At 71.3% G+C, this 112987-nt stretch carries 102 protein-coding genes and 6 tRNA genes (1 of these 108 cut by a window edge); 54 read left to right on the plus strand and 54 right to left on the minus strand.

The genetic code is table 11. The features are described from left to right. Window positions 1–138 precede the first annotated feature (138 nt). From ACFYPG_RS17155 to bioB, 4 genes are all read right to left on the minus strand, one after another. Window positions 139–2292 (minus strand): acyltransferase family protein, encoded by a 2154-nt coding sequence (locus tag ACFYPG_RS17155; RefSeq protein ID WP_387352743.1) that lies wholly within the window; start codon window positions 2290–2292, stop codon window positions 139–141. 75 nt (window positions 2293–2367) lie between these two features. Then, window positions 2368–2874 (minus strand): GNAT family N-acetyltransferase, encoded by a 507-nt coding sequence (locus ACFYPG_RS17160; RefSeq protein WP_387352744.1) that lies wholly within the window; start codon window positions 2872–2874, stop codon window positions 2368–2370. A 5-nt stretch (window positions 2875–2879) separates the two neighbouring features. Continuing rightward, complete coding sequence (locus ACFYPG_RS17165) at window positions 2880–3068, minus strand: hypothetical protein (RefSeq protein ID WP_387352746.1); 189 nt, start codon at window positions 3066–3068, stop codon at window positions 2880–2882. A 5-nt stretch (window positions 3069–3073) separates the two neighbouring features. Continuing rightward, window positions 3074–4069, minus strand: coding sequence for a biotin synthase BioB (gene bioB, locus ACFYPG_RS17170; RefSeq protein ID WP_124819840.1), 996 nt, complete (start codon window positions 4067–4069; stop codon window positions 3074–3076). Between the two features lie 155 nt (window positions 4070–4224). Between bioB and ACFYPG_RS17175 the strand changes: the two genes are divergently transcribed. The 4 genes from ACFYPG_RS17175 (at window position 4225) to ACFYPG_RS17190 (ending at window position 8445) form a co-directional block, all read left to right on the plus strand. Further along, window positions 4225–5361, plus strand: coding sequence for an 8-amino-7-oxononanoate synthase (locus ACFYPG_RS17175; RefSeq protein WP_387352749.1), 1137 nt, complete (start codon window positions 4225–4227; stop codon window positions 5359–5361). 76 nt (window positions 5362–5437) lie between these two features. Next, the gene (bioD, locus tag ACFYPG_RS17180; RefSeq protein WP_112585576.1) at window positions 5438–6142 is read left to right on the plus strand and encodes a dethiobiotin synthase; all 705 of its coding nucleotides are present in this window, start codon (window positions 5438–5440) and stop codon (window positions 6140–6142) included. Between the two features lie 54 nt (window positions 6143–6196). Further along, window positions 6197–7768, plus strand: coding sequence for a sensor histidine kinase (locus tag ACFYPG_RS17185; protein ID WP_387352751.1), 1572 nt, complete (start codon window positions 6197–6199; stop codon window positions 7766–7768). 59 nt (window positions 7769–7827) lie between these two features. Next, window positions 7828–8445: a response regulator transcription factor gene (locus ACFYPG_RS17190; RefSeq protein ID WP_244166287.1), complete on the plus strand. Its 618-nt coding sequence runs from the start codon at window positions 7828–7830 to the stop codon at window positions 8443–8445. 37 nt (window positions 8446–8482) lie between these two features. Here ACFYPG_RS17190 and ACFYPG_RS17195 read toward each other — a convergent pair whose 3' ends face one another. The 5 genes from ACFYPG_RS17195 to ACFYPG_RS17215 all read right to left on the minus strand — a co-directional run bounded on the left by ACFYPG_RS17195 (window position 8483) and on the right by ACFYPG_RS17215 (window position 13061). After that, window positions 8483–9304 carry an ABC transporter permease gene (locus ACFYPG_RS17195; RefSeq protein ID WP_387352753.1) on the minus strand — a complete coding sequence of 274 codons (822 nt, stop codon included), beginning with the start codon at window positions 9302–9304 and terminating at the stop codon, window positions 8483–8485. After that, complete coding sequence (locus tag ACFYPG_RS17200) at window positions 9301–10233, minus strand: ABC transporter ATP-binding protein (RefSeq protein ID WP_387352755.1); 933 nt, start codon at window positions 10231–10233, stop codon at window positions 9301–9303. Before ACFYPG_RS17200 ends, ACFYPG_RS17195 begins: the two co-directional genes overlap by 4 nt. Window positions 10234–10322: 89 nt before the next feature. Continuing rightward, a complete protein-coding gene (locus ACFYPG_RS17205) occupies window positions 10323–11168 on the minus strand; it encodes a polysaccharide deacetylase family protein (protein WP_387352757.1) in 846 nt (281 codons plus the stop codon). Between the two features lie 24 nt (window positions 11169–11192). Next, window positions 11193–12383, minus strand: a complete 1191-nt coding sequence (locus ACFYPG_RS17210) for a cytochrome P450 (RefSeq protein ID WP_355007065.1) — start codon at window positions 12381–12383, stop codon at window positions 11193–11195. 9 nt (window positions 12384–12392) lie between these two features. Beyond that, window positions 12393–13061 carry a class I SAM-dependent methyltransferase gene (locus ACFYPG_RS17215; protein WP_387352759.1) on the minus strand — a complete coding sequence of 223 codons (669 nt, stop codon included), beginning with the start codon at window positions 13059–13061 and terminating at the stop codon, window positions 12393–12395. 150 nt (window positions 13062–13211) lie between these two features. Here ACFYPG_RS17215 and ACFYPG_RS17220 point away from each other — a divergent pair, with 150 nt between their 5' ends. Further along, window positions 13212–14105: a hypothetical protein gene (locus tag ACFYPG_RS17220; protein ID WP_355007063.1), complete on the plus strand. Its 894-nt coding sequence runs from the start codon at window positions 13212–13214 to the stop codon at window positions 14103–14105. Window positions 14106–14199: 94 nt separating this feature from the next. On the opposite strand, the gene ACFYPG_RS17225 is transcribed toward ACFYPG_RS17220, so the two are convergent. The 3 genes from ACFYPG_RS17225 to ACFYPG_RS17235 all read right to left on the minus strand — a co-directional run bounded on the left by ACFYPG_RS17225 (window position 14200) and on the right by ACFYPG_RS17235 (window position 18537). Beyond that, window positions 14200–17130, minus strand: a complete 2931-nt coding sequence (locus ACFYPG_RS17225) for a M36 family metallopeptidase (RefSeq protein ID WP_387352761.1) — start codon at window positions 17128–17130, stop codon at window positions 14200–14202. Between the two features lie 140 nt (window positions 17131–17270). Further along, window positions 17271–17852 (minus strand): TIGR03086 family metal-binding protein, encoded by a 582-nt coding sequence (locus tag ACFYPG_RS17230; protein ID WP_387352763.1) that lies wholly within the window; start codon window positions 17850–17852, stop codon window positions 17271–17273. Window positions 17853–17934: 82 nt separating this feature from the next. Then, complete coding sequence (locus ACFYPG_RS17235; protein ID WP_355007060.1) at window positions 17935–18537, minus strand: TetR/AcrR family transcriptional regulator; 603 nt, start codon at window positions 18535–18537, stop codon at window positions 17935–17937. A 387-nt stretch (window positions 18538–18924) separates the two neighbouring features. On the opposite strand from ACFYPG_RS17235, the gene ACFYPG_RS17240 reads away from it, so the two are divergent. The 4 genes from ACFYPG_RS17240 to ACFYPG_RS17255 all read left to right on the plus strand — a co-directional run bounded on the left by ACFYPG_RS17240 (window position 18925) and on the right by ACFYPG_RS17255 (window position 26119). Beyond that, a tRNA-Gly gene (locus tag ACFYPG_RS17240) sits at window positions 18925–18997 on the plus strand. A 34-nt stretch (window positions 18998–19031) separates the two neighbouring features. After that, window positions 19032–19102, plus strand: a tRNA-Cys gene (locus ACFYPG_RS17245). A 13-nt stretch (window positions 19103–19115) separates the two neighbouring features. Further along, window positions 19116–19190, plus strand: a tRNA-Val gene (locus ACFYPG_RS17250). A 596-nt stretch (window positions 19191–19786) separates the two neighbouring features. Continuing rightward, complete coding sequence (locus ACFYPG_RS17255) at window positions 19787–26119, plus strand: carboxypeptidase regulatory-like domain-containing protein (protein WP_387352765.1); 6333 nt, start codon at window positions 19787–19789, stop codon at window positions 26117–26119. Window positions 26120–26428: 309 nt separating this feature from the next. On the opposite strand, the gene ACFYPG_RS17260 is transcribed toward ACFYPG_RS17255, so the two are convergent. The 4 genes from ACFYPG_RS17260 to ACFYPG_RS17275 all read right to left on the minus strand — a co-directional run bounded on the left by ACFYPG_RS17260 (window position 26429) and on the right by ACFYPG_RS17275 (window position 28565). Then, window positions 26429–26953 carry a winged helix-turn-helix domain-containing protein gene (locus ACFYPG_RS17260; RefSeq protein ID WP_355007088.1) on the minus strand — a complete coding sequence of 175 codons (525 nt, stop codon included), beginning with the start codon at window positions 26951–26953 and terminating at the stop codon, window positions 26429–26431. 312 nt (window positions 26954–27265) lie between these two features. Then, window positions 27266–27403, minus strand: a complete 138-nt coding sequence (locus tag ACFYPG_RS17265; protein ID WP_387352767.1) for a hypothetical protein — start codon at window positions 27401–27403, stop codon at window positions 27266–27268. Further along, a complete protein-coding gene (locus ACFYPG_RS17270; protein WP_387352769.1) occupies window positions 27400–27999 on the minus strand; it encodes a hypothetical protein in 600 nt (199 codons plus the stop codon). The genes ACFYPG_RS17265 and ACFYPG_RS17270 overlap by 4 nt, the downstream gene beginning before the upstream one ends. Before the next feature lie 323 nt (window positions 28000–28322). Then, window positions 28323–28565 (minus strand): DUF6458 family protein, encoded by a 243-nt coding sequence (locus ACFYPG_RS17275; protein WP_091400768.1) that lies wholly within the window; start codon window positions 28563–28565, stop codon window positions 28323–28325. A 146-nt stretch (window positions 28566–28711) separates the two neighbouring features. Between ACFYPG_RS17275 and ACFYPG_RS17280 the strand changes: the two genes are divergently transcribed. Together ACFYPG_RS17280 and ACFYPG_RS17285 are read left to right on the plus strand one after the other, a co-directional pair. Next, window positions 28712–28784 (plus strand) — tRNA-Gly (locus ACFYPG_RS17280). Window positions 28785–28810: 26 nt separating this feature from the next. Next, window positions 28811–28885, plus strand: a tRNA-Val gene (locus ACFYPG_RS17285). A gap of 74 nt (window positions 28886–28959) precedes the next feature. Here ACFYPG_RS17285 and ACFYPG_RS17290 read toward each other — a convergent pair. Genes ACFYPG_RS17290 through ACFYPG_RS17305 form a run of 4 tightly spaced genes read right to left on the minus strand, consistent with a single transcriptional unit; the run spans window position 28960 to window position 36539 of the window. Continuing rightward, window positions 28960–31719 (minus strand): FtsX-like permease family protein, encoded by a 2760-nt coding sequence (locus tag ACFYPG_RS17290; RefSeq protein ID WP_387352771.1) that lies wholly within the window; start codon window positions 31717–31719, stop codon window positions 28960–28962. Further along, window positions 31716–34880 carry an FtsX-like permease family protein gene (locus tag ACFYPG_RS17295; RefSeq protein ID WP_387352772.1) on the minus strand — a complete coding sequence of 1055 codons (3165 nt, stop codon included), beginning with the start codon at window positions 34878–34880 and terminating at the stop codon, window positions 31716–31718. The genes ACFYPG_RS17290 and ACFYPG_RS17295 overlap by 4 nt, the downstream gene beginning before the upstream one ends. 7 nt (window positions 34881–34887) lie before the next feature. After that, window positions 34888–35610 carry an ABC transporter ATP-binding protein gene (locus ACFYPG_RS17300; protein ID WP_355007055.1) on the minus strand — a complete coding sequence of 241 codons (723 nt, stop codon included), beginning with the start codon at window positions 35608–35610 and terminating at the stop codon, window positions 34888–34890. Then, window positions 35607–36539: an ABC transporter ATP-binding protein gene (locus ACFYPG_RS17305; RefSeq protein ID WP_355007054.1), complete on the minus strand. Its 933-nt coding sequence runs from the start codon at window positions 36537–36539 to the stop codon at window positions 35607–35609. The genes ACFYPG_RS17300 and ACFYPG_RS17305 overlap by 4 nt, the downstream gene beginning before the upstream one ends. A gap of 203 nt (window positions 36540–36742) precedes the next feature. On the opposite strand from ACFYPG_RS17305, the gene ACFYPG_RS17310 reads away from it, so the two are divergent. From ACFYPG_RS17310 to ACFYPG_RS17320, 3 genes are all read left to right on the plus strand, one after another. Continuing rightward, on the plus strand, window positions 36743–37261 hold the full coding sequence (locus tag ACFYPG_RS17310; protein ID WP_355007053.1) for a sigma-70 family RNA polymerase sigma factor: 519 nt from the start codon (window positions 36743–36745) through the stop codon (window positions 37259–37261). Then, entirely contained in the window at window positions 37258–37725 is a 468-nt protein-coding gene (locus ACFYPG_RS17315) for a hypothetical protein (protein WP_387352775.1), read from the plus strand. Before ACFYPG_RS17310 ends, ACFYPG_RS17315 begins: the two co-directional genes overlap by 4 nt. Window positions 37726–37818: 93 nt before the next feature. Continuing rightward, window positions 37819–38838, plus strand: coding sequence for an NAD-dependent epimerase/dehydratase family protein (locus ACFYPG_RS17320; protein ID WP_387352777.1), 1020 nt, complete (start codon window positions 37819–37821; stop codon window positions 38836–38838). Between the two features lie 146 nt (window positions 38839–38984). On the opposite strand, the gene ACFYPG_RS17325 is transcribed toward ACFYPG_RS17320, so the two are convergent. Further along, window positions 38985–39959, minus strand: a complete 975-nt coding sequence (locus ACFYPG_RS17325; protein ID WP_387352779.1) for an Acg family FMN-binding oxidoreductase — start codon at window positions 39957–39959, stop codon at window positions 38985–38987. Window positions 39960–40235: 276 nt separating this feature from the next. Between ACFYPG_RS17325 and ACFYPG_RS17330 the strand changes: the two genes are divergently transcribed. Then, the gene (locus tag ACFYPG_RS17330; protein WP_124860098.1) at window positions 40236–40874 is read left to right on the plus strand and encodes a response regulator transcription factor; all 639 of its coding nucleotides are present in this window, start codon (window positions 40236–40238) and stop codon (window positions 40872–40874) included. A 16-nt stretch (window positions 40875–40890) separates the two neighbouring features. On the opposite strand, the gene ACFYPG_RS17335 is transcribed toward ACFYPG_RS17330, so the two are convergent. Together ACFYPG_RS17335 and ACFYPG_RS17340 are read right to left on the minus strand one after the other, a co-directional pair. Next, on the minus strand, window positions 40891–42555 hold the full coding sequence (locus tag ACFYPG_RS17335; protein ID WP_387353426.1) for a GAF domain-containing protein: 1665 nt from the start codon (window positions 42553–42555) through the stop codon (window positions 40891–40893). 97 nt (window positions 42556–42652) lie between these two features. Then, a complete protein-coding gene (locus ACFYPG_RS17340) occupies window positions 42653–43648 on the minus strand; it encodes an Acg family FMN-binding oxidoreductase (protein ID WP_387352781.1) in 996 nt (331 codons plus the stop codon). A 251-nt stretch (window positions 43649–43899) separates the two neighbouring features. Between ACFYPG_RS17340 and ACFYPG_RS17345 the strand changes: the two genes are divergently transcribed. Next, window positions 43900–46245: a heavy metal translocating P-type ATPase gene (locus ACFYPG_RS17345; protein WP_387352783.1), complete on the plus strand. Its 2346-nt coding sequence runs from the start codon at window positions 43900–43902 to the stop codon at window positions 46243–46245. Window positions 46246–46291: 46 nt separating this feature from the next. Here ACFYPG_RS17345 and ACFYPG_RS17350 read toward each other — a convergent pair whose 3' ends face one another. The 4 genes from ACFYPG_RS17350 to ACFYPG_RS17365 form a co-directional block, all read right to left on the minus strand. Then, a complete protein-coding gene (locus tag ACFYPG_RS17350; RefSeq protein WP_387352785.1) occupies window positions 46292–47188 on the minus strand; it encodes a universal stress protein in 897 nt (298 codons plus the stop codon). Beyond that, entirely contained in the window at window positions 47149–49542 is a 2394-nt protein-coding gene (locus ACFYPG_RS17355; protein ID WP_387353428.1) for a phosphoketolase, read from the minus strand. The genes ACFYPG_RS17350 and ACFYPG_RS17355 overlap by 40 nt, the downstream gene beginning before the upstream one ends. 67 nt (window positions 49543–49609) lie before the next feature. Next, window positions 49610–50470 (minus strand): universal stress protein, encoded by an 861-nt coding sequence (locus tag ACFYPG_RS17360; RefSeq protein ID WP_387352787.1) that lies wholly within the window; start codon window positions 50468–50470, stop codon window positions 49610–49612. A 92-nt stretch (window positions 50471–50562) separates the two neighbouring features. Next, window positions 50563–50796, minus strand: coding sequence for a hypothetical protein (locus ACFYPG_RS17365; protein WP_387352789.1), 234 nt, complete (start codon window positions 50794–50796; stop codon window positions 50563–50565). A gap of 61 nt (window positions 50797–50857) precedes the next feature. On the opposite strand from ACFYPG_RS17365, the gene ACFYPG_RS17370 reads away from it, so the two are divergent. The 7 genes from ACFYPG_RS17370 to ACFYPG_RS17400 all read left to right on the plus strand — a co-directional run bounded on the left by ACFYPG_RS17370 (window position 50858) and on the right by ACFYPG_RS17400 (window position 56989). Then, window positions 50858–51094 carry an HTH domain-containing protein gene (locus ACFYPG_RS17370; protein WP_030336062.1) on the plus strand — a complete coding sequence of 79 codons (237 nt, stop codon included), beginning with the start codon at window positions 50858–50860 and terminating at the stop codon, window positions 51092–51094. Continuing rightward, window positions 51094–51672: a Clp protease N-terminal domain-containing protein gene (locus ACFYPG_RS17375; protein ID WP_387353430.1), complete on the plus strand. Its 579-nt coding sequence runs from the start codon at window positions 51094–51096 to the stop codon at window positions 51670–51672. The genes ACFYPG_RS17370 and ACFYPG_RS17375 overlap by 1 nt, the downstream gene beginning before the upstream one ends. Before the next feature lie 93 nt (window positions 51673–51765). Continuing rightward, a complete protein-coding gene (locus ACFYPG_RS17380; RefSeq protein ID WP_355007043.1) occupies window positions 51766–52770 on the plus strand; it encodes a diacylglycerol kinase family protein in 1005 nt (334 codons plus the stop codon). Beyond that, window positions 52763–53764: a YihY/virulence factor BrkB family protein gene (locus ACFYPG_RS17385; RefSeq protein WP_355007042.1), complete on the plus strand. Its 1002-nt coding sequence runs from the start codon at window positions 52763–52765 to the stop codon at window positions 53762–53764. Before ACFYPG_RS17380 ends, ACFYPG_RS17385 begins: the two co-directional genes overlap by 8 nt. A gap of 68 nt (window positions 53765–53832) precedes the next feature. Continuing rightward, window positions 53833–55323, plus strand: coding sequence for a phosphatase PAP2 family protein (locus ACFYPG_RS17390; RefSeq protein ID WP_355007041.1), 1491 nt, complete (start codon window positions 53833–53835; stop codon window positions 55321–55323). Window positions 55324–55331: 8 nt separating this feature from the next. After that, window positions 55332–56141: an endonuclease/exonuclease/phosphatase family protein gene (locus ACFYPG_RS17395; RefSeq protein WP_387352791.1), complete on the plus strand. Its 810-nt coding sequence runs from the start codon at window positions 55332–55334 to the stop codon at window positions 56139–56141. Window positions 56142–56206: 65 nt separating this feature from the next. After that, a complete protein-coding gene (locus ACFYPG_RS17400) occupies window positions 56207–56989 on the plus strand; it encodes a hypothetical protein (protein WP_355007039.1) in 783 nt (260 codons plus the stop codon). A gap of 12 nt (window positions 56990–57001) precedes the next feature. On the opposite strand, the gene ACFYPG_RS17405 is transcribed toward ACFYPG_RS17400, so the two are convergent. Genes ACFYPG_RS17405 through ACFYPG_RS17415 form a run of 3 tightly spaced genes read right to left on the minus strand, consistent with a single transcriptional unit; the run spans window position 57002 to window position 58961 of the window. Continuing rightward, entirely contained in the window at window positions 57002–57130 is a 129-nt protein-coding gene (locus ACFYPG_RS17405; protein ID WP_256443305.1) for a hypothetical protein, read from the minus strand. Then, window positions 57127–58002 carry an alpha/beta hydrolase gene (locus ACFYPG_RS17410; protein ID WP_355007038.1) on the minus strand — a complete coding sequence of 292 codons (876 nt, stop codon included), beginning with the start codon at window positions 58000–58002 and terminating at the stop codon, window positions 57127–57129. The genes ACFYPG_RS17405 and ACFYPG_RS17410 overlap by 4 nt, the downstream gene beginning before the upstream one ends. After that, window positions 57999–58961, minus strand: coding sequence for a TIGR03557 family F420-dependent LLM class oxidoreductase (locus ACFYPG_RS17415; protein WP_355007037.1), 963 nt, complete (start codon window positions 58959–58961; stop codon window positions 57999–58001). Before ACFYPG_RS17415 ends, ACFYPG_RS17410 begins: the two co-directional genes overlap by 4 nt. 374 nt (window positions 58962–59335) lie before the next feature. Here ACFYPG_RS17415 and ACFYPG_RS17420 point away from each other — a divergent pair, with 374 nt between their 5' ends. Further along, on the plus strand, window positions 59336–60697 hold the full coding sequence (locus tag ACFYPG_RS17420) for a cellulase family glycosylhydrolase (protein ID WP_355007036.1): 1362 nt from the start codon (window positions 59336–59338) through the stop codon (window positions 60695–60697). Between the two features lie 55 nt (window positions 60698–60752). Here ACFYPG_RS17420 and ACFYPG_RS17425 read toward each other — a convergent pair whose 3' ends face one another. The 7 genes from ACFYPG_RS17425 to ACFYPG_RS17455 form a co-directional block, all read right to left on the minus strand. Continuing rightward, on the minus strand, window positions 60753–61073 hold the full coding sequence (locus tag ACFYPG_RS17425; RefSeq protein ID WP_112585076.1) for a multidrug efflux SMR transporter: 321 nt from the start codon (window positions 61071–61073) through the stop codon (window positions 60753–60755). A 46-nt stretch (window positions 61074–61119) separates the two neighbouring features. Continuing rightward, window positions 61120–62400: a sigma-70 family RNA polymerase sigma factor gene (locus ACFYPG_RS17430; protein WP_355007085.1), complete on the minus strand. Its 1281-nt coding sequence runs from the start codon at window positions 62398–62400 to the stop codon at window positions 61120–61122. A gap of 3 nt (window positions 62401–62403) precedes the next feature. Beyond that, on the minus strand, window positions 62404–62805 hold the full coding sequence (locus ACFYPG_RS17435) for a YciI family protein (RefSeq protein ID WP_210786655.1): 402 nt from the start codon (window positions 62803–62805) through the stop codon (window positions 62404–62406). A 94-nt stretch (window positions 62806–62899) separates the two neighbouring features. Continuing rightward, on the minus strand, window positions 62900–65035 hold the full coding sequence (locus tag ACFYPG_RS17440) for an alpha-galactosidase (protein ID WP_355007035.1): 2136 nt from the start codon (window positions 65033–65035) through the stop codon (window positions 62900–62902). Next, complete coding sequence (locus tag ACFYPG_RS17445; RefSeq protein WP_355007034.1) at window positions 65032–65946, minus strand: carbohydrate ABC transporter permease; 915 nt, start codon at window positions 65944–65946, stop codon at window positions 65032–65034. Before ACFYPG_RS17445 ends, ACFYPG_RS17440 begins: the two co-directional genes overlap by 4 nt. Next, window positions 65943–66899 (minus strand): sugar ABC transporter permease, encoded by a 957-nt coding sequence (locus tag ACFYPG_RS17450; protein ID WP_355007033.1) that lies wholly within the window; start codon window positions 66897–66899, stop codon window positions 65943–65945. Before ACFYPG_RS17450 ends, ACFYPG_RS17445 begins: the two co-directional genes overlap by 4 nt. 21 nt (window positions 66900–66920) lie before the next feature. Further along, a complete protein-coding gene (locus tag ACFYPG_RS17455) occupies window positions 66921–68249 on the minus strand; it encodes an ABC transporter substrate-binding protein (RefSeq protein ID WP_355007032.1) in 1329 nt (442 codons plus the stop codon). 283 nt (window positions 68250–68532) lie between these two features. On the opposite strand from ACFYPG_RS17455, the gene ACFYPG_RS17460 reads away from it, so the two are divergent. Together ACFYPG_RS17460 and ACFYPG_RS17465 are read left to right on the plus strand one after the other, a co-directional pair. Further along, complete coding sequence (locus tag ACFYPG_RS17460; protein WP_387352796.1) at window positions 68533–70551, plus strand: beta-galactosidase; 2019 nt, start codon at window positions 68533–68535, stop codon at window positions 70549–70551. Window position 70552: 1 nt separating this feature from the next. Further along, the gene (locus ACFYPG_RS17465; protein WP_355007030.1) at window positions 70553–71329 is read left to right on the plus strand and encodes a DeoR/GlpR family DNA-binding transcription regulator; all 777 of its coding nucleotides are present in this window, start codon (window positions 70553–70555) and stop codon (window positions 71327–71329) included. Between the two features lie 154 nt (window positions 71330–71483). Here ACFYPG_RS17465 and ACFYPG_RS17470 read toward each other — a convergent pair whose 3' ends face one another. Together ACFYPG_RS17470 and ACFYPG_RS17475 are read right to left on the minus strand one after the other, a co-directional pair. Next, window positions 71484–71744 (minus strand): hypothetical protein, encoded by a 261-nt coding sequence (locus ACFYPG_RS17470; protein ID WP_355007084.1) that lies wholly within the window; start codon window positions 71742–71744, stop codon window positions 71484–71486. Window positions 71745–71830: 86 nt separating this feature from the next. Continuing rightward, on the minus strand, window positions 71831–72103 hold the full coding sequence (locus ACFYPG_RS17475; RefSeq protein ID WP_355007029.1) for a DivIVA domain-containing protein: 273 nt from the start codon (window positions 72101–72103) through the stop codon (window positions 71831–71833). A 330-nt stretch (window positions 72104–72433) separates the two neighbouring features. Between ACFYPG_RS17475 and ACFYPG_RS17480 the strand changes: the two genes are divergently transcribed. From ACFYPG_RS17480 to ACFYPG_RS17490, 3 genes are all read left to right on the plus strand, one after another. After that, window positions 72434–73297: a helix-turn-helix transcriptional regulator gene (locus tag ACFYPG_RS17480; RefSeq protein ID WP_355007028.1), complete on the plus strand. Its 864-nt coding sequence runs from the start codon at window positions 72434–72436 to the stop codon at window positions 73295–73297. After that, window positions 73294–73515 (plus strand): DUF397 domain-containing protein, encoded by a 222-nt coding sequence (locus ACFYPG_RS17485; RefSeq protein ID WP_355007027.1) that lies wholly within the window; start codon window positions 73294–73296, stop codon window positions 73513–73515. The genes ACFYPG_RS17480 and ACFYPG_RS17485 overlap by 4 nt, the downstream gene beginning before the upstream one ends. Window positions 73516–73911: 396 nt before the next feature. Beyond that, complete coding sequence (locus ACFYPG_RS17490; protein WP_387352798.1) at window positions 73912–74880, plus strand: sporulation protein; 969 nt, start codon at window positions 73912–73914, stop codon at window positions 74878–74880. Window positions 74881–74947: 67 nt separating this feature from the next. Here ACFYPG_RS17490 and ACFYPG_RS17495 read toward each other — a convergent pair whose 3' ends face one another. Both ACFYPG_RS17495 and ACFYPG_RS17500 read right to left on the minus strand, forming a co-directional pair. Then, window positions 74948–75325 (minus strand): hypothetical protein, encoded by a 378-nt coding sequence (locus ACFYPG_RS17495; RefSeq protein WP_145784774.1) that lies wholly within the window; start codon window positions 75323–75325, stop codon window positions 74948–74950. Between the two features lie 178 nt (window positions 75326–75503). Beyond that, complete coding sequence (locus ACFYPG_RS17500; protein WP_387352800.1) at window positions 75504–77546, minus strand: glycerophosphodiester phosphodiesterase family protein; 2043 nt, start codon at window positions 77544–77546, stop codon at window positions 75504–75506. 191 nt (window positions 77547–77737) lie between these two features. Between ACFYPG_RS17500 and ACFYPG_RS17505 the strand changes: the two genes are divergently transcribed. After that, window positions 77738–78157 (plus strand): hypothetical protein, encoded by a 420-nt coding sequence (locus tag ACFYPG_RS17505; RefSeq protein WP_357263785.1) that lies wholly within the window; start codon window positions 77738–77740, stop codon window positions 78155–78157. An 85-nt stretch (window positions 78158–78242) separates the two neighbouring features. On the opposite strand, the gene ACFYPG_RS17510 is transcribed toward ACFYPG_RS17505, so the two are convergent. Further along, the gene (locus ACFYPG_RS17510; RefSeq protein WP_387352802.1) at window positions 78243–80555 is read right to left on the minus strand and encodes a HelD family protein; all 2313 of its coding nucleotides are present in this window, start codon (window positions 80553–80555) and stop codon (window positions 78243–78245) included. Window positions 80556–80701: 146 nt separating this feature from the next. On the opposite strand from ACFYPG_RS17510, the gene ACFYPG_RS17515 reads away from it, so the two are divergent. Then, window positions 80702–81328 (plus strand): SGNH/GDSL hydrolase family protein, encoded by a 627-nt coding sequence (locus ACFYPG_RS17515; protein WP_355007022.1) that lies wholly within the window; start codon window positions 80702–80704, stop codon window positions 81326–81328. Window positions 81329–81395: 67 nt separating this feature from the next. Here ACFYPG_RS17515 and ACFYPG_RS17520 read toward each other — a convergent pair whose 3' ends face one another. After that, window positions 81396–82523, minus strand: coding sequence for an outer membrane lipoprotein carrier protein LolA (locus ACFYPG_RS17520; RefSeq protein ID WP_387352804.1), 1128 nt, complete (start codon window positions 82521–82523; stop codon window positions 81396–81398). 95 nt (window positions 82524–82618) lie between these two features. Here ACFYPG_RS17520 and ACFYPG_RS17525 point away from each other — a divergent pair, with 95 nt between their 5' ends. Both ACFYPG_RS17525 and ACFYPG_RS17530 read left to right on the plus strand, forming a co-directional pair. Further along, window positions 82619–83275, plus strand: a complete 657-nt coding sequence (locus ACFYPG_RS17525; RefSeq protein ID WP_355007020.1) for a response regulator transcription factor — start codon at window positions 82619–82621, stop codon at window positions 83273–83275. A gap of 74 nt (window positions 83276–83349) precedes the next feature. Continuing rightward, entirely contained in the window at window positions 83350–84756 is a 1407-nt protein-coding gene (locus ACFYPG_RS17530) for a sensor histidine kinase (RefSeq protein WP_387353433.1), read from the plus strand. 368 nt (window positions 84757–85124) lie between these two features. Here the strand turns inward: ACFYPG_RS17530 and ACFYPG_RS17535 are convergent, their stop codons facing one another. Continuing rightward, window positions 85125–86771 (minus strand): tetratricopeptide repeat protein, encoded by a 1647-nt coding sequence (locus ACFYPG_RS17535; protein ID WP_387352806.1) that lies wholly within the window; start codon window positions 86769–86771, stop codon window positions 85125–85127. 57 nt (window positions 86772–86828) lie between these two features. Next, complete coding sequence (locus ACFYPG_RS17540) at window positions 86829–87290, minus strand: MarR family transcriptional regulator (protein ID WP_355007018.1); 462 nt, start codon at window positions 87288–87290, stop codon at window positions 86829–86831. A gap of 49 nt (window positions 87291–87339) precedes the next feature. On the opposite strand from ACFYPG_RS17540, the gene ACFYPG_RS17545 reads away from it, so the two are divergent. Continuing rightward, a complete protein-coding gene (locus ACFYPG_RS17545; protein WP_357201482.1) occupies window positions 87340–87861 on the plus strand; it encodes a VOC family protein in 522 nt (173 codons plus the stop codon). A 24-nt stretch (window positions 87862–87885) separates the two neighbouring features. Then, window positions 87886–88770: a hypothetical protein gene (locus ACFYPG_RS17550; protein WP_387352808.1), complete on the plus strand. Its 885-nt coding sequence runs from the start codon at window positions 87886–87888 to the stop codon at window positions 88768–88770. A gap of 80 nt (window positions 88771–88850) precedes the next feature. On the opposite strand, the gene ACFYPG_RS17555 is transcribed toward ACFYPG_RS17550, so the two are convergent. Continuing rightward, the gene (locus ACFYPG_RS17555; RefSeq protein WP_030333600.1) at window positions 88851–89030 is read right to left on the minus strand and encodes a DUF4236 domain-containing protein; all 180 of its coding nucleotides are present in this window, start codon (window positions 89028–89030) and stop codon (window positions 88851–88853) included. A gap of 248 nt (window positions 89031–89278) precedes the next feature. Between ACFYPG_RS17555 and ACFYPG_RS17560 the strand changes: the two genes are divergently transcribed. The 7 genes from ACFYPG_RS17560 to ACFYPG_RS17590 all read left to right on the plus strand — a co-directional run bounded on the left by ACFYPG_RS17560 (window position 89279) and on the right by ACFYPG_RS17590 (window position 94827). Further along, window positions 89279–89356 (plus strand): putative leader peptide, encoded by a 78-nt coding sequence (locus tag ACFYPG_RS17560; RefSeq protein WP_349881247.1) that lies wholly within the window; start codon window positions 89279–89281, stop codon window positions 89354–89356. Between the two features lie 131 nt (window positions 89357–89487). Continuing rightward, window positions 89488–90519, plus strand: coding sequence for an ABC transporter substrate-binding protein (locus tag ACFYPG_RS17565; RefSeq protein WP_387352810.1), 1032 nt, complete (start codon window positions 89488–89490; stop codon window positions 90517–90519). Between the two features lie 26 nt (window positions 90520–90545). After that, window positions 90546–91445, plus strand: a complete 900-nt coding sequence (locus ACFYPG_RS17570) for an ABC transporter ATP-binding protein (protein ID WP_387352812.1) — start codon at window positions 90546–90548, stop codon at window positions 91443–91445. Further along, window positions 91435–92310, plus strand: a complete 876-nt coding sequence (locus ACFYPG_RS17575; RefSeq protein WP_387352814.1) for an ABC transporter permease — start codon at window positions 91435–91437, stop codon at window positions 92308–92310. The genes ACFYPG_RS17570 and ACFYPG_RS17575 overlap by 11 nt, the downstream gene beginning before the upstream one ends. 11 nt (window positions 92311–92321) lie before the next feature. Then, a complete protein-coding gene (locus ACFYPG_RS17580) occupies window positions 92322–93656 on the plus strand; it encodes an LLM class flavin-dependent oxidoreductase (RefSeq protein ID WP_387352816.1) in 1335 nt (444 codons plus the stop codon). Continuing rightward, window positions 93653–94213, plus strand: coding sequence for a flavin reductase family protein (locus ACFYPG_RS17585; RefSeq protein ID WP_355007011.1), 561 nt, complete (start codon window positions 93653–93655; stop codon window positions 94211–94213). The genes ACFYPG_RS17580 and ACFYPG_RS17585 overlap by 4 nt, the downstream gene beginning before the upstream one ends. Beyond that, window positions 94210–94827 (plus strand): malonic semialdehyde reductase, encoded by a 618-nt coding sequence (locus ACFYPG_RS17590; RefSeq protein ID WP_387352817.1) that lies wholly within the window; start codon window positions 94210–94212, stop codon window positions 94825–94827. The genes ACFYPG_RS17585 and ACFYPG_RS17590 overlap by 4 nt, the downstream gene beginning before the upstream one ends. 64 nt (window positions 94828–94891) lie before the next feature. On the opposite strand, the gene ACFYPG_RS17595 is transcribed toward ACFYPG_RS17590, so the two are convergent. Beyond that, complete coding sequence (locus ACFYPG_RS17595) at window positions 94892–96619, minus strand: exo-alpha-sialidase (protein WP_387352819.1); 1728 nt, start codon at window positions 96617–96619, stop codon at window positions 94892–94894. Window positions 96620–96960: 341 nt separating this feature from the next. On the opposite strand from ACFYPG_RS17595, the gene ACFYPG_RS17600 reads away from it, so the two are divergent. Next, window positions 96961–97695 carry a DeoR/GlpR family DNA-binding transcription regulator gene (locus ACFYPG_RS17600; RefSeq protein ID WP_387352821.1) on the plus strand — a complete coding sequence of 245 codons (735 nt, stop codon included), beginning with the start codon at window positions 96961–96963 and terminating at the stop codon, window positions 97693–97695. On the opposite strand, the gene ACFYPG_RS17605 is transcribed toward ACFYPG_RS17600, so the two are convergent. Next, window positions 97667–97858 carry a hypothetical protein gene (locus ACFYPG_RS17605; RefSeq protein WP_387352823.1) on the minus strand — a complete coding sequence of 64 codons (192 nt, stop codon included), beginning with the start codon at window positions 97856–97858 and terminating at the stop codon, window positions 97667–97669. The two genes, ACFYPG_RS17600 and ACFYPG_RS17605, sit on opposite strands and share 29 nt — an antisense overlap. Before the next feature lie 95 nt (window positions 97859–97953). Continuing rightward, window positions 97954–98685 carry a FadR/GntR family transcriptional regulator gene (locus tag ACFYPG_RS17610; protein ID WP_387352825.1) on the minus strand — a complete coding sequence of 244 codons (732 nt, stop codon included), beginning with the start codon at window positions 98683–98685 and terminating at the stop codon, window positions 97954–97956. Window positions 98686–98823: 138 nt separating this feature from the next. On the opposite strand from ACFYPG_RS17610, the gene ACFYPG_RS17615 reads away from it, so the two are divergent. The 8 genes from ACFYPG_RS17615 (at window position 98824) to ACFYPG_RS17650 (ending at window position 108153) form a co-directional block, all read left to right on the plus strand. Then, the gene (locus ACFYPG_RS17615) at window positions 98824–100449 is read left to right on the plus strand and encodes an ABC transporter substrate-binding protein (protein WP_355007006.1); all 1626 of its coding nucleotides are present in this window, start codon (window positions 98824–98826) and stop codon (window positions 100447–100449) included. A 105-nt stretch (window positions 100450–100554) separates the two neighbouring features. Then, a complete protein-coding gene (locus ACFYPG_RS17620; RefSeq protein WP_355007005.1) occupies window positions 100555–101511 on the plus strand; it encodes an ABC transporter permease in 957 nt (318 codons plus the stop codon). After that, the gene (locus tag ACFYPG_RS17625) at window positions 101511–103469 is read left to right on the plus strand and encodes a dipeptide/oligopeptide/nickel ABC transporter permease/ATP-binding protein (protein WP_355007004.1); all 1959 of its coding nucleotides are present in this window, start codon (window positions 101511–101513) and stop codon (window positions 103467–103469) included. Before ACFYPG_RS17620 ends, ACFYPG_RS17625 begins: the two co-directional genes overlap by 1 nt. After that, a complete protein-coding gene (locus ACFYPG_RS17630) occupies window positions 103466–104539 on the plus strand; it encodes an ABC transporter ATP-binding protein (RefSeq protein WP_355007003.1) in 1074 nt (357 codons plus the stop codon). Before ACFYPG_RS17625 ends, ACFYPG_RS17630 begins: the two co-directional genes overlap by 4 nt. After that, window positions 104536–105474, plus strand: coding sequence for a dihydrodipicolinate synthase family protein (locus ACFYPG_RS17635; RefSeq protein ID WP_355007002.1), 939 nt, complete (start codon window positions 104536–104538; stop codon window positions 105472–105474). The genes ACFYPG_RS17630 and ACFYPG_RS17635 overlap by 4 nt, the downstream gene beginning before the upstream one ends. A gap of 2 nt (window positions 105475–105476) precedes the next feature. Continuing rightward, window positions 105477–106424 (plus strand): ROK family protein, encoded by a 948-nt coding sequence (locus tag ACFYPG_RS17640; RefSeq protein WP_355007001.1) that lies wholly within the window; start codon window positions 105477–105479, stop codon window positions 106422–106424. Next, on the plus strand, window positions 106421–107101 hold the full coding sequence (locus ACFYPG_RS17645) for an N-acetylmannosamine-6-phosphate 2-epimerase (RefSeq protein WP_355007000.1): 681 nt from the start codon (window positions 106421–106423) through the stop codon (window positions 107099–107101). Before ACFYPG_RS17640 ends, ACFYPG_RS17645 begins: the two co-directional genes overlap by 4 nt. Window positions 107102–107187: 86 nt before the next feature. Continuing rightward, on the plus strand, window positions 107188–108153 hold the full coding sequence (locus ACFYPG_RS17650) for an acetylxylan esterase (protein WP_355006999.1): 966 nt from the start codon (window positions 107188–107190) through the stop codon (window positions 108151–108153). Window positions 108154–108174: 21 nt separating this feature from the next. Here ACFYPG_RS17650 and ACFYPG_RS17655 read toward each other — a convergent pair whose 3' ends face one another. Next, complete coding sequence (locus ACFYPG_RS17655; RefSeq protein ID WP_030333674.1) at window positions 108175–108630, minus strand: Rrf2 family transcriptional regulator; 456 nt, start codon at window positions 108628–108630, stop codon at window positions 108175–108177. Window positions 108631–108637: 7 nt separating this feature from the next. After that, on the minus strand, window positions 108638–109630 hold the full coding sequence (locus ACFYPG_RS17660) for a helix-turn-helix transcriptional regulator (protein WP_387352828.1): 993 nt from the start codon (window positions 109628–109630) through the stop codon (window positions 108638–108640). Between the two features lie 202 nt (window positions 109631–109832). Between ACFYPG_RS17660 and ACFYPG_RS17665 the strand changes: the two genes are divergently transcribed. Then, entirely contained in the window at window positions 109833–110609 is a 777-nt protein-coding gene (locus ACFYPG_RS17665; RefSeq protein WP_357262005.1) for a glucose 1-dehydrogenase, read from the plus strand. Between the two features lie 114 nt (window positions 110610–110723). Here ACFYPG_RS17665 and ACFYPG_RS17670 read toward each other — a convergent pair whose 3' ends face one another. After that, a complete protein-coding gene (locus tag ACFYPG_RS17670; RefSeq protein WP_007457244.1) occupies window positions 110724–111155 on the minus strand; it encodes an SsgA family sporulation/cell division regulator in 432 nt (143 codons plus the stop codon). 273 nt (window positions 111156–111428) lie between these two features. Between ACFYPG_RS17670 and ACFYPG_RS17675 the strand changes: the two genes are divergently transcribed. Next, a complete protein-coding gene (locus ACFYPG_RS17675; protein ID WP_387352831.1) occupies window positions 111429–112070 on the plus strand; it encodes a PGPGW domain-containing protein in 642 nt (213 codons plus the stop codon). A gap of 50 nt (window positions 112071–112120) precedes the next feature. After that, window positions 112121–112192, plus strand: a tRNA-Val gene (locus ACFYPG_RS17680). Between the two features lie 309 nt (window positions 112193–112501). Here ACFYPG_RS17680 and ACFYPG_RS17685 read toward each other — a convergent pair. Further along, complete coding sequence (locus ACFYPG_RS17685; RefSeq protein ID WP_387352833.1) at window positions 112502–112759, minus strand: hypothetical protein; 258 nt, start codon at window positions 112757–112759, stop codon at window positions 112502–112504. Window positions 112760–112781: 22 nt separating this feature from the next. Further along, window positions 112782–112987 carry the final stretch of an EndoU domain-containing protein gene (locus ACFYPG_RS17690; RefSeq protein WP_387352835.1) on the minus strand. Its footprint extends 283 nt past the window's final position, so the window shows 206 of its 489 coding nt (coding positions 284–489); the start codon falls outside the window, past its right edge; its stop codon occupies window positions 112782–112784.

Here is a 112987-nt window from a genome sequence, read left to right on the forward strand (position 1 = left end):
ATGCCAGGCACCATCCACCGGCAGACCCAAGATCCCTACCAACTGACACATGTATCGGGACTTCACCACTGACAGATGTCATGGGACTGAATAGTTACGCCGTAACGGAAACTGTCCAAGATCTGCGGCAACGCCTGCCTACGGCAGGTGTTGTGGCACGAGTTGACGCAGCCGGTCGTGCAGCCGCGGGGCGAGGCTGCGGGCGTACGTGGCGGTCAGGTGATGTGCGTCCCGGTAGACGAGCAGCCCGTCGATCACCGCGGGGCACCGTTCGGTGGGGCAGATGGCGTCGTTGAGGTCGGCCAGGCGCACGTCGGGCACCGCCGCCGCGGCGCGCTCCTGCGGGATGCCCCAGGTGGGCGCGCGCTCCCGGGGCTGCGCGCAGGCGGTGAGCCGTTCGCGATGGGCCGAGACGCACTCGGCGATGTCCACTGTGAACGACGGGGTGTCCCGGATGACCACCAGCGGCAGCCCGGCCCTGGTCATCTCCGACCAGGTCTGCGACAGCGCGGCCGTCTGCGCGTCCGTCGTCGCCGGGCCCGGTGGCGGCGGGCTGCCGTCCACCAACGGAATCTGGGTCACGCTGGAGACGATGAGCAGCCGGGGCCGCCGTTCGCCGGTGAGTGCGGTTCGCAGATTGCGGTTCCATTCCGTGCAGCTGTGGTCCGGCCGCCCGGCGATGCTGATGGGCGTGGTCAGGAAGGAGCATGTCGTCTTGATGTAGGTGACCAGTCGCCAGCCGCGCTGCGCCGCGATGACCTGGAGGGCCGGCACCCAGTGCGCCGCGTGTGAGTCACCAGCCACTGCAACCTCGACCGCCGAGTCCCGGTCGCCGTAGGTGCAGCTGCGCAGGCTCGCGTCCTGTGCCTGGGTGATGCAGTCGTCCCGGTAGACGTCGGGCAGGTCGTCGCGGGCGTCGAGCGGATCGGGTGTGATGCGGCCGAACCGGTCCACCGGCGCCGCTGCCCGCCCGCCGCCGGGTGACGCGCCCGGCGAGGCGGCCCCGGCGAGTGGTGCCTGGGCCGAGACCGGTGGGCGGACCGCGAGCTGTAGTCCGATTCCGGTGAGGACGGTGACGCTGGTGGCGGCCAGTCCCATTCGCAGCACGCGGGCCTTGGAGAACTGTGCGTACCGGAACGGATTCTCCACCAGGTGGTAGGTCAGCACCGCCGGGACGGCCGAACAGAGGATCATCGCGAGGCCGGCAGTGGTGCCCAGCGGCCCCCACCGGGCTTCCGCCACCACCAGCAGCGGCCAGTGCCACAGATACCACGAGTACGACACGGCGCCGACCGCGCGCGTCGGCCGCCTGTTGAGCAGGAGTGCCGGCCCGTACCGTCCGGCGGCGGGCCCGGCCGCGATGATCGCGACCGCGCCGAGGGTGGGCAGCAACGCCAGATATCCCGGATAGGCCGCGATCTCCGGTCGGATCAGCGTCGCGGCGAGGGCGACGGTGGCCATGCCGGCCCAGCCGAGCGCTACCGCGGCGGGACGCGGCAGCCGGGACAGGTGTCCACCGAGGATTGCCAGACCGCCGCCCAACGCCAGTTCCCACATCCGGGTGGTGGTGACGAGGTACGCCCGGGCCGGTTCGGTCTGGCTCAAATGAATCGACCAGGCCAGCGACGGGATGCCGACCAGGGCGAAGGCGGCGAGCAGCCACGGGGACATCCGGTCGCCGAGGAACGTCCTGCGGTGTCGGCCCGGCCGACCGCCCGAGATCGGACGCCGCGCGTCGGTGTGCCGGGACGTGCGGCGCGAAACCTGGAGGGCGACGACGAGCAGGAGCAGCGGCCACACCAGGTAGAACTGCTCCTCCACGGCGAGCGACCAGAAGTGCTGAAGAATGCTGGGGGCCTCCTCGGAGTGCAGATAGTCGGTCGACTGCTCCACCAGCCGCCAGTTCATCGAGTAGACGGCGCTGGCCAGGGCGTCCCGGGCGGTCTCGGACCACCGGATCGGGGGCAGGAAGAGGTAGGTGAGCAGGAGGCTCGCCACGAGGACGACGCTGGCGGCCGGCAGCAACCGCTTGGCGCGTCGGGCGTAGAAGTCGACGATGCGGATACCCCCGGTCCGGCGGATCTCGTCGACGAGGAGTCCGGTGATCAGGAACCCGGAGATCACGAAGAACACATCAACGGCGACGAACGCGGCGGGGAGCGCGGAGATGCCCGCATGCCCGACCAGCACGAGCACCAGCGCGAGCCCTCGCAGCCCTTCGATGTCGCCACGGAACCGGCCCGCGAGGATCGGGCCGGCGCTCGCGTCGGACCCCCTCGTCTCCACCCTCATTCTAGGCACGATAAGCCCGATGCGGGCGTTAGGGGACGAATGCCCCAGATGGGATGACGGAGCGAGGGCTCCCGCTCACTCCACCAGGTCGTCGGCGAGCAGGTCCATCAACAGACCGTCGTGCCAGCGGCCGTCCGCACCGCGCTCGTAGCGGCGCAGCACCCCCACCGGTCGAAAACCAACCTTCGCGTACGCCCGGATGGCGGCGCTGTTCGCCGCGGCAGGGTCGATGGTGAAACGGTGGTGGCCGTACTCGTCGATCAGGTGTCGGGCCAGGGTGCGGATCGCGTCACCACCGAGGCCGGCGCCGCGCTCCGCCGGGTCGAGGAAGACGTCCAGGCTGGCGTGCCGGTAGTCCGGGTCCGCCTCGGCGTACCACTGGATCGCGCCGACCACCCGGCCGTCGTGTTCGATCGCGTACACGTGCAGGTCGTCGTCGGTGAGGTCGGCACGCACGGAGTCGGCCAGGTCGTCGCCGCCCCGCCACCACCGGCGTACCTCCGGGTCGGCCCGGATCGCGGCGAGGGCAGGCACGTCAGCGACCGTCGCCGGTCGTAGGGTCACCGCCCGCCCTCGCAGCATCCGGCTCAGCCCCGCATCTCGCCGTGCTCGACGCAGACCGCCGACCAGCCCACCGGCAGCACCTGCACCTTCATCCGGCGACGGCAGCGGGGGCAGAACCGGGGCGGCTCCAACTGGCGGGCCGACGCGCAGGCCGGGTGGGCGGCCGTCGTCGACTCACCGCACCTGTCGCACCACAGTTCCGTCGTCGTCATTGTCGTCACAGCGTGGCGGAGAGCGCCTTGACCGGCATCTTCAACTCGTCCAGCAGCTCCAGGTCGGCCGTCGCCGGTCGACCCAGCGTGGTCAGGTAGTTGCCGACGATCACCGCGTTGATGCCGCCGAGCAGACCGTCGCGGGTGCCGAGGTCGCCGAGGGTGATCTCGCGACCACCGGCGTACCGCAGGATGGTGCGCGGCATGGCCAGCCGGAACGCGGCGATGGCCCGCAGCGCGTCCTTGCCCTCCACCACCGGACGGTCACCCAGCGGAGTGCCGGGACGCGGGTTGAGGAAGTTGAGCGGCACCTCGTGCGGGTTCAGCTCGGCGAGCTGCGCGGCGAACTCGGCCCGCTGCTCGACTGTCTCACCGAGGCCGAGGATGCCACCGCAGCACACCTCCATGCCGGAGTCGCGAACCATCCGCAGCGTCTCCCAGCGCTCCTCCCACGAGTGCGTGGTGACCACGTTGGGGAAGTACGACTTGCAGGTCTCCAGGTTGTGGTTGTAGCGGTGCACGCCCATGTCGACCAGATCGTCGACCTGCTCCTTGGTGAGCATGCCCAGCGACGCGGCGACCTGGATGTCGACAGCTGCCTTGATGGCGGCGACGCCCTCGCGCATCTGCTTCATCAGCCGGGCGTCCGGACCGCGGACCGCGGCGACGATGCAGAACTCGGTCGCCCCGGTCGCGGCGGTCTGCTTCGCCGCCTCGACCAGCGACGGGATGTCCAGCCAGACCGAGCGCACCGGCGAGGTGAACAGGCCCGACTGCGAGCAGAAGTGGCAGTCTTCCGGGCAGCCGCCGGTCTTGAGCGAGACGATGCCCTCGACCTCGACCTCCGGGCCGCACCAGCGCATCCGCACGTCGTGGGCGAGCTGGAGGGCGGCGGGCAGGTGCTCGTCGGGCAGGTTCAGCACGGCGAGGATGCCGGCCTGATCGAGGCCGACACCGTCACCCAGGACCTGGGTCCGGGCCTGGTCGAGGATCTCTGGCATGGCTCGTACCCTACAAGGCTCTCCGATCAGCCTGAATGACCTGGCGGCCCGTCGGTGCCTCGCACCGAGTGGAATCATCGGGCCGATGGCGGCGGGTGGTAATTTCGCCCGGCGGGTGTCGGGCTGACCGGCGCACACAGCGGGGGAGGGTGACGGTGGCGGACTGGCTGGCGGCGCTCGACCGCCGCGCGGAGCTGCGGGCGAAGGCCGGGCTCACCAGGCGACTGCATCCGCGTCCGGCCGACGATCAGATGACCGATCTGGCCGGCAACGACTACCTCGGCCTGGCCACCCACCCGGAGGTCGTCGCCGCGGCCACGGCGGCCCTCTCGGCGTACGGGCTGGGCGCTACCGGGTCGCGCCTGGTCCGGGGCTCCACCGACGCGCACCGGGCGCTGGAGGACGACCTGGCCCGCTGGTTGGGCACCGACGGCGCCCTGGTCTTCTCCTCCGGCTACCTCGCCAACCTCGGCGCGCTGCGGGCGCTCGTCCAACCTCGGACGCTGCTCGTCTCCGACGCGCACAACCACGCGTCGCTGATCGACGGCTGCCGCATCTCCGGTGCGGAGACGGTGGTCACCCCGCACGCCGACGTCGACGCGGTGGCCGCCGCGCTCGCGGCCGCTCCCGGCCGCCCGGCGGTGGTGGTGACGGAGTCGGTGTTCTCGGTCGACGGTGATCTCGCCCCGCTGGCTCGGCTGCACGCGGTGGCCCGCCGTCGCGGCGCGCTGCTGCTGGTCGACGACGCGCACGCGCTGGGCCTGACCGGTCCTGCCGGCGCGGGCGCGGTGGCGGCCACCGGGCTGGCCGGCGAGCCGGACGTGGTGGTCACCGCCACCCTGTCCAAGGCGCTCGGTGGCGCGGGTGGCGCCGTCGCCGGCCCGGCCGAGTTCGTCCGGCATCTGGTCGAGACCGGGCGCACGTTCATCTTCGACACGGCACTGCCGCCGGCGGTCGCCGCCGGTGTGCACGCCGCGCTGCGGCTCGCCCGGGCCGGCGACGACCTGCGCGCCGAACTCTCCGACCGGGTGGGACTGGCGGTGGGTCGACTGCGGTCGGCCGGGCTGACCGTCTCCGCCCCGGACGCGGCGGTGATCTCGGTGACGGCCCCGGGGCCGGAGGCGGCGACCGCGTGGGCGGCGGACTGCCGGGACCGGGGCGTCGCGGTGGGCTGTTTCCGGCCACCATCCACCCCGGACAGCCGCTCCCGCCTGCGCCTCACGGTGAGCGCGGGGGTGCCCCGGACGGCGTTCGAGCGGGCGCTGGACGTCATCGTGGAGTGCGCGCCGTGAGCGCGAGGAGTGAGCCGGGTTTGCGAGCCCCGCAGTCGCGAACCGAGGGGGCACCGTGACCGGCTGGGCGGGGTCGGTGCTGGTCACCGGGACGGACACCGAGGTCGGCAAGACGGTGGTGACGGCGGCGATCGCGGCCGCCGCGCAGGCCGCTGGGCTGCGGGTGGCGGTGATCAAACCAGGCCAGACCGGTACGGCCGGCGGTGAGCCCGGCGACGTGGACGCGGTGAACCGGCTGGCTGCGCCGCTGACCGGTCGGACCCTGGCCAGCTACCCCGATCCGCTCGCCCCGCTGGCCGCGGCGCGGGTCGCCGACCTGCCGCCGTTGGAGTTGTACGCGGCGGTGGACGCCGTCCGTGCGGAGGCAGACAAGCACGACCTCGTGCTGATCGAGGGCGCGGGTGGGTTGCTGGTTCCGATGGGGCTGCGGCCGTCGGGGGAGCCGTGGACGATGGCCGACCTGGCGGTGTCGCTCGGCGCGCCCGCCGTGGTGGTCGCCCGCGCCGGGTTGGGCACGCTCAACCACACCGCGTTGACCCTGGAGGCACTGGACCGTAGGGCGGTGCCGGCCGGTGTGGTGATCGGCGCCTGGCCGGCCCGGCCGGAGTTGGTGCACTGGACGAACCTCACCGACCTGGTGCCGAACCTTCTCGGCGCGCTGCCCGACGGCGCGGGCGCGATGGACCCGGGTGTGTTCCGGCGGTCCGCGCCGGGTTGGCTCACCCCGGCCCTGCACGGCGTGCTCGACGACTGGCGGGTCTGGGCCGAGGAGAGCGGCTGAACACCTGACTTTCGTCGGTGTCCGCGCAGGTCGGGCGTGGGTAGCCTGACCGCCGTGCGGACCCTCGACTCCCCGCCGCCGGGTTGGCTGACCCGGCGGCGTCGCCTGCTGCTGGACGTGCTGCTCTGGGCGGTGGTGGCCGCCCCGGTCGGCTACGCCGAGGCCAGCCCGCCCTACACGCGGTACACGGTGCCGCTGCTGGTCGGCAAGCTGCTGCTGCTCGGTGTGGCGGTGGTGGCGAGTCGGCGTCAGCCGTTGGTCGCCCCGGTGCTGGCGGTGCTCGGATCGTTGGTCGATGGCAACTTCGTGTTCGCGATTCCGGTCTTCAGCTATCTCGCCGGGCGGCGCAGCGTCACAGTGGGCCCGGCGATCATGGTCTTCGTGCTGATCACGGCCGGTGGCACGGCGCTCAACCTGGGGCTGCTCGGCGCCGGCGCGGCCACCTGGTTCCTGCTCGCCTCGGTGCTGCTCTTCGCCGCCGTGTTCCCCTGGTTGGTCGGCCGCTACCGCCGCCAGCAGCAGGAGTTGACCGACGCCGGTCGCCGGCACGTCGACGCGCTGACCCGCGAGCAACGGGGTGCCGCCGAGCGGATCCGGCTGCGTGAGCGGGCCCGGATCGCCGGGGAGATGCACGACTCGCTCGGTCACGACCTCAGCCTGATCGCGTTGCGCGCCGCCGCCCTGGAGGTCGCCGCCGACCTGGACGACCGCCATCGGGCCGCGGCAGGGGAGTTGCGGGCCAGCGTCTCCGCCGCCACCGAGCGACTCCACGAGATCATCGGGGTGCTCCGCGAGGAGGCTGGCGCGTCGCTGCGTCCGAGCGGGGAGACCGTGGCCGACCTGGTCGACGGCGCCCGGGAGGCCGGGATGGCGGTACGGCTGGACACTGCCCCGGTGGTCGCGGACCTACCGGCGATGACCGGGCACGCGGCGCACCGGATCGTCCGGGAGGCGCTGACCAACGCGGCCCGGTACGCGCCGGGCGCCCCGGTCGACGTGCGCCTCACCCGCGACGGTGACCGGGTCGAGGTGACAGTGGTCAACGACGCGCCGCCGTCCGGGCCGCTGCCCGCCCCACCGTCGCAGGGCAGTGGGCTGCTCGCCCTCGCCGAGCGGGTCCGCCTCGCCGGCGGGACGCTCGACGCCGGCCACCGGGCCGACGGCGGGTTCGCGGTACGGGCGGTGTTGCCGGCCACCGCGGCACCGCCGGAGCCGATCGGGTCGGCGGCCGAGGCCGGGCCGACGTCCTGGTCCGACGAGCGACCCGGTCCGGCGGAGCGGCCGGTGGACGCCGAGCGGCGGCTGCACGACGCCCGGCGGCGGGTACGACGCAGCCTGCTGGTGGCGCTCGTCGCCCCGGTCGGTTTCGCCCTGGTGCTCTCGTTCGTCTACTACCCGGTGGCGACCGCCGGGACGGTGCTGGACCGGGCCACCTTCGACCAGATGCGCGTCGGCGCGGCCCGGTCCGAGCTGGTCGGGCTGCCCCGGCGGCAGTTGGAACGCCCAACACCGGTCGACCGGGCCGGCTGCGAGTACTACACCGACGGCAACTTTCCCCTCGCCGCGCCGACCTGGCGGCTCTGCTTCACCGACGGCCGGCTGGTCAGCAAGGAGTGGATCGCGTAGTGGACACCGACACGACGGAGGCACCGCCGATCCGGGTGGTACTGGCCGACGACGAGGCGATGATCCGGGCCGGTGTCCGGGCCATCCTCGCCAGCGATCCCGGCATCGAGGTGGTCGCCGAGGCCGGCGACGGGCACGCGGCGGTGGAACTGGTCCGGGCCCACCGACCCCGGGTCGCGCTGCTGGACATCCGGATGCCGCGGCTGGACGGGTTGGCCGCCGCCGCCGAGATCCGCCGGATCGTGCCGGACACCGCGACCATCATGCTGACAACGTTCGGCGAGGACGACCACGTGGCCCGGGCGCTCGGGCACGGTGCCAGCGGGTTCCTGCTCAAGGCCGGGGACCCGCGTGAGCTGATCGCCGGTGTGCACGCCGTCGCCGACGGTGGGGCGTACCTGTCGCCGAGGGTGGCCCGCCGGGTGATCGAGCTGGGGGCCGACCGGTTGGCCCGTCGACCCGCCGCCCGGGAGCGTGCGGCGGGGCTGACCGAGCGGGAACGGGAGGTGCTGGCCCTGGTCGGGGCGGGTCTTTCCAACGCCGAGATCGCCCGCCGGCTGCACCTCGTGGAGGGCACCGTGAAGAGCTACCTGACCAGCATCTTCACCCGGCTGGACGTCCGCAACCGGGTACAGGCGGCGATCCTGGCGTACGAGGCGGGATTGGTCGACGGCTGAGCGGGGGCCGATCGGCCCCCGCTCAGCGCGGCCTGCCTTACGCGTCGCGTCGGCGCAACGCCGCCCGGCCCAGCAGCAGTGCGGCGGCGGCCCATCCGGCGAGCAGGAGCAGCCCGACCACTGGCGGGTACGGCTCGGTGTCGCCGGCCAGGAAGTGCCCGCCGGCCACACCGGGGAACACGTCGGCGATCCGGTTCAGCACCTCGATGTCCGGCTCCTGTAGGGACAGCGGCACGATCATCAGGGTGGCGAGGAGCACGACGATGGTGAGCACCGCGCTGCGGAGCGCGGCGCCGAGGCCCAGCGCGAGCACGCCGATCAGCGCCAGGTAGGTCGCCACCGCCACGATGTCGCCGATCGTGTCGATGACCGGAGCGCTGCCCCACTCACCGAGCACCGGCCGGGCGACCAGGACACCGACGCCGCCGAGCAGCAGCCCGAGCGCGAAGGTGACCGCCCCGGCGACGGCGGCCTTGGCCAGCAGTACGCGACCGCGGGACGGGGTGCACTGCAGCGTCGTACGGATGGTGCCACTGGTGAACTCGGCGGTGATCGCGAGCAGGCCCAGCGCCAGCACCACGTACTGGGTCAGCTCGACCGAGTCGATCAGCACGCTGCCGACGGTGACGACGCCGGCGTCGTCGGCCGGGTCGTCGTTGGTGTTGCCGTTGGCGGCGTAGATGGCCAGTTGACCGGCGCTCGCCGCCATCACCAGCAGCCCGGCCAGCGCCGTCCACCAGGTGCTCCGGACCGAGGAGAGCTTGGTCCACTCGGCGGCCACCGCACTCCGGAAGGCGGCCCCCGCACCGGCGGCCGGCGCGATGGCGGGGCGGGTGCCCGTGTCGGTCTGCGTGCTCATCGGTGCCCACCTTCGATCGGGCCGCCCGCGTACTCGACGCTGTCGGCGGTCAGCTCCATGAACGCCTGCTCCAGCGACGCGGCGTGTGCGCTCAGCTCGTGCAGTCGTACCCCCAGTTCGTGGGCCAGGTCGCCGACCTGGTCGGCGGTGGCGCCGGTGACGGTCAGCTCGGTCCGGTCGGCCGCCTCGACGCTCGCCCCGGCGGCCGTGAGGCGCGCGGCGAGCGCGGCCAGCCCGTCCGGGTGTGGGCTGCGGACCCGGACCGCGACAGTGCTGCGGGCGATCACCTCGCCGATCGGCTCGTCGGCGAGCAGTCGCCCCCGGCCGATCACCACGAGCTGGTCGGCGGTGAGCTGCATCTCGCTCATCAGGTGGCTGGACACGAAGATCGTCCGCCCCTCGTCGGCCAGTGAGCGCATCAGCTGCCGCACCCAGCGCACCCCGTCCGGGTCGAGTCCGTTCACCGGCTCGTCGAACATCAGCACCGGTGGGTCGCCGAGCAGCGCGCCGGCGATGCCGAGCCGTTGGCCCATGCCGAGCGAGAGCGTCCGCCCCGGCTTGGCGGCGGCCCGCCCGTCCAGCCCGACGGTGTCCAACACCTCGTCGACCCGGCGGGTCGGGATGCCGTTGCTGTGCGCCATGGCCCGCAGGTGCGCCCGGCCGGACCGGGCCGGGTGGATGGCGCGGGCGTCGAGCAGCGCGCCCACCTCGTGCAGCGGCCGGCGCAACTCCCGGTACGCACGCCCGCCCACCAGGGCCTGCCCGGCGGTCGGACGGTCCAGCCCGAGGATCATCCGCATGGTGGTGGACTTGCCGGCGCCGTTGGGGCCGAGAAAGCCGGTGACCCGGCCGGGCGCGATGTCGACTGTCAACGCGTCGACCGCGACGGTCGACCCGAACCGTTTCGTCAACCCACGTAATGTGATCATGCGCTGACGCTAGGCGAGCGAGCTGTCACGCCGCCGCGCCCGAACGGCACCACCCACCCCTGACTTTCGTCAGGTCGGTGGCGGGCTGATCACCGTACGTACTGCTCCAACAGTGCCGGGGTGAGCCCGGCCCGGTGGATCGCCTTCAACGCCGCGAGCAGGTCGTCCATCAGCGCCGGTCGGAAGTGCATCAGCAGCACGTCGCCAGGTTGGACCACCTTCTCCGGGGTCTGGTAGCGCACCTTCCCCTCGTGGACGGTCTCGGTCCAGTGGAAGACCGCCTTCGCGCCGCAGTCGTGCGCGGCCTTCAGCGTGCTGCTGTCATGCTCACCGAACGGTGGCCGGAACAGGGTGGGCCGCTTGCCGAACAGCCCCTCGAGGGCGTCGGCGGCACCGCAGATCTCCTGCTTCTGGTAGTCGTACGACCGGCCGGCCAGCGAGTTGTGGTGGATGGTGTGGTTCTCCACGACCCCGCCCACCGCCTCGATCTGCCGGAAGTAGTCGGTGTGCTCCGCCGCCGCCGGCGAGTTGAGGAACATCGTCACCGGGATACGCGCCTCCCAGATGAAGTCGATCACTTCCGACGGGCGGGCCAGCCCACCGTCGTCGATGGTGATGAAGGCGACCTTCTGGTCGGTCGGCAGGCGGTGCCAGAACGCGGCCGAACCGGTGGTGGGCAGCGGTACCGGTTGCGGCAGTGGCGCCTCGGGAAACGTCGGCACCTGGGACACGTACCAGGCCAGGCTCTTGAACGCGGGCTTCGCGCTCGGGGACGGCGAGGCCGAGGGGGTCGCCGCCGGGGCGGACGGAGTCGGCTGGGTCGCGGCGACCTGCCGAGCGTGCGCCGGGTAGTTCGGGCCGACTGTGCAGGCAGTCAACGCCAGCAGGGCCAGAAGCGTTACGACGGCAGGGATCCGACGGGTGGTGGCTGACACGCCCGGAAACATACCGAGCGGGTGTCAGGATCCGGTCAGCCCGGTGTCCCCGGTGCGGCGGCGGACCACGAACGCGTCAGGCATCCGGAAGGTGAGATTGTCCGGGCACCAGGGCGGACGGAGCACTGTCACCCCCTCCAGCAGCGGCGCGGCCTCGGCCACCACCACGGCCGCCTCCATCCGGGCCAGCACGTCCCCGACGCAGCGGTGCGCGCCCGCCCCGAACGCCAGGTGCCGGCGTGATCCACGCTGGCCCGGACGGAACTCGTCGGGCGACTCCACGACCGCCGGGTCCCGACCGGCGCGGCCCAGCCACAGCACGAGGCTGCTGCCCGCCGGCACCCGCGTGCCGCCCAGCGTGCTCTCCGCCGTCGCCACCCGTCGCCAGGTGACGATCGGTGGTTCCAGCCGCAACCCCTCCTCCACCACGTCGGCCACCGCGACCTCGCCGCTGCGCAGGCCGGCCCGGACGGCCGGCTCGTCGGCCAGCCGGTGCAGGAGCAGGGTGAGGAACTGCGAGGTGGTCTCCTGCCCGGCGACCAACAGGAAGAAGAGCGCGCCGACCACCACGTCCGGCGGGTGCCCGGCCGCTCGCAGCTCGGCGGCCAGACCGCCACCGACGGCCGCGAAGTCACGCAGCACGCTGTGGAACCGGCCCACCTCGGTGGCGAGCGCCAGCTGCCGGTCGGCGTCCAGTGGTGCCCAGAACAACTCCAGCGCGGCGCGGGCGAACTCCTTGACCGCGCCGACCGGCGCGTCCGGCAACTCGACCAGCCGGGCCAGCACCAGCAGCGGCAGGTCGGCGGCGAGGTCCGCGTACAGGTCGACAGGCGAGCCGGCGTCGAGCGCGGCGCCGATCCGGGCGACCCGGTCCCGGACCAGCGCGGTGAGCCACTGCCGTTGCGCGGCCACCCGGGCCGGGTGCAACGCCTCCGCGACGATGGCCCGGATCTGCGGATGGCTGGCGCCCGAGTTGTTCGCCAGGGTCGGCGGCAGCCGGAACCGGTGCCCGGCGAGCACCCGCAGCGCGGTCACCGGCATCGGAGTCACCGCGTCCAGCGCGTTGTCCGGTCGGTAGGTGACCGGGTCGGCGAGAACCTCGCGGACCAGCGCGTGCCGGGTCACGACCAGGTGGGTGCCGCCGACGTGGTCCGGCACCCGGGCCACGTCCGGCCATGCGGGGTCGGCCACCTGCGCCCAGCTGCGGAACAGCACCCGGACACGCTAGCTGGAGGCCCCCGGCAGCCCGGCGCGCAGCCGCCAGACGGTGGTGCGCTTCACCCGCACACTCTCCAACGCCTCCGGCACCGGCACGTCGTACCCGGCCACCTCGTCGAAGCGGTCCCGGGGCAGGAACGCCCGGCCGGGGTCACCGACGAGCGCCGGCGCGCCGGCCCGGGCGGCACGCAGCAGGAACCGCAGGACCCGGCGGGCCATCGCCTCGCTGTAGAAGACGTCTCCGGCGAGCACCACCTCGGCGTCCCCGGCGTCGCCGTCGAGGATGTCGCCGAACTCGGCGTCGACGCGTACCCCGTTGGCCTCGGCATTGAGGGCGACCGCCGCCACCGCCAACTCGTCCACCTCGACGGCCCGCACGGACGCCGCGCCGGCGCGGGCCGCGGCGATGGCCACCAGGCCGGAGCCGGAGGCGAGGTCGAGCACCCGCCGGCCGGCGACCAGCTCCGGGTGGTCGGTGACGTAACGGGCGAGGGCCTGCCCGCCGGCCCACGCGAACGCCCAGAACGGCGGTGGCCGGTCGCTGGAGAACTCGCCCTCGGTCAGCTCCCACAGGCCGATCGGCTCGTCCGCCTGGTGCAGCCGCACCTCAGGTACGAAGGGGACCGGGGCCAGCCGGGCGTGCAGCCGGACGAACGTGCTGGAGAGCTCGGACACGGCGTGATTGTCCCAGCGGCCCGACTCCCGGCGTGTCGCGGGGGAGTGGTGACCGGTTCACCACGGTCGGTGAAAACCCACCCCGTCCTTGCCGTCCGGTGCGAACACACCCGTCTGGTCGGTGCCGTCCCCCGCTTCTAGCGTTGCGGGGTGGAGGCGACCGAACGGAGGACGGCGGTGGTGACGGTGTGGCGGTATGCGCTGAGGGCAGGGGTGGTGCTGGCCTGTCTGAGCGGGGTGGAGCTGGCGGCGGCTGCCCCGGCACAGGCGGCCTTCACCACCGAGATGAGCGGCCTGCCGGGACGGTTCACCGCCGGTGAGCAGGTGCGGACGATCTCCGCGGTGGTCTCCCAGACGGACCGGCGCGCCAGGTGCGCGAAGGTGCGCTGGTCGATGGTGCTCAGCGTGCAGGGCGGCCTGCGGCTCGACCAGGTGAAGATGGACCGGGTGGAGGAGACCGGCGACTTTCCGCTGCAGATCCGCACCGAGGGTGACACCGCCCGGCTGACCGACCGGCAACTCGACCCGGGCACGCTCTGCCCGGGCCGCACTGTCACGGCCCGCTACCGGGTGGCCTTCGCCGAGGACGTCACCCAGGGGCGGGTCACCCTCGCCGCCGAGGCGTACGACGCCAACCTGCGCCTGCTGGCCCGGCAGACCGCCACCCGTTCGGTGGTGGGGGTGGGCGGCGTGCCGACCAGCACCCCGAAGCCGACGAAGACCCCGCCCGAGCCCACCGAATCCGCCAGCGCGCCGACCGAGGACGAGAGCACGGCGACGGAGGAGGCGGTCGAGGAGTACCCCGCCGACGCCGCGCCACCGGCGGCCAACCGCCCGGTCTCGCAGTCCGGCGCGTTCGGCGTGGTGCAGGCCGCGTTTCTCCTCGGCGGGCTGCTGCTCTTCCTCGGGGTGGGGTTGCTGCTGCGGCTGCGGCACCTGACCCGGGCCGCGCCCGGGGACGCCGACGGCGGCGACGATCCCCCGGTGGACCGGCGCTGGGAGCGCCCGGCCGTCGCCGACCCGTGGAGTCGAGCGCACCGCTGATCGAGGGTCCGCGACGGGAGCCGTGCGGCGGTAGCGCGGACCCGCGCTGATCGGGGGTTGGTGGGGCCGGCGGACATCCGCCGGCCCCACCGTGTCACTTCGAGAACGCCTGGAACTCGGCGATCCGGACCTGGCTCCGGGCCGGGCTGGCGGTCGCGCAGTCCGTCGTCGTGGCCGGATCGTCGTCCTGCTCGCCCGCGTAGTTCGGGCCGCCGGTGCACTGGCTCGCCAGCACCTCGAGACGCAGGTGGGTGGCGAGGGTGGTGGGTACCGCGAACGTCCGGAGGTTGATGTCGCGGCTGTACGCCCGGTACGCCCCGCCGGGGAACGCGTCCCCCGCGCTGGTGTAGATGCGCTGCCAACGTGCCGGATCCGCGCAGTCGGTGGTCGTCGCGTTGCAGGCGGACACCGCGAACGAGCGCAGGGCACTGAGGGCGTTCTGCGCGCCGGTGTCGGCGTCGCCGGTGATCGCCGGGCGCAGCATCGCGCTGACGTTCACCCGCTTGACCGTCTGCGGGGCGTCGCCCGCCAGCGCCACTGTGAGCTGCCGGCCGGCCACCCCGTCCAGGGACGCCCAGTTCGTCGCCTCGGTGTCGTCGACGATCCGGTCCAGGTTGACCCCGTCGCCGGTGACGGTGGCGCCGGAGGCGGTGGAGGCGAGGTTGCGGCTCATCCGCAGGTCGACGTACCCGTCCTGACCAGCTCTGGCGACCACGCTGAGCCGCTGGTGCCCGAACCCGGGAGCCACGGCGAGCAGGTCGTACGTGCCGGCCACCATCTCCACGGTGTCCGGGATCGGCGTCGCCGGGTCGGTGTCGGCCACCGGCACGGCCCGCGCCTCGTACGCCCCCACGTACACCCGGATCGGCGCTTCGGCGCTGTCTCCGCGCGGGCGCAGGGTGAGCGTCGCGTTGCCGCCGCGCGGCGAGGCGAAACTCGGCGTCGGGTCGGTGTCGCCGGCACCGTTCGTGGCGGCGTCCCGGCCCATTCCGGAGCGGGCGAACTCGGCCCAGATGAGGTCCTGATTCGCGCCGCCGAAGCGGAGCAGGTCGGCGGTGAGCATGTTGTCGCGCATGTCGAGCATGCTGACCTGGCTGGCGGCCTGGAGCAGGAACGAGTCGAAGACCAACTGTGACCAGCGCCGGTTGCCCGGGCACTGATCTGCCGCGACCTTGCCCGACGCGCAGTCGAGCTGCCGTTGCGGGGTGCCGAGGCCGTACCGCTTCACCAGGGCGGAGCGGACCCGGAAGTTGGTGGCGCCCCAGATCTCCCCGTCGGCGTGCACGGCCGGGCCGGCGGTGTTGTAGCCGATGTCGGAGTAGTTGAGCGGGCTGCGGCTCAGGTCGTAGTTGCGGATGCCGCTGACCAGGTTGCCGGTGACGTAGCCGCCCGTGATGAAGGGCGTCTCGCCGGGCGCGCGCAGCCCGTGCTGGAAGAGGTACTCGGCGGCGAGCAGGTCGCCCCAGGACTCACCCATCGACCCGCCCTGGTGGCCGCTGATCCCGCTGTCCGGGCCGGCGATCATCCGGTTGGTGATCGCGTGGGTGTACTCGTGGCCGATCACCGTCATGTCGTAGTCGCCGTCCACGCACGGCGGGTACGGTCCGCCGGCCTGCGGCTGCCAGAGGTACATGTTGGTGGTCGGCGGCAACCCGTCGCGCGGGGTGCCCTGGTTGGCGTTGTTCCGGTTGCCGGTCAGCGCGCCCTGCTGGGCGCGGCCCTGCTCGGCGTCACCGCCCAGGCCGGACGGGGTGAGGTTGACCGCCTGGAGGTTCCACGCCGACTCGGTGAAGCCCAACTGGTACGACCAGTCGTGCATCCGGTTGTGCATGGCGAAGAGGTTGGCGATCGACGCGTCCGCGTCGTTGCGCTGTGCGGAGGTGAACACCCCCGGGTTGCACTTCGCCTGGTGCCACTGGTCGGTGAAGGGGTACTCGTAACGGCGTTCCGGGCTGGTGGGGGCCGGCACGACCGGGGTGCTCGCACCCCAGGACAGCACGGTGTTGGCCGAGTTGCCGCGCGAGGTGAGGGTCGGCGTACCGGTGGCCGCGTCGACGTCCCACGGTTGGCCGGTGGCCGGGTCGCGGAAGGCGGCCTGGCAGCCGGGGGCCGGGTCGCCGCACCAGCGCACCCGGGGGTCCTGCCCGGGGCCGAGGTCGCGAGGCGGGGTGGCCGGGAAGACCGCCCAGCTCGGGTTGTCGGAGTCGAAGTCGACGAGGTCCTCGCGGACCAGCACCTGCCCGGTGCTGCCGTCCACGTAGCTGGTGAACGCGGCCGGGTGCTCGGTGTCCGCGCCGATCATGGTCACCTCGTAGGCGGCCCGTGGCCCGTCCAGCGGGGTGGGCACGGCCACCGACCGGATGGTGTGGCTGGCCACCGCGTCGGCGGTCAGCTTGGCGTCGGCGAGCGCGGCGGCGTACGCCTGCTCCGCGGTGCGGGTGGCCGGCGCCGGCGTGCCGGTGTCGCGGGCCAGCGAGGAGCTGACCGAGAGCACCGCGCCGTCGGCGACCGCGAGGGTGACGAGGCCGTCCGGCCCCGCGGGCAAGTCGCCGAAGCGTTGCCGGAGGGTGACGACGGTGCCGCTGCCGATCGGTCGGACCAGCACCCGTTCCATGCTGGCCACCGTGGCGGCGTCCATGCCGAACAGGTCCTGGTTGGCGGCCAGGTAGGCGCGGGCGGCGGCCTCCGGGTCGGCGGGCAGCCCGCTGGCCAGCGGGGTGCGGCCGGGGCCGAGCGCCTGTGGGGTGCCGAGCCGGTTCCACCGGACGTCGGGGTCGACCGCGCGGGCCAGGCCGCGTTGGCGGGCGTCGGGTGCCGCCGTACCGGCGCGGTTGTCGGCGTCGGCGGGGGTGTGCCCCTCGGCGAACGGCCCGGACCGGCGCTCGGCGGATGTCGCGCCGCCGGTGGGGGCTGCGGTGCTCACGCCGGTGGGGAGCAGCGCGGCGACCGTCGCCGTCGTCGCCAGGATGGCGATGAGCCGGCGTCGACGCCGGCTCATCGGGGGTGACCACTCCGGTTGTGGCACGGGACCTCCTCGTGGGAGCGGGATGGCCGGCGAGTCGCCGGCCACAGATGCGCGGTGACGCATGCGCATCTGTGGATATCAGTCTCCCGAGGTCACGGCAAGGTCCGGAGCCGCTGTCGCACCAACAGATCGAGATTCGTTCAGGCGCTCGGCGCCCAGTCGGGGTCGCGGCCGAACGCGGCCAGCAGGTGGTCCTGCTCGTCGGCGTCGTCGGGCACCTGTACGCCGGTGTGGACCAGGTTGTCGCGCCGGTAGGCGTCGATCTGGCCGGCGAACCACTGGGCGGCGGCGTGCACCGCGTCCGGGTCGAGCCGTGGCTGCGCGCCGATCGCCACCGCCACGTCCCAGCCGTGCACGAGGTGCTCGGCGAGGAGTTGTCGGAGGTACTCGGTGGCCGGGGTGTCGCCGCTGGAGAGGTGCACGGTGCGATCGATCGTGCCGGGGTGGGTGGCGGCGATCTCGGCCTGCGCGGCGGCCTCCCGGGCCGTCGCGATCGGGTCGGCGCCGAGTTGGTCACCATCGAGCCGGTCGCCGACCTCGTCGATGGTCCGGCCGGCGAGCAGCGGAACGCTCCACCGGTCCTCGGTCACCACGTGGTTGACGAGCGTGCGGAGGTCCCAGTCCGAGCAGGGTGTCGGGTCGGACCACTGGCCGGGCTCGATCTGATCCACCCGGTCGATGAATTCGGCCAGGCTCCGGCGGTACGCCTCCAAGAGGTCCATGCCGCCGATTGTTCCGGTCGACGGGGCGAACTGAGTCCGTTTTGCCCGGCTCGGTGCGGGGATCGGTGCTGGCAACCCCAGCTCAGTCGAGGTCGGCCGGGTCCAGGCCGAGCTCTCGGGCGGTGACCAGCCGGACCCACTCGCCGAACTGGCGGCGGGAGATCACCCGGTCGTGCACGGCGAGTTGGACGGCGAGGCCGTCCATCACCGCGCTGATCCGCCACGCGGCCCCGTCGGCGTCGGCGCACTGGAAGGTGCCGTCGGCCACCCCGGCGGTGATCACCGCAGCCAGGTCCTGTCGCCAGCGCAGGTCCAGCCGCCGGGAGACCTTCTCCAACTCCGGGGTACGCAGCGACTCGGACCAGCCGTCGATCCACATGGACCAGGAGGTCGCCCGCCCGGCCGGGGTGTAGAGCTTGAGGATCCGGCGGAGCTTGGTCAGCGGTGCGGCCGAGGAACGGGTCACCGCGTCGAGCCGGGCCAGATCCTGCTCGACCGCGTACGCGAAGGCCTGCGCGAGCAGCCGTTCCTTGGTGGCGAAGTGGTAGAAGACCAACGCCTGACTCACGCCCGCGGCATTCGCCACGTCCGCTGTCCGGGTGTTGGCCAGCCCGCGCTCCACGATCACGTCGCAGGCGGTGCGCAGCAGGGCATCCAGGCGGATCTCGGCCGCACGTCTCGTCACGACCGTTACCGTAACCCATCCGACTGAACACGAACAGTTACCACCACGCGCCGATCCACGCCGTGGCAGTCGGAAGCCGGACACTTCTTTCGCGTGTCGTCGGTCGTTCCACGGAGAGTGTTCACCGAGGTCCGCTGCCCGGTGCCGGGTCGTCGAGACGTCGATGGTCAGGTATGCGACGCGATGATGACGATCATTGCCGGGGAGTGTCGGAGTGTGACGGTCAGCGAGGGATTCAGACACCAGGCCAGCCACCTAGGATGCCGGCCGGGGGTGACTCCGCTCCAGCCCCGGCCACCCCGGACGCGCCGAGGCGACCCCGAGTTGGCAGTCAAACACCTACTCGGCTAAAGTTCTCATCCGTCACCCGGGAACGTCCGGGGGCGTGCGGACGTAGCGCAGCTGGTAGCGCATCACCTTGCCAAGGTGAGGGTCGCGGGTTCGAATCCCGTCGTCCGCTCGGAGCTGCCGCCACGTATGACGGGGGCAACCTCGGTGGGGTGGCCGAGAGGCGAGGCAACGGCCTGCAAAGCCGTGTACGCGGGTTCAAATCCCGTCCCCACCTCGGCAACAAGCACGGGCGATTGGCGCAGTGGGAGCGCGCTTCCTTGACACGGAAGAGGTCACTGGTTCAAACCCAGTATCGCCCACCAGAGGAGAACGGCTCGTCACCGGAAGACCCGGTGACGAGCCGTTTCGCTTGTGGTGCTCCTTGCGCGGGAGTGACGCGGAGCCCTGACCCTCAGAAAGTAGATGTGGGCACCGCTCGGCGCATGTCGTTGCCCGGCCCTCTTTCGCGGTCGGAAATGCTCCCGCTTGCTCGGTGTGCTTCCGCAGACAGTTTGTTAGTGCGTTAAATGCTCTCATATTAGGCGCTTAGGCCCATGGCTCTCAAGGCGACTGAGATGGGACCCGGTGGCCAACGGAAGAGGCCGGCACTAACTGTGAATAATTGACAACCTTCGGTATTGACGGCGATAACGGTGCTGCTTAAGATGATCAAGCCGTAGCGGTCTGACACACGGGGGCTTCAATGTTCGGTCGCGGTCGCTGGTTCCTGCGTGCCCGTCGTACGGCTCCTCGGGCCGCTGGACGTGCGCTGGTCGCGTTTGTGGTGGTGGCCACGTCGGTTGCGCTGCCGGTGTCCCCGGCGTCTGCGCGACCGGCCCCACCAGCTCGCGCGTCATGTGTGGATGTTTCGGTTGATGCGTCAGCGGCCAGGAAGATGGTCGATACCTGTGGTCGTCGAGTGGAGATTCTCGCTGAGCGTACGGAGTACTCGCAGACGTTCTTGAACGTTGACGGGTCGCGGACGTTGGAGGAGGGGATCGAGCCGGTTCGGGTGCGGAAGGGTTCGTCGTGGGTGCCCGTGGACACGGCGTTGAAGGTGACCGCGGAGGGTGTGGTGCCGCGGGCGACGGTGTTGCCGGTGGTGTTCTCGCCGGGTGGTGACGGGGTGCTGGCTCGGGTTCGCGATGGTGAGCGTGAGTTGGGTATGTCCTGGCCGGGGAAGTTGCCGGCGCCGGTCGTGGAGGGCGATTCGGCGGTGTATCGAAACGTGCTGCCGGATGTGGACCTGCGGGTGACGGCCTTGGTGTCGGGTTTCTCCGAGGTGTTGGTGGTGCGTACGCCGGCGGCGGCGGCGCATCCGAAGTTGGCGGCGGTGCGCTTCGGTCTGTCGACGAGGGGTGTGACGGTCACCGCGGCTGAGGGTGGCGGGCTCGCCGCCCGGGATGGCAGCGGTAAGAAGGTCTTCGAGGCGCCGGCTCCGTTGATGTGGGATTCCACGCCGCTGCCGGAGGCGGCCAAGTCGCCGGGACCGGACCAGACGCCGAAGAAGAAGTCGGACACGGCGCGGGTCGGCCCTGATGGGGCAGGCAAGCCGTCCGCAGCGCCAGACACCGCGGCGAAGACCCCCTCGTCACCGGCCGGAACCGCGCCGCAGGGGGCGCGGCAGGCGGTGATGCCGGTGAAGGTGACCGGCGGTGAGTTGACGGTGGTGCCGGACCGGAAGCTGCTCACCGATCCGGGCACCAAGTATCCAATTTTCATCGACCCGTCCTGGACGGGCGGCATCGCCGGCGGTGAGTGGACGTCGGTGTGGAGCAAGCATCCGACCAGCTCGTTCTGGAAGAACTCGACTGCGCTGACCAACGGCGGGACGAACGGTTCCGCGGGCGCGGGCCGGACCGAGGACTGCTCCGGCTGCGCCGACCACATCATCCGATCGATTTTCCAGATGGATACCAGCGCGGTGCGCGGGAAGTACATTCTCGACGCGAAGTTCCGGATCGAGCAGCGGCATTCCTGGACGTGTAGCCCGGCATCCAACGCCAAGTTGTGGATGACGGGGCCGATCTCATCGGGTACGACGTGGGACAAGCAGCCGGTCTGGGACGGTAACTACACCGCGCAGACCGCAGCGAACCGGAAGAACGGCGCTGTCCACGGCTGCGCCGGGCCGGGCACTGTCGAGTTCAACGCCACCGCGATGGTGGCACATGCGGCGGGTGCCAACTCGCCGCGTTTGACTATGGGGTTGCGTGCGGTGAGCGAGGGGACGTTGAACCAGTGGAAGCGGTTCAACCACTCGTCGCCGAAGCTGGCGATCACGTACAACACCAAGCCGGGCGCGCCCTCCGATCGGTTGTCGGACGGTAAGGCGTGTGGCACCGGTGCGAATCGGCCGTATGTGTTGACACAGACGCCGATCCTGGCAGTCAGGCATTCGGACCCGGATTCGTCGCAGCAGTCGTTGACGACCTGGTTTCACTGGTGGCCGTTGGGTGGGGCGCGTAATGACACGGACAAGGTGTCGCAGGCGTCGGGTAACCCGTCGTCGGTGTCGAAGGCGATTCCGGCAGGAAAGCTGACCGATGGTGGGACGTACGTGTGGCAGTCGCGTACGTATGACGGATCGCATTATGGGGACTGGTCGGGGACGTGTGAGTTCACTGTCGACGCGACGCCGCCGCCGACACCGGGGCCGGTGACGTCGTCCCAGTATCCGGCGGATGGTGCGCCCCGGGGTGGGGTCTCGTTCGCCGGGACGTTCAACATCGCGCCGCCGTCGACGCGTGCCTATGAGGTGAAGGAGTACGCGTACACACTCGATTCGGGTGTGTTGACCGGGGCCGCAACGGTGCCGGCGCGAACCGGGGACTACGGGGCGTCGGTGACGCTTTTCCCGCGTCACGATGGTGTGAACGTGTTGTGGGTGTGGGCGAAGGATCACGCTGGCCGATTCTCGGCGACGCCGGCCACGTACACGTTCTCGGTGCGCGCGGGCAGTGGTCCTGCGGCGCAGTGGGAGTTCGACGAGGCAACTGGTGCGGCCACCGACGTGACCGGGCACGGTAACACCGTGTCGCTGTCCGGGTCCGGGGCGGCCCGGGTGACCGGGCGGGCCGGTGTCGGCAAGGCGTTGGTGCTGGATGGCGCCCAGGGCAATGCCTCGACCGGGGGGCCGGTGCAGTATCCGCACCCGGATACCGGGGTGATCACCCCGGTTCGTACGGACAGCAGCTTCACGGTGACCGCCCGGGTGCGACTGCCTGCTATTCCGAACTGGCACAAGGCGGCGGTCGCTGCTGATGGCGCGCGGACCGCGCCTTTCTGGTTGGGGTACATCATGGGGGCCAACCGGTGGGGCTTCCAGATGAACGAGGCCGATGCGGACCAGTCGGGCGGGCAGAACATCACATCCACCGCTGCTCCGGTCATCGGTAAATGGACCCACCTGGCCGGTGTGTACGACGGAGGTACGAAGACCTTCCGTCTCTACGTTGATGGTGTGCTACAGCCGGGCACGGGGACGGTCACCGCAGGTTTCAATGCCACGGGGCCCTTACGCGTCGGGGCGATGATGTATGCGGGGATGTTGGGGCACAACTGGCCCGGTGACATCGATGACGTGCGGATGTACAACTTCGTCGAGACGGCGGCGAGGATCGCGGAGCTGGCGGTGCCGTTGCAACCGGTGCTGACGTTCCCGAACGGCACGAATGCCACCGCTGGAGCGCAGATGCCAGTGACGTTAAGCGCCGGTGGTGACACCAACGTGACGAAATTCCGGTGGAGTGCCGACAACACGTCGCTGGCCAACGAGGTGATCGCGTCGGCGCCCGGCGGAACGGCGACCGTGTCGGTGCCGGTAGGCGCGGTCACTGGTGAACGCCCGTTGTACGTGGTCGCGGTCGATGACGGCAACCGGGTCAGTGGCAGGACGCAGGGAAGCTTCGTCGTGAAGCCCGCAACGATCCTGTCCGGCGTGGCGATCGATGTCATGACGTTCATGCCGGTCGTCGGAGCCACGGTCAGGCTCGAACCCGGTGGCCTCCAGGTGGTCACCGGCAGCGACGGCGGATACTCGTTCTCCGGCTTCGCCCCCGGCACGTACACGGTGTCGGGTGTCAAGGGTGGCCGGTGTGGGTTGTCGGGCAGCCAGCAGTTGCTGGTCGATGGACAGGGTGTGTGGCTGGACCTGTACCTGTTCCCGTACTCGGACGATTCGGGGTACACCTGCGCGGAGCAGGCGAACAGTTTCACAGCGGCGAATGACACTGTGGTCGGGTTGTCGGGGGACAACGCGGTGACCGCGGTCGGGTTGCCGTTCGCGTTCCCGTTCTACGGTCAGGCTTACCGGTCGGCGTGGGTGGATACGAACGGGCTGTTGTCCTTCACGGACCCCGGTGGTTCGCATCCGTACACAGGTGGGTCGTTGCCGGCGCCTGCCGAGCCGAACGCGGTGGTGGCACCGTTCTGGGACGACCTGGTGGTGGACGCCTCGGCGAGTGTGCGGACCGCGACCACCGGTACCGGAGCGAACGAACGGTTCGTGGTCGAGTGGCGCAACGTGCACCGGAAAGCGTCGACCGCGCAGCGGGTGTCGTTCGAGGTGATCCTGGCGCCGGACGGCACGGTGACCACCAACTACGACAGTCTTGACGGCGCGGTCGAGCAGGGAGCGCAGGCGGCGGTCGGGATCGAGGCCCCGGCCGGCGCGGACGGGCTGCGCTACTCCACAGCCGAGGCGGTCCTGGCCAGCGGGCGGGCGATCGTGTTCGACCACCCGGAGACCGCCAGTCCGCTGGCGCTGCACGACCTGTCCGGCACGCTGGTCAACGCAGCCGGCACCGCGGTGGTCGGGGCGAGGGTGACCCTGGACCCGTCCGGTATGTCGACCGTCACCGGCGCGGGTGGGGCGTGGGCGTTCGACGACGTGGTCGCTGACAGCTACGCCGTCTCCACGGTGCCGGACAGCCGATGTGGGAGCAGGGCCCGGGTCCAGGTGGAGCTCAACGCCAACCTCGTCCGCAACCTGCAACTCGGCCCCGACTACGGCGGCCTCGGCTACGCCTGCACGGTCGGCGCCTCCGGCTACGTCGCGGCGTCAACGGTCATCCCACTGATCGGCGACGACGAGTCCACCTCGGTCACCCTGCCGTTCCCGATGCGGTACCACGGCGGCACCTACTCCACGGCTGCCGTGTACACCAACGGACTGCTGAGTTTCCAACCACAGGACGATCCGTTGGGTTGGTACGGGTTCCTGCCAGACGACGACGCGCCGAACGCCGTGGTGGCCCCATTCTGGGAGGACCTGATAGCCGACGAGTCCTCCAGTATCCGTAGCCAACTCACGGGTGTCGCGCCGAACAGGTCGTTCATCGTGGAGTGGCGCAACATGGCCTTCTACGACGGATCTGACCGGACGACATTCGAGTTGGTGCTCCATGAGGACGGGCGGATCGTTTTCCACTACGGCGAGGTGACATCCCCGAGACAACGTGGCGATGCGGCCGTGATCGGCCTCGAGAACGGTTCCGGCACGGTCGCGGCGGTCTTCTCCGACCATGAACCGGCGCTGACGTCCCACTCGTCGATCACATATGTGCCTGCGGCGCCGGGGACGATCACCGGCACGTTGACCACAGCGGTGACCTCCACGCCTGTCGCCGGGGCGACCGTGACCATGAGTGCGACCGGAACGACCGTCACCACCGACGCGGACGGCGGCTACCAGTTCACCAACGTGCCGGTCGGCGAGTACGTCCTGATCTCCTCGACCAGCGACAACCGCTGCGTCGGCCAGGCCGCCAGGCAGGTGGTCAACCATGCTGGTGGCACTTCGGATGTTGACCTCTCGGTGATGGTCGACGGGGACGAGTTCGGCTACACCTGCGAGACCGGACCGCAGACGTTCATCCCCGGCACCCAGATCGAGGTAGCGCCCGAGGATGAGGATCACTGGCTGGTGAACGCCCCATTCCCCGTCAAGATCTACGGTGAGTCGTACAACTCGGTGTGGCTCACCTGGAGCGGTGCCGTCGTCTTCCGGCACCCCGGAGACCTCCGTCAAAGCCAACCGATACCGACCCCGGGGCCAAATGATGAGCCGGAACCGGTGGTAGCGGTCCTATGGGACGACTGGGTGGTCGACGAGTCGGCCGCCGTCGCCACCGCCGCACGGGGCACGGCTCCGAACCGGCAGTGGGTGGTGGAGTGGCGCAATGTGCACCACTCCAGCGACCCGACGGTGCGGGCGTCCTTCGAAGTGATCTTCGACGAAGACGGCACCATGACCTTCGCCTACGCCGATATCGATCCAGCCAACATCATTGAGCGGGGAGGCAGCGCCACCGTCGGGATCCAGAACGGTGCCGGCACCATCGGCTTCCAGTACCTGCACCACGACACCCTGCTCACATCCGGTCAGGGTGTGGTGTTCCGGCCCAGCCCTCCGGGCACCGGTGTCGTCTCCGGCATCGTCAGCTGCCAGGGCGCCGCGGTACCGGGCGCGACCGTCACCACGGCGGGCCTGACTGCGACCACGGCACCCAACGGCACATACCAGATCGAGGACGTGCCAGCTGGCACGCACGCGATCACCGCCACGCTGCACGCGGGTGCCTGCAAAGGCTCCTCCGTCGAGTCTGTCAACGTCGGCTCGAACACCCAGAGAACGGTGGACTTCCCGACCACGACGACCCCGGCCGGTGCCGGATACACCATCGCCGAGCAGCCGATGGTGCTCACCCCGGTCACCGGACCGGCACTACCGCTGGCGGGCGACGACGTCTATATCCCGATCACCCTGCCATTCCCGACCACCCTGTACGGGAAGCAGTACGCCAATGGCTGGCTGGACATCAACGGCTATCTGAGCTTCGTTGATCCGGGCGAGTCCCACTCGTACCCCGACCGTCTTGCGGAGCCGGACGGCTACTACGGGCCCGACGCGACCATCTATCCGTTCTGGCACGACTGGATAGTGGACGACGACGCTGCCGTGCGTGCGGAGATCCGCGGCACCGGGTCAAACCGCCAGTACGTGATCGAATGGCACAACGTCCGGTCCCACGTTGACGATCTGACCCGGGTCTCCTTCCAACTGATAATCCACGAGACCGGCGGATACTCGTTTGTCTATGCCGATCTCGACGGCACGTTCCAGGAAAGGGGCGGCGGCGCTGTCATCGGCATCGAGAACGCCGAAGGCACCCGCGCACTCCAGTACGTCTACCGCCAACCGGTGCTCCGACCTGGCATCGGCTTGCGGATCAACCCGCCCACGTCCTGATTCGTCCATCCGCCCCCGACCCGGGCAAACGTTCGGATTCGCACGGCCCGTGTCCGCACATGGATCACGGACCTGCTGAGCCGAACGACTCCCGGGGCCGCCACCGACGCTCGCCCTGAAATGCACACGGCTCGCTCGTGATTCAAATCGGTCGCGGACCCTCGACCCACCTCGGTCGAGGGTCCCAGGATCCACCTACGGGTGACGATCACGAAAGACCTCGGCGAGCACTTGATGGACATCGCCAGAGGAGAACGGCTCGTTACCGGAATTCCGGTGACGAGCCGTTTCGCTTGTGGTGCCACGTCATCAGTCGACGCTGAGCCGGTAGCCGACGCCTCGTACGGTGTGCACGCGCAGGCCGTCGTCGACCGCGTGCAGTTTGCGACGTAACCGCTTCACGGCCGAGTGCAGGCTCGACGTGTCGCCGAGGAACGCGCAGCCCCAGACCGATTCGAAGAGCCGCTGGTACGTCCAGACCCCGACCGGTGCGGTGGCGAGTTGGGTGAGCAGGTTGCGCTCGAGTCGGGTCAGGCTCAGCCGTTCTCCGCGCCACGTCACCAGGTGATCGAGCGGGTAGATCTCAAGGTCACGCAGGCTGATTCGTCCCGAGGTCGCAGCAGGGGCGGGCGCGGCGGCGGCCCGCGGCGCGGCAGCGGCCTTGACTGCGGGGGCGGGCGCGGCGGTGGCTTCGGGCGCGGCAGGGTTGAGCAGTGAGGCCGGCCCGTTGACCATGGGCGGGCCGATCATCGCCTGCAACTCGGCGAGGTCGGTGCAGATGACCAGAGTGCCGAGCCCGTCGAGTCGCCGCACCATTCGCTCGCGTACCGACACGTCAGCGCTCACGCAGAATACGAGGGACAAATCGTCGACCATCGTTCCCCTTCCCCAGGTGCCACAGGAAAGACAACGCTGTCTGACCGCCGTAGTCAATGGTTTCGCCGGCAACCATCGCCTACCGGCCCGCACCATCCCAAGATCGTGCTGGATCCTGGATGTAGTGGTATCGCACCGTCGATGAGGCCACTACATCCAGGATCCAGCACGATCAGGGCGGCGGGCGGCGGGCGGCGGGCAGGCAGGCAGGCGGCAGGCAGGCAGGTGGCAGGCGGCAGGCGGTGCGGAGGGCGGCCGGCGCGGGCCGGTTCAAAAGGTCAACAGGCGGAACTCGCCCACCGGCCGGAAGCCGAGGCCGCGGTATACCGTCTCACCGACGGCCGACGAGGTGAGTGCGGCGGTGCAGGCGCCCCGCTCGGCAGCCAGTTCGAGGGCGGCCCTGGTCATGGCCGCGCCATGCCTCTGCGGCGCTGCTGCGGCTGGGTGCCGACGAAGTAGAGGGTGACCAGACCGTGGCTGATCCAGGCGACGGCCGTCGCGACGATCCGGCCGTCATCGAGGCGGCCGGCCAGCCGCAGCACTGTGCCCTCTCCGGTGAATGCCTTCTCCCGTTCGATCGTCGCCGCCACACCGTCCGCTGGGATTCCGGACACCCGGGCATAGGCCGGGACGAACGTGGCGAGGTCGGTGGTCTCGGCGATCCGCACACCGGCCGGAGTCGGCACCTCCGCGACCGCCCCGGTCCCCACGGTCATGATCGGCATGCGGGCGACCTGCGCCGCGCCGAGGGAGACCAGGCCGTCCGCGGTGCCGGCGTCGCTGTCCGGACCGACCCACCAGATCCGGGGTACGCCGTGCAGGCGCCTCCGGGCCTCGCTGAGCGCTTCCTGCGGTGTGCGCCCGACCACCCGCAGGACGCCGTTGAGGGGTGCGTGCGGCACGTCACTGCGGTAGGTCGGGAGGTCCGGCCCGCCGGCGACACCGATGTTCCAACCGAGCAGGTACGCCCGGTGCGCGGCCAACACCGTGTCGAGAGGCTCCATGATCTGGATCGTAACGCGGGGGCGGCAACCCCCTCGGCCAGCGGAAACAGGCACTGTGGACGACATCACCGGCGGCGGCCGGCACCTCGCCTGCCTCGTGTCTCTCCTGCCCCGTCAGCGATGGCGTCTGCGGACGGCCGTCTGCGGACGGGCCGGCCGCCGTCGGTGCGGCGGCCGGCCCGGATACGCAGTGGTCTGGCGGCTCCGCCAGCGGTGGTCTGGCGGCTCCGCCAGCGGTGGACCCGGCGGCTCCGCCAGCGGTGGACCCGGCGGCTCCGCCAGCGGTGGACCCGGCGGCCCCGCCAGCGGTGGACCCGGCCGGGTCACAGCGGCGGGGCGATGTCCCGCCGCTCCTCGACCTGGCGGTACTCCACCGGCTGCTCGGTGGTGGTGACGACCTGGCGGCGGCGACCCCAGATCAGCGTGGTCATGATCAGGCCGAGCACGCCGGCGCCCATCAGGATCCAGCCGACCACGTCGAGGTTGATGCCGCCGACGCTCGCGTCCAGTGCGAAGGTGAGGATCGCGCCGAGCGCGATCAGGAAGATGCTGGTGCCGATACCCACGACAGCCTCCTTAGGGGGTGTGGTGCGCTGTCGGATCGTTCAGTACCCCAGCCGGAACCAACGCAACCGCGACCGGCCAGGGTGCCGTTCCAAGCGATCTTGGCATCGGGTAGAGTTCACCTGTCGCCGGCGCTTGCCGGGGACGTGCGGACGTAGCGCAGCTGGTAGCGCATCACCTTGCCAAGGTGAGGGTCGCGGGTTCGAATCCCGTCGTCCGCTCGCGATGTGCCCTACGGGGCTGCCACGGGCGATTGGCGCAGTGGGAGCGCGCTTCCCTGACACGGAAGAGGTCACTGGTTCAAACCCAGTATCGCCCACCATCCACACAGAGCGATCAGTTGGCCCGTTGCCGGATATCCGGTGACGGGCCTCTTTCTTCATGGGTGACAATCGGTCATTCGCCGGCGCGGAGTACCTCACTCAGCCGGTCACGTCGCCGCAGCGCCGACTCGACGGGTACGACGGTGGCCGCCACCGCCAGCAGCGCCACGCTCACCAGGCCCAGCAGCCACCACGGCAGGACCGCCGCCGGGTCGGCGGCCTGGCCGGTGAGCAGCCGCAGGTCGAGCGGGCCGAGCGCCAGGCGGGCGAGCACGGCCCCGAGTAGCGGGCCGCACAGCGCGGTGACCACGACCGGCGGAAGCAACTCGCCGGCGGCGACCCAGCGGACGTCGCGTGGCCGCAGGCCGAGGGTCCGCAGCCGGGTCAGGGTCTGCCACCGCTGCGACGCACCGGCGGCGGCGGCGAGCGTGAGGCCGAGCAACCCCAGCGCCAGCAGCACCGCGGTAGCTGTCCACGCCAGCCGTATCAGCCCTGCCGTCAAAGGAGCCACCCGCTGCGCCCGCAGGACGTCCGTACGCAGCACGACGTCGGAGGCGACTCCGGTGTTCGACACGGCCCGCCCCGCGCCGGGACCGGTCACCCAGACGGTGTTCGCAACGGCGGGCAGCCCGGCGTGGGCAAGGGCCGTGGCGTCCACGATGACGACGTCGTCGACGCCGCCGACGGAGGGAGCGGTACCGACGGCGGCGAGGCGGATCGCCGGGGCGCGTTCGCGGGGGAGCTGCAGCCGTGAGCCGGTGCGCAGTTCGCCGGCTTTCGAGCGGACCAGCGCCGGGACCTCCCCGGGGCCCGGACCGGGAGCCGTGAGCCGGGCCAGCGCGGGCGCGTCGGGCAGCGGAGTGGTGGCCAGCAGGTGCTGGAACGCGGCGGCGTCCACGATGACCAGGCGTGGGGTGAGCAGCGTCGATTCGGCGAAGACGCGTGCCGAGTCGGTCACCTGCGCGACGACGACCTGCCCCACCCCGGGTGCGGCGGCGATGCGCTCGGCGAGTGCGGGCGTGGCGGTCTGGGCGTCCGCGCCGACGTCGAGGCGGGCGTCGGCGCCGACGGTGCTCCACGCGCCGTCGGTCAGGCCCCGGGTGACGGTGGCGCCGAGGATGAGCGCGAACGACGCGAGCGCCGTGGTGCTGACCAGCACCAGCAGGGGCAGCGCGCGTCCGGCCGTAGTGGTCGCCTGGGCGGCACCGAACACGGCCAGGGGGCGGCGTGAGCGCAGGGCCTGTCGGAGCGCGAACCGCGCCCCGAGGGGCAGTAGCCGGAGCAGGACGAGCGCGCCGACGAGCGCGCCCAGGGAGAGGGCGCTGACCGGCAGGATGAGGTCGCCGGTCAGTTCACCGGTGTCGCCGTCGGAGGCGGCGGGCACGAGCCCACGCTGGTGCAGTGTGACGAAGGCGGCGATCGCGGCGATCAGGACAGCGGCCTCCACGGCGGCGCGGCGCAGCTGGCCGGTGGCCCGGATCCAGCGCCGAGCGGCAGGGTTGGCGGGTTGGCGTCGGTCACGGCTGGCGCGGGCGGCGGCGAGGGTGCCGAACGCCGGCCCGGCGACGGCGCCGGCCAGGACCACGGGAACGGCCCAGGTCCAGGCGACGCCCGGAGCGGCCGCGCGCGCGAGTGCGAGCCCGACGGCGGCGGCCGACAGGGACACCACTGCGGACTCGATGACCAGTTCCGCGCCGAGGTCGGGGAGCGCCGCCCCACGCTGCCGGGCGATGCTGAGCACCGGGGTGCGGCGGCGGACCAGCAGGTCGGCGGCGAGCAGCAGGACCAGCACCGCGGCGGTGAGTACCCCGGCGAGCAGGATGGCGGCCTGTGCCGCAGCGGCGTTGTTGCGGGTACGGGCGTCGCGCAGGACGGTGTCGAGCTGCGATTCCCACTTCAGGGACTGGTCGCGGTCGCTCGACGAGCCGGAGGTCGCCTTGAGCTTGACCACCTGGCTGGCGAGCGCCGTGGTGGAGTCCGAGGTGAGCGCGTCGGGAACGGGTGCGAAGTGGACGGTGCGTCGCAGTTGGTCCTCGTCGACGGCGAGCCGGGCGTCCGGTAACGACTCGCGCGACAGCAGGCCGTTGAACCGGGTGGTCCCGACGCCGTCGACGCCGGGTACGGGGCGCAGCAGTGCCGGGGCGAGTCGCCAGGCCGGGTCGGCGCTGTCCGTGGGTCGGTAGATCCCGCTGACCCGGACGTCCTTGTCGCCACCCTGGCCGTCCTTGACCGTGATCCGGTCGCCCGGGTCGAGGTCGAGTGCGGCGGCGTCCGCCTCGGAGAGGCCGATCTGCACCGGCCAGGGGGGTCCGTCGTAGGGGACCTCGACGTACTCGTCGGAGACGGCGGGACCGGGCGGGCTGCCGGCGATCCAGGTGACGTCCGGGCCGCCGAGGTCACCGGCCAGGTAGGTGAACTGGAAGGTACGCGGGGAGCTGCCGTCGGTGATGTTGAGGATCGGGCCGTTGACGACGGCGACGGGCGGGAGCAGCGCGGCGTCCAGGTCGGGCCCGAGCGCGGACGTCGTTCGGGCGAGGAAGGCGTCGACCGCCTCGGCGAGGTTGGGCATCCGGACCCGACCACCGGTGGGTCCGTCGTCGCGTTCCCAGTCGGCGTGTGCCAGGACGTTCGAGTCGGTGCCGGCGTCGCGGACCGTGCCCTGGACGGCGTTGTCGGCGGCGGCGCGGAGCAGCGGCGGTACGGCCCCGGCGAGCAGCGTGACGGTCGCGATGACGGCGGCGGTGAGCAGCAGCGGCCCGACGTCGGTGCGGCCACGGCTGCGGACGCTGGGCCAGTGCGGCGTCGGCCACCGGCGGGTCAGCCACGGGTTCACGGTGCCACCCGCAGGTGCGCCGCGTCAGCCCGGCGGACCTGGACGGTGACCACGACGGCGACCGCCAGCACGCATCCGGCCAGCAGGACGGCGAGCAGTGCGGTCTCGGCCGGCCACGGCCAGTGTGGTTGGGCGACCGGGACGGGCGCCGCGCCGGTGTCGGAGCGCACCAGCAGGGGAGCGACGACGCGGGTGGCGAGCGCGCCGACGGCCGTCCCGGCCGCGAGCAGGGGCAGCAGTACGCCGGCATGTTGGCCGAGCAGCACGGCCCGAATGTCGCGCCGGGACATCCCCAGGCCGCGCAGCCGCGCCACCTCGACGGCGCGGACCTGCAGATCGCAGGTGACGTGCAGGACGACGCCGGCGAGCAGCAGCAGTGCGGCGGCCGGGACGATGAGCCGGAGAGCTGCCGGCAGCCCGGCGCTCAGCGGGCCGTCGGTGAGACGGGCGGTCTCCGCCTCGCGGGTCGCGACGGTGCCCAGGTGCAGGGCGGTGGCTCGCTCGGCGGCACCGGGTTCGGTCGGGCGGCCGACCCACCAGGCGTCGACCGGGAACGTCAGGTCGCCGGTGACGACGCGTGCGCGGGACAGCGTGTCCAGATCGGCCAGCACGGCGGCGGCACCGGGGGCGGACGGTACGGTCGGGATGACCTCGGTGACGACCACCGTGACGGGCGTGATGCCGACCGTGACGCTGAGTTTGCTGCCGCGATCGGCGCCGACCTCGCTGGCGAAGTGGTCGGAGATGGCGACGGGCACCGGGCCGGGGTCCGGGAAGGCGGTGGCGACGAGGGTCCGGGCGGCGTCGTCGGCGCCGGCGAGGTCGACTGTCGTTGCCATCCGCAGCGCGGTTCCCGTCGGCGTGGCGGACATCATGACCGTCGGGTCGACCAACCTGCCCGGGACCGGCGGCGCGGACGTGGCGGTCCAGTCCGACCCGTCGGTGGACCTGTCCGCCGAGCTGGCGGGTGGCACGGTGAGCGTGACGGCCACGGCGACGCGTCCGCCGACCGGGTCGGCGGCGATCGGCAGGGCGACAGCGACGAGGCGCAGTCCGTCGGCGGACGCGCAGTCGGGCAGCCGAACCTCCCGACCGTCGAGCCGTACGGGGGGACCGGTGCAGGATGTGCGCAGGCCGGTGGCGTCCTGCAGCAGCAGTTGGGGCGTCACGGCGAGCGGGGTGCCGCCGGAGGCGGTTCCGCTCAGGACGAGCGGGGCACCGGCCGGGACGGCGAGGCCGGTGACCCGGGTGCGTGGTGCCAGCGCGGCGCCGACGTCCGCCCATCCGCGCTCGCTGTCGAGCCGCCCGCGCAGCAGCGCGTCGGCGCGGGTGGTGTCGACGGCGACCAGACGCGGCGCGTCGCCGGCGGTGCCGAGCCACTGACCGACAGTGGTGCCACGGTCGAGGGCTGGGCTCACCGCCCCCGTGGTGGCCGCGCTGACGACGGCGCCGTCTCCGGCCACCGGCGCCGTGCTGAGGGTGAGCGCCAGGTCGGTGCCGACGGCGAGCGCGGCCTGGTCGCGTTGCGACTGGTGCCACGTGCTGTCGAAGGCGAGGCCGAAGGTGCCGGCCGCGCAGGCCAGCCCGACGAGCAGACCGGCGGCGACCGCTTGTGGCCGGCGGGCAGCCTCGGAGACCGCCAGCGGAAGCGCCAGCCCGCGGGCGCGATACGCCAGCCGGTCGGCACCGCGCAGGGCGGGGAGTACCACCCGGAGAGCCAGGGCGGCACCTGCGGTGAGCAGCAGTGCCGGCGCGAGCACCCGGACCGCGTCGGCGCGTGGGCTGGCGGTGGTGGGCTGCGCGTACAGCTGCCACCACCCGACGGCGGCGAATACCGCGAGCAGCAGGTCGGCGCCGGATCGGGCCAGCAGTTCGCGGCGGGTACGTCGCTCGCCGGCCGCCGGGACGGGTCGGATCGCCAGGACGGTGAGTACGGCGGCGAGCACCAGCGCGCCACCGACGACCGCGAGGACCTGGACGCCGGAGACGGCTGGCCGGACGGTCAGGCCGGCGTCGTCCAGCGGTGGCAGGTGGGTCAGACCGGCGTGCAGGGCCGACGAGGCAGGTATCGCGACGGCGACGGCGACGGCGGCGACGAGCCCGGCCTCGAGTGTCGCGGTGGCGGCGAGTTGGCGACGGCTGGCGCCCAGGGCGGCCCGCAGGGCAGTCTCGTCGGCGCGGATGCCCGCGGTCAGCCGGCCCGCGAGGACGAGTGCTGTCGCGGCCAGGACACCGCCGAGGACGGCGACGGCGAGCACGACGGCGGCGGTGACGTGCCGTTGGTCGTCGGCGGTCCGCAGGGTCAGCGGCAGGTCGGAGGCGACCCGTGCGAGCTGGACGCGCTCGCCGAGGGTGCCGGCCAACCGGCGGTCGGCGTTGTCGACGGCCCCGGCCACGGTCTCCAGGTTGCTGCGGTTGTTGCGGGACAGGTCCGGATGGGCGGTGACCTCCATCCGGTCGACTGTGGCGCCGGTGGTGACCAGGTCGGCGAGGTCGACGAGGAACGGGCCGTAGGCGTTGACCGGCTGCATGAAGCGGCCGTCCCGGTAGCCGAGGGCCGAGCCGGCCGCGGCCAGCGGGTCACGGTCCCAGCCGCGTCCCGCGAGGGGGCGCACCACACCGACGACTGTCACGTCGATGGCCGGGACGGGCGCGTGGGCCAGTTCGGCGCCGAGGCGTACCCGGCGACCGGGGGTGAGGCCGAGCAGTTGTGCGGTGGACTCCAGCAGCACCGCGTCGCCCGGGTGCTGTGGCCAGCGCCCGGTGACCAGCTCGGCTCGGGTCGGTAGGTCGTCCAGCCCCGACAGGTAGGCCTGCGGCGGGACTGTGGTGCCCGTGGCGAGCGTGGGCGGCAGCGCCCGCAGCACCGTCGACGCCCGCGCGGTTGTCGTCACCGGGATCGGTGCGAGCGTGGAGGCCACCACGGTACGGGTGTCGGCGGCGACGGACTGCGTGTCGCGGCCCTCGACGGTGCCGGTGTAGACGGTCACGTCGACGTCCGCGGGGGCGGCGCGGGCCATGGCGACCTCCAGCGCCCGCTCGGCGGTGCGGGTGACGAGCAGGGTGCAGGTGCCCAGCAGGGTCGCGCCGATCGTGACGACCCCGAGGAGGGCTGCCAGCAACGGCCACTGCGCGCGGGCGCGCCGGCTGACCAACCTCATCGTCGCGTCACCCGGCGTCCGGCACGGGTACGTACGGCTGCCCGGCCGCCTGTTCGTCGAGCTGACCGTCGTGGATGCGGATCACCCGGTCGGCCAGGGCCATCATCACCGCGTCGTGGGTCGACACCAGTACCGTGACGCCCTCGGATTCCACTATCCCGCGCAGCAGCGCCATCACCGACAGGCCGGTCTCGGCGTCCAGTTGCCCGGTGGGCTCGTCGGCGAGCAGGAGCTTGGGTGAGGCGGCCAGCGCGCGGGCGATCGCCACCCGCTGCTGCTGGCCGCCGGACAGCTCGGCCGGCCGCTGCCGGGCGTGGTCGGCCAGGCCGATCAGCTCCAGCAGCAACTCGACCCGCCGCTCGCGCTCGGTTGGGGCGACGCGGGCCATCCGCAGCGGGGCCGCGACGTTCTCCGCTGCCGACAGCACCGGGATCAACCCGAAGCTCTGGAAGACGTACGACACCTTGTCGCGTCGCAGCCGGGACAGGCCGTCCTCGTCGAGTGCTGTCACGTCGGTGCCGTCGACGTGCACGGTGCCGGCGTCCGGGCGGTCCAGGCCACCGATGACGTTGAGCAGGGTGGTCTTGCCCGAGCCGGACCGGCCGACCAGCGCCACCATCGAACCGGCGGTCACGTCGAGCGACACGCCGTTCAGGGCGTGCACGACGGTCGGCCCGGTGCGAAAGCGCCGGTGTACGCCGCGCACGCTCAGCAGCGGCTCGCTACTCATTCGCCGCTTCCCGAGTCGGGATGGATCGTGATGTGGTCGGGTTCCAGGGCCAGCCGGACCCGTCGGGTCAGCGCCAGCGCCTGGCGGAACTCGCGGGGCACCTGGACCCGCCCGGCCCGGTCCATCACGGCGTACTCCTCGGCGATCATGTGCGTGTCGCCCTCCGCGTCGGTGGTGGTGCGGCGCAGCACCTCGCTGCTGGTGCGCCCGTCCCGGATCGCGACGGTCCGTTCGACCTGGCCGCTGACCTCCGGGTCGTGGGTGACCACGACGACGGTGACGCCGTAGCGCCGGTTGACGTCGCGCAGCACACCGAAGACCTCGGCGGATGTGGCCGCGTCCAGCTCGCCGGTCGGCTCGTCGGCGAGCAGGACCCGAGGCTGATTGGCCAGCGCCACCGCGATCGCGACCCGCATCTGCTGCCCTCCGGAGAGTTGCCCGGGGCGGCGATCGGCGCAGTCGGCGACACCGAGGCTGTCCAGCAGCTCGGCCGCGCGCTCCCGGCGTTCCTGCTTCGGGGTACGGGCCGCCGTCATCGGCAGGTCCACCATCTCCCGTGCGGTCAGGTAGGGGATCAGGTTGCTCGCCGTCTGCTGCCGTACGAACCCGACGGTGTGCCGTCGGTAGTCCACCCGGTCCGCGCGGGACATCGTCAGCAGATTCCACTCCTCGACCCGGACCCGCCCGGCGGTGGGGGCGTCGATGCCGGCCAGGATGGACAGCAGTGTCGACTTGCCCGAGCCGGAGGCACCGACGACGGCGACCAGCTCGCCGCTCTCCACGGCCAGGTCCAGTCCCTGCAGTGCCTGCACCTCGATCGAACCGGTCTGGTAGATCCGCACCAGGTTCTCGCAGACGATGAGCGCGTCGTGGCCGAACTCGGGTGCCCGCGCGGAGGGCTGCGGCAGGGACAGCGGGGTGCTGGACATTCCCTGCTCCGTCCGGGTTGTGCTGAGGCAGATTGAAGCAGTTTCGCAATCGGCGGCTTCGTTGACCATGCCCGGGGTGGCTTTCCTGCATTCTGGGCGGGGGTCTACCGTCGCGACCCTCCACCCGCCGAGGCCGGTTCTCGCTGTGGCGGGTCGTGAACCTGCCGGGCTTCCACGCCGACTGAACAGGCGAAGGAGGGCCGATGAGCGATGAGTTGCTGGTGGTCCGCTGCCAGTTGGGTGAACGGGAGGCGTTCGCCGAGCTGGTGCAGGGCTGGCATCCGGCGGTCGAACGGTACGTCGGGCGGATGCTCGGTGGGTCCGACGACGATGTGGTGCAGGAAATCTGGTTGGCGGTCTTCAAGGGGTTGCCAAAGTTGCGGCAGCCGGACCGGTTCACCCCGTGGCTGTTCATCATCGCCCGGCGGGCGGTGATGAACCGGCTGCGGGACGCGTACGCCCGCCCGGAGCCCGAACCGATCGACGACCTGCCCGGCGGCGACGAGGCGCAGGAGGTCGTCGACCGGGAGACGCTGGCCGGGGCGCTGGCGGCGCTCCCCGCCCGGGAACGGGAGGTGCTTCTGCTGTTCTACCTGGAGGACCAGCCGCTGGACGCCTGCGCGTTGATCTGCGGCGTACCCGTCGGCACTGTCAAGTCGCGGCTCAACCGGGCCCGCAGGTTGTTACGTCACGAGCTGGTGCGGAAGGGGTACGAGGCATGACTCCGGAAGAGGTGCTGGCGCGACTGGACGCGCCGTTGTCGCTGCGCAGGCGGGTCGGCTACCTGGCCCTGGCCTTCACCGGTCTCACCGCGAGCGCCCTGATCGGCCTGCTCTGGGCCACCGAGCCCGGGTTGCCGACGCGCACCAACGTGGCCTTCGCCGTCCTGGTGGCGATCGGCCTGTGCTGGGCGGTGTTCGGTGGTTGGGCAGTGACTCGACGGACTCCGCTGTTCGCCCGGGATCGGGTGGTCGCCGGCTGGCTCGGCGTCGGAGCCTGGCTGGCATTCAGCGTTGGCGCGTTGATCATCAGCCTGCTGCGACACGAACTGGAGCCGGCGCTGCTGGGCGTTGTGGTCCTGCTCGGCGCGGTGGCGGCCCTGAACCTGCGGGCGGCCCGTCGGGCACGTGCGGCGCTGCTGCGCCGCAGGAGCGTGCTGGCCGGACCGGCGACCGGCAGCGGGTGAACGGCGGCACCACCGTCCGGTTCTGCCACGGGCAGATCCGCTGCCGGCGAACGGGGGTGCCCTTCGCCGACCGGTGCCAGCAGGGTGGAGCGCATGAGACTGCTGGTGCTGGGTGGTACGGGATTCGTGGGCGGGGCCACCGTCGCCGAGGCGGTACGCCGCGGTTGGACGGTGACGGTGTTCAACCGAGGGCTGCACGGCACGGTGCCGTCCGGCGTACACCGGTTGCGGGGTGACCGCACCGCGCCGGACGGTCTGGCCGCGCTCGCCGGCGGCGAGTGGGACGTCGCTGTGGACACCTGGGACGGTGCGCCGAGGGCCGCCGGCGACGCCGCACGCGCCCTGGTCGACACGGTCGGCCACTACGTGTACGTGTCCAGCGGCTCGGTCTACACCGACCATGCCGCAGCGGGGTTGCACGAGGACTCCCCGGTGGTGGACGCCGACCCGGGCTCCGTCGACGGCGACTACCCGCAGCTCAAGGCCGGTGCCGAGCGCGCCGTGCGGGAAGTGTTCGGTGGGCGTGCGCTGGTCGCCCGGGCCGGCCTGATCCTGGGCCCGGGCGAGGACATCGGCCGGCTGCCCTGGTGGCTACGGCGCATCGAGCGGGGCGGGGACGTGCTCGCCCCCGCCCCGGCCGACCTGCCGGTGCAGTACGTCGACGTCCGCGACCTGGCGGGGTGGATGCTCGACGCGGGCACCCGGAAGGTGGGCGGCACGTTCAACGCGGTCGGCCGTCCGACGCAGACCACGATGGGCGAGCTGCTCGACGCGTGCGTGGCCGCCACCGGTGCCGACGCCCGGTTGCGGTGGACCGATCCGGCGTCGATCCTCGCCGCCGGGGTGCAGCCGTGGAGCGACCTGCCGATCTGGCTGCCGCGTGGCCACCCGTACCGGGGGTTGCTGGAGCAGGACGTGACCCGGGCCCTCGCTGCCGGATTGACCTGCCGGCCGGTGGCCGAGACCGTCGCCGACACCTGGCGGTGGCTGCGCGAGGTCGGTGCGGTTCCGCCGCGCGCCGGGCGACCGCACCGCAGCTCGATCGGGTTGGACCCGACCCTGGAGGCGACGGTGCTCGCCGTACAGGAATCAGTGACCCCGGGTGCAGACTAAGTGATCATTAAGGTCTCTCGTCCCATTTGCCATAACGCACGGTCATCGGCATAGACAAAATCTGTGAGGCATCCCTACAGTTCGGCCGACTAGTTTTCATTGTCACGGGGGATCTTTGATGACCGCTAGCCGCTGGCTGCTTGGCGTCAGGAACGCGCCACCGGCAGGTCCAGCACCTCGTCGACGCTCCGGCGTGGGGTCGGCCGGCCCGGTTGGCCGTACCCGATGCGCAGCACCATCTGCGGCGCGCCGAACCGCCCCAGCGACACCCGTAGCTGCTCCCGGGCGGTGGGCACCTCGATCGGCTGGGACAGCATCGACACGCTCAACCCCGAGTCGATGGCGGTGAGCAGCACCCGTTGCAGGGCCTGCCCGGCGACGACCTGGTCGATGGCGGTGTTGCCGATCGAGCCGAGCACTCCCACCAGCGGCTCCGGTTCGAAGTCTCGTCCCGGCGCCCGTTCGCGCCCACCGAAGCCGCGCGTCGGCAGCACGTCCTGCGGCTCGTACTGGGGGCCGCCGGCCGCGGCCGGTACGCCGTCCGGCGTGGGCTCGTGACGCAGCCACTGTTCCCGCTCGGCGCGGTACGCCGGGTCGCGCTCCAGGACCCGGTGGGCACTGCGGGCGATCTCACCGAATGCCGTCACCGCGCTCACCCCGATCAGCATCTCCAGCCAGCACCCCTCGGCGCGGGCCGCCTCACCGAGGCGCCACCGCGCGTCGGACGGCACCGGGTCTGGCCAGAACGGCAACCGGTTGCTGAACCGGCGGGGGATGGCCGCGTGCAGGCTCTGCTCGGCGGGTGTGGGCCGGCGCGGGATGTCCGGCACCAGCCGAGCCAGCAGATCCGGTTCGGCCGGGTCGGGGCGCAGCCGTAACTGGGCCGGGACGCCGGCCACGGCCAGCGCGACCCGCAGGTTGAACAGCGCGGCACCGCAGGCGATCCGTACGCCCCAACCGCTCGGATCGGTTGCCGGCAGGCGCCGGGTCGGATCGGCCAGCACCTCGATACCGCCGTCGCGCAGCCGTAGCCGCCACGGCTGGGTGTTGTGCAGCGACGGCGCGCGGACCGCGTCTGCGGCGGCGGCCCGCAGTTGATCTGTGGTGTAGCCGATGTCCATGGCGGTGATCCCTTCCGGTGGTCCGGTCGTCGAGCCGCGACGGCCGGCGCACTCCTACAGTCCGCCCACCGGGAGCGCGCCGAGCAGTGCCAGACGTCCCGATCCACCGGGCCCGACCGCCCGGGCCGGGACCACGTCGAGTCCCTCTGCGGGCCGAGGTGGTGCCGTTCCGCCCGCCGCGCACCGACGCCATTCGGGACGACGTAGGGCCCGGAGCCCGGCGGGTCGGGACCTTCGGCCCGTGCACCCGCCGCCCGGCACCTGTAGAAACGAGGGATGATCCGGGTTTTCCTCCTCGACGACCATGAGGTCGTCCGCCGTGGCCTGGCCGACCTGTTGCAGAGCAGCGGCGACATCGAGGTGGTCGGCGAGTCCGGCTCGGCGCAGGAGGCGGCCCGCCGCATCCCGGCGCTGCGGCCCGACGTGGCGATCCTCGACGCGCGGCTGCCGGACGGCAACGGCATCGACGTGTGCCGCGACGTCCGCGCCGTCGACTCGTCCATCAAGGGGCTGATCCTCACCTCGTACGAGGACGACGAGGCGCTGTTCGCGGCCATCATGGCCGGTGCCGCCGGGTATGTGCTCAAGCAGATCCGTGGCACCGACCTGGTCGACGCGGTGCGTCGCGTCGCGGCTGGGCAGTCGCTGCTCGACCCGGCGATCACCACCCGGGTGCTGGAGCGCATCCGCAACGGCGTCGAGCAGCCGCGCGAGCTGAAGTCGCTCACCGAGCAGGAGCGGCGGATCCTGGAGTACGTGGCCGAGGGGCTGACCAACCGGGAGATCGCCGGTCGGATGTTCCTGGCGGAGAAGACGGTGAAGAACTACGTCTCCAGCGTGCTGGCCAAGCTGGGCCTGGAGCGCCGCACGCAGGCCGCCGTTCTGGCCACGCGTCTGCTCGGCAAGGCGCCCTGACCCGGGTCGCGGGAGTTCAGTCGCGCAGCGGCACGGCCCAGCACACCTTGGTGCCGTGCGACTCGGCCGCGGTGACCGTGAAGGTGCCGTCGAGGCGGCTGGCACGTTCGCGCAGGTTGACCAGGCCACCCCGGGCGTCGGCCGGGTCGCAGCCCACCCCGTTGTCGGTGACCGTCACGGTGACCTGGCCGGAGTCGACGCGTACGGCGACGTCGACGCGGGTGCACTGCGCGTGGCGGACCACGTTCGACAGCGCCTCGCGCAGCACAGCGGCGAGGTCCGGGCGGATGGCGTCCGGCACGGCGCTGTCCACCGGCCCGGAAAGCTCCAGGTGCGGCTTGAAGCCCAGCGCTTCCGCGGCAGCCTCGATCGCCGCCCGGATCTCGGTGCGCAGCTCCGAGGTCATCGGCGTACGCAGCTCGAAGATCGTCCGGCGGATGTCGCGGATGGTGGCGTCCAGATCGTCGACCGCCGCGTTGATCCGCTTGGCCACCTCCGGGCGGGCCATCGGGGCGGCGCTCTGGAGTTGCAGGCCGGTGGCGAAGAGTCGTTGGATCACCACGTCGTGCAGGTCGCGGGCGATCCGCTCGCGGTCCTCCAGAACCACCAGCAGTTCCCGTTCCTCCTGGGCGCGCGCCCGTTCCATGGCCAGCGCGGCCTGCCCGGCGAAGCTGCCCAGCAGCGTCAGGTCCTCCTCGCTGGCGCCACCGCCGCGCTCCGGCCGGTGCGCCACGATCAGCACGCCATGCAGGGCCTCGGCGGTGGTGAGTGGCGAGATCATCGCCGGGCCGGTGTGCAGCAGCGCCGGCCACGGCGCGGCGTGCGCCAGGTCGTCCACCTGGTCGTGCCGGCCCTCGGCGACCGCCGCGCCGAAGCTGGTGTCGGCGGCGGGCAGGACCGCGCCGACGAGTGCGTGGGCCTGCTCGTCGGCGCCGTCGACCACCTCCACGGAGAACTGCTCGGTGTCGCTGTCGTAGAGCAGCACCAGCGCCAGCTCGGCCTCGGCGACCTCGCGGGCTCGGCGGGCGACCAACGCCAACGCGTCGGTACGGCGTACCTCGCCCAGCAGCACCGTGGTGATCTCGGCGGTGGCGGCGAGCCAGCGTTCCCGCCGATGCGCCAGGGCGTACAGGCGGGCGTTCTCGATGGCCACACCGGCGGCGGCGGCGAGCGCGACGACGATCTCCTCGTCGTCCTCGGTGAACTGGGCACCGCCCTGCTTCTCCGCCAGGTAGAGGTTGCCGAAGATCTGGTCGCGGATGAGGACCGGCACGCCCAGGAAGCTGTGCATGGGCGGGTGGTTGGCCGGGAACCCGTAGGAGCGGGGGTGCTGGGTGATGTCGGGCATCCGCAGCGGCCGGGGATCGTCGATGAGCAGGCCGAGCACGCCGCGGCCGTGCGGCAGGTCGCCGATCTGCTCGTGCTGCTCGGGCGTGATGCCGTGGACGATGAAGTCGTGCAGCAGTCGGTCCGGGCCGACCACGCCGTACCGGGCGCCGACCAACTCGCAGGCCGCCTGAACGATGCGTTGCAGGGTGGTGCGCAGATCCAGGTTGGTGCCGATGCCGACCACCGCGTCGAGCAGGGCCCGCAGGCGCTCCCGGCTGGTCATCACCTCACCGACCCGGACCAGCATCTCCTGCAACAGCTCGTCGAGGCGGACCCGCGACAGCGGGCTCAGCCCGAGCGACGGGGTCGCTGGCGATTCCCGAGGGGGTTGCGGCGCGCTGCTGGTCACCGGGCGATGGTAGCGCCGGTGACTTTCCTGGCCGAGACCGTCAACCGTGCTCGCCCCGGACCACGGAGGTGTCGACCACCTGCGCGGTGGCCAGCCGCGGCGTGTGCGGCGAACCCGCCTGCGTCGGGTCCGCGATGCCCAACCGCAACGCGATGTACGGGAAGCCGATCCCGGAGAGCATCTGACGCAAGGTCTGCCGGGTGCCCGGCACCTCCACCACCGCGCTGAGCGGCACCACGGACACGCCAAGCCGGGTGGCGGTCAGCCAACCGGCGGAGAGCGCCTCGCCGGCGCGCAGCCAACTGTCCCGCTCGTCCTCGTCGCCGTGCAGCATCGCGTACACCGCCATCCGGTCGTGGCCCGGGCCCACCGGCAGGCTGCCGGGACGGCCGAAGTCGCGGCCCGGCACGGTGGTCTGCGCAGGCTGCTCGGGCAGCACCTCGGCGGGCAGGCCGGTGCCCTCGCCGGCCCGGCTGGTCCAGTACGCCAGCTCGGCGCGCAGCTCCGGATCCTCGGCCTCGACCGTGTCGGCGTGCCCGGCGGTGGCGGCCAGCTCCAACATCTCGTCGCGGTCGAGGATCTGCAACCGACAACCCTCGGCGGTGACCGCCCGGGTAATCTCCTCGATCGCGGTGGGCGGCACCGGCTCGTCGCTGACCGGCCGCCGGTCGGTGTGCCGGACCTGCATGCACTGCACCATGCGCATGGCGTCCGGGTCGGCCGTGGTGTGGCTGAGGTCGGTCAGCCGGGCCAGTAGCTCGCCGTCGGCCGGGTCGGGCAGCCGTTCCACCACGGCGCGCCACCCTTCGGCGGCCAGCGCCAGTCGAGCGTGGTGCAGGGCGGTGCCGCAACTGATCGCGAGCAGTCGACCCTCGGGATCGCTGGCGGCGAGCTGTCGGTCGGCGACCGAGCGCAGCTCCAGCGCGTCGGGCAGCACCCGCCAACGCCACGGCTGGGTGTTGTGCACCGAGGGGGCGTGGCCGGCTGTGGCGGCGGCCTCCGCCAGCGCGGTGGTCAGCTGACTTTCCTGACTCATGGTCACGACCTTTCCGTCTCTGCTCATCGTGCCTCACGACGCGGTGCTGTACCGGGTTGCCGCCTCATCCTGTGGCATCCGGTGCCGTCCGCGCAGGGGTCGCAGGTCCCGACCCCGCCGGGTCGTTACGCCCATCGCCCCGACCCGCCGCCCGTCCGGGCATCGTGCGGTCCGCCGCAGATGGTTGCCGCTCGGCTGGCGAAAAGCCCCGTGTCCGGCCCGTGGCGGCCCAGTGCTGCGACGATGCGCAGGTGAGGACGGAGGCGACCGAGTGTGTGCCGGAGCAGCCGGCCCGACGCCGTATCCGCCACTGGTGGGCGTGGGCGCCGCTGGTCGGGCTCACCGCCGCAGTGCTGGCGGGTGCGGTGCTGCGGATCGCCGGCCGGCCCGGCGCAGCCGACCTGATCTGGGCGGCCGTCACGGTGGTCGCGCTGCTGCCCGCCGTCTGGTCGATGTTGCGGGCGTTCTGGCACCGGCACTTCGGCGTGGACGTGATCGCCGTGCTTGCCCTGGCCGGCGCGCTCGGGGTCGGGGAGTACCTGGCCGGGGCGGTGATCGCGGTGATGGTGGCGACCGGACGGTCATTGGAGGCGTACGCGCAGCGCCGGGCCACCCGCGACCTGCGGGCCCTGCTGGAGCGCGCTCCGCGTACCGCACGTCGGCGTGGGCCTGGCGGCGCGATCGAGGTGGTGCCGCTGGACCAGGTGGCGGTGAAGGACCGGTTGCTGGTCGGCCCGGGGGACGTGGTGCCGGTCGACGGGACCATCGACGATGCGGCCACCCTGGACGAGTCGGTGGTGACCGGGGAGTCGCGGCTGGTCCAGCGGACGGCCGGTGACGCGGTGGCCAGCGGCGTGGTCAACGCCGGAGCCGGGTTCGGCATGCGGGCGACGAAGAGCGCGGCACAGAGCACCTACGCCGGAATCGTCCGGCTGGCCGAGGAGGCCACCGCCCACAAGGCCCCGATGGTCCGGTTGGCGGACCGGTACGCCGCCGCGTTCGTGCCGTTCACGCTGATTCTGGCCGGGTTGGCGTGGCTGCTCTCCGGCGACGTGGTCCGGGCGGTGTCGGTGCTGGTGGTCGCCACCCCCTGCCCGCTGCTGCTGGCCACCCCGATCGCGATCGTGTCCGGCCTGTCCCGGGTGGCAAGGCGCGGGGTCCTGGTCCGCGACGGTGGCGCGCTGGAACTGCTCGGCCGGGCCCGGACATTGCTGGTGGACAAGACCGGCACGCTGACGGCCGGCCGCCCGCGCGCCGCCGAGACGGTGGTCGCCCCGGGCGGAGACCGGGACGAGGTGCTGCGGCTGGCCGCCTCGGTCGAACAGCTCTCCCCACACGTGCTGGCCGCCGCGCTGGTCCGGCAGGCCCGGGAGCGCGGGCTGGCGCTGACCGAGCCGACCGGGGTCACCGAGGAGCCGGGCCGGGGGGTCAGCGGCCGGGTCGACGGGCGGCTGATCCAGGTCGGCCAGTTCACCGGCGAGCTGCCCGACTGGGCGGACCGGGCGCGGGCCCGCACCGAGCTGGCCGGTTGGTCCGCGGTGTGGGTCAGCGACGAGGGTGGCGTGCTCGGCGCGATCCTGCTGGAGGATCCGGTGCGCCCCGACGCCCGCCGAACCGTACGCCGGCTGCGCGCGGCAGGGCTGCGGCGCATCGTGATGGTCACCGGTGACCAGCCGGCCACCGCCGCTCAGGTCGCCGAGGCGGTCGGCGTGGACGACGTTCTCGCCCACTGCACGCCGCAGGAGAAGGTGAACCGGGTACGGGCCGAAGCCGACCGGGCGGTCACCGTGATGGTCGGCGACGGGGTCAACGACGCTCCTGCGCTGGCTGAGGCGCACGTCGGCATGGCGATGGGTGCGACCGGCGCGAGCGCCTCGGCGGACGTGGCCGACGCGGTGCTCACCGTGGACCGGCTGGACCGGCTCGCCGACGCGGTGGAGATCGCCCGGTACGCCCGGCGGATCGCCGTGCAGAGCGCCACCGTCGGGATGGCGTTGGCCGTGCTGGCGATGCTCGTGGCGGCGGCCGGTCGGCTGCCCCCGGTCGCTGGCGCGTTCCTTCAGGAGGGCATCGACGTGTTGGTGATCCTCAACGCGCTGCGGGCACTGGGAGGTGGGCTGCGCCGGCGCGACGTCCCGCCGCGCACCCGGGAGTTGCTCGCCCACTACGCGGCGGAACATCAGGCGGTCCGCGACGTGCTGGCCGGGTTGCGGGACACCGCCGACCTGGTCGCCACCGACCCGGCCTCGCCGAGGTGCCTGCCGGCGGTACGCGAGACGCACCGCCGGTTGACCGAACGCGTGCTGCCGCACGTGACTGCCGAGGAGCGACAGCTCTACCCCGCGCTGGCCGCCCCGCTGGGCAGCGAGGAGGCGACGTCGACGATGAGTCGGGCACACGTGGAGATCCGCCGCCAGGTGGACCTGCTCGGCGCCCAACTCGCCCAGACCGCCGACGGCCGGCCGCGCCCCGATCAGGTTCCCGACCTGCTGGCCACCCTCTACGGGTTGGACGCGGTGCTGCGCCTGCACCTGGCTCAGGAAGAGGAGGAGTTCTTCTCCCTCGACCCGTCCGACCCGACGACCGCCCGGCGGTGACCCCGGGCCAGGTCGCGCATCCCGGTGCGGCCCCGCCCGGTGGATGTCAGCGTTCGCGGACCACGGCGACCGGGCAGTGGGCGTGCTGGATGAGCTGTTGGCTGACCGAGCCGAGCAGCATTCCGGCCAGCCCGCCCCGGCCGCGGCTGCCGACCACCACCAGCTGCGCGTCCCGGCTCGCCTCGATCAGCATGGCCGCCGGGCTGGTCGGGACCAGATCGACGGCGATGGTCAGCTCGGCGAACGTCCGCCGCCACGGCTCCAGCGCCTGCTCCACGGCGGCCCGCTCGTCGGGCACCCCGGCCTCGGCGTTGGGGCCCGGTGTCCAGGCGTGCAGGACGCGCAACGGCACCTGACGCTGTGCCGCCCGTTCGGCCGCGAAGCCGAGCGCCACCAGCGACGGTTCCGAGCCGTCCACGCCGACCGCCACCGGGCCGGCCAGGGCTTTGTCGGCTCCGTCCCGGACCACCACGACCGGGCAGTGAGCGTGCGCGGCGACCGAGACCGCCGTCGACCCGGCCAGCAGGCCACCGAATCCGCCGTGCCCCCGGCTGCCGAGCACCAGCATTCCGGCCTCCGCCGAGCGTTCCTGCAACACCAGCGCGGGCGGCCCGTCGTACACCTCGCCGGTGATGGTCAGCCCGGGGTTTGCCGCTGTGGCGTCCGCCGCGGCCTTGCGCACCAGGTCGTCGACCTGTCGGCGGGCGGTGTCGTCAGGCCACACGCCGGGGGCCACGCCCGGGCCGACCCAACTGGCCACCGTCAGCCATTCGAAGACGTACGCCAGCCGCACCGGCTGGCCGCTGTGCCGCGCCTCGTCGATGGCCCAGTTCAGGGCCATCGAAGCGTCGGTGGAGCCGTCATAGCCGACCAGGATCTCCGCGTTGCGCACGTCGTCCTCCTTCAGGGGGTGGTCGGGTCGGTTTCGCGGACCCAGCGCCATTCGGCGACCTGGGGGTCGTCCTCGCCGTACTGGCGGGTGTAGTCGCGGGCCGCCTGCCGGGCGTCGACCATCCGTTGGCGCAGGTGTGCGGCGCTGGCGGCCAGCCCGGGCACCCGGTCGATCACGTCGATGACCAGGTGGAAGCGGTCCAGGTCGTTGAGCATCACCATGTCGAACGGGGTGGTGGTGGTGCCCTCCTCCTTGTAACCGCGCACGTGCAGGTTCTCGTGGTTCGTGCGGCGGTAGGTGAGTCGGTGGATCAGCCATGGATAACCGTGGTACGCGAAGATGATCGGCCGGTCCTGGGTGAAGATGGTGTCGAACTCGTTGTCGGTCAGGCCGTGTGGATGCTCGGTGTCCGGCTGGAGGCGCATCAGGTCGACCACGTTGACCAGGCGCACCTTCAATTTCGGCAGGTGCTGGCGCAGCAGTTCGGCGGCGGCCAACGTCTCCAGGGTGGGCACGTCTCCGCAGCAGGCGAGCACCACGTCCGGTTCGGTGTCGCCGTCGTTGCTGGCCCACTCCCAGATGCCCAGGCCACGCCGGGTGTGCTGGATCGCCTCGGTCATCGTCAACCAGTTCGGGGCGGCCTGCTTACCGGCCACCACCACGTTGATGTAGTGCCGGCTGCGCAGGCAGTGGTCCATCGTGGCGAGCAACGTGTTGGCGTCCGGCGGCAGATAGACCCGCACCACCTCAGCCTTCTTGTTGACGACGTGGTCGATGAAGCCCGGGTCCTGGTGGGAGAAGCCGTTGTGGTCCTGCCGCCAGACGTGGCTGGAGAGCAGGTAGTTCAGCGAGGCGATCGGCTGCCGCCAGGGGATGGCCCGGGTCACCTTCAGCCACTTGGCGTGCTGGTTGAGCATCGAGTCGACGATGTGGATGAACGCCTCGTAGCTGGTGAACACGCCGTGCCGGCCGGTCAGCAGGTAGCCCTCCAGCCAGCCCTGGCACAGGTGCTCGGAGAGCACCTCCATGACCCGCCCGTCGGGGGAGAGGTGGTCGTCGCCGGGCACGGTGGCGGCCACCCAGGCCCGGTCGGTCACCTCGAACGCCGCACCCAGCCGGTTGGACGCGACCTCGTCCGGGCCGAACAGCCGGAACGTCTCCGGGTTGGCGCTGATGACGTCGCGGATCCACGGGCCGAGCACCCCGGTCGCGCCGGCGAGCGGCGTACCCGGTTCGGGAACCTCCACGCCGTAGTCGCGGAAGTCGGGCAGGGTCAGGTCGCGCAGCACCACGCCGCCGTTGGTGACCGGGTTGGCGCTCATCCGCCGGTCACCGCGCGGCGGCAGCGTCAGCAGCTCCTCCACCGGCGCTCCGGTCGCGTCGAACAGCTCCTCCGGCCGGTAGCTGCGCAGCCAGCGCTCCAGCTCGGCCCGGTGCGCCGGGTTGTCGCGTACGCCCGACAGCGGCACCTGGTGGGCGCGGTAGGTGCCCTCCACCTGGGTGCCGTCGACCTCACTCGGGCCGGTCCAGCCCTTCGGCGTCCGCAGAATGATCATCGGCCAGCGGGGGCGTTCGACGACGCCTCCGGAGCGGGCCCTCCGCTGGATCTCGGCGATCTCGCTCAGCACGCGGTCCAACGTCGCGGCGAGGGTCCGGTGCACCCGGGCGGGTTCGTCACCGGCCACCACGTACGGCTGGTAGCCCGATCCACGCATGAGGTCCAGCAGGTCGTCCTCGGGGATCCGGGACAGCACCGTCGGGTTGGCGATCTTGTAACCGTTGAGGTGCAGGATGGGCAGCACCGCGCCGTCACGGGCCGGGTTGAGGAACACGTCGGAGAGCCAGCTGCCGGCCAGCGGCCCGGTCTCCGCCTCGCCGTCGCCGATCACGCAGGCCACCAGCAGGTCCGGGTGGTCGAACGCGGCGCCGTAGGCGTGGCTCAACGCGTACCCCAGCTCGCCGCCCTCGTGGATCGAACCCGGCACGTCCGCCGCCACATGGCTGGGGATGCCGCCCGGGAAGGAGAACTGGCGGAACAGCCGGGACATCCCGGCCTCGTCGCGCGCCACGTCGTGGTAGCGCTCCGACCAGGTGCCCTCCAGCCAGGTGTTGGCCACGATGGCCGGGCCGCCGTGGCCGGGGCCGGTGACCAGCATGGCGTTGAGGTCGCGCGCCACGATCACCCGGTTGAGGTGGGCGTAGATCAGATTGAGGCCGGGGCTGGTACCCCAGTGCCCGAGCAGTCGGGGTTTGATGTCGTCGGGGGTCAGCGGCTCGCGCAGCAGCGGATTGTCCAGCAGGTAGATCTGCCCGACGGTGAGGTAGTTCGCGGCGCGCCAGTAGGCGTCCAGCCGGCGCAGCTCGTCGTCGGTGAGGGCGTGGTGCACGTCGAGAGCGGTCTCCATCATGCTGCCTCTCGCGGGTAGGAGTGGGGCCTCCGGCGTCCAGCCTGGCCGGTGCGGACGCCCGGGGTCAGGGCCGTTGGTCCCGCGCCGGGCGGGCACCGGGCCCGGTCAGCGGCGCCTCGGCCAGGCCGCGGACGACGACCACCGGGGCCGGGGAGTGGTAGAGCAGGGACTGGGCGACCGCGCCCAGCATGGCCCGCCCCGGCTCGTCGCCGCGGGCGGCGACCAGCGCCACCTGCGCGTTACGGGAGGTGTCGATCAGCACGTCGGCGGGGTCGCCGCGTACCACGCGACACTCGGTCGGCACGGTGTTGTCGCGGCCGGCGTGCCGGGCCATTGCCTCGTTGAGCTGCTCGGCGACCGCGTCGGTGTCCTCGTCGTACTCCACCACCCGCAGGGCCAGCAGTCGGGCGTCGCGGCGGGCCGCGCACTTCAGGGCCCACTGCAGGGCGAGGTGTGAGCTGGGCGAGCCGTCGACGCCGACCAGCACCGGGCCCTGCGGTGGCGGCTCACGCCGGACCACCAACAGGGGGCAGCCGGCCCGGGCGGCCAACTGCACGGCTGTCGTCTCGGCCGGAACGCACTGACCGCTGCCCGCCATGCCGCTGTCGCCGACGGCCAGCAGGAAGGCGACCTCCGAGCGGCGGATGAGGGTGGGTAGCACGGAGCTCTCGACGATCTCGCCGCGTACGGTCAGCCCTGGCTCGGTCCGGTGGGCGAGTTGGGCGGCGCTGGTGATCAGTTTTTCGGCCCGGTCGCGGGGTGCGGCGACGGTGTCCGCGGCGAAGGCCGCGCGCCAGTCGAAGGTGTGCAGCAGGTGCAGTGGCCGGCCGTGTCCGGCGGCCTCCTGCGCGGCCTGTTCGACGACCGGGAGGTCGAGTTCCGACCCGAGGCCGACCAGCACCGCTGCGTCGGCGGGTGCGGCCATCCGATATCACCTCCCGGGCGTCGCGCCCGGCACGACCAAGCTGTCCCTGACCGAGGGTAGTCGGATGAGCACGGCAGCGTAGCGTCGTTGCGTTATCGCCCGCTCGCCCGACCGGAGAGGACCCGGTCCCAGTCGACGGTGCGGGCCCAGTCGGCGTAGCGGTGCCAGGCGACGTCGGGGTACGTGGCGTGCAGCGCGTCGACGTCGACGAAGTCGGTGTTGTCCTCGAAGCGCTGGAACATGTCGGCGATCTCGTCGCCGGCCCACTGCCGGACCTGGTCCATCGGCAGTTGCTGGTACGGGATGTGCGCGGAGGCTGCTGTCACCGCGAACGGATCATGTCAACCAGGGTTGACAGGCGGGGAGTTGTCAACGTATGTTGACGGCATGAGCCAGGCGACAGAACTAGCGGCGGCAGCCGGCAGCACCGACCCCCGGGTCGGGCTGCGCGCCGTCCGCGCGCTACGCCGGCTCCTCGAGCGGCTCGAGGTGGTCCAGGTCGACAACGCCCGACGGCAGGGCTGGTCCTGGCAGGAGATCGCCGACACGCTCGAGGTCAGCCGGCAGGCAGTGCACAAGAAGCACGCCGGGCGACCGGCGGTCAACTCATCCTGGGAGGCGTGATGTTCGAACGGTTCACCGACCGGGCACGCGACGTGGTGCAACGGGCGCTGGAGGAGGCGCGGGTCGAGGGCCAACGCCCGGTCGGCACCGAGCACCTGCTGCTCGCCCTGCTCGCCGACGACGCCGGGCTGGCCAGCCGGGTGCTCGCCGACGCCGGGGTACGCGCCGACGACCTGCGCGAACGCGTCCGCCGGCACACAGTCAGCGGCGGCGCCGGCCTCGGCGACGCGGACGCGGCGGCCCTGCGGGAGATCGGCATCGACCTGGCCGCGATCGTGGCCCGCATCGAGCAGTCCTTCGGCCCGGACGCGCTACGGGAGGCGGTGCCGGCGCCGCGCCGCCGCTGGGGGCGTAGGCGCTACCTCGGCGGCCCGTTCTCGCCCCGCTCGAAGAAGGCGCTGGAGCTGTCCCTGCGGGAGGCTCTGCGACTGCGACACAAACACATCGGCACCGAGCACATCCTGCTCGGGGTGCTCCGGGAGGGCAACGGGCTGGGGGCGTTGGTGCTCACCGAGTCCGGGGTGGACCTCGACGATCTGCGCCGGCGGGTGGAGCTCGCACTGCGGGCAGCGGCCTGACGGGTGGGGCCGGGTTGAAACCTGTCTGTGGCACTTCCGACGCGCGCTGGTCGCCGGGTCGCTGAAGCCGTCCGGGTGCTGCACACTGACGCCGTGGATGCTGGACAGGACAGGCGGCCCTCGGGCGGCGACGGCGGGCTGCGCTCCGCGGTGGTGGTCAACCCGGTCAAGGTCGACGATCTCGACGAGTTGCGTCGTACCGTCGACGACGCCCTGACCGCGGCCGGCTGGCCCGCGCCGCAGTGGTACGAGACGACGGTTGACGACCCGGGTCGCGGCCAGACCGAGCAAGCCGTCAAGGCCGGCGTCGACCTGGTCTTCGCCTGCGGGGGCGACGGCACCGTGATGTCCTGCGTCAGCGGGTTGGTCGGCACCGACGTCGCCCTCGCCGTGCTGCCGCAGGGCACCGGCAACCTGCTCGCCGCCAACCTGGGGCTCTCCACCGACCTGGCCGCCGGGTTGCAGGTCGCCGTCGAACGCGGTCGACGGCTGCTCGACGTCGGCGCAGTCGAGGACAAGTACTTCACAGTGATGGCCGGCATGGGCTTCGACGCCCAGATGCTCGAAGCCACCAACGAGACCACCAAGGCCCGCATCGGCTGGCCGGCGTACGTGATGGGTGCCGCCCGCCACCTACGGGACCGGCCGATGCGGGTGCAGATCCGCATCGACGACCGGCCCCCGGTGCGCCGCCGGGCCCGTTCGGTCCTGATCGCCAACGTCGGCCGGCTGCAGGGTGGCGTGACACTGCTGACCGAGGCCGAGCCGGACGACGGTTGGCTCGACGTCGCCGTGCTCACTCCGAACAATCTGCGGCACTGGCTGGCGCTCGGCTGGGCGATCGTCCGCCGTAGCGGCCAGGTGCCGCGACTGGAGGTGTTCCGGGGCAAGCGCGTGGTGGTCACCAGCAACCGGGCCCACCCCCGGGAGTTGGACGGCGACCTCATCGCCCCTGGCCGGCAACTCGAGGCCGAGGTCCGGCCGCAGGCGCTCTGGCTCTGCGTCCCCCAGCCCGAGGACGCCCCCGACCTGGCCGTCGACGCACAAGGTGCCGGGGAGCGGGGCGAGCAGCTGATCGAGGAAGCGCGCCGTGAGTAGCACCCGGATCGTGCCGGAGACCCGGCTGATGGCCGACGAGGAGCTGTCCGCCGACGACGCCTGGCACACACTGCGCCGGCAGGGCGGCTGGCACCTGCTGCGGGACGCGTTCATCCGGTTCCGCTACGGCGACGGGTTCAGCCACTCCCGGGCCTTCGCGCTGCAACTCTGTCTCGCCGTGGTGCCGTTCCTGATCGCCCTCACCGGGCTGATCAGCGAGCTGGGCGTCCGGGAGGGCGGCCAGGTGGTCGCCGACACCGTCCTGGCGCTCACCCCCGGCCAGAGCGAGCAGGTGGTCTCCGAGCTGCTCGGTGAGGGCGAACGCGTCGAGGACGCCGGTGAGCTGGCGCTCACCCTCGGTCTGCTCACCGGCCTGTTCGCGCTCACCACCACGATGGCCCAGATCGAGCGGGGCGCCAACCGCATCTACGGCGTCGAGCGGGACCGCCCGGCGTTGCGCAAATACCTGCGGGCCGCCGTGCTGGCCGTCACCGCCGGCCTGCCCGCCCTCGCCGGCTTCCTGATCCTGGTCGGCGGCGGCGCGATCGGCGACTCGGTGCGCGAACACTACGAGTGGGGCGCGCTCGCCAACGGCATCTGGGACGTGATCCGCTTCCCGCTGAGCCTCGGGCTGACCGTCGTCGCCGTCGCAGTGCTGTTCCGACAAGCGCCGCGCCGCAACCAGCCCGGCCTGTCCTGGCTGTTCTTCGGAGCCGGCATCGCCACCGCGCTGTGGTGGCTTGCCAGTCTGCTGCTCGCCGCGTACGTGCGGTTCAGTGACGGTTTCGGGCAGACCTACGGCGCCCTGACCGGCATGATGGCGCTGCTGCTCTGGGCCAACCTGACCGGGATGGCGCTCTTCGGCGGGCTGTCCTTCGCCGCGCAACTGGAGGCGCTGCGCATTGGCGTGCGGGAGCCCGCCCAACCGGATCTGTGGGAGCCCGACCCGGACCGCGCCGAGCTGTACGACACCGGGGACATGTCGGCGCTCTAGCGCTGTTGCGTGTACGACGGACGCAGATCGGGTAAAGCGCCTCGCCAGACAGGAAAGGGAGGTGCGGGGTGGCCGCGGTCAAAGAGGTGGCGCACCGTCCGGTCGGTCATTTCGCCGAACGGAGCATTGCCGGTCTGGTGGCCGTCACCGGTGCCGGGGTGGCCTTCGGGCTGCTGTTGTTGCTCGTCCGGGTGCAGTGGAGCCCGTTGCAGGACGTCGACCACGGGCTCGCCGAGTGGTTCAACGGGCTCGTCGCCCCGCACCACGCGCTGGTCACCGTGCTCCAGGCGGTGACGGACCTGGGCGGCCGGCCGATCCTCATCTGGCTGGTCACCATCGCCGTGGTCGGTCTGCTGATCCGGCGGCAGCCCCGACTCGCCGTTTACCTGATCATCACGGGGGTCGGTGGCCTGATCCTCGACCCGTCACTGAAGACGCTTGTCGGCCGGCTCCGCCCGGTGGTGGACGTGCCGATCGCCAGCGCGCCCGGCAACAGCTTCCCGAGCGGGCACGCGCTCGGCTCGTTCGTCGCGTACGGAGCGCTGCTGCTGGTGTTCCTGCCGGCGATGGCACCCCGCTGGCGCAAGCCGGCCATCGTGGGCGTCGGTGTGCTGGTGGCGCTGGTCGGGCTGACCCGGATCGCGCTGGGCGTGCACTACGTCTCCGACGTGCTGGCCGCCTGGCTGCTCGGGGCCGCCTGGCTGGGCGTCACCGCGTACGCCTTCCGCCTGTGGCGGCGGGAGCGGGGGAAGCCGGTGCCGCCGCTGACCGAGGGCCTGGAGCCGGAGGCGGGGCACGACATCGCCCCCGCCCCGGCCGAGGAACACGTGCTGGCCCATCCCCGCTCGGCGGTGGCCGAGCTGCTGGTCGGCTGGGTGATCGTGTTCGGCGCGCTGTACGGCTTCGGCACGTACGTCAGCTACCACGCCAAGGGCACCTTCTTCGACACCCTCGACACGGAGGTGCCGCAGTGGTTCGCCGAACGGCACACCGAGGTGCTGACCGACATCAGCTGGTGGTGGAGCAAGTTCGGTGACACCCATGCCATCCTGCTGATCTCGCTGGTGTTCTGCCCGCTGGTGCTGGCGGTGTGGAGGCGCTGGCGCCCTGTGCTCTTCGTGGCGCTGGCGATGGTGGGGGAGTTGACCCTCTTCCTCGCGTCGGCCCGCGCGGTGGACCGGCCGCGTCCGCCGGTGGAGAACCTGGACGGGCAGATGCCCACCTCGTCGTTCCCGTCCGGGCACATCGCGGCCACGATCTGCGTCTGGCTGGCGATCACCCTCATCGTGTTCCCGCGTACCGACCGGTGGTGGCGTTGGATCTTCGTGGCGCTGGCCGTGATCATGCCGGTCGGGGTGGCCACCTCCCGGATGTACCGGGGGATGCACCACCCCACCGACTTCATGGGCGCGATCCTGCTCTCCGCGCTCTGGATCGGCTTGCTCTACCTGGTGATCCGACCGAACGAGGACCTGAAGGAAGGCAACCAACCGGCCATCGAGTCGGAGGACGTGGACACCCTCGACGACGAGCTGGCGCGGGCCGGCAGAGCTGACTGAGCGCCGTCGTGCTGCGGGTGATGACCTGGAACATCCGCACCGGCGGCCGGGACCGCGGCGGCCTCGACCGGCTGGATCAGGTGGTTCAGGTCATCGACGAGCAGGCACCGGACGTGCTGGCCCTGCAGGAGTTGCGAGGCTTCGACAGGGACGGGTTGATGGCCGGCGTGGCGGGCCGGGTGGGGATGGTTCCCCACCTGGCCCGGTCCTGCTTCGGGCAGCCGGTGGCGGTGCTGGTCCGGCCGCCGTACCGGGTCGTCGACGCGAGGCCGGTGCGTCGGCCGTTCCACCATGCCGCCGCCCGCGTCGTGGTGGCCACGTCGGCCGGCCCGTTCACTGTGCTGGGCACCCACCTCTACCCGTACTCCGGGGGTCGGCGGCGGATGGAGGTGGACTGGTTGATCGCCGCGATGCGCCGCGACCAGGGGCCGTTGACGTTGATCACCGGTGACCTCAACTCGCTCGATCCGACCGTCGACCACACCGACCGGCTGGCCGGTATGCCCACCCTCTACCGGCGGCGGCACCTGCGTCGCTCCGGCGACACGGTGGACACCCGGGCGGTCGCCCGGCTGCTCGCCGCCGGTCTCGTCGACCTCTGGCCGTCGGCCAACGCCGACGCGCCGGAGGCCGCCGGCTACACGGTGCCCACCGGGCTGGGTGGGGCAGAGTTCGCCGGGATGCGGTTGGACTACCTGCTCGGCAGTCCGGCGGTGGCGCAGCGGGTGCGCGATTGTCGGGTGATCCGCGACGGGGTGGCGGCCACCGCCTCGGACCACTTTCCGCTGCTCGCCACGCTGGAGCTGTCTCCCGGCTGACGCCGCCGTCGGCTCGCGCGGCCGGTGCCACCCAGGGCGTGGCGTCGGCCGATTACCGTGCCACCGTGACCGACCGCCGCACCCTCCGCTCGCCGTTGCCAGGTCCGCCGAACGATCACCGGGCCGCGCCGACGAGGGCTCGTCCGGCCGCCGACCCGCCGGTCTCGGGCAGGGCGCAGCCGGCCGCCGTCGCGCCTCCGCTCGTCGCGGCCGTCGCGCGCGGTGTGGCGCTGGTCGTGGTGCTGCCGGTACGCCTGCTCTGGGAGCTGATCGTGGCTGCCGGCCGACTGCTGCACCGGTACCTGCTCCGCCCGGCCGGCCGGTTCCTGCGCCGCTGGCTGCTGGCCCCCCTGGCCTGGCTGCTGCACCGGCTGGTCTGGCTTCCGCTGGTCTGGTGCGCCCGGCACCTGCTGTGGCTTCCGCTGGTGTGGGTCGTCCGCACGGTGATCTGGCCCGCGCTGGTCTGGTTGACCCGTCATGGGCTGCGTCCGGCCCTCGTGGTCCTGGGGCGCGTGCTGGTCTGGCTCGCCAGGTACCTGGTCCTGTGGCCGCTGCGATGGTTGGGCACGGTGCTCACGCCCGTCGGTCGGCTGGTCGTCGCCGCAGTGGTCGGTGCGTGGCGGACGGCCGGCCGGGTGCTGCGACTGCTCCACCGACTGCTGCTGCGCCCGCTGCTGTCCGGATTCCGGTGGGTCTGGTCGGTGACGGTCGTGCCGGTGGCGCGGGGCATCAGGGCGGTGTGGCGGGCCACCGTCGCGCCCGCGGCCCGCTGGGCCCGCCGTTCGGTGCTCGACCCGACCCGGCTTGCCGTCCGGGAGGTGCTCAACGCCCTGGGCCTGCGCCGTTGAGACGTACGGGGCTCAGAGCACCAGATTCAACAGGACGGTCAGCACCACCGACGCCACGATCGAGAAGAGGATCATCAGGAGGCAGCCGAGGCCACCGCCGAGCGGGCGGATCTCCGTGTTGCCGAAGCGCATGATGGTCACCTGTCCGTGAGTGCGGGATGAGGGGCGAGCAGGTGCCGGATCGCGTCAGCGACGGCAGTTGGAGCGGTCGTGACCACGTTGTGCGCGGCACCGGGAACGACCACCAGGGACGCCTGCGGCACCAGCCGTGTCGCCTCGTCCCGCCACCGTTGCGGTACGACCGTGTCGCGATCGCCGGCCACGACGACGGTCGGCGCGGTGACGCGGACGAGGTCCGCCTCGACGGCGTTGTGCACCGAGTGCGACAGCGTGGCGAGGACCCGCCAGGGCCGGGCGTTCCAGACGTCCCGCACCAGGATCGGGGCCTGGAGTGGCGCTTCGCGGAGGCTGTCCACCAGCCACCGACCGAACTGGCCCCGTCGGGTTCGGGCCGCCGGGTCGCTCGTCGGTCCCGCCAACGCCAGCGCGCGTACCGCGTCGGGGTGGCGCGCGGCGACCGCGGCGACCACCTCCGCGCCGAACGAGTGCCCCAGCAGACAGGCCGGAGGCAATTGGTACGCGGCCAGCCAGGCGGCCAGGTGCTCCGCGTGCCGGCGAACGTCGTACGCGTCCCGGGGGTGTTCGGTCAGCCCGAAGCCGGGCAGGTCCGGCACGTACACCTGATGGGTGGTGGAGAGCGCGACGGCCAGCGGGGTGAGATACCGGTGCGAGACGGCCAGGCCGTGCACCAGCACCACGGGTGGCGTGCCGGTCCCCGGGTCGGCGCTGCGGCGGGTGTGGGTGCGCAGTCCGTCGACGAGTCGCCACTCGCTGGTGAGTCCTGCGGCTGGCCGGGGCGCGGCCATGGCGAGCCGCAGCTCGGCCGGCCCGAACCGGCCGAGGGCGCTGCGGTGGGTCGACCCGGGCGGCCGGGGTGCCGCGCCTTGGCTCACAGTTCGCGCAACCGGGGCAGCAGCTGCTCCTGGGCCCAGTCCAGGAACATCGGCTGGGTCTCCCCACCCACCTGGATGATCGCCACGTGCGTGAAGCCGGCGTCGACGAACTTGCGGAACGCCTCGACGTGCGCGTCCACGTCCGGGCCGCAGGAGATGCCCTCGGCGACGTCCTCCTCGCGGACGAACTGGGTGGCGGCGGCGAACGACTCCGGGCCGGGCAGGTCGGCGTTGACCTTCCAACCCATTCCGAACCAGCGGAACTGGTCGTGCACGATCTTGCGGCACTCCGCCTCGTCGGGGCCGTAGCAGATGGCCACCTGGCCGTAGCGGGGCTGGCCGGCGCCCCCGGCGTCGTCGTACATCTCGATGATGTGCCGGTCGGGTTCGGTGGAGATGAGGCCGTTGCCGTACTCGGCGGCCAACGTCGCGGACTGTCGACCGGACGCGGCGACGGCCATCGGCACCGGCCGTTCCGGGCGGTCCCAGACGTAGGCGTCGGGCACGTCGAAGTGGTTGCCGGAGAAGGTCAGCGTCTCGCCGTTGAGCAACGGCCGGATGATCTGCAACGCCTCCTCGAACATCTCGTGCCGCTGCTGCACGTGCGGCCAGCCGCCGACCACGTGCTCGTTCAGGTTCTCCCCGGCACCCAGGCCGAGGGTGAACCGGCCGTCGGAGAGCGCGCCGATGGTGCTGGCCTTCTGCGCCACCACGGCCGGGTGGTAGCGGCGGATCGGGCAGGTCACGAATGACATCAGCTCCGCGCGGGAGGTGGCGTGGGCGACAGCGCCGAGCACCGACCAGGCGTACGGGGAGTGGCCCTGGGAGTCCAGCCACGGGTAGTAGTGGTCGGACACCACCAGTTGGTCGAAGCCAGCCGCCTCGGCCCGTACCGCATGGTCCACCAGCTGCTTGGGCCCGGCCTGCTCGCTCATCAGGGTGTAGCCGACGCTGACCATCCTGGTATCCCCTCTCACTGACGGATCGTTCCCGGGATACCCCGGTGCACGGCGGTCAACCCTCCCGTCCGGTTCGGTTGCCGCGATGCTTGACGGGAGCCGACCGCCTGCCTACCGTCGCTCTTAACCGGTTAAGACCCGGGTGTGGCGCACATCCTGTGGTGGGGATGACCGCCCCGTGACGGCCTGCGTCCGCGTGGGCCGTTGCGGCTGTCCGGGCTGCGGGCCCGTCAACTGAACCGGTTGCGAGGACCAATCCATCGTCCTACGCTGATGCCTGCGCCGGGAGCCGGGCGCGGCTGCCGGGCTGCAGCCGCCTTCCCCGTCACGTCCCCACCCCTGTCGGGCACCGGGGGTCCTCCCTGAGGAAGGCCATGAAGACTCGACTCTCCGCCGCCGGCGCGACACTGCTCGCGTTGCTCGTCACAGTGCTGGCGTTCGGCCAGCCGGCACACGCCGCGGCTGGGTTCTCCGTCGCTGGCGGCAAGTTGTACGACGCCAACGGCGCCGAATTCATCATGCGCGGCGTCAACCACGCGCACACCTGGTACCCGCAGCAGACCAGTTCGTTCGCCGACGTCAAGGCGCTCGGCGCGAACACCGTGCGGGTGGTGCTCTCCAGCGGCGACCGGTGGACCCGCAACACCAACGCCGATGTCGCAAACGTCATCTCGCTCTGCAAGGCCAACCGGCTGATCTGCGTGCTGGAGGTGCACGACACCACCGGGTACGGCGAGCAGAGCGGCGCGATCACCCTCGACCGCGCCGTCGACTACTGGCTCAGCCTCGCCGACGTCCTCGCCGGCCAGGAGAGGTACGTCATCGTCAACATCGGCAATGAGCCGTACGGCAACCAGAACTACGGCTCGTGGGCCACCGACAACGCCAACGCGATCAAGCGCCTGCGGGCCGGCGGGTTGACCCACACGATCATGGTGGACGCGCCGAACTGGGGGCAGGACTGGTCGTTCACCATGCGCGACAACGCCGCGTCGGTCTTCGCCGCCGACCCGGCCCGCAACACCGTGTTCTCCATCCACATGTACGGGGTCTTCGACACCGCTGCGGAGATCAGCGACTACCTGGGCCGCTTCCGCACCGCGGGGCTGCCCATCGTGGTCGGTGAGTTCGGCTTCAACCACTCCGACGGCAACCCGGACGAGGACGCCATCCTCGCGTACAGCCAGGCCAACGGGGTCGGCTGGCTGGGCTGGTCGTGGAGCGGCAACGGCGGCGGCGTCGAGTATCTCGACCTGGCCACCAACTTCAATCCGGCGAGCCTGACCGACTGGGGTCAGCGCCTCTTCAACGGGGTCAACGGCATCCGGCAGACCGCCCGCGAGGCCACCGTCTTCGGCGGCACCCCACCGCCGACGACGCCCCCGCCGACCACCCCACCCCCGACGACGCCCCCGCCGACCACGCCGCCCCCCAGCGGTGGCTGCACGGCGACGTACACGGTGACGACCCAGTGGCAGGGCGGCTTCCAGGGTGAGGTACGGGTGACCGCCGGCGCGAGGGCGATCACCGGCTGGACCGCCGGGTGGACCTTCGCCAACGGCCAGCGCGTCACCCAGTCCTGGAATGTGGCGCTCACCAGCAGCGGAACCACGGTGACCGCCCGCAACACGGACTACAACGGGCGACTGGCCGCCGGGGCCAGCGCCAGCTTCGGCTTCCTCGGCAGTTGGACCGGCACCAACAGCCTGCCGGCGGTGAGCTGCACGGCGAGCTGACCGTCGGACCGGTGGCCGGGTCCGCACCGGGCCCGGCCACCGGAAACCGTCCCGGTCAGTGCTCCCCGGCGAGGTTCACGATGACCACCCCGGCGATGATCAGTGCGATGCCGGTGAGCTTGGCGAGCCCCACCGACTCACCCAGGAAAACCGCCCCGATCGCCACGATGGCCGCAGTGCCCAGACCCGACCAGAGGGCGTACGCCACCCCGACGGGGATCTCCTTGACGGCCTGGGCCAGCAGGAGGAACGCCAGCGCGTAGCCGCCGAGGCACGCCACCGTCGGCCAGAGCCGACTGAACCCGGCGGTGCTCTTGATCAGGCTGGTCGCCACCACCTCGGCGAGAATGGCGATCCCCAGCAGCACGTACGCCATGCGTCCCCTCGGTCCTTCGTGATCGATGAGCCCATCGCCACCCAGGCTAGTGCCGGCGAGGTCCCCGCCCGGTGGCCCCGGGCTGGGCGGCCAGTCGGGCTGCTCGCATGGTCAGATAGAGCTGCTCGGGGCGGCTGCTCGTGCGGGCGGCGGCGATCCGATAGTCGGCGACCGCCCGGGCCTGGTCACCGGCCATCTCGTGCAGGTGGGCGCGGGCGGCGGCCAGCCGGTGGTGTCCGGCCAACTGCGGGTCGTCTGTCAATGCGTCGAGGGCAGCCAGGCCAGCGGCTGGTCCGTGCACCATGGCAGTTGCCACGGCCCGGTTGAGGGCCACCACAGGGCTGGCGGCCAAGCGTTCCAGCACCTCGTACAGCGCCAGGATCTGCGGCCAGTCGGTCTGCTCGGTGCTCGGCGCCTCGTCATGCAGGGCGGCGATGGCGGCCTGCACCTGGTACGGACCGACCGGCCCGCGCGGTAGGGCCCGGGTGACGAGTGCGACGCCTTCGGCGATCGCCGTCGCGTCCCATCGGCTGCGGTCCTGATCGGCCAGTGAGATCAGCTCGCCGGAGGGCCCGGTCCGCGCCGGTCCGCGGGCCTCGGTGAGCAGCATCAACGCCAGCAGCCCGGCTGATTCGCTGTCGTTCGGCAGCAGCTCGTGCAGCGCGCGGGTCAGCCGGATCGCCTCCGCCGCGAGGTCGACGCGACGCAGGTCCGGGCCGGTGGTGCTGGTGTGGCCCTCGGTGAAGACCAGGTAGAGCACCTGCCGTACGGCGACCAACCGGTCCGCCCGCTCGGCCGGCTCGGGCATCCGGAACGGTAGCCCGGATACCCGGATGCGGTGCTTGGCCCGGCTGATCCGCTGCGCCATCGTCGCCTCGGGCACCAGGAACGCGCGGGCGATCTCGGCGGTGCTCAACCCACCGACGGCGCGCAGGGTCAGCGCCACCGCCGACGTCGGCGCGAGCGCCGGGTGACAGCAGAGGAAGAGCAGCACCAGCGTGTCGTCCCGCTCGGCGGTCAATTCCTCGTCCGGGGCTGGCGCGTACCGCTGGTCGTCCGGATCCCGGCGGGCGACCAGGTCCTCCCGGCGGCGTCGGGCCTGCTCACCGCGGACCAGCTCGATCATCCGCCGGTAGCCGACCTGGATCAGCCAGCCGCGGGGGTTCGCCGGCAGTCCCTCGGTCGGCCACTGGGTCGCGGCGGCCAGCAGCGCCTCCTGCACCGCGTCCTCAGCGGTGGCGAAGTCACCGAAGCGGCGGCTGAGCACGCCGAGGACCTGCGGCGCCAACTCGCGCAGCAGGTCCTCGATGCGGGGATCGGTGTTCAGCCCTCACAGCTCCTGTGCCGGGGCGGACATCACCGGGTGCACCTCGATCGGCATGTTCAGCGGACGACCACCGGGGCCGGGCGCCGTGGAGATGTGCGCGGCCAACTCCACGGCCCGCTGCGGGCTCTCGCAGTCGACGATCCAGAAGCCGGCCAGGAACTCCTTGGTCTCGGCGAACGGCCCCTCGGTGACCACCGGTGCCCCGCCCTCACCGGCGCGGACGATCCGGGCCTGCTGCGGGCCGCCGAGACCCTGCCCGTCGACCCACTCACCGGCGGCGGTGAGCTTGGCGTTGACCTCGCCCATGAACGCGATGTGCGCCCGGACCTCGTCCTGCGTCCAGGTGTCGATGCTCGGGAAGTCGGTCCCGGCGGCGCTGAACTGCATCAGCAGCATGTACTTCATTGTTGGCTCCTCACGCCTGGGCACCGTCGTCGGTGCTCTCACCCTGAGGTAGAAGCCGGCCCCGCCGTTCTCGACACCCCGAGCAAAGAAATTTCTAGCCGACGGCGTCGACCTCCAGCACCAGGCTCTGCTCCGGGTGCAGGGCGGGCAGTTGCACACCCACCCGGGCCAGCGCCGCCCCGCTGAGAGTGAGGCCACCCGCCAGCCAGGTGGGCGGGGACAGGTGGATGCTCGCCGGGCCCGGTACGCCCGACACCTGTCGCACCCGGTACCGCCGGCCGGGGTCGAGGCCGGGCAGCCGCACGGCGCCGGGCACCTGCGTCACCGATGTGGTCAGCCGGGCCACCGCGTACACCGCTCGGGTGTTGTCGTGGGCGACCACGCCGTGCGCCCAGACGGCCGGATCCGGGTGGTCGACCCGGACCACCCGACCAGCGTGCAGCAGCGGGCGCAGCCGTTTGTGCAGCGCCACCCAGGCGGCCAGCTCGGTCTGCTCGGCAGCGCTGATCGAGGCGATGTCCCACTCGATGCCCTGGTGGCCGAAGAGCGCGGTCGCCGCCCGGAAACCCAGGTCGTGTACGCGGTTGGTGGTGTGTGAGCGTTCCGGGCCGATGTGGGTGCCGATCAGCTCCGGTGGCAGCAGCAGCCCCGTCCAGCGTTGGATGCTGAGCCGTTCCAGGGCGTCGTTGCAGTCGCTGGCCCAGACCCGGTCGGTACGCGCCAGGATGGCGAGGTCCACCCGGGCTCCGCCGGACGAGCAGCTCTCGATCTCGACGCCCGGGTGCCGATCGCGCAACTCGTCGAAGAGCCGGTAGACCGCCAGGGTCTGCCCGTGCACCCCGGGGAGGCCGTGGTGCCCGGCCTCGGTGAAGTCCCGGTTCTGGTCCCACTTGAGGTACCGGATGCCGGGGTGGTCGGTGAGCAGCGTGTCGAGACGTTCCAGCACGTAGTCGTACGCCTCGGGGCGACCCAGGTCGAGCACCTGCTGGTGACGCCAGGCCAGCGGCAGGCGCCCCGGCGCGGCGAGCACCCAGTCGGGGTGCGCGCGGAACAGGTCCGAGTCGGGGTTGACCATCTCCGGCTCGACCCAGAGGCCGAACTGGAGGCCCTGGCCGGTGACGTGCTCGATCAGCGGTTGCAGGCCGTCCGGCCAGACCCCCTCGTCGACGTACCAGTCGCCGAGCCCGGCGGTGTCGTCGCGCCGGCCGCGGAACCAACCGTCGTCGAGTACGAACCGCTCCACGCCGATCTGCGCGGCCCGGTCGGCGAGCGCCCGCAGCCGGTCCAGGTCGTGGTCGAAGTAGACCGCCTCCCAGACGTTGAGGGTCACCGGGCGGGGGGAGCGCGGGTGCCCGGGGCGGGCCCGGAGGTGGGTGTGCAGCACGTCGCTGAGCCCGTCCAGCCCGGCGTCGGACCAGACCGCGTAGAGCAGGGGAGTCTCGTACGACTCGCCAGGGCCGAGCCGGACCTCGCCGGGGGCCAGCAGCTCGCCGCCACCCACTGTGGACTCGCCGGTGGGCCGACGTTCGGCGAACGTGACGTGGTCGCCGCTCCAGGCGGTGTGCACCGCCCAGACCTCCCCATGGCCGAAGCCGAACCCGGCGGTCCCGGCCACCAGCAGCAGAGTGGCGTCGTGCCCGGTACGGCCGCGCCGGCCCTCGCGGACCCAGGTGCCGTGCTGCCACGGGTGCCGCTGCGGGGACCGTTCCCGACACCATCGGCCGGTCAGGTCGAGCAGCTCGGTGGCGACCGCCGGCACCGGCAGCACCGGCGTCAGCTCCCGCAGCTCGTACGCGCTGTCGCCGTCGTTGCGCAGCCGGTGCCGAACGGTCAGCAGGCCGTACGGGTCGAGCGTGATCTCGATGGTCAGGCTCAGCCCGGCGGCCGGGTCCGACGCCCGCACGGTCAGCAGCGCCCCGCCCGGCCCGGTGTCGTGCACGTCCAACTCGTCCAGTCGGAACGCGGTGGACCAGTCTCGTCCGTCGCGGTGCCCGGCCAGACCCGGTCGGCCGCTCCAGCCGGCGCTCGCCTCCGGCAGCAGGGACAGCACTGTCGGCTCGTCGAAGCTGCTCGGCACCACCGGCGGTACGGTCGCGTCGGTGAGCTGGCGCAGGCCGTCGTCGTCGAGGTCGCCAACGTCGCCGCCCCAGTGCACGACCCGGGGCAGCCCCGGGCCGCGCGCGTCGAGCACCAGGCTGGTCCGCGCGCGGCGCAGGTGCAGGATCGTCATCCTTTGGAGGCTCCCAAGGTCAGGCCCCGAACGAAGTGCCGCTGGAGCATAAAGAAGATCACCAGGGTGGGGATCGCGACGAGCACGCTGCCGGCCGAGACCAGGTTGTTGTCGGTGAAGAACTCACCGCGCAGGTTGTTGAGCGAGCTGGTCACCGGGAACTTGTCGCCGGTGCGCATGAGGACGGTGGCCCAGAAGAACTCGTTGTAGATCCAGGTCACCTCCAGCGTCGCCAGCGCGGCCAGGGCCGGCCGACACAGCGGCATGGTGACCTGCCAGTACTGTCGCCAGATGCTCGCCCCGTCGACCATCGCCGCCTCGTACAGGTCACGGGGCAGCGCCTTCATGTAGTTGCTGAGCACGAAGACACAGAAACCGCACTGGAAGGCCACGTTGATCAGGATCAGGCCCCAGTAGCTGTCGTAGAGCAGCTCCGAGTCGCTCATGAACTCCGGCAGCGGCACCTCGGTGAACAGCCGGAACAGCGGGATGAGCAGCGCCTGCTGGGGCAGCAGGTTGGCCGCGGTGAAGACCCCGAGCAGGACGAGGTTGAGCTTCCAACTGAACCGGGCGATGACGAACGCCACGCAGGACGCGAGGAAGAGAGTCAGCAGTACCGCCGGCACGGTGATGTAGACCGAGTTGAGGAAGTGCTGTCCGAACTCCGCCGTCCGCCAGGCGGTGACGTAGTTGTCGAAGGTCCAGCCGCCGAACGAGACGTAGCCGTTCGCGGCGGTGTAGTCGTACGAGCGCAGCGAGGTCAGCACCGCCCAGGCGATCGGGAAGAGCCAGGCCAGCGAGACGACGATGAGGAAACCGTGCAGCAGGATCCGTAACGGGGTCAGCTTGCGGCGGGGCGGCGGCGCGTCGGCCCCGCCCTCGGTACGCCGGGTGACGGTCGCGGTGCTCATTGCCGGTTCTCCCTCATCACGGTCGCCAGGTAGATGGTGATGAAGACCAGCGAGACGACCAGCATGATCGTTGCCAGTGCCGAGCCGAAGCCGATCCGGCTCGCCTCACCCACCACGTTCTGGGTGACCAGCGCGGAGATCAGCTCCAACCCGTTGCGGCCCTTGTTGACCACCCAGACCAGGTCGAACGCGCGCAGCGACTCGATCACGGTCACCACCAGCACGATGATGTTGATGGGCCGCATGACCGGGAACACGACGCGGAAGAACGTTCTGCGCTCCGAGGCGCCGTCGACCGCCGCGGCCTCGCGCAACGACGGATCGACGCCCTTCAGGCCGGCCAGGTAGAGCAGCATGATGTACCCGACGTGCCGCCACCCGGAGGCGACCATCACCGCCCAGATGTTGACGTTCGAGTCGCCGTACCAGTCGATGCTGCTGCCGAAGACGGCGTTGATCAGCCCCTGATCGCGGGAGTAGAGCAGCTGCCAGACGAAGCCGATCAGCGCCAGCGAGAGCACCACCGGCAGGTAGAGCGCTGTCTGGTAGAAGCGGCTGCCGCGCAGTTCCTTGTCCAGCAGCACGGCCAGGAACATGCCGAACGGGGTGGCGACCACGAACAGCGCCGCCAGCCAGAGCAGGTTGTGCTGGATCGCCGGCACGAACGGCGGGTAGATGTTCACCACGTCGCTGTAGTTGCGGGCGCCGACGAACTCGATCTCGTTGAGTGGGCCGATGCCGTCCCAGTTGGTGCCGGAGAGCAGCACTGTGGCTGCCGCCGGCAACCAGACGAACCCGGTGACGATCAGCAGCGGGACGAGCACCATCAGCGTGATGACCACGCGGTCGGTGCGGGACAGGAGCCGTAGCCGCCGGCGACGACCACCCGTGGAGGTGGTCGCGGCCGGCGGCGGCACGGCGTGATCCGCTTGGATCAGGGGCAGGTCGGACACGATGTCCTCCCCCTTCCGCCGTCAGTCAGTGAAGATCGACTTCTTCTGGTTCTCGATGGACGAGGTGAGCCCGCCGATGTCCTTGGGGTTCTTGATGAACTGCTGGAGCGCCGGGATGATCACCGTCGAGGCGAAGTCCGGCCGGGTGTCCCGGTCGAGGAACTGGGCGATCTCGGTGGCCGAGCCGACCAGCTCGGCGGCCTTCTTCTGCAGCGCGGTGTAGCCGCCGACCTCCGCGCCGCTGTTGGCGACGAGGACGGCCGGGTCGTTCTTGAGGTTGATGTCCGCGGCGGCCTTGCCACCCAGGTACTCCAGCAGCTTGCGCGCGTTGTCCTCGTTCTTGGGCTTGCGGGCCATCATGTAGCCGTCGATCGGGGCGTCCAGCGCCTTTGCGCCGATGGCCGGGTCGATCTCGGGGAAGGTGAAGAAGTCGAGGTCATCCTGCTCGTCGTTGCTGAACTGCTGACCGACGAAGAGACCGAGCAGGTACATGCCGCTCTTCTTCTGCTGCAGGGACTGCGCCGCCTCCTGCCAGGTGCGGCCGAGGCTGTCCGGCTGGTGCAGGGGAAGCAGGCCGGCCCAGGTGTCGAAGACCTTCTTGACCTTGTCGGACGTCCAGGCCTCCTTGCCGGCCATCAGGTCGATGTGGAACTGGTAGCCGTTGATGCGCAGGTTGAGGATGTCGAAGGTGCCCATCGCCGGCCAACCGTCCTTGTCGGCGAAGGCGATGGGGGTGAGGCCGTCCTTCTTCATCTGCGCGCCGAGCGCGGTGAACTGGTCCAGGGTGGTGGGCACCTGGTAGCCGCGCTGCTGCCACACCGACTTGCGGTAGAAGACCGCCCACGGGTAGTACGTCCCGGGTACGAAGTACTGTTTGCCGTCGTCGCCGGTGGATGCCTTCTTGAAGGCGTCGGAGTAGCCGGAGAGCTTGCTCCACACGTCACTGATGTCGCTGGCCAGGCCCTTCTGGGCGAAGAAGCGCATCCGGTAGCCGGCGAACCAGGTGAACACGTCGTCCGGCTTGCCCTGTAGGTAATTGTTGATGTTCTCCTGGAACGTGTTGTGGTCGACCGTATTGATCGCCACCTGCACCCCGGACGAGGTTTTGAACCCGTCGGTGACCTTGACGATCACGTCCTTCGGTTTCGGGTCGGACTGGTTCGAGCCGAGCGACACGTCCTTGCTGGACCCCCCGGAGCCGGAGTCGTCGCCGCAGCCGGCGAGCAGGCCGGTGCCGAGGAGCGCGCCCGTACCGGCAGCGCCGGCCAGCAACGATCGTCGGTTGATGCCGGCGACTGAGGGCGGTACGAGCCGAGCCAGGTACTCGGCTTGGGATTGGGGACGGGACATCTGTGCCTCCTGCGGATGAGAAGGAGCTACGCCCAAGGGCCTCAGGGGTGGTGAAGGCAGGTCGAGCATCGTGATCACAGACTGAGATCCACCGAGAATCCACATTGGCGAACACGATCGGCCATTGGGGCCTCAAGTTACCCTGCGGTCGGGCGCTGTCAAGAGGGCTGTTCGCCTCTGATAACCCAGTCGTGACACGGCCGTTACCTGGTAAACGTTGGAAAGAAGCTCGATGTTGGAATCTGTTGACTTCGGTGGTCTGGCGGGTGCACCCTCAGCTGTCATGCGGCGATGGCAGGGTGACAGCATCTATTTCGGCGGCGACTACAACCCCGAGCAGTGGCCCGAGGAAACCTGGTCCGAGGACGTCGACCTGATGCGCCGGGCCGGGGTCAACCTGGTCTCCGTCGGCATCTTCTCCTGGGCGTTGCTGGAGCCCACCCCGGGGCGGTTCGAGTTCGGCTGGCTGGACCGGGTGCTGGATCTGCTGCACGACGGTGGCATCCAGGTCGACCTGGCCACCGCCACGGCCAGCCCGCCGCCGTGGTTGGCCCACGCGCACCCGGAGACGCTGCCCCGCCGGGCCGACGGCGCGATCCTCTGGCCGGGGGGACGGCAGGCGTACTGCCCCAGTTCACCGGTGTTCCGCGAGCGGTCGCTGGAGCTGGTACGCGCGGTCGCCGGCCGGTACGCCGAGCACCCCGCCGTGGTCATGTGGCACGTCTCCAACGAGCTGGGCTGCCACAACGTGCACTGCTACTGCGATGTGAGCGCCGAGGCGTTCCGTGTCTGGCTGCGCGAGCGCTACGGCGACCTGGACCGGCTCAACGATGCCTGGGGCACGGCGTTCTGGAGTCAGCGCTACGGCGACTGGGCAGAGATCAACCCGCCGCGTGCCGCGCTGACCTTCGCGAACCCGACGCAGCAGCTGGACTTCCTGCGGTTCTCCTCCGACGAGCAGCGCGCCCAGCTGCGCGCCGAGCGGGAGGTGTTGCAGACGCTGGTCCGACAGCCGATCACCACCAACTTCATGATCGGCCTCGGCGTCAAACACATGGACTACCACTCCTGGGCGTCCGACGTGGACCTCGTCTCCAACGACCACTACCTGACCGCCGCCGACCCGCAGGCGCACCTCGGGCTGGCGCTCGCCGCCGACCACACCCGGGGCGTCGCCGGCGGCGACCCGTGGCTGCTGATGGAGCACTCCACCAGCGCTGTCAACTGGCAGCCCCGCAACGTTGCCAAGCTGCCCGGGCAGATGCGCCGCAACAGCCTCGCGCACGTCGCCCGCGGTGCCGACGGGGTGCTCTTCTTCCAGTGGCGCGCTTCCCGGGCCGGGGCGGAGAAGTTCCACTCCGCGCTGGTCCCGCACGCCGGGCCGGACACCAAGGTGTTCCGCGAGGTCTGCCAGCTCGGCGCGGACCTCAAGGCCCTCGCCGAGGTGCGCGGCAGCCGGGTGGACGCCGACGTGGCGATCCTGTTCGACTGGGAGGCGTGGTGGGGTGTCGAGCTGGATTCGCACCCCAGCGCCGACGTCACCTACGCCGACCGGCTGAACGCCCTCTACGGCTCGCTCTGGCGTGCCGGTGTGACGGCCGACATCGTCCACCCGTCGACCGACCTCAACGGCTACCGGCTGGTCCTGGTACCGACCCTCTACCTCGTCCGGGACGCCGACGTCGCCGCGCTGCACCGCTTTGTCGATGCCGGTGGCACGGCGGCCGTCACCTACTTCAGTGGCATCGTCGACGTCGACGACCACATCCGGCTGGGCGGCTACCCGGGCGCGTTCCGGGAGTTGCTCGGCGTCCGGACCGAGGAGTTCTTCCCGCTGCGTGAGGGTGAGCAGGTCCACCTCGACGACGGCAGCACCGCCGACGTGTGGACCGAGTGGGTGCACCCGGACGGCGCCGACGTGCTCGCCTCGTACACCGATGGGCCCTTGCCGGGCGTGCCGGCGCTGACCCGGCACCGGGTGGGCGACGGCGCCGCCTGGTACGTCGGCACCCGGCTGGACGAGCCGGCCACCGACCGGTTGGTGGCGCGGCTGCTCGCGGAGGCCGACGTCCGCCCGGCGGCGTCGGCGCCCTCGGGCGTCGAGGTGGTCCGCCGCCGCGACGCCGACCGGACCTGGCTGTTCGCGATCAACCACACCGACACCGAGGTACGCCTACCGGCGCGCGGCGTCGAGCTGTTGACCGGGGGATACTGCGCCGGTGAGCTGGCACTGCCGGCCGGTGAGGTGGCGGTCGTCCGTGAGGATCGGGCGGATGCCCTCGCTGTGAAGGAGGTTCCCTGAGTTGCTCGCCCAACAACGGCAGACCGCCATCCTCGATCTGATCCGCCAACGTGGCGGGGTACGGGTGAGTCACCTGGTCAGTCGGTTCGGCGTCTCCGACATGACGATCCGACGCGACCTGGAGGTGTTGGCCGACCGGGGCCTGGTGGACAAGGTTCACGGCGGCGCGACCCTCGCCGGACCCGGCTCGGCCGAGGAACCCGGCTTCGCCGCGAAGTCGATCCGCCAGCAGGCGGAGAAGCGGGCCATCGCCGAGCGGGCGGCGACAATGGTGGAGCCGGGAATGGCCATCGCGCTCTCCGCGGGCACCACCACCGCCGCGCTGGCCACGCTCCTCTCCGACGTACGCGGGTTGACAGTGGTGACGAACTCGATCCCGGTGGCCGACGCGCTCTACCAGAACCCGCGCGCCGACCAGACCGTCGTGCTGACAGGTGGCATCCGCACCCCGTCGGACGCGCTGACCGGGCCGGTGGCCGAGGCGGCGATCAGCGCGCTCAACGTCGACCTGCTCTTCCTCGGTGTGCACGGCCTCAGCCCACGGACCGGCTTCACCACACCCAACCTGCTGGAGGCCGGGGTCAACCGCTGCCTCATCGGCGCGGCCCGCCGGCTCGTGGTGCTCGCCGACCACACCAAGTGGGAGACGATCGGCATCGCCACCATCGCCCCACTGGAGGCCGCCGACGTGCTGATCACCGACCGTGGGCTGCCCACAGAGGCCCGCACCACGATCGGCGAACAGGTCGGCGAGTTGGTGATCGTGGAACCTGACTAGCGCGGACCATGCGCCTCGGCGGAGAAGAGCAACTACATGGCGCCCACCCCAGCCCAGGACCCGAACAAGGGAGCACAGCCTCGATCGCGGTGAAGGTGCCGCGACGGTCAGGGTGCCGCAGCGAGCACGGCTGGACGTGCCCGTCTCCCCGTCTTCACCGCCCAGACTGTAGATCGACCTGTGAACCGCCGTCAGGCAGGCAGACGCCGACGTGGTCGGCCTGCCGAGCACAGCGGCGGCGACCGGGCATGAGCCGGTCGCAGAAGACCCAATGTCGTACGTGCTGCGCGTCCTCGGCCGAGACGGTGGTGCCGCCGAGGTCGACCTGCGGCGTGGAGGCCAGCGAACGGGCCAGCGTCCGCGCCAGGTCCAATGCCTCGGCCAGGTCGGTGACCGCCACCGGCAGGTGGATCACATGCCGAGGCCTCTGCGGGTACGTCTCGACGGCGAACCGCGGCAACGGCGTGAAGAGCCCGCTGTACTGATGCTCCCAGCCCGGGCTCACGGCTGACCCCGCTCGGACCAGGCGCTCTGCCAGTCGCGCAGCGCCCGCTTCACCCGGGCGTTCTCCTCGCTGAGCCGAGCGACATCGTGGTGCAACGTCGCAAGGTCGAGCGCGACGCGGTGCAGGAACCGTCGTACCTCCCCGGGGTCCAGGCCTCGCCGGCCGAAACCGACGACGGTGAAGTGCCGGTCGCGGACCTGGCTCGGGTGCAGCCGAGCCAGCCGGACGCTGCCGTGGAGCGTGCCGTCGTAGATCGTCCCTCGGGTCATTCATCACCTCGCGCGTCGTCGACCAATGGGCGGGTCAGGGTCGCGAAGGGCCCTTTGCCGTGGTAGTTATTCGTTCAAGTCGGTTCGGAGCCGGGATTCGCACATCCCGACGCTCTAGTTGAGACCCGACGAGAGCCGGTATGCGGATGCCACTCGCGAGGCCGTCTCTCGTTACCTTCTCGGCTGTTGGCACAGCCGCGGTTGCCGTGTTTGCACCGGGCGTCCCCGGGGGCCGGTGATCACCCTCACCCGAAGGCCACATTTCCAGTGGCTCGGAACTGGAGCAATGGTTCCTGCGTGGGCGTCGCCAACATATTTGAGAGGTGGATCATGCCGCACAAGCCGTTCATCCGAACCTTGCGTGCGCAGTGGCTGGGTCAGCAATTGCGGACCCTGCGGGAGGAGCGGGGGATGACGCTCAAGTTGGTCGCCGAGCATCTGCAACGAGACATGTCCGCGCTCGGTCGGTACGAGCGCGCGGACTGGCCGATTCGCAAGGGTGATGTGATCGCGTTGCTGGATCTCTACGGATTCCACCACGCAACCGAGCGGGCCCGCCTCCTGGCACTTGCCGAGGAGGTATGGCGCACCGACCGGTGGGACGAGGACTACGGCGACGTCGTGGACGCCTCCTTCATCGAATATCCCTGGTTGGAGGGTCGCGCGGAGCAGGTTTGCTGCTTCCACCTCACACTGGTTCCAGGGCTACTTCAAACCCGCGAGTACGCCGAGGCCTTGATTCGTAACGCAGCAGAGCCGGGAGTTACCGAAGGCACGATCAACCGTTGGGTGGAACTTCGGATGAGCCGTCAAGAGGTCCTGAGGCGGCGGCGCCCACTCAGGATCTCGGCGGTGATCGACGAGGGTGCGCTGCGTCGGATGGTCGGTGGGCCGGAGGTGCGGGGGCGACAGCTACACCACCTGGCGCAGGCGCAGCGAATGAACAACGTGGCAATCAGAGTCATGCCGTTCGACGTGGGCCTGCATCAGGGGCTCGACGGTACGTTCTGGATATTCCGTCTGCCGGAGCCGTATCCTGCGGTGGCCTACGTGGAGTCTCTGGGAGGGCGGCTCTACCTGGAGTGGCCGAAGGCTGAGCGCTTTGTTCGTGCCTATGGTCGTCTGCTGGACTCATCGCTCACCGAGAGCGAATCAACGAAGTTGATCACGAGCATCGCGGAGGAATTGTCATGAACGAGAGTATTCCCGATGTCGCCTGGCACATCAGCAGCAAGAGTGACAGCAACGGTGGGAGCTGTGTCGAGGCGGGGCCGGTGCTGGACGGGTCTGGTCGGGTGGCGGTGCGCGACAGCAAGGATCGCGCGGCGGCAACCCTCGTCTACAGCGCCGACCGATGGACCGCGTTCGTCGCCGAGGTGAAGGACGGCGCGTTCGCCCGCACCCAGCCCTGATCGACTCGGCTTCCTGCAAACCGGGGTAACCCGGTCGCCAGGCCACCCCGCTTCCCAGGAAGCCGAGTCGATCTATTTGGTGATCAAGAGGTTTGCGTCATTCTGCGCGTGATTGTTGACGGAAACCTCTTGATCGACAGGGGTCGGCGGGTGGCTGGCGGGGCAAGGCGGGTGGCCGAGCGCCTGATTCGTCTGCGACATCAGCTCCAAAGGCTCACCAACTGACGTCCGCTCCCCGCCGACGCCGAACAAAAGGCGGACATCGAGTAAGCGCCGCCAGCGGGGCGACCCATCGCGTGGCGCTTCACAGCCACCTCACAGGGGTGCCGGATAGGGTGCCGTTCGAGTCAACGTCCGACTCCAACCTGGAGCGGTCGGCGTCGCACAGGAGTTCCGATGGTCTTCAAGAAGATGTTGAGTGCGTTCGGTGTGGGCGGTCCCAGCGTGGACACCGTGCTGACCAACCCCAACACCCGGCCCGGCCTGACCCTCGACGGGCAGGTCAACCTCGTCGGCGGCGACGCTGAGGCAGCCATCGAGCAGGTGGTGATCGGCCTGGTCACCCGCGTCGAGGTCGAGGGACACGACACCGAGTACGCGGGCACCATGGAGTTCCACCGCATGGCGGTCAGCGGTGCGCTCCAGCTCGCCCCGAAGCAGCAGCTCTCGATCCCGTTCCAGCTGCCGGTGCCGTGGGAGACCCCGATCACCGACGTGTACGGCCAGCGCCTGCACGGCATGACGATGGGTCTGCGCACCGAGTTGGCGATCGCCCGCGCCGTGGACAAGAGCGACCTGGACCAGGTGGCGGTGCATCCGCTGCCGGTGCACGAGCGGATCCTGGAGGCGTTCCAGCGGCTCGGCTTCCGGTTCAAGCACGCCGACCTGGAGCGTGGGCACATCCGGGGCGTGCAGCAGACGCTGCCGTTCTACCAGGAGATCGAGTTCTTCGCCTCCCCGCAGTACGCGAGCACCATCAACGAGGTCGAGCTGACCTTCGTGACCAGCCAGCGCGGTGTGGAGGTCATCCTGGAGTGCGACAAGCGCGGTGGGTTCCTCAGCGCCGGGCACGACGCGTTCGGCCGCTACCAGGTGGCGCACACCGACGCTGACCGGGTGGACTGGGCGCAGGTCGTCGACGGTTGGCTGCGCGAGACCACGTCCCGCTACGGCAGCCTGCGCTCCCAGTACGGCCCGAGCCACGGATACGGCCACGGCCACGGGCGCGGTCACGGCCGCGGCGGGATGGGCGTGGGTGGCGTGGTGGCCGGCGCGGCGCTCGGTGTCGCCGGCGGCATGATCGCCGGCGAGATGATGGAGGACGCGTTCGAGGGCGACTTCGGCGACTTCGGCGGCGACGAGTAACGGGTCCACACACGACGACAGTGGCCTCCGGGAGAGTCTCCCGGAGGCCACTGTGAGCTAAGGCCGGTCAGTGCCGGGCCTTGCGCTCCTCGCTACTGCGGTGGTTGCTGCCGGCCTTGGCCAGGCCCCGGCTACCGAGGTAGCCAAGCGTCAGCAGGGTGATCAGGAACCAGGCGTTGTCGGCCCGGAAGATGTCCACCCCAGCGGAGTTCTGCCCGACGACCTGCGACGCGCCCAGTACGGCGGCCACCGCGATCAGGTAGATCCAGAACTCGGTGGTCTTGAACGCCTGCTTGGTCTCCGTACCGGGTGCCTGCATGTCGTTGCGGCGCCCGTCATGCATGACCGGCATCTGCTGGGTCTGCATGTCCCGCATCTGAGCGGGGTTCTGCGGGTCGTTCATGGGCCGGTTCATCGGCCGGGTGGAAGCAGCCTGCGTGCTCATCTGGTCCTCCTCAGGATGCGATGAGTCGTACCTGCATTCCCTCGCCCCGCTACCGCGTTTCGGCCACGGCACGGTTCGCTTTCGTGGCGGGGACAACCCCCGACTACCCGAGGCCCCGGAGCAGGTAACACCGATCGCCGGCCGGAAAAATCCGGCCGGCGATCGGATGGTCGGCAGGTCAGCGCAGGCCGTTGCGCATCGCCACGCTCACCAGAAGGCCCGGGTCGTCGGTGATGATGCCGTCCACGCCCAGGTCGATGACCCGCTGCATCACGGTGGCGTCATCGACGGTGTACGGGATCACCTTCAGTTTGTCGCGCGTCTGAAGGGTCCGGACGTCCGGTCCGTGGAAGTATGCCGGGTTCTCCCGCAGGTACCAGTCGGCCGAGGCGACAGTGCCCTGCTTCGGGTCGTGCACCTGCCAGTTGGCGGAGACCGTGCCAGCGCCCGCGGCCCGGGTCAGCTTGCCGAGGTCCTGGTACTTCCACCAGTCCAGCCCACCGGTCCAGGGGCTCTTCACCGACGAGTTGCCGTAGACCGCCTCCAGCGAGCACTCGTCGGCGAGGGTCGCGCACTCGGCCGGGCCGTACTGCCAGACCAGGCCGACGGTGCCGATCCGCCGGTCGAGCTGCCGGGCATACGTGATGGTGCGCCAGTCGAACGACTGGATGGTGGCCCGGCTGGTGAAGCCGGCCCGCTGGATCGCGTCGACGAGCTTGCGGGTGAAGCTGCGGTACGGCTCGGTGTCGTTCACCACCGGGCTGATCTTCGTCTCGATGTTCATGCCGATGTCGGTACGGCCACTCGCCTTCACCAGGGCGAAAACCTCGTCGAGGGTGGGGATCCGGGCACCGGGAGCCGGCACCTGGGCGGGCAGCTCGGGCAGCGTCTTCGTGCCACAGTCCACTGTCTTGAGCTGCGCCAGGGTCAACTCGTGCACCGGCTTGCCCACGTACGGGAACGTCGGGTCACCGCGGCGCACCGGCTTGGTGTCGACGCAGTGCGACCCGTTGACGGTGCGGTCGTGCAGCACCACGAGCTTGCCGTCGGCCGTCACGTTGGTGTCCAGCTCCAGCGTGGAGATCGCCCGGTTGGACAGCGCGTTCGCGAACGCCGGCAGGGTGTTCTCCGGCCGGGTGGCCCGACCGCCCCGGTGCGCCTGGATGTCGAACGGCGCGGCGTACGCCTTCGGCAGCCGGTAGCCGCGCTGGGCCAGCACGCCCCGCAACCGGTCCGGGTAGTCGGTGATGAGGCCGTCCACACCGTCGTCGATCAGCTTGGTCATGGTCGGCACGTCGTCGACCGTCCACGGGATCACCTTGATCCCGTAGCGGTGCGCCTGGGCGACCATCTCCTTCGTGACGTACGGCTTGTAGCCCGGGTCGGTGACAGTGCCGTTCTGCGGCATGCCGTGCACGGGCGAGAAGGCGCTGGCGCCGAAGCTGCGGATCGCCGTGATCGGGTCGCCGCCGAAGTGGTCGATGTCCAGCCCGCCCAGCCACGGCGACGCGCCCGGCTGACCGGTCTGGAGGAAGTCGTAGTTGGTCAGCGCGACCAGCGGCAGCTTCGGCTCGACCTGACGCATGCGCATCAGGGCACCCCAGTCGAAGCTCTGGATGGTGACCTGCTTGAGCAGCCCGGCGGCGCGGATCTCGCCCGCGGTGACCCGGACGAACTGTTCGCGGGGGGCGGTCTCGGTCGGCGCGCCGGCCTCGACCTTGGTCTCGACGTTGAGCGTCACGTCCTTGGCCCGGTAGCGGTTGACCAGCGCGAAGACCTCACGCAGCAGCGGCATCCGGGCACCGGGGACGGCGACCTGGCCGGGCTTGTCCGACAGCGTCTTCGACCCGCAGTCGAGCGAACGCACCTGGGCCAGGCTGAGCGTGTTGATGTACTTCCCGACGTACGGGAACTCCGGGTCGCCGGGCGTCACCGGAGCGGTGTCGACGCACTTGGTGCCGGTGACCTTCCGGTCGTGGGTGACGACGGCCTGACCGTCCTCGGTGATCTGCACGTCCAGTTCGAGGGTGCTCACCCCGAGCTGGAGGGCATTGCCGAAGGAGGCGAGGGTGTTCTCCACCCGTAGCCCGAGGCCGCCCCGGTGGGCCTGCACGTCGAATGTCCGGTCCGGTCGTGGCTTCGCCTGAGCGGGCACCGCGAGCCCGGTCGTCACCGTCGCGGCCACCAGCGCCGCGACGGCGGTACGGCGTACTGTGCGCACGCTGTCATCCCCTCCTGCCGGCGGGCATCTCCCACCGGTCGCGGGACAGCATGGACATCTCGGGCTGCGGGCAGGCGGCCAGCGGACGGCGTGACGGTGAACCGCCGTGGACGACCTCCCGGTCACGCCGGGTTTGGTCGGCCGATGGTCGGGCACGCAGTCAGTTCCACAGCTTCTGCGAGGTGATGGACGTGCGTGAGGACGACATGCGGCAGGACGCCGCCCGCGAGGCCGAGGATCGGATCGCCGGCGGTGTGTACGGCAAGGGCGCCCTCGACGAGGTGACGGTGCCCCGCACCGATGTGGAGAGTCAGATCCAGCGCGATGACCCGTTCGACCCGGCGAAGGAACGGATCGACCCACAGGTGCTGCGCGACGGTGGCCCCGTCGGCGGGCAGGGCGCGGTGACCACCACCGGTGGCACTGCCGGGCCGGCGAGCGTACGGCGGGTGGCCCGGCAGCCGGAGCGACATCCGGGCACTGTCGCACCGACGACCACCGGCGATGCCACCACCGGCGGCCTGAGCACCCCGATGGGCGGCGGCACCAGCGACCAGTCCACGTCGGCGACCGCCCCAGCAAAGTCCATCAGAGACAAATCAACCGACTAACCCACCCACCGCCCCCCTTGGCGGCGTGATCATGAGGTTGACGTGGCTGTGGAAGATCACAGTCCACGTCAACCTCATGATCGACTCAGGGGGCGGGGGCGGGGGTTGGGGTGGGGCGGAGGACGCCTAGGCGTTGGGTGGCGCGGGTCAGGGCCACGTAGAGGTCGCTGCGTCCGCGGGGGGACTCGGCCACCATCCGGTCCGGGTCGACCACCAGCACCGAGTCGAACTCCAACCCCTTGGCCTGGGCGACTGTCAACACCACCACCCGGCTCTCCAGCTCCGGATGCTCGCCGACGGCAGCCTCCGGCAGGGCAGCGGTCACCGCCGCTCCCAACTCACTCACCAGGCCGGCCGGCACGAGCACCCCGAGCCGCCCCTCGCTCAGCCCGGCCGCCTCCCGGGTGGCCTCGGCGACCAGCTCCGCCGCCAACCGACCGTCGGGGACCGCCCGGTCCCACGGCGGTACGCCGCTCTCCCGCACCGAGCGCGGCGGCCGCAGTGCCGGGTCGATCTCGGCCAGTACGTCGGCGGCGACCGCCATGATCTCGGCGGGCGTGCGGTAGCTGACCGTCAGCTCGGTGAGCCGCCACCGCTGCTCGACGTACGGGGCGAGGGCGTCCGCCCACGACGGCGTGCCGCTCAGCGCGCCGGTCTGTGCCACATCGCCGACGATCGTCATCGACCGGCTCGGGCAGCGGCGCATCAGCAGCCGCCAGGCCATCGGCGAGAGCTCCTGCGCCTCGTCCACGATCACGTGGCCGAACGCCCAGGTGCGGTCGGCGGCGGCCCGCTGCGCGGTGGTCAGCCGGTCGGCCTCCTCCTGCCGCTCCAACAGTCGATCCGCGTCGATCAGGTCGGTCACGCCGAGGATCTCACCGCCCTCGGCCTCGTCCTCGACGTCGATCGAGCGGGAGCCCTTGGCGATTTCGAGCACGCCCTCGGCGTACTCCCGTTCCATCATCCGGATGCGGTCCCGCCGGGCGGCGGCGGCGCGTTCGTCTTCGCCGAGCAGTTCGGCGGCCTCGTCCAGCAGCGGGACGTCGGCCGGCGTCCAGCCACCGCGCTCGCGGCGCAGCAGCGCCCGCTCGTCCTCGCTGAGCATCGGCGCGGCGGCGGCGATCCGGTCCGGGTCGGCGTACAGATCGGCGAGCAGTTGCTGCGGGGTGAGCACCGGCCACAGCCGGTCCAGGGCGGCCTGGATCTCCGTCTCCTCGCGCAGCTCGCGACGGATCTCGGCGCGGTCCGCCTCGTCGAGGAGGTTGTCCCCGCCGAGCGGGTCGGCGCCGATCCGCTCGGCCACCTCATCGGCGAGCGCGTGCACGATCTCCACATCGAACAGCGCGCGGGCCAGGTTGTGCGGTCGGTCGGCGCGGCGGACCCGATCCCGGGCCGCGCGCACGATCTCCGGGTCGAGGGTCAGCGTCTCCCGCTCGACCTCGATCTCCAACGGCTCGTCCGGCACCCACTGCCGATCCCGTACGGCCAGCGCCAACACCTCGGCCAGCACCGCCCGGCCCTTGAGCGCCGCGGTCTCGGCCGGCTCGGTCCGTTGGGCGCTCACCCCGGGAAAGAGATCACCCTGGGTACGCAGCAGCACGCCGGTCTCGGCCAGGGTCGGCAGCACCTGGGAGATGTAGCGCAGGAAGGTCGCGTTCGGGCCGACCAGCAGCACGCCACGGCTGGAGAGTTCCCGCCGGTGCGTGTAGAGCAGGTACGCCGCCCGGTGCAGCGCGACAGCGGTCTTGCCGGTGCCGGGGCCGCCCTGGACCACCATCACGCCCGGCAGTTCCGCGCGGATGACCTCGTCCTGCTCGGCCTGGATGGTCTCGACGATGTCGCGCATCCGGCCGGTACGGCCCGCGTTGAGCGCGGCGAGCAGCGATGCCTCACCGGTCAGCTCCTCGTGGGCGCCGGGGGAGGCGGTGTCGATGTCGAGCACCTCGTCGTTGAACCCGGTCACCTTGCGCTGCCGGGTACGCAGGTGCCGGCGACGGCGTACGCCCTGCGGGTTCGCTGCGGTGGCGAGGTAGAACGGCCGGGCGGCGGGTGCCCGCCAGTCCATCAGCAGCGGATCGTAGTCACCACTGGTGTCGAAGATGCCGATCCGGCCGATGTAGCGGCGGGATTCGTCGTCGCCGTCGAGACGGCCGAAGCAGAGCCCGTTCTCCACGGCGGAGAACTGCTCGACCTGATCGGCGTACATCGCTACCGAGCTGTCGCGCTGCGAGCGGTCCTGGAGGGTGCCGCCGGTGTTGTGCAGCTCGGCGGTGAGCCGGTGGGCGGCCTGCTGACGCAGTTGGTCCAGCCGGTTGTAGAGCATCGAGACGTACTCCTGCTCGCGACCGATCTCGTCGTCGAGCGGCAATTCGCCGGAACCGCCGGAGTGCCTTGACAAGCCGTCTCCCTAAAGATTAGAATCCTTTGCAGGAACGGCTTTTAGCCGTTCTTTTTTGTGCCTTCGAACTGTTGAAGATAGCGCGTTCCGCCGGTTCTCACCAAGCCGGACGGTCCGGCGCGCCGGTGATCGCGAGGTGACGGCAGATGATCCTGCGGACCGGCCAACGGGTGGTCTTCATCGGGGACAGCATCACCGATTGTGGTCGACGTGACGTCGCCGCGCCCTACGGCAGCGGATATGTGAGTCTCGTGCGGGCCCTGGTCGACGCTCGGCACCCGGAGTTGGAGCTGGAATGGGTCAACCGGGGTGTGGGCGGCGACACGGTGCGGGACCTGGCCGCCCGCTGGGACGACGACGCCATCGCCGAGCGCCCCGACTGGCTCGCGGTGCTGATCGGCATCAACGACATCTGGCGGCACTACGGTGACCGGCCCGATGAGGCCGTCGGCATCGAGGAGTACGAGCGCACGCTGCGCGACCTGCTACGTCGGGCGGTCGACGCCACCGGCTGCCGACTGATCCTCGGTGACCCGTTCTTCATCGAGCCCGACCGGAGCGTCCCGCAACGCGCCGACACCGACCGGTACGCGGCGGTCATGGCGGGGTTGGCGACCGAGTTCGACGCGGTGCACGTGCCCAACCAGGCGGCGTTCGACCGGGTGCTGGCGGTGAGTCCGGCGACGCGTTGGGCCGACGACCGGGTCCACCCGTACCTGCCCGGCCACGCGGTCCTCGCCGACGCGTATCTCAGCGCCCTCGGCGTCGCCTGACCCGGGCTGACCCACAGCGAAGCGCCGGGCCGACCGTGAGGTCGACCCGGCGCGAACACCGCGGAGATCAGCCGCGCGCGGCCTCGTAGAGCCGCTCCGGAGTCACCGCTCCGGCGAGCACCCGGCCGTCGTCGGTGAGCAGCACGCTGAACAGCTTGCTGGTGAGGAGCCGACCGCTGCCCCAGTCACCACTGACCGCCGGCAGCCCGCCGAGCAGCTTCGACACGTCCAGGTCCGGCCCGGCTCCGGCCGGGGGAGTTGCCTGCTTCGGGGCGGGCTTCCGGTCGGCATCGGCCCCGTCGAGGCGGCCGACCAGCACTGTCGTCCAGCCGTCACCCACAGTGCGGACCTGCGGGTCACCCGCCGGCTCGACCTGACCGGGCTTGCCCGTCGGGCGCTCGGCCTTCTCCTCGTCGACAGTCACGCCGGGCGGCGGGTTGAAGCGGAACTGGTCGGCGTCCGGGCGGCGGTAGTCGACCTGGGTGAAGGCCACCTCGAACGCCGGCCGGTCGCTGCCCTTCGCGAGCACCTCGAAGCGCAGCGGCACGTGCTGCTTGGCGTCGATGGCGATCCGCAGCTGGTGCACCAGGGAGGCCTGGTCGCGCGGCTGGAGCACCAACTCGTACGCGTCCTGTCCGGCGACGGTCGCCGACCGGCCCACGCTGACCTCGGTGCTCGGGTCGATCGCGTTCAACGCCAGGTCGGCGGCCTGCTGCGGGGTGGACGGCAGGCTCGCTGCCGGTTCCGGGGCGGGCTTCCAGGCTCCGGCGTCGCCGCCCAGCGCGTGGTGGGTGGCGGTGTTGCTGCGGCTCTGCCACGTCCACAGGTCCTGGCCGTTGCGGATGATGTCCTGCTCGCCCAGCGTGTCCATCAGCGCGACCCGCTGCTTGTCCGGCCCGGAATACCACACCCGCAGGGTGTGGGTGCCGGTCAGCAGGGTGGTCAGCTCGTTGCCGGGAACCAGCCCGACGAGGGACGGCAGGCCGAGGTCGGCGCGTTGCACGACGGTCCCGGACAACCCCTCCAGCCGGGATGTCTGCAGGTCGACCAGGAGCTGAGCGGCGGTTCGGGGCGGCAGGCTCGGCTCGGCCTCGGCGGCGAACGTGCCGATCGCCGCGCCACCGCCGATGACGGCGACGGCCGCGGTGGCCGGAACCAGCCAGCGAAGGACGGGACGGCTTCTCAGGACGGACATGGTGGCACCTCCTGCGGCCATCTTGCCTCGTCCGTGCTGTGAACGCGCTGAGGACACCGAACCGCGCCGATTGACCCGGGTGGCACCCTTGAGCTGTGCGGGTGCTGGTGGTGGAGGACGAGGCCCGGTTGGCGGCTGCCCTGCAACGGGGTCTCCAGGCGGAGGGGTTCGCGGTGGACGTGGCGACGACCGGCCCGGCAGGCCTGGACGCGGCCCGGCACGGCGGGTACGACGCCATGATCCTCGACGTGATGCTGCCCGGCCTGTCCGGGTACGAGCTGGTCCGGCGGCTGCGCGCGGAACAGCACTGGCTGCCGGTGCTGATGCTCTCCGCCAAGGACGGCGAGTACGACCAGGCCGACGGCCTCGACTGCGGCGCCGACGACTACCTGACCAAACCCTTCTCGTACGTGGTGCTGCTGGCCCGGCTTCGGGCCCTGCTGCGTCGGGGCGCGCCGGAGCGCCCGACCGTCCTCGCCGTCGGTGACCTGCGGTTGGATCCGGCCCGCCGACGGGTGACCCGGGCGGACACCGAGGTGGCGCTGACCGCGCGGGAGTTCGCGTTGCTGGACTACCTGATGCGCCGGCCGGGTCAGGTCGTCTCCAAGGTCGAGTTGTTGGACCACGTCTGGGACGCCAGCCTGGAGACCGCGCCGAACGCCGTCGAGGTGTACGTCGGCTACCTGCGCCGCAAGCTCGGCCGGGATCGGCTGGAGACGGTCCGGGGTGCCGGGTACCGGCTGGCGACGTGACCGCCGACGGCCCGGCCACCACCCGTCGGGCCAGGCCCGGCTGGATGCCGGTCCTCGGGCTGCGCGGGCGACTCATGGCGATCGGTGTGGTCGGTCTCACCATCGGGCTGGCTGTGGGCGGGGTGGTGTTGCTCGGCGCGCTCGGCTTCGTGCTCCAGCGCACTGTCGACACCGAGGCGTTCCGCACCGCCGACGCGGTCGCCCTGCTCGCCGCCGAGGACGCGCTGCCCGACCCGCTGCCGGTGGCCGGCGGGCAGGTCCGCGTGCAGGTCGTCGACGGGCAGGGACGAATTCGAGCGGCCTCGATCGACGCCGACCGTCTGGTGCCGATGGTCCGCCCGGAGCGGCTGGACCGCGACGGTCGGCAGCGGCTTGAGGTGCCGGCCGAGCGGGTCGGGCTCGTCGGCCCGGTCCGGGTGGTCGCCGTACCCGCCGGCACCGCGGCCGACCCGCTCACCGTGCTGGTCGCCCGCTCGATGGCCGATGTGCGGCACAGCACCCACGTGGTCCGGACCATCCTGCTGGTGGCGTTCCCGCTGCTGGTGGCCGTGCTGGCCGGGGTGGCGTGGCGGGTGGTGGGGGCGACCCTGCGGCCGGTCGAGGCGTTACGTCGAGGTGCCGAGGAGATCACCGGGAGGGCCGGCGCCGGCCGGCTGCCAGTGCCGGCGTCGGCCGACGAGATCCACCGTCTGGCGGTCACCCTCAACGGCATGCTGGGCCGGCTGGAGTCCGCCCGCGTCCGGCAGCGGGCCTTCGTCTCCGACGCCGCGCACGAGCTGCGCAGCCCGTTGACCAACATCCGGACGGAGCTGGAGGTGGCCCAGCACCTCGCCGACCGGACGGACTGGACGGCGGTGACGGCCAACCTGCTCGCCGACACCGAGCGGTTGAGCCGCCTGGTCGACGATCTCCTGCTGCTGGCCCGCCTGGACGAGACTCCGCCGACCCGGGGGACCGGCCCGGTGGAGCTGGGCGCGTTGCTGACCGAGGTTGCCGCCCGCTACCCGTCGCCGCCGGTGCGGGTGACGCCGCCGACGGGCCCGCTCTGGACGATCGGCACCGTCGAGGAGTTGCGTCGCGTGCTGGCCAACCTGGTCGACAACGCGGTACGGCACGCGCACGGCAGCGTCGTGCTCGCGGCCGAGGCGACGTCGCTGGGCGAGGCGATGTCGCTGACCGGCGCGATGTCGACGGCGGGGGCGGGGCTCGGGCCCGGCGTCGGGGCGTACCACCTGGTGACGGTGACCGACGACGGCCCGGGGATCGCGGTGGCGGACCGGGAGCGGGTCTTCGACCGGTTCACCCGGCTGGACGACGGACGGGCCCGCGACGACGGGGGCGCTGGCCTGGGGCTGGCCATCGTCCGGGAGCTGGTCCGACGCGCGGGCGGCAGCATCACCCTGACCGACGCGCCGGAGCAGCGAGGACTACGGGTGTGCCTGCTGCTGCCAGCGTTGCCGGCCGAGGACGGCCACAGGTAGACGGTCCGTGACGGCGTCCTCCCCCCAACCGCCCACCGATGCCCCTTTGCTCTGCACCCGCGGATGCGACAGCTACGCAAAGTGATCATCGCCGACGCGTGTTGTAGCGGCAGTCGCGACGTTTCAGCTGCTCATCCGAAGTGGTGCATATAGGTAAGCAGAGCAAAGCCTGGGCCGGAGTTGTGGGCGGGGCGTCGGGTGTGACTTCGTGTCACGGCGGGTTCGCCAACGGGTAGCCAACACGCTGAGTGAGGTCTGCGGGGCATAGCCGGCGGGGCAGTGGCGGGCAGGGCAGTGGCGGGTGTGGCGGGTGTGGCGGGCGGGGCGTGGCTTGCGGGGCAGAGGCTGGCGGGTCAGCGGCTGGCGGGTCAGCGGCGGCGGGTGCAGACCTGCTTGGAACGGGCCACGGTGTCGGTGGACCAGGCGACCGCGACGGTGAAGCAGAAGTCGTTCGTGCGGTTGAGCGCGTAGATGACGAAGCTGGTGGTGCCGGCGGGCAGCGTCGCGAAGATGTTGTGGGCCTGGCCGGTGCGACCGCCCGCGATGACCACCGGGCCCTCGCCGCCAGCCGGGTAGGTCCAGTTCAGCGCGATGCTGTCCCGGGTGTCGCGCAGGGTCACCGCGCTGGGTGGGGTGCCGGGCGGGGCCGCGGCGGCAGCCGACGTGGGTGCCGTGCCGCCCGGGGCGGGCACGGTGCTGGCCGGCGCGCTGGCGGTGGGGGAGGCGCTGGCCGGCGGCGGGGTCGGTTCGTCGTCGCCGTCGACGCGGGCCACCCCGGCGATCACCGCTGCCGCGCCGAGGAGCACCACGACCACACCGGCCACCAGCACCGGTACCAGCCGGTTGCGCCGCTCCGGCGGCGCGCGGTGCACGGGCACCGGCAGAAGCCGCGACGGCGTGTACGGCTCGACCTGCGAGTACGGGTCGGGCCGGGCGTACGGGTCGGGCCGGGCGTACGGGTCGGACGGTTGGTGCTGGTCGGACGGCGGGTTCGGGTCGTGTGACCCGTACGGGTCGGCGGTGCGGTGCAGCCGGTACACCCCGGGCTGCTCCTCCGTGCCGCCGGCCAACCCGACCACCGACGGGGGCACCGGAGGGTCGGTGGGGTGGGGTGAGGGGTCGTCCGCCGGTTCGGGCGACCACCTGCTGCCCATCGATCCGACCGCCTCGTCGGAGGGCAGCCGGGGGTTCGGCACCGCCCCCGCGTGGTGGGTCGCGGCTGCCTGCGGGTGGTAGCCGGATTCGGCTGGCCCGTCGTCGTGCGGTGGGACGCGGGCGGCCGGCACGACCGGAGCGTCCCGAGCTGTGGGCGGGTTGTCGGCGCAGGCGTGGTCGGGATTGGCCGCCGCCCGGGCCAGGGCCGCCACCTGGGTGGCCAGCGGGTCGTCGGCGTGCAGGTGCTGCCGGCACAGCTCGCGGGCGAGCGCCAGGTTGTCGTGTGCCTCGGCGAACTGCCCGCAGTCGCGCTGCATGGCCCCGAGCCGCGCCAGCATCTTGATGCCGCTGGGGTGGCCGTCGCCGTACACCTCGCGGTGCAGCTCCCAGGCGTCCTGGAGGCGGTCGCGGGCCACAGCGCACTGGCCCCGCGCGTATTCGACGGTGGCCAGGTCGGCGTGCGCGGCGAGCACCCGCAGTGACTCCGGGCCGTCCTGTGCGGTCAGCTCGATGATGACTTCCTGGTAAAGCCGCGCTGCCCGGGAGTGGCTGCCGACCCGGTGCAGCACAGCGGCCAGAGTCGCCGCCGCGGCCACCGTGCGCGGGTCGGCGCGGCCGTGCAGGCGGGTGGTGGCCGCGTACGCGAAGGCGGCCCACCCCCGGGCCGAGTGCGGCTCGCCGAGGGCGATCAGCACCCGCGCCTGAAGGCTGGCCGCCTCGGCCAGCTCGGGCGTGGCGTTGGCCGGGCGGGGGTCGGCGTCGGTGAGCGCGTCGGACAGCAGTTGCTGTGCGCCGGCAAGATCGCCGGAGGACACGAGGTGGTGCGCCTGATCAGTCAGTTCACCGAAGCCGGAAGACACGCCCCATCGTGCTCATTCGACGACGGTAAGTACAAGACCCGCGCCGGTGTCGATTGGTCAGGATCCGGTCATATGCTCGGCCAGGGTCTCGCTGATCCGGCGGAGCTGATCGACCTGGGCGGGGCTCAACGCGTCGAACAGGTGTCGGCGTACCCCCTCGACATGGCCGGGTGCGGCGGCCGCGAGGGTGGCGAAACCCTCGTCGGTGAGTAGCGCGATCTGCCCGCGCCGGTCGGTGGGGCAGTCCTCGCGGCGCACCCAGCCGGCGGCCTCGAGTCGGGCCACGGCGTGCGAGAGCCGACTGCGGGACGACCCCGCGGCCTGCGCCAACTGGCTCATGCGCAGTTGACGACCGGGGGCCTCGGAGAGCTGGACCAGGATCTCGTAGTACGCGTGCGGCATGCCCGCGTCGCGTTGCAGCTCACGGTCGAGGGTGTCCATCAGCACTCGGGAGGCGGTGAGGTACGCGCGCCAGGTGCTCTGCTCGTCGGGGTCCAACCAGCGGGTCATGACCGCCATCATACCCCCGGTAGTTGAAAGTTCAACTAAACCGCGCTAGTCTTGGGTCATGGGTATCCACCGGCTCAACCACGCGGTCCTCTACGTCAGTGACCTCGCCCGCAGCGTCGCGTTCTACAGCGACGTGCTGGGCTTCCGCCCGGTGGCGATGACCCCGGACGGCTTCCGGGGCGCCACCTTCCTCCAGGCCCCCGACTCCACCAACGACCACGACCTCGGGCTCTTCGAGATCGGCGCGGGCGCCGGTCGGTCGACCGCCGGTCGGTCCACCGTCGGCCTCTACCACCTCGCCTGGGAGGTGGACACGCTCGACGAGCTGGCCGCCACCGCCGAGCGGCTCGCCGCAGCCGGCGCGCTGGCCGGCACCTCCGACCACGGCACGACGAAGAGCCTCTACGGCAAGGACCCGGACGGCCTGGAGTTCGAGGTGGTCTGGCTGATCCCGGCCGACCTGCTCGACGACACCGCTCTGGCCGCCCGCAAGCAGATCGGTCGGCTCGACCTGAACGCCGAGCGGCAGCGTTACGGCGGGCAGACCCGGGGCGGGGTGGGGATCTCCGTCCCGGTCTGACCGCTCGTAGGGTAGAACGGACCGATGCCGACCGACCGGACCACTGATTTCCTCCGCGAGCTGCTGGTTCGCCAGTTGACGACCTGGCTGCCCGCAGCCCTGCACCGCTCCCGGCGGGCCACCGTCGCGCTCGCCGGGGTCGACGCGGCAGCCGCCGAGGCCGCGCTCCGGTTGGTCGGCGGGCACGGCGACCAGGTGCGCGGCCGGCAGGTGACGGTGCTGGTGTTGGCCGACGGCGCGCCGGAGCTGCCGACCCGGCTCGGCCCGATCGAGGCGGAGCTGCCCGCCGAGGTAACCGTGCACCTGCTGCCCGGCGACGCCTACCGGCTGCCGGTCGCGGTGAAGGCCGCCGGGGCGGCCGGCGCGCCGCTGTTCTCCTTCGTGGACCTGCCCGGTGCGGTGACGCCGAAGGTGCTCACCGCCGCGGCCAACGGCCGGACCGGTGAGCTGCTGCTGCACACCGGCGACAGCGCCCGAGGCGTGCTCGCCTCCGCCGGCTTTCCCCTGGTCGCCGAGGTGGCGCCGGTGCTGCCCGACGGCGAGGCTGCCGGTGTCGTCGCGTTCGGCAGCCGCTCCGACCGGAGTCTGGAGGCGGTGCGCGACGCGCTCTGGGCGGTCGGCGCGCAGCTCGACCTGCGCTTCCGCGACCCACTCGACCCGACCGGCACGACTGTCGACGTGGTTAACGACCCCGACCTCGAACCGCTGGCCCACGAGTTGCTGGCCGAGCTGCGGGCGGGCGGGCCACAGCAGGTCACCGAGCTACGCCGGCACACCCTCACCGCGACCGTCTACCGTGCCGCCGACGCCAACCGCGCCCTCACCACCCTGCTCGACGCCGGCGTCCTGAGCCGCGACCGCGAAACGGGCCGCCTGGCCGGCGACGAAACCCTCAGAGCAACCCCCTAACCCCGGGACTGGGGTGGGGTGCGCAGACGCCGAGCGGGGTGCCGGTGAATCACCGGCACCCCGCTCGACTCCCGGGATGATTACGACCGGGACTTGTCCTGCTTCCAGGAGAGCGGACCCGGCAGGTCGACCCGGTGCGCACGGGCCTTGGAGTTCCAGGACCAGCGACCGATCTTGATGCTCCACGAGGAGAAGCCATTCTCGGTGAAGTTCAGGATGATCGGACCGTACTTCTTGCGCTTGCGAAACATGAGGCCCATCGGAGGTCTCCCCTCGTCACCGTTCCCTGCCGTGTCGAGATCGAACATTCCCGAACCGGCGACTTTTGAAACCCTCTCGCCGTCCGTCCTGGACAGTCGCCCAGCGGGCATCGCAATCTCTATCCAACAGATAGGTGTTGCAGCACGGTAAACGCTGGCCGGGGTGCTTCGTAACATCGGCAGCGATAGAAGTCTCATCTTCTGGAAGGCCGTTGACCGCTCGTTCCGATCCCGGGCAGCATGGGGTCATGTCGCAGCGGGATGAGCTTCTCCTCACCGCTCGTGTGCACGTCGACCTGGTCCGGCACGCGAGCGCGCTCTGTTGAGCTGACCGGTCCATCCGGCTCGGCTCCAGCGCCGCACTCCCACCGCCCGCCCGCTCAACGCGGAGCAGCGTGCCCGCACGCCCTCATCCGGGCGTCCCCGCTCCCATCGTGGACAGATCAGGAGACTCCTCATGTCCCCACCCCGTCGTGCCATTCTGCGTACCCTCGCCGCCGTTGCCGCGCTGGTCGTGCTCACCGCCACCGCCGGCTGCGGCGGTGACGCGGCAGCCGACGGCGCCCAGGCCAGCGAGCTGCGCTACCAGGGCTCGGTCGGCCAGGTCACCCTCCCCGAACTCGCCGCCGACCTCGGCTACCTCGGCGACGTCAAGCTCAATTGGATCGGCAACGTCACAGGCGGTCCGCAGGACATCCAGGCCACGGCCACCGGGCAGAGCGACTTCGGCGGCGCGTTCAACGGCGCCATCGTCAAGCTCGCCGCCGCCAACGCCCCGATCACCGCCGTAATCAGCTACTACGGCTCGGACGCGCAAACCTTCCAGGGCTACTACGTGCTCGACGACAGCCCGGTCCGCGGCCCCCGTGACCTGATCGGCAAGAAGGTCGGCATGAACACCCTCGGCGCGCACGCCGAGGCCGTGCTCAAGACCTGGCTCGCCCGTGGCGGGCTCACCCCCGCCGAGATCAAGCAGGTCGAGCTGGTCGCCCTGCCACCTGTCAACACCGAGCAGTCGCTGCGGCAGCGGCAGATCGACGTCGCGGTGCTCGGCGGGGTGATCCGGGACAAGGCGGTCGCCGGTGGCGGCATCCGCACCATCTTCACCGACTACGAGCTGCTCGGCGCCTTCAGCGGCGGCACCTACGTCTTCCGCGACGACTTCATCAAGCGCAACCCGGAGACCGTCAAGGCGTTCGTCACCGGGGTAGGCAAGGCCATCGAGTGGGCCCGCACCCAACCCCGGGAGACAGTGGTCGCCCGGATGCGGGACATCATCGGCAAGCGTGGCCGCAACGAGAACCCGTCGCTGGTCGCGTACTGGAAGAGCAGTGGCGTCGCCGGCCGTGGCGGCGTGATCGGCGAGCAGGAGTTCGGCACCTGGATCGACTGGCTCGCCGCCGAGGGCGAGCTCAAGGGCGACCGTCCGAAGCCCGGCGACATCTACACCAACCGGTTCAACCCCTTCGTGGACGGGGGGAACGCGTGAGCATCGACAAGATCCTCTTTGATCGCGTGAGCAAGACCTTCCCGGTCCGCGCCAGCCGGCGTGGTGGCGCCGGCGCGGTCACCGCGCTGGACGAGGTCACCCTCGGGGTACGCCCCGGCGAGTTCCTGGTCGTCGTCGGCCCCAGCGGCTGCGGCAAGTCCACGTTGCTCGACCTGCTCGGCGGGCTCACCGAGCCGACCGCGGGACGGGTGCTCGTCGACGGTCGGCCCGTCACCGGTCCCGGCCTGGACCGGGGCATCGTCTTCCAGCAGTACGCGCTGCTGCCCTGGCGCACCGCCGCCGGCAACGTCGCGTTCGGCCTGGAGGCCAAGGGGGTGCCCCGCGCCGATCGCGCCGCCCTGATCGAGCACCACCTCGACCTGGTGGGCCTGCGCGGCTTCGCCGACCGCTACCCGCACGAGCTGTCCGGCGGGATGAAGCAGCGGGTGGCCATCGCCCGCAGCCTCGCGTACGACCCGGACGTGCTGCTGATGGACGAGCCGTTCGCCGCCCTGGACGCGCAGACCCGCGACTCGTTGCAGGACGAACTGGTGCGCATCTGGGCCCGCACCGGCAAGACCATCGTGTTCATCACCCACGGCATCGACGAGGCCGTCTACCTGGGTCAGCGGGTGGCGGTGCTGACGTCCCGGCCCGGGCGGCTCAAACAGGTCATCGACATCGACCTCGGCGACCGGGACGCGGTCGAGGACGTGCGCTCCACCGACGCGTTCCGCCACCACCGCCACCAGATCTGGACCCTGCTGCGTGACGAGGTGCGGGCCGCCCAGGCAGCCGAGAGCGCCACCGGCAGCCGCACCGCCCACACCGGAACAGTTGGTGCTCGTACTCCCGTCGTCGCCGGAGCGGACGCGCGGCGCGCGGCGCCGGCGGCGGCCCACACCGAGGAGGCCCGTGTTGGTTGACATCGCCGAACGTCCCACCCGGCTGGCGGCCCCGACGGCTGTGCCGGACGCGGTGGCCGCCGCCGGACCCGGTGCGGGTGGCCTTGCCGGTCGGCTGCTCGGCGTGGGTGGAAAGGCGCTGCACCGCAGCGTCGCGATTCTCGCGCTGGCCGCGATCTGGGAGGGCGCACCGCGGCTCGGGCTGGTGGACCGGGTCTTCCTGCCGCCGCTGTCGGAGGTGCTGGTGGCCTGGTGGGAGTTGCTGCGCAGCGGGCAGCTCGCCGAGCACGTGGGTGCGAGCCTCACCCGGTCGTTGGCCGGGCTCGGCCTGGCGGTGCTCACCGCCATCCCGCTCGGGCTGCTGATCGGCTGGTACCGGCCGCTCGCCGAGCTGCTCAGTCCGCTGCTGGAGGTGTTCCGCAACACCGCCGCGCTGGCCCTGCTGCCGGTGTTCGTGCTCATCCTCGGCCTGGGGGAGACCTCCAAGATCGCCCTGGTGCTGTACGCGTGCTCCTGGCCGATCCTGCTGAACACCATCGCCGGGGTGAAGGGCGTCGATCCGCTGCTGATCCGGTCGGCGCGCTCGATGGGGCTCAACCACCTGCGGCTGTTCCAGAAGGTGATCCTGCCGGCCGCGGTGCCGACCATCTTCACCGGCGTCCGACTGGCCGGGGCGTACTCGATCCTGGTGCTTGTCGCGGCCGAGATGGTCGGCGCGAAGGCCGGGCTCGGCTACCTCATCAACTACGCGCAGTACAACTTCGCGATCGCCGACATGTACTCCGGGATCATCACGATCTCCGCCATCGGCCTGGTCGTCAACCAGCTCCTCGTCGCCCTCGAACGTCGCTTCTCCACCTGGCGCGTCGACGTCTCTGCCGGATAGGACGGACACCAATGACCCGCACCCTGCACCTCAACGCGTTCCTGATGGGCGTCGGCCACCACGAGGCCGCCTGGCGGCACCCCCGCACCGACCCGCGTCGGGTCACCGACGTACGCCACTTCCAGGAGCTGGCCCGGATCGCCGAACGCGGCACCCTCGACTCGCTCTTCCTCGCCGACGGTCTCTCGGTCGGGCCGAACCCCCGACACAACATCCAGGCCGTCTTCGAACCGCTGACCCTGCTCGCGTCGCTCGCCGCGGTGACCGAACACATCGGTCTCATCGCGACGGTCTCCACCACCTACAACGAGCCGTTCCACGTGGCCCGCAAGTTCGCCTCGCTGGACCACCTCAGCGGCGGTCGCGCCGGCTGGAACATCGTCACCTCCGCCCAGGAGCGGGAGGCGGTCAACTTCAACCGGGACAGCCACCCCGAACACGCCGACCGTTACCGGCGGGCCGCCGAGTTCGTCGACGTGGCGATCAAGCTCTGGGACAGCTGGGAGGACGACGCGCTGGTCTTCGACACCGACGCCGGGGTGTTCGCCGACACCGACCGGGTGCACGAGGTGGCGCACCGCGGGCCGGAGTTCCAGGTCCGCGGCCCGCTGAACATCCCCCGGGGGCCGCAGGGCCGACCGCTGCTGGTGCAGGCCGGCTCGTCGCCGGACGGCATCGCCTTCGCCGCCCGCTACGCCGAGGCGGTCTTCACCGCGCAGCAGACCCTCGCCGACGGGCAGAGCTTCTACGCCGAGCTGCGCCGACAGGTCACCGCCGCCGGTCGGGACCCGGACCTGGTCAAGGTCCTGCCCGGCATCGCGCCGGTGCTCGGCGGCACCGAGGCCGAGGCGCTGGCGCTCGCCGCCGAGCTGGAGGAGCTGATCGTCCCCGACTACGCCCTCGCCCAGCTCTCCGGGATGCTCGGCATCGACCTGACCGGCCTGCCGCTGGACGGGCCGCTGCCGGAGCTGCCGGCCGCCGGCACCGTGCAGGCCCACCAGAGCCGCTACCAACTCGTCACCGAGCTGGCCCGCCGGGAACAGCTCACCATCCGCCAGCTGATCGGCCGACTCGGCGGCGGTCGGGGTCACCGGGTCGTCGCCGGCACGCCGGAGCAGATCGCCGACCAGATCGAGCTGTGGTTCACCCAGGGCGCCGCCGACGGGTTCAACATCATGCCGCCGCACCTGCCCGGCGGGCTCGCCGACTTCGTCGACCACGTGGTGCCGGTGTTGCGCTCCCGTGGGCTGTTCCGCACCGAGTACACCGGTCGGACGCTGCGCGAGCACTACGGCCTGCCCCGACCGGCCAGCGCGTACGCCGCGTCGACCCTGGTGCCGGCATGACCACCGTGGAGCGCCCCTCGGCGGACATCGCCGAGCTGCGACCGGTGAACCCGGACCTGTTCCGCGCTCTGCTGCGGCGGCAGGCCAGCAGCGTCACGGTGGTCACCGCTGTCGCCCGCGGCACCGACCCCGCCTGCCTGGGTGGGATCGGCGCGCCCATCCGAGCGGGCTTCACAGCGACCTCGTTCACGTCGGTGTCGTTGGACCCACCGCTGGTCTCGTTCTGCCTCGGGGTGGCGTCGTCGAGTTGGCCGGTGCTCGCCCGCGCCGAGCACGTCGCCGTGCACCTGCTGGGCGCCGGGCAGCGGGAGGCGGCCACTGTCTTCGCGACCAGCGGCATCGACCGGTTCGCCGCGTACCCGGACTGGACGTCCGGGCCGTTCGGGGTGCCGCTGCTCGACGGGGTGCTGGCCCGGCTGCTCTGCCGGGTGGTGCACCGGGTCCCGGCCGGCGACCACACGCTGGTGATCGCCGAGCCGCTGGCGCTCGGCGACGGCGGTGACGGCCCGCCACTGGTCCACCACCGGGGCGGCTACACCACGGCTGCGCCAGCGTGAGCGCAGCCACCACGGCCGACCTGCTCGCGTTGGACCGGGCCGCCCAGGACCTGCTGTTCCGGGCGGCCCGCACGGCCAACACGTTCACCGACGAGCCGGTCACCGACGCCCAGGTCGCGGCTATCCACGACCTGATCCGGTACGGGCCGACGGCGTACAACGGTCAGCCGCTGCGGGTGCTGCTGCTGCGCTCGCCGGAGTCCCGGGCCCTGCTGCTGCCGTACCTGTCCAGCGGCAACCGGGCCAAGACGGCCAGGGCCCCGCTGACCGCGATCCTCACCGCCGACGTGGACTTCCACGAGCGGCTGCCCGAGCTGTACCCCCACCGCCCGCAGGCCCGGGACTGGCTGACGGACCGGGCGGCGCGGGTCGAGCAGGCCCGTTTCAGCGCCACCCTGCAGATCGGCTACCTGATCGTCGGTGTCCGCGCGGCAGGTCTCGCCGCCGGCCCGATGGCGGGCTTCGACGTCGCGGGCGTCCAGCGGACGTTCTTCCCCGACGGTCGGCACGAGGTGCTGCTCCTGCTCAACCTCGGGCACCCGGGACCGCACACCGGGCCGACCCGTCTGCCCCGGCTGGCCACCGGGGAGGTGATCCGCACCCTCGACGCCTGAGTGCCGAACGGGACCGCCCCCGGTGCCGGCGTGGCGCCAGCACCGGGGGCGGAGGGGTTGCCGGTCAGGCGCCCTTGACCCAGTCGAGGGTGAAGCGGGAGAAGAAGATGCCTCCGGTGTTGCCGACCTCGTACAGGTTGCCGATCGTGCCGTCGTTCAGGACGGCCATCGTGGAGTAGCCCGCCGCGCCCGGCTTGACCAGTGCCCGCGCCGGCCAGCTGGCGCCGTCGTCGGTGGAGAGTCGGACGGTGAGGTCGTTACGCGCGGACGGTGCCGCGTTGTTGCTGAACAGGGCGGTGCGGGTGCGCACCGGGGCGCCGTTCGTGCCCACCTCCGACGGTCGCAGGTAGGAGATCTCGTCGGCGTTGCACAGCGGATCGGTCAGCAGAGGGCTGGCCGTGGCCGCGCCGAACGTGACAGCGCCGTCGGTGGACGTGGAGTAGAACCGGCTACGGGTGCTGTTGTGCCGCATGTTCTGCACGATCGCCCCGGTGCCGCGTTCGATTGCCTTGCTCTCGTTGATGTTCCCGCCGGCGGGGCCGCCGCGCTTCCACGTCGCGCCGCTGTCGTCGCTGTAGATGTTGGCGGTCTGGGTGAGACCCGCCCCGTCCCGGTAGACGAAGGGCTGAATCAGGCGTCCGGTGCTGGTCTGGATGCCGTGCCCGGAGGAGAAGAACGTTTGCTGCCAGGTCGCGACCTTGATCGTCGGGTTCAGCTCCACCGGGGCGCTCCAGGTGGCGCCGTTGTCCCGGCTGGTGATGTATTGCAGGTGCAGGCTGTTCGGGTCGTTGGCCGTGTTGAGGCCGGACGAGCCGGACCAGAAGCTGATGCCCGGCTTGGGGGAGTAGGTGTAGAAGCAGTAGACGGTGCCGGTCCTGCGGTCCACCAGCAGGCTGGGGTCACCCGCTCCCTCACTGGTGGTGGCGGGGGCGTGGATGATCCGCGGCTGGTCGAAGGTGCGGCCGCCGTCGGTGCTGCGGGTCATCGCGATCTGGATGTTGTTGGTGCCGCCACCCAGGTCGTACGAGCCGTTGATCCGGGCGTCGGCGACGGCGATGACCGTGCCGTTGTTGGTGACGGCCATGCCCGGGATGCGGACCGAGGCGGAGGTGCCGTCGTAGCGGCCGTTGGGCCCGTTGAGGTTACGAATGACGGACTGTGTGCTGATGACCGTCGTGGCGTTCATCTGTGGGGTGCCGGCGGCCAGGCCGCATCCGGCGGTGCCCCGCAGGGTGTTGTCGAAACCGGGAGCGGTGACCCGCAGGGTGTACGCGGTGCCAGCGCCCACGGTCCAGTAGTGCAGGTAGTTGCCTCCGGCAGCGATGGTGCGGGTCCAGGGGGACCCGGTGCGGCCGGGCCAGGTGACTGTGAAGTCCCGGGCGGTCGTGGTGCGGTTCTCCAGCGCGAGCTGGAGCCGGCCGGCCGTGCAGTCGTAGCTGGCGACCGCTGACATGCCGGTGCCACAGTGGAAGATGCCGGCCGAGGTGTCGTCCAGGCCGGTCGGGGTGGTCGTGCGCAGGGTGTACGCCGTGCCGGCCGGGAGGGTCCAGTACAGCTCGCTGCTGCTGCTGCCGGCGGCGACGGTCCGGGTCCAGGGGGAGTTGGTGCGGCCCGGCCAGGTGACGGTGAAGGTCTGCGCGGTGGTGCTGCCGTTGGTGAGCCGCAAGTTGAGGCGACCGGTCGTGCAGTCGGAGCTGGCGGTCGCGCTCACACCGGCGGGGGCGGCGGCGTGGGCTGGTGTGGCGGGCAGGATCGCCAGCACGCCGAGGACGGCGGCCAGGACTGCTGTCACTCGGCGCGGTAGTGCACGGACAGGAGTCACGGGGGATGTCCTTCCGGGGACGGGAGTGAGGAACGAGAACCCGGGCATAAGACGTCGGATATCTGACGTCCAAGACGCTAAGGGGGCTCCGGGTGGGTCGTCAATAGATCGACGCTCGGCTTTTGTGTGAGGCTCCAGCCAGCGCCAGCGCCAGCGCCAGCGCCAGCGCCAGCGCCAGCGCCAGCACGGCTCGCCAACGCGAGGTGTCCCCCCCCCCCCCCCCCCGGGGCCGGGCACGCGGTGCCGTGGGGCAGTAAGGGACGTTGCATCAAGGATGGGCGCATGGGCGGGCCGAGCGACCGGGGTGATACGTGAACCAGCGCGAGCGGTGGCACCGGCTCCTGGAACTGGTTGCGGTCGAGGGTCAGCTCGACATCGAGTCCACCGCCGGCGAGCTGGGCGTGAGCACGGCGACCGTCCGACGTGACTTCGACGAGCTCGCCACCCAGCAGTTGGTGACGCGCACCCGGGGCGGCGTGGTCGTCACGAACGTGTCCTACGACCTGCCGCTGCGCTACAAGGCGGTCCGGCAGGCACCGGAGAAGCAGCGAATCGCTGCGGCCGCCGTCGCGCTGATTCCGCCGGGAAGCACGGTGGGACTCAACGGGGGCACCACGACGACCGAAGTGGGCCGGGCTCTCGCGCTGCGCACCGAACCGAACGGGCAGACGACGGCGAACACTGTGGTGACCAACGCGCTGAACATTGCCCACGAACTCATCGTGCGGCCGCACATCCGGGTGGTGCTCACCGGTGGGACGGCCCGCCCGCGGTCGTACGAGTTGGTCGGCCGTATCGCGGAGACGATGCTCGCGTCCGTGGCGCTGGACGTCGTCGTGCTCGGGGTGGACGCGATCGACCACCAGCACGGCGCCAGCGCGCACAACGACGGCGAGGCGGCTGTCAACCACGTGATGGTGACCAGCGCCGCGCGAACGATCGTGGTGGCGGACGCCTCTAAGCTGGGCCGCCGGAGCTTCAACCGGATTTGTCCGCTGGGCAACATCGACACCCTGATCACCGACCGACCCGGCCGTCGACGATGAGTCCGGTCGGCGTCGGTACCGGACCGTCCGACTGCCCACCCACCTGGGTCAGTCGGACGGTGCCGTATTGCTGGCCGCCGGCAGCGCGCTGGTCGTGATGGGTGGCGTGGCGGTCCTCGCCCATGTTCTCGCCCGGTAGTGGATTGCCCTTATCAATTGACACAGTGGACGGTCCTCGTCCACGGAAGCCCGGGTATCGGCAGGGTGGGTGGCGGCCCACAACGCGATGCGCGGAAGTACGGCGATGTCGGTGGCGATTCAGGCCTGCACGACGCGGGCGATGCTCGCCCGGATGGGCGCGTAGTGGTCGGCGATGGCGGCTTGCAGGCCGGCCACGTTGCCGGCCGCGATCGCGTCCACGATTGCCCGATGACGGTGGGCGGTGATCACCCGGTCCTCCGGCTCGGTGCGCAGCGTCGGAGCGACGATGGCCTGCACCTGCCAGAACGCCTCGGTCAGTTGGAGAATCAGGTCGTTGCCGAGGGGTTCCAGCAGCTTCACGTGGAAGGTCCGGTCGACGTCGAGGAAGTCCTTGCCCTGGGCGGCCAGACTCTCCATCTCGTCGGCGAGCGCGGAGAGAGCGGCCTGGTGTTCGCTGCCGAGAACGGCGATGACCTGGGCCGCTAGCCCCTGTTCGAGGGTCTGCCGGACGTCGACGACCTGTCCCAGCACGTGATGGTCCTCCTCGCCGCTGAGGAGGCCGCGGAAGGTCAGACCCTCCACGAGGGCGGCGAGGGACATGCGGCCGACGAAGGTGCCGTGGCCGTGCCGCACCTCGACGATGTCGAGGGCGGAGAGGATCTTGACGGCCTCGCGGACGCTTGATCGGCTCGCGCCCACCGCCTCACACAGCTCCGCCTCGGTGGGCAGAATGTCTCCCGGCTTGAGGCGGTTGTGGAGGATGTACTCCTTGATCTTGGCCCCCACCTCCTGCCGGCGGGGACCTGGGCGCTCCGCACCGCGTAGCGGGGATGCGTCAATGGTCGTCATCTGCCACTTGCCCTTCGTTCACGGATCTGACACTCTCACCCTATCGGCATCAGATGTCTGACGTCAGACCCCATTATCTTCGAATCCCTCAGCGCGAGCGGTAACGCGAGCGCATGAAGAGCCTATGGAGGCAGCTACGTGAGCACCACCGTTGAGCCAAGGGAGAGTCGGCGCCGCCCCCCGCGCCGGTTCCGTTCGTTGGCCGTCGCGTCCACCGCGGCAACCCTCGCTCTCGGACTGGTCGCCTGCAGCGGCGGCCCGGCCTCGACCAACGCCGTCGAGGGAAGCGGGGGGAAGACGTCGATCGAGACCACCCTCGCGTTCACCCTCTCCAGCGGGTTCGACCCGGCAAACGCCTCGTCGGCGGTGGCGACGGCGGTCAACCAGCACACCTTCGAGGGTCTGATCGATCTTGACCCGGTTACCCGGGAACCATACCGCGCACTCGCCAAGGAAGACCCGGTGGCCAGCGCAGACGGGCTCACCTACACCGTGGCGGTGCGTGACGGAGCCAAGTTCTCCGACGGCACCCCCGTCACCGCCGAGGACGTCGCCTGGTCCTTCACCCGCGTACTGAAGCCGGCCGACCCCAAGGCCCCGCCGCTGATGCAGGGGTTCGTGTCGTTCATCGACTCGGTGACGGCCAAGGACGCGACGACGGCCGAGTTCAAGCTCAAGTACCCGTTCGCCCTGTTCGCGGAGCGGATCGCCGTCATCAAGATCCTGCCGAAGGCGAAGACCGCGGACGCGGCCGCGTCGAAGGCTTTTGACACGGCGCCCATCGGCTCCGGCCCGTTCAAGTTGGACAGCGCGTCCAAGGAGTCGGGTGTCAAGCTCAGCAAGAATCCGAACTACAACGGCCCGCGTCCGGCCAAGGTCGAGACGATGACCTGGAACACCACCTCGGAGGCTTCCGCCCGGGTGTCGGACCTGCAGGGCGGCCGGGTCCAGGCCATCGAGTCGGTGCCGTACCTGAACGTCGACTCGCTCAAGGACAAGTACACCGTCGATGTGAAGCAGGCCTTCAACCAGGTCTTCCTCATGTTCAACTCCTCGGCGGCGCCGTTCAACGACAAGCGGGTGCGCCAGGCGCTGCACTACGCGATCAACAAGGACGAGGTCATCAAGACCGCCCTCAACGGCTACGGCAGCCCGGCGACGAGCTACCTGGACGAGGGCAACAAGGACTACCAGAAGGCCGCCACCGTCTACGACTACAACCTGGAAAAGGCCAAGAGCCTGCTTCAGGAGGCCGGTGTCGCGAACCTGTCGTTCCAGCTCGACACCACTGACAACTCGGTCGTCAAGGATGTCGCGCCGCTGGTCATCGAGCAGTGGAAGAAGATCGGCGTCACCGCCAGCCTCAACACGGTGCCGTCCTCGGCCATCTACGGCGACATCGTTCCGAAGGACACCTTCCGGGTGCTGATGGCCACCGGTGACCCCAGCGTCTTCGGCGTCGACACCGACCTGCTGATGCGCTGGTTCTACTACGGCGAGACCTGGCCGGGGCAGCGCTACCGGTGGAGCGCCGCGGACCGCAAGGCCATGGCCGATCTGCTCGACAAGGCGGCGCAGACCTCCGACGAGGCGGCCCGCAAGGCGCTGTGGAAGCAGGCCCTGGACAAGGTGGCCGACGAGGCCCCCCTGTACCCGATCCTGCACACCAAGGTCGTCACCGCGTACGACCCCGCGAAGCTCTCCGACTTCTCGGGTGCGTCGACCACCGGCCTGTACTTCCTGGACGCCAGCCGAAAGGGCTGAGCTCCACCTCGGGGGCCCCACCCTGGCCCCTCCGCGTCCCGCCCGGCCCTCAGTTCCTGGGGCTGGGCGGGACGTCCCGGCGGCCCTCGACGAGAGAAAGACACCATGCTGAGCGTTCTGAGCCTGGTCGCGCGACGACTCCTGACCCTGATACCCCTGGTGCTGGGCATCACGATCTTCGTCTTCGTGATCATGCAGTTCTCCCCGATCGACCCCGCTCTGTCCGTCCTCGGTGACCAGGCGAACCCCGCGCAGGTGGCGGCGTTCAAGGCCGCCAACGGCCTCGACGACCCGCTGCCCCTGCGGTACCTGCACTTCCTGGGTGACCTGGTCCGGGGCGATCTCGGCGTGACCTTCCCGCCGTCCGTCCCGGTCGCCGACAAGATCGCCACCGCGCTGCCGCTGACGATCCAGCTGACGGCCCTCGGGGTCGTCGGCGCGCTGGTCATCGCGTTGGTCCTCGGAATCACCGCGGCGTTGTACCGGGACCGCTGGCCCGACCAGGTCATCCGCTTCGTCTCGATGGCCGGTATCGCCATGCCGTCGTTCTGGCTGGCCCTCCTGCTCATCCAGGAGTTCTCGGTCCGCCGCCCCGTCTTCCCGACCGGCGGGTACGTCAACCCCGGTGACTCGTTCTCCCTCTGGTTGCAGTCCCTCGCCATGCCAGCGCTGGCTCTCGCCGTGCCGGTCGGCTGCTCGCTGGCCCGAATCGTGCGGACGTCGATGGTCGAGGAACTCGACAAGGACTACGTGCGGACGGCGATCGGCGCCGGGCTGCCGCCTCGCGTGGTGGTCGGACGCAACGTGCTGCGCAACGCGCTCGTCAACCCGCTCACCGTGCTGGGCCTGCGGATCGGCTACATGCTGGGCGGCACTGTCGTCATCGAGGCCATCTTCTCGCTGCCCGGTATGGGCACCCAGATCATGAGCGCGGTGCAGCAGAACGACACCGCCCTCGCGCAGGGGACCGTGCTGACGATCGCCATCTGCTTCGTCTTCGTGAACCTGGTGGTCGACATCCTCTACCTCTTCGCCAACCCTCGACTGCGGGGAGCCCACTGATGCGTCGAACACTCACCGCCCGGCTGTCGGCTCCCGGCATCGCCTTCAAACGGCTCAATGTCACCGCCCGGATCGCACTGAGCTTCGTCCTGCTCATCGTCGTGGTGGGCATCTTCGCGCCGCTGATCCTGCGGCACGACCCCGCGCAGGCCGGGCTCGGTCCCGCGCTGACCGGCCCGAACGGCGACTACTGGTTCGGCCTGGACAAGCTCGGACGCGACGTGTTCTCGCGGCTGGTCGCCGGCACCCGACGCTCGTTGATCGTGGGCTTCGGCAGCGCCGGTATCGCCCTGGTGGTCGGCGCGATTCTAGGCGCGCTGGCGGGAACCAGCCGGCCCGCCGTCGACGAGATCGTGATGCGGTGCCTCGACGTCGTCATGGCCTTCCCCACCATCGTGCTCTCCGCGCTGCTGATCATCTCCTTCGGCAAGAACAGCCTCCTGGTCCTCGTGGTCGCGATCGGCTTCGTCTTCGTCCCCTCGATCGCCCGTATCGTGCGCGCGAACGTGCTCTCGCAGTACCGGGAGGACTACGTCGCGGCCGAACGGATCATCGGCGCCCGACGACCGCACATTCTCTGGCGGCACGTCCTGCGCAACTGCGCCGCACCGATCCTCGTCTTCGTCACCGTCATGGTGGCCGACGCGATCGTCTTCGAGGCGTCCCTCTCCTTCATCGGTGGCGGGTTGGCACCCCAGGAGGCGGCGTCCTCGTGGGGCTCGGTCATCGCCTTCGGCAAGGAGATGGTCCAGATCGGTGGCTGGTGGGCCACGTTCTTCCCCGGCCTGCTGATCCTGCTGACCGTGCTCGCCCTGAACGTGCTCTCCGAGGGGATGTCCGACGCCTGGGCCGCCCCGGCGGCGCGGCGTGCCACCACCACGAAGATCGGGGACGCGCAGGAGGAGGCGCAGCCCGGCTCCGGTGAGGTGGTGCAACTGCCCGGCCTGGCCGAGGCCGCGCAGCGGCTGCGCGGGCGCGCCCGCCCCCTTCCGGACGGGGAGCCCGTCCTGGAGGTCCGGAACCTGTCGATCGGGTTCGAGGGACGCCACAGCGGCGTCGACATCGTCGACGACCTGACCTTCGACATCCGCCCCGGCGAGGTCCTCGGCCTGGTGGGGGAGTCCGGCTCCGGTAAGTCGCTGACCGCCCTCGCCGTGATGGGCCTGCTGCCGCAGGGCGCCCGGGTCCGCGGCGAGGTCCGCTTCGCGGGTACCGACCTGCTGACGGTGAGCACCAAACGACGCCGTGCCCTCATGGGGCGCGAGATCGCGATGGTCTACCAGGATGCCCTCTCGGCTCTGAACCCCTCACTGCGCATCGGCCCCCAGCTCGCCCAGATGATCAGCCGTGGCGGCACCCGGTCCGCCGAGGAGCTGATGGAACTGGTGGGCCTGGACGCGAAGCGCACCCTGTCCGCGTACCCGCATGAGCTCTCCGGCGGTCAGCGGCAGCGCGTGGTCATCGCGATGGCGCTGTCCCGGGACCCGCGCCTGATCATCGCCGACGAGCCGACCACGGCGCTCGACGTCACGGTCCAGGCGCAGGTCATGGAGCTGCTGCTGCGGCTGCGCGGCCAGTTGGGCTTCGCGTTGATCCTGGTCAGCCACGACCTGGCGCTGGTCAGCGACGTCGCGGACCGCGTCGTGGTGATGTACGGCGGTCAGATCGTCGAGAGCGGTGTCACCGCCGACGTGGTCGGGGCGCCCGCGCACCACTACGCCCGAGGCCTCCTCGGCTCCGTGCTCTCCCTGGAGACCGGCGCGGATCGGCTCACCCAGATCCGCGGCGTGGTGCCGTCGCCGGCCGACTTCCCGCCGGGTTGCCGGTTCGCCGACCGCTGCCCCATGGCGACCGAGGTCTGCCGGGAGGAGACGCCCCGGTTGGAGGGCGATGCCGCTCACCGGTACGCCTGTCACCACCCGGCCATCAATGTCAGGGAAGAGGAGCTGGCCCGATGAGTGCGTCAGTCCCACGCGACTCGATCGTCGAACTGCGCGACGTGCACGTGGTTCACCGCACCCGCGGCGGCGGCATGTTCAACCGCGAGCGGGTGTACGCCCTCACCGGCGCGGACCTGACCGTGCGTGCCGGCGAGACCATCGGGGTCGTCGGTGAGTCCGGCTGCGGCAAGTCCACCATGGCCAAGGTGCTGGTGGGCCTGCAACGGCCGACCAGCGGCACTGTCGCCTTCGCCGGCAAGGACGTCTGGTCGATGAACGCGGCGGAACGTCGACTGCACATCGGCGCCGGCGTCGGCATGATCTTCCAGGATCCGGCCACCTCGCTGAACCGGCGCATGCCGGTCCGCGACATCCTGCGCGACCCGCTCGACGTGCACCGTCGCGGCACCCGCAAGGAGCGCGAGGAGCGTGTCAGAGAGCTGATGGCGCTGGTCGGGCTGCCCCGGTCGGTCGCCGACGTGCTGCCGAGCCAGCTCTCCGGCGGCCAACGCCAGCGGGTGTCCATCGCGCGTGCCCTGGCCCTGGAACCGGGCCTGGTCATCGCCGACGAGCCCACCAGCGCACTCGACGTGTCGGTCCGGGCGCAGATCCTCAACCTGCTCCTGGACCTCAAGGAGCGTCTGAACCTGGCCATGGTCTTCGTCTCGCACGACATCCAGACGGTCAAGAGGATCAGTGACCGCGTGGTCACCATGTACCTCGGCCGGATCGTTGAGCAGACACCCGCCGCCGGGCTCCCCGAGGTCGCACAGCACCCGTACACCCGTGCGCTCTTCTCCGCCACGCCGGGGCTGCTCTCGCCACTCGACCCGATCCCGCTCGTCGGCCCCGTTCCACTCGCCACGAAACCGCCGACCGGATGCCCGTTCCGCACCCGCTGCTGGAAGGCGACCGACGGCTGCGCTATCGAGATGCCGCCGGTCCGGTCGGGCGACGGCGGTGCCGGCTCCCACGAGTTCCGGTGCTACCACCCCGTTCCTGCTGGATCCAGCAACACAGAGCTGGTCGAACTCGCCCGAGCCGCGACCGGCCGCACCACCCCCCTACACGTCGAGGAGTCAGCGTGACCACCCCAACCCCGCGGTTCGCCGGAGTCGTGCCGCCGGTCGTCACCCCCCTGACCGAGGAGGGCGCTGTCGACGTCGCCTCCCTTGAGCGACTCGTCGAACGGATGCTCACCGCCGGCGTCGACGGCATCTTCGCCCTCGGCAGCTCCGGCGAGACGGTGTTCCTCACCGACAGTCAGCGGGACCAGGCTCTCGAAACCGTCGTGAAGACCGTCGGCGGGGCCGTACCCGTCATCGCGGGCTGCATCGAGCCGACCACCCGCCGGGTTCTCGACCGGGCCGACGCGTCGACGCGCCTGGGCGTCGACGGCCTGGTGGCCACCGCCCCCTTCTACGCCATCGTCGGCCCCCACGAGGTCGAGCGGCACTTCCGGGCCCTCGCCGCTTCGGTCGAGCTTCCGCTGCTGGCGTACGACATTCCGGTCTGCGTGCACACCAAGCTGTCGCCGGGCCTGCTGAGCCGACTCGCCGCGGAGGGCGTCCTCGCCGGCGTCAAGGACTCCAGCGGTGACGACGTCTCCTTCCGCCAACTGGTGCTGTCCATCGCGGAACGCGCGCCGAACGCCGGCTTCAGCCTGTTGACCGGCCACGAGGTGGTGGTCGACGCGATGATGCTCGCCGGTGCCTCCGGTTCCGTCCCCGGCCTGGGCAACGTGGACCCGGAGGGCTACGTGCGACTCCACCGGGCCTGCGTGACCGGCGACTGGGACACCGCCCGCGCGGAGCAGGACCGACTGACCCGGTTGTTCCGGATCGTCGACGCGGCCGACCCGGCGACGGCGGCAGGGGCGACCCGGGGCGTGGGCGCGTTCAAGACCGCACTGGCCCTGCTCGGCGTCATCGACAGCAACGCCGTGTCGCTTCCGCTGCGACCGCTCGACGCCGATGAGGCGAGCCGGGTGCGTGCCCAGCTGGAGTTGGCGGGACTGCTCTAGCCATGTCCGAGGCACCCAAGCCCTCGGTTGTCGACGTGGCGGTAGCCGCGCTCGACATCGGGGGCACCAAGACGGCCGCTGGCATCGTGACCCGCGACGGCGAGGTCGTCGACCAGATCACCGTCCCCACCCCCGGCCGGGCCGGGGCGACCGCCATCATCGACACCGCAGCCGACCTTGTCGGTCGGCTGCGGGCGAGGGCGACGGGAACCCGCATCCGTGCCCTCGGCGTCGGTAGCGCCGGGGTGATCGACCACCGGACGGGTCGGGTGCTTTCGGCCACCGACGCCCTGGCCGGTTGGGCCGGCACGGACCTGAGCGGCCGACTGCGGGCACTGCTGGACCTGCCCGTCTCAGCCATCAACGACGTGCACGCGCACGCCCTCGGTGAGGCCCGACACGGCGTGGCGGTCGGCCACCAGACGGTGCTCTTCATCGCGGTCGGCACCGGTATCGGTGCCTCGTTCGTCGTCGACGGCACCGTGCTCACCGGCGCCCACTCCGTGGCCGGCCATGCCGGCCACCAGCCCTCGCCGTACGCCGGGCAGTTGCCCTGCACCTGCGGCGGACGGGGGCACCTGGAGGCGATCGCCTCCGGGCCCGCCCTCACCGAGGAGTACGTGCGGCGTACCGGTCAGCCGGTCGGCGATCTGCGCACAGTGGCCGCCCGCGCGGCGGACGGTGACGCCACAGCCCGGGAGGTGGTCCTGCTGGGCGGGGCCGCCGTCGGCTCGGCGGTCGGCGGGCTGGTCAACATGCTTGACCCCGCTGTCGTCGTCATCGGCGGCGGTGTCGCCGGCCTCGGCGACACCTGGTGGCAGGCACTTCGCGACGCCGCGCGGCGGGAGACACTGCCCAGCCTGGACGACGTGCCGGTGCTGGCCTCGACCCTCGGCGCGGACGCCCCGCTTCTCGGCGCCGCAGCACTCGCCTGGAAGGACATGTCATGAACGCGTTGATCGAAGGGATCCGCCACCGCCTGGTGGTTTCCTGCCAGGCGTACCCCGGTGAGCCGATGCGCAGCCCGGACACGATGCGCCGGGTGGCCCTCGCAGCCGCCCAGGGCGGCGCCGCCGGCATCCGCGCCCAGGGTCTGGCGGACATCGCGGCCATCCGGCAGGCGGTCGACCTGCCGCTGATCGGGCTGTGGAAGGACGGGGACGACGACGTCTTCATCACCCCCACGCTGGAGCACGCGCTGTCGGTGGCCCGCGCCGGCGCGCACGTCGTCGCGCTCGACGGCACCGCGCGGCCCCGCCCGGACGGTCGCAGCCTCGGCGAGACCATCGCCGCCGTCCACCAGCTGACCGGGGCTCTGGTGATGGCGGACTGCTCCACCCTCGCCGAGGGGATCGCCGCCGCCGCGGCGGGTGCCGACCTGGTCGGCACCACCCTCTCCGGCTACACCGCGTACACCAGCAAGCAGCCCGGACCCGACCTGGACCTGGTGGCCCGGCTCTCCACCGCGATCGACGTACCGGTGGTCGCGGAGGGTCGGATCCACACACCGGCCCACGCGGCCCAGGCGCTGCGGGCCGGGGCGTGGTCGGTGGTCGTGGGTACGGCGATCACCCACCCCACCACCATCACCGGCTGGTTCACGTCAGCAATGGCTGGCGCCCGGTAGCGCACTCCACTGCCCGTCGGTCCGGCACGGACAGCCGGGCGACACCCCGCACCAACTGACAATCCTGCTGTCGCGGAGGCCATCCTGTGGCGTTGACCGATATCACCCTCGCCGAGTGCTGGGCGTACCAACCCGACCCGACTGTTCCGGAGGACCTGGACGCCTTCTGGGAGCGGACGCTGCGCTCCGACGACACCGCGGCGGCGACGTACGAGCCGGTGGACACGGGTTTGACCCAGATCCGCAGCTACGCCGTCACCGTCGCCGGCTTCGGCGGTGAGCCCGTGCACGGCTGGCTGCACCTGCCGGCGGACGCCACCGGGCCGTTGCCCTGCGTCGTTGAGTACCTCGGGTACGGCCGTGGTCGTGGCCTACCCCACGAGAAGCTGTTCTGGGCCTCGGCGGGCTTCGCGCATCTCATCATGGACACCCGGGGTCAGGGCTGGAGCGCTGCGCCCGGCGCCACCGCCGACTCGGACCGGTATCCGGCGGGAACCGTTCCGGGCTTCCTCACCCGCGGCGTCACCAGCCCGGACGACTTCTACTACCGCAGGTTGATCACCGACGCGGTCCGGTTCGCCCAGGCCGCCGCTGAGCATCCCGCCGTCGACGCTGCCCGGGTCGCCGTCACCGGCATCAGTCAGGGTGGCGGCCTCTCGCTGGCGGTGGCCGCACTCTTCCCGGGCGTGGCGGCGGTCATGCCCGACGTTCCCTTCCTCTGCGACCTCCCGCGCGGCGTCCGGGTCGCCACCGAGGGGCCGTACACCGAGGTCGCCGAGTATCTCGCGCTGTACCGCGACCGCAGCGATCAGGTGTTCCGGACGTTGTCGTACGTGGATGGCGCGGTGCTGGGGGCCAGGGCCACCGCGCCCGCGCTGTTCTCCATCGCCATGATGGACCGGATCTGCCCGCCCTCGACCTGCTTCGCCGCCTACCACCGCTACGGGGGCGACAAGGAGGTGCGCGTGTACGAGTTCAACGACCACGAAGGTGGCGAGGCGCACCAGCAGCTCGAACAACTCGCCTGGCTGCGCAAGCTCTTCGGCCGCTGAGGACAGCACCCGCTGCTGGCGTCAGCGGGGCTCCCACGCGTCGGGCAGCGCGGTGAGCTTGCGGACGTGCGCGGGCAGTCGACCGCTGACGATCTCGGCGAGGCTCACCTCGTCGACGACCCGCCGCACGGCGGCGCGGACCGCCACCCACAGGCCGGGCAGGTTCTCCGCCGAGCCCTCGTACCGGGTCTCCTCGGGGCGCAGCCCGCGTACCCCGGCCAGTGGGCCCTCGACGGCGCGCAGCACCGCGCCGACGGTCACCTCGCGGGGTGGGCGGGCGAGGGTGTAACCGCCCTCGGCGCCGCGTTGGGCGCGGACGATGCCGGCCCGGCGCAGATCCGCCAGGACCGCCTCCAGGAACTTGCGGGGCATGTCCTGCTCCGCGGCGATGGCCTGGGTGGACAGCAGCGAGGGGTACGCGGTGGCGAGGCTCAACGCCGCCCGTACCGCGTAGTCGCCGCGCGCGGAGATCTGCACAGTGCCATCATGCCCGGCCGGTGCCGCCCAGCCCTCCGGCGGGCGGCCCGGGTCTCGTGGCGTACCCGCCGTTGGCGGGTTCGCCGAGGGTGCCGGGGCGGAACCAGCCGCTGTTGACGCCCGTCGACTCGGCCGGTGGTCGAGGCCGGACCACCCGGCCGGCCACCGGCTGATCCCGGGAGGCCCGGAACGCGCCGGGGCTGACCCCGACCTCGCGGGTGAAGAAGCGGCCGAAGTTCGTAGGTTCGGAGAAGCCGAGCCGCCGGCCGATCTGGGCGATCGGCTGATCCGTCGCGGCCAGTAACCGGCTGGCCTGCAACGCGACCCGCTCGTCGATGACCTGCTTGGCGCTGCGACCGGTGACGGCCAGGCAGGCTCGGGTCAGGGTCCGCACCGAGCAGCCGAGCTCGGCCGCATAATCCTCCACCCGCCGGGTCTGCGGGTAGCCGTGCTCCACCTCGCGGCGGAACCTGCGGAACGTCTCGTCCTCGGGTCGGGCGGGCGACCGGTCGTCGCGGGCCACGGCCAGCCGCAGCAGCAGTACGGCCAGTTGGTGCCGGAGCAGCGAGCGGGCGGTAGGACTGTCGGGGTGCCGCCGGCAGTCCACCGCCAACTGGCTCACCTCGCTGATGACCGCGTCCTCGTCCTCACCTGCCAACTGCCGCCACGTCGCGGTCGTGGTCAGGTCGACGTCGAAGCCGCGCAGCGCCTCGGCGTCCCAGGCGACCACTGTGGCGTCGAACTGGGGGCCGGCGCAGCGCAGCACCTGGCCGGGGCGGACCCGCAGCAGCGTGCCGGGCCGGCACGGCAGCAGGTGAAAGTCGAGTTCCGCGTCGCCGTGCCCACGCGTGGTGAGAATCAGAAGCTCCCGCTCGACGATCACCGGCCGACGCCAGCCCGGGGCACCGGCAAGATCGGCCAGCGCGAACGTGGCTATCTCGTCGGTGACGGGAGACGCCGTTCCGATCGATGGCGCGGGGGAGGGATCGGTGGAGACCATCGCCTGCGACGGTAGCCCGAACCGCAGGTCACCGCATCCCGATCGACGTTCGCCGCGGAATCCGCGGCAAGCCGCGGGCTTGTCCCGGTCCCGGCGGCCGGGCTACGTTACCCGGCGGTAGCGCCGTCGGTCCGCGGTCCACCCGGTATCCGCCGGTCACCTGACCGACCGGCGGCAACCGCCGACTCGCGATGGGATGGGCATGACGCAGCTGTTCTCGGTCGAAGGTAAGACGGTCCTGGTCACGGGCGGTTCGCGGGGGATCGGGCTGATGATCGCCCAGGGCTTCGTCCGGGCCGGCGCCCACGTGATCATCTCGTCCCGCAAGGCTGACGTCTGCGAGGCGGTCGCCACCACCCTGTCCGCCGAAGGTCGCTGCGAGGCCATCCCCGCCGACCTCAGCGACGACGCCGGTGCCGAATCGTTGGCCGCCGCCGTGCGCGAGCGCTTCGGCCGCCTCGACGTGCTGGTCAACAACGCCGGAGCGACCTGGGGCGCACCGCTGGAGGACTACCCCGAGGCCGCGTTCGACAAGCTCTGGGCGGTCAACGTCAAGGCCGTCTTCCGGCTCACCACCGCGCTGCTGCCGGCGCTGCGCGCCGCCGCCAGCGCCGACGACCCGGCCCGAGTGATCAACATCGGGTCGATCGACGGCATCCGGGTGCCGATGATGGAGGTGTACGCGTACTCGGCCACCAAGGCCGCCGTGCACATGCTCACCCGCAGCCTCGCCCACCAACTCGCCGGGGAGCAGATCACCGTCAACGCGATAGCGCCCGGCCCGTTCGAGAGCAAGATGATGGCGTTCGCGCTCGACGACCCGGCGAGCCGGGCCGCCATCGAGCAGCAGGTGCCGCTCGGCCGCATCGGGCGCCCCGAGGACATGGCCGGCACGGCCATCTACCTCTCGTCGCGCGCCGGCGCGTACCTGACCGGGGCGGTCATCCCCGTCGACGGCGGCATCACCACGCACGGCTGAGCACCGGCCGACCCGGGGCGCACTGTCCGCGTACACCTCGGGTGTGTGCCGGGGCCGCGCGGACTCGGCAGATCCGCGCGGCCCCGGTGTGGCCGGTGTTGCCCGTTCGGGCGGTCAGCGACCGGCGAGCAGCCGGTTCACCGCCGTGTCGACGTCCAGGTGCTCGGCCTCACGGCCGCGCGGGACGACGACGTAGGTCCGTCGAAGGAAACGCACCAGGACGCTGCGCGGCACCTCGAAGAGGGCGTTGCCGTCCGGTGACGAGAGGGCCAGCGCGACGAAGTCGCCGCGCGGTGTGGCCCAGGGCCAGACCCGAACGTCCCCGATGCCGGCCGGCTCGTCCAGGCCGGTGACCAGAAGTTCGCGAGCGAACGACCAACTCACCGCCTCGCCCCCTGCCGATTCGGCATGGAACAGGACATGGACCGCATACGGGTCAGCAGGGTCGTAACGCAGACTGGCACGCACCGGCAAGGCGGTGGCGTCAGGTGCGACGAGCCTTAGCGACGTCTCGACCTCTACGGTCGTCGGTCGGATGACACTCATGGACGTTCTCCCCCCGGCACCGCTGCGGAACGCGCGTGTCCCGCTTTTCCCATACTCAGGTGCTACCTCTGGCTACGCTCCGCCATACGCTGACTTCACCCAGTGGTGGGAAGGGGGACGGAAACGCCGCGTGAATGTGAGCATTCATGTAAGATTTCCGGTTCTGCCCAGTGTGTGATCCCGCCCGGTATCGGGTGGCTCAGTCGTCGACTTACTCCGGTAACGTCCAGTCGGCCGTTGCAGTGACGGGCCCGAGCGACACTGGGGGGTGAAATGGTGACGAAGCAATCCTCAGTGGATCCCGCGGCGGCACCCGGCCCGCCGAAAGTCGCGGTCCGAGCAGCCGAAAAGCGGGGGTACGGAGTGCCGATGGAGCAGCCCGAACGGGCCGGTCGGCCGGCGTCCGACGCCGGACGGTCCGGTGGCGGCGCCGGTGCTGGTCGTGGTGACGACGCTGCCGCCGGTGACGACGCCGTCGTTGGTGGTGGCGGAATCGCCGTGCAGGATCCTCCGCGCCGGCCTCGCTGGCGTGAACGGATCTCGCTGACCCTCGACCTCATCCGCGCCAACCCCACCGGGCGGATCGCACTCAAGATCTTCATCGCGATCGCCGGGGCGCTGGTGGTGACCATCGGCATCGCCCTCATCCCGCTCCCCGGGCCGGGCTGGCTGCTGGTGATCGCCGGCCTGGGCATCTGGGCCGTCGAATACCACTGGGCTCGACGGCTGCTCGGCTTCACCCGCCGCCACGTCCACGGCTGGACGCGCTGGGTGACGAGGCAGTCGCTGCTGGTGCGAATCGTGCTCGGCTCCGTCGGCCTGGTCTTCGTGGCCACTGTTGTCTGGCTGTCCCTCAAGTACAGCCTCGGCATCGACGTGGTCGCCGAGGCGATGCAGTACCTGGCGACGCACTGACCCCGGATTTCCGGTCGGGTTCCACGATCGGGTAGAGTCAGTGGCGCTGAGGGCGATTAGCTCAGTGGGAGAGCGCTTCGTTCACACCGAAGAGGTCGCTGGTTCGATACCAGCATCGCCCACTCTCAGTCTTAGCAGGTCAAAGGCCGCTTCCCAGTTTTGGGAGGTGGCCTTTCCGCTGTCGTACGGCAATGACGTATCGCCACGCCAGCGGGCGAGCCCGACGGCGGTGCCGGCTGGGACCATGTGGAATCGGCGCTGGCCGGCCAGTGCCTTTCGGACGATCGCAGCGACCGCCGACGGGAGATCCCGAGATTTACCGTTCGGTGAAAGTCGCCATCGACATGCCCGCGCCGAGATCGGGCCAGGTCTGGGACGCCAGCTGGTCGACACGGTGCAGGGTTCGAGGGGTGAGATCTACGCTTCGGCCGTCAGTCCGAGGTCCGGATCTGCTCCACGCGCGTCAGAGGTTCCTGGAGGTACTCCATGAGCTTCCGCAGCGCCTCCTTTTCCGCCGTGGTGACCATAACGTCCTCCTCCCACAGGGCGCCGACGAGCGTCGTGATCGCCAGGTCCCAGGCCCCGGCGCCGGCGGCGTTCAGGACGATCGGCCGGTACGTCGGGCTGATCCTGGGCGCGAGCTGGGCGCTGATTTGGCCGCTGTACCAGTAGTATTCGTTGACTTCCATGGGTCTCCCGTGAGTTCGGTGGCTAGGTCGGCCGCTTGGCCGGCAGGTTGGTGGTGACGCCCTCGCCGCTGAGGGGGTGGCCGCCGGAGATGCTGCCGTCCTTGTCCAGGGTAACGACGCAGGTGATGCCGTCGCGGGTGCCGGTGACGACCCAGCCGTCGCCGCCAGGACGTGGCTGAGGGCGGCTGTCGGGGTCGGTGGCGATGCTCTTGAACCAGCCCTCGACCT

Origin of the sequence: Micromonospora sp. NPDC005553, assembly GCF_042871765.1 — a bacterium.
GTDB lineage: Bacteria > Actinomycetota > Actinomycetes > Mycobacteriales > Micromonosporaceae > Micromonospora.

Bases quoted from the DNA above. Each gene is read 5' to 3' on its own strand.
- ACFYPG_RS17265 (WP_387352767.1), bottom strand. From the start codon at position 27,403: ATGACCAGGGCCGCCCTCGAACTGGCTGCCGAGCGGGGCGCCTGCACC.
- ACFYPG_RS17550 (WP_387352808.1), top strand. From the start codon at position 87,886: ATGCCGACCGACCGGACCACTGATTTCCTCCGCGAGCTGCTGGTTCGC.
- ACFYPG_RS17520 (WP_387352804.1), bottom strand. From the start codon at position 82,523: ATGTCCGTCCTGAGAAGCCGTCCCGTCCTTCGCTGGCTGGTTCCGGCC.
- ACFYPG_RS17685 (WP_387352833.1), bottom strand. From the start codon at position 112,759: ATGGAAGTCAACGAATACTACTGGTACAGCGGCCAAATCAGCGCCCAG.
- ACFYPG_RS17645 (WP_355007000.1), top strand. From the start codon at position 106,421: ATGAACGCGTTGATCGAAGGGATCCGCCACCGCCTGGTGGTTTCCTGC.
- ACFYPG_RS17620 (WP_355007005.1), top strand. From the start codon at position 100,555: ATGCTGAGCGTTCTGAGCCTGGTCGCGCGACGACTCCTGACCCTGATA.
- ACFYPG_RS17315 (WP_387352775.1), top strand. From the start codon at position 37,258: ATGACTCCGGAAGAGGTGCTGGCGCGACTGGACGCGCCGTTGTCGCTG.
- ACFYPG_RS17640 (WP_355007001.1), top strand. From the start codon at position 105,477: ATGTCCGAGGCACCCAAGCCCTCGGTTGTCGACGTGGCGGTAGCCGCG.
- ACFYPG_RS17340 (WP_387352781.1), bottom strand. From the start codon at position 43,648: ATGAGTCAGGAAAGTCAGCTGACCACCGCGCTGGCGGAGGCCGCCGCC.
- ACFYPG_RS17455 (WP_355007032.1), bottom strand. From the start codon at position 68,249: ATGTCCCGTCCCCAATCCCAAGCCGAGTACCTGGCTCGGCTCGTACCG.
- ACFYPG_RS17330 (WP_124860098.1), top strand. From the start codon at position 40,236: ATGATCCGGGTTTTCCTCCTCGACGACCATGAGGTCGTCCGCCGTGGC.
- ACFYPG_RS17585 (WP_355007011.1), top strand. From the start codon at position 93,653: ATGACCACCGTGGAGCGCCCCTCGGCGGACATCGCCGAGCTGCGACCG.
- ACFYPG_RS17515 (WP_355007022.1), top strand. From the start codon at position 80,702: ATGATCCTGCGGACCGGCCAACGGGTGGTCTTCATCGGGGACAGCATC.
- ACFYPG_RS17555 (WP_030333600.1), bottom strand. From the start codon at position 89,030: ATGGGCCTCATGTTTCGCAAGCGCAAGAAGTACGGTCCGATCATCCTG.
- ACFYPG_RS17665 (WP_357262005.1), top strand. From the start codon at position 109,833: ATGACGCAGCTGTTCTCGGTCGAAGGTAAGACGGTCCTGGTCACGGGC.
- ACFYPG_RS17375 (WP_387353430.1), top strand. From the start codon at position 51,094: ATGTTCGAACGGTTCACCGACCGGGCACGCGACGTGGTGCAACGGGCG.
- ACFYPG_RS17495 (WP_145784774.1), bottom strand. From the start codon at position 75,325: ATGAGCACGCAGGCTGCTTCCACCCGGCCGATGAACCGGCCCATGAAC.
- bioB (WP_124819840.1), bottom strand. From the start codon at position 4,069: ATGCCAGAGATCCTCGACCAGGCCCGGACCCAGGTCCTGGGTGACGGT.
- ACFYPG_RS17480 (WP_355007028.1), top strand. From the start codon at position 72,434: ATGCCGCACAAGCCGTTCATCCGAACCTTGCGTGCGCAGTGGCTGGGT.
- ACFYPG_RS17560 (WP_349881247.1), top strand. From the start codon at position 89,279: ATGTCGCAGCGGGATGAGCTTCTCCTCACCGCTCGTGTGCACGTCGAC.
- ACFYPG_RS17485 (WP_355007027.1), top strand. From the start codon at position 73,294: ATGAACGAGAGTATTCCCGATGTCGCCTGGCACATCAGCAGCAAGAGT.
- ACFYPG_RS17370 (WP_030336062.1), top strand. From the start codon at position 50,858: ATGAGCCAGGCGACAGAACTAGCGGCGGCAGCCGGCAGCACCGACCCC.
- ACFYPG_RS17360 (WP_387352787.1), bottom strand. From the start codon at position 50,470: ATGGCCGCACCCGCCGACGCAGCGGTGCTGGTCGGCCTCGGGTCGGAA.
- ACFYPG_RS17420 (WP_355007036.1), top strand. From the start codon at position 59,336: ATGAAGACTCGACTCTCCGCCGCCGGCGCGACACTGCTCGCGTTGCTC.
- ACFYPG_RS17660 (WP_387352828.1), bottom strand. From the start codon at position 109,630: ATGGTCTCCACCGATCCCTCCCCCGCGCCATCGATCGGAACGGCGTCT.
- ACFYPG_RS17325 (WP_387352779.1), bottom strand. From the start codon at position 39,959: ATGGACATCGGCTACACCACAGATCAACTGCGGGCCGCCGCCGCAGAC.
- ACFYPG_RS17300 (WP_355007055.1), bottom strand. From the start codon at position 35,610: ATGAGTAGCGAGCCGCTGCTGAGCGTGCGCGGCGTACACCGGCGCTTT.
- ACFYPG_RS17530 (WP_387353433.1), top strand. From the start codon at position 83,350: ATGGCGATCGGTGTGGTCGGTCTCACCATCGGGCTGGCTGTGGGCGGG.
- ACFYPG_RS17270 (WP_387352769.1), bottom strand. From the start codon at position 27,999: ATGGAGCCTCTCGACACGGTGTTGGCCGCGCACCGGGCGTACCTGCTC.
- ACFYPG_RS17320 (WP_387352777.1), top strand. From the start codon at position 37,819: ATGAGACTGCTGGTGCTGGGTGGTACGGGATTCGTGGGCGGGGCCACC.
- ACFYPG_RS17295 (WP_387352772.1), bottom strand. From the start codon at position 34,880: ATGAGGTTGGTCAGCCGGCGCGCCCGCGCGCAGTGGCCGTTGCTGGCA.
- ACFYPG_RS17350 (WP_387352785.1), bottom strand. From the start codon at position 47,188: ATGGCGCTGGGTCCGCGAAACCGACCCGACCACCCCCTGAAGGAGGAC.
- ACFYPG_RS17195 (WP_387352753.1), bottom strand. From the start codon at position 9,304: ATGAGCACGCAGACCGACACGGGCACCCGCCCCGCCATCGCGCCGGCC.
- ACFYPG_RS17310 (WP_355007053.1), top strand. From the start codon at position 36,743: ATGAGCGATGAGTTGCTGGTGGTCCGCTGCCAGTTGGGTGAACGGGAG.
- ACFYPG_RS17610 (WP_387352825.1), bottom strand. From the start codon at position 98,685: ATGACGACCATTGACGCATCCCCGCTACGCGGTGCGGAGCGCCCAGGT.
- ACFYPG_RS17460 (WP_387352796.1), top strand. From the start codon at position 68,533: ATGCGGCGATGGCAGGGTGACAGCATCTATTTCGGCGGCGACTACAAC.
- ACFYPG_RS17230 (WP_387352763.1), bottom strand. From the start codon at position 17,852: ATGGACCTCTTGGAGGCGTACCGCCGGAGCCTGGCCGAATTCATCGAC.
- ACFYPG_RS17545 (WP_357201482.1), top strand. From the start codon at position 87,340: ATGGGTATCCACCGGCTCAACCACGCGGTCCTCTACGTCAGTGACCTC.
- ACFYPG_RS17190 (WP_244166287.1), top strand. From the start codon at position 7,828: ATGATCCGGGCCGGTGTCCGGGCCATCCTCGCCAGCGATCCCGGCATC.
- ACFYPG_RS17540 (WP_355007018.1), bottom strand. From the start codon at position 87,290: ATGGCGGTCATGACCCGCTGGTTGGACCCCGACGAGCAGAGCACCTGG.
- ACFYPG_RS17630 (WP_355007003.1), top strand. From the start codon at position 103,466: ATGAGTGCGTCAGTCCCACGCGACTCGATCGTCGAACTGCGCGACGTG.
- ACFYPG_RS17490 (WP_387352798.1), top strand. From the start codon at position 73,912: ATGGTCTTCAAGAAGATGTTGAGTGCGTTCGGTGTGGGCGGTCCCAGC.
- ACFYPG_RS17425 (WP_112585076.1), bottom strand. From the start codon at position 61,073: ATGGCGTACGTGCTGCTGGGGATCGCCATTCTCGCCGAGGTGGTGGCG.
- ACFYPG_RS17565 (WP_387352810.1), top strand. From the start codon at position 89,488: ATGTCCCCACCCCGTCGTGCCATTCTGCGTACCCTCGCCGCCGTTGCC.
- ACFYPG_RS17165 (WP_387352746.1), bottom strand. From the start codon at position 3,068: ATGACGACGACGGAACTGTGGTGCGACAGGTGCGGTGAGTCGACGACG.
- ACFYPG_RS17355 (WP_387353428.1), bottom strand. From the start codon at position 49,542: ATGGAGACCGCTCTCGACGTGCACCACGCCCTCACCGACGACGAGCTG.
- ACFYPG_RS17305 (WP_355007054.1), bottom strand. From the start codon at position 36,539: ATGTCCAGCACCCCGCTGTCCCTGCCGCAGCCCTCCGCGCGGGCACCC.
- ACFYPG_RS17435 (WP_210786655.1), bottom strand. From the start codon at position 62,805: ATGAAGTACATGCTGCTGATGCAGTTCAGCGCCGCCGGGACCGACTTC.
- ACFYPG_RS17675 (WP_387352831.1), top strand. From the start codon at position 111,429: ATGGTGACGAAGCAATCCTCAGTGGATCCCGCGGCGGCACCCGGCCCG.
- ACFYPG_RS17625 (WP_355007004.1), top strand. From the start codon at position 101,511: ATGCGTCGAACACTCACCGCCCGGCTGTCGGCTCCCGGCATCGCCTTC.
- ACFYPG_RS17200 (WP_387352755.1), bottom strand. From the start codon at position 10,233: ATGATCACATTACGTGGGTTGACGAAACGGTTCGGGTCGACCGTCGCG.
- ACFYPG_RS17580 (WP_387352816.1), top strand. From the start codon at position 92,322: ATGACCCGCACCCTGCACCTCAACGCGTTCCTGATGGGCGTCGGCCAC.
- ACFYPG_RS17445 (WP_355007034.1), bottom strand. From the start codon at position 65,946: ATGAGCACCGCGACCGTCACCCGGCGTACCGAGGGCGGGGCCGACGCG.
- ACFYPG_RS17160 (WP_387352744.1), bottom strand. From the start codon at position 2,874: ATGCTGCGAGGGCGGGCGGTGACCCTACGACCGGCGACGGTCGCTGAC.
- ACFYPG_RS17440 (WP_355007035.1), bottom strand. From the start codon at position 65,035: ATGACGATCCTGCACCTGCGCCGCGCGCGGACCAGCCTGGTGCTCGAC.
- ACFYPG_RS17475 (WP_355007029.1), bottom strand. From the start codon at position 72,103: ATGACCCGAGGGACGATCTACGACGGCACGCTCCACGGCAGCGTCCGG.
- ACFYPG_RS17155 (WP_387352743.1), bottom strand. From the start codon at position 2,292: ATGAGGGTGGAGACGAGGGGGTCCGACGCGAGCGCCGGCCCGATCCTC.
- ACFYPG_RS17415 (WP_355007037.1), bottom strand. From the start codon at position 58,961: ATGGTCAGCGTCGGCTACACCCTGATGAGCGAGCAGGCCGGGCCCAAG.
- ACFYPG_RS17670 (WP_007457244.1), bottom strand. From the start codon at position 111,155: ATGAGTGTCATCCGACCGACGACCGTAGAGGTCGAGACGTCGCTAAGG.